Source organism: Acinetobacter sp. ANC 4173, from assembly GCF_004331255.1.
GTDB lineage: Bacteria > Pseudomonadota > Gammaproteobacteria > Pseudomonadales > Moraxellaceae > Acinetobacter.
Genome location: NZ_SJOF01000027.1, coordinates 1 through 91,742 on the forward strand (window position 1 = coordinate 1; position 91,742 = coordinate 91,742).

Here is a 91,742-nt window from a genome sequence, read left to right on the forward strand (position 1 = left end):
CCGCCAGTATTGGCGGTTTTTCAATGACAACTTATGTATCGCGTGATGCAATTGACATAAGACTAATAATTTAAATGTCACCTTTCATGTCGTTTCATGACAGATGTTGTGTCGTTTATGACAACTGATGTGTCGTTCAACGAATAAAAACACATTAATTAGGTTTTAACACTGAGTGTTATTCCTAAGTAGAAATGTCCTACCTTAAAACCAAATAGAAATGTCCTATACAGACATTTCCAAGTCAAGCACAGGATTCAGATTTCGTTGTTGAACCGCTGTTTTCTGTGCACGTCTACTTGGCATTCTTTGTGAACGATTTCGTTTATTTTGTTGTTCTAACTCCTCATGCTGCTGTTGAATATGCGCCAGTACAGAACTCAAACGTTTATTCTCAACGATCTCTCGCTGGTTCAGCTGACTTAATTTATCGAAGATGCTGTAATTGATTTTTCGACCCTGATAGGCAATAGCTACCGTACCATCTGGGTATTCTAAAAACTCAAGATATTTGCCAATCAGCCCCTGATTTTCTTCTGTATTTTCGAATATATACACGCATTTATCATAAGTGATCGTTAAGCTGTTGCTGACTCTGCGGGGTTCACGCCAGGTAAAAATATCATCTAATTCCTCAGCGGTTTCAGTGACAGTTCGGTGTAGATCCTTGGGATTAAAAGCCATCTTGGCAAATTTACGATTAAATTGTTCAATAAAGTAGGGCAGCCAGGCATTGGCTTGCTCAATCGAACAGATACCTTCCAGGCGCATCTCCTTAATTAGACGGTCCTGAAGTGTCCTGTTGGCCCGTTCCACACGTCCTTTGGCTTGGGGTGAATTAGCGAAGATGATATCGATATTGAGGGTACTGAGTACGCGTCCAAACTGGGTAATTTTGGTATCTTTCTTGCTGCTTTGATTGACCCTAAAGACTGAATGTTTGTCGCTGTAAAATGCCAATGGTTTACCGTGCTGTTCGACATACAAGCGTGTTGAAATCATATAGTCAAAGGCTGATTCTGATTTACAGAAGCGTAAATGCTGTAATTTGCCTGTGGCATCATCAATAAACACCAGTAGACAGCATTTAGCAGCGCGTCCTTCGAACCAGTCATGGTGAGAGCCGTCGATTTGGATCAATTCACCATAACAATCCCGGTTATAACGAGGCTGATACGGACGTTTCAGGCGCTTGGAGCGAGGAATCCATAAATCGGCTGCAATCATCCAGGAACGCAGGGTTTCCACTGAAATATCAAATCCATGCACGGTGGTTAGCTTTTCATGCGCTAAAGTGGGTCCGAAACCATGGAATTGTTCAGAAACAATATTGAGGCACTTGAGTCGGAGTTGTTCAGAAAGCCTGGAATTGCTGGTTTGGCCACGTGCAGCATGTGCTAATGCAGCTGGACCTTGAGCTTTGTATTTTTGCAATAAGCGTCTGATCTGACGTTCTGAAATATGAAGTAGCTGAGCAGCCTGGGACTGCGTTATGCGTTGATCACAGATTTCTTGCAAGACCGACAATCGTTTAAGTTCTTTATCCGACATAGACACCAACATATCAAACCGTCCGCTTCGATAATCGCAAAAGCGCATATTCTAAAAGCGGACATTTTTACTTTGGAGAAACCGGACATTTCTATTTGGGGCTTACAACTATATTTCGTATAATAGAGATTATGTTAAATGACTTATACCTGATAATAACTTTATATTTATCGTATTAAGAAACCCTTACTTTTTCAGTAAGGGTTTCTTTTCAAATAATTTTCTACACATTCGAAACTAGTATAATATGGACTGCTCCCAGTATCCTAGACATGAGACTGCCTCATTTTAAAGCTGCCTCAAAGGCTTCTGGACTCATCCCATCGAGATGCGAATGACGCCTGATTCGATTGTAAAACATCTCGATATAATCAAACACATCTGCACGGGCCATTTCGCGTGTTTTATAGATCCTCTTTTTAATTCTTTCCTTCTTCAAGCTGCTAAAAAAGGATTCTGCAACAGCATTACCCCAACAGTTTCCTCTACGGCTCATGCTGGGTATTAAGTTATGCTTCTGACAGAATTTCTGCCAGTCTCCACTGCTGTATTGTGAGCCTTGGTCTGAATGTATGATCACAGGTTCATTGGGTCTGCTTCGCCACACTGCCATGAGAAGTGCATCCAAAATGATATCCTTGGCAAGTGTAGGTTTCATTGACCAACCAATAACTTTCCTTGAATATAAATCAAGAACCACAGCCAGATATAACCAGCCTTGCCAGGTGGATGTAGGTAATATCAGTCACCCAAGATGTATCTGGGGTATGTATGGCAAACTCTCGATTTAAGTGATTTGGTAGAACCATTTTAGGACGACCACAGCCATAACTCTTATGCTTTTTATATCCTCGAACAGCTGCAATGCAGTTGTTCTTCATGATCTTCAGCACACGATTAGGCCCGCAGCTTTCACCTAACTCTTTAAGATCCAGCGTGATGCGACGATAACCATAGATACCATAACTGGCCTCATAAGAAGACCGGATCAGTTGTAATAACCGCTTATCTTCAATCGTTCTGCATGATTCAGGTTCATGCAACCAGGCGTAATAGCCAGCACGCGCAATCTTAAGAACCCGACACATCGTTTTAATCTTAAATTGATGGTTGTATTCCAGGATAAACTGATACTTTACTCGGGCAGGCTTGCAAAGTACCTTGCGGCCTTTTTTAAGATATCCCGCTCTTCTTCAGTTTGCTTAAGCTGACTTTTCAGACGAAGGATCTCTTTCTTTGCTTCGAGTAGTTCATGTTCATCAGGGTTGTTGCTTAAAGGCTGTACGGCCTTTAGCCATTTATAAATGCTGTGCTGTGATACACCTAAACGTTCCGCCACATCAGTGACAGAATATCCACGTTCAGTAATCAATTTAACAGCTTCATCTTTAAATTCTGGGGTATATCGTTGTCCACTCATAAGGTTCTCTCCTATGCAAAAAGAATAGACGATATTTGTCTAGGAGAGTGGTGGCAGTCCAATAATCTGAAAAACTGTTCAGAAAATCTCGAGCACCGTCTCTGCTTAAGCTAATCTATTTTCGGCTTGTTTGCGCAGAACGTTAAAAATTAAAGTTAGCCCCAATTGAAACGGTAACTCAGGACCAATGTCGCATCGAATCACTAAGCGTTTCGCGACAGAGGGTAGCTACAGGTATCCCTGACTCTGCTGTTTCAAAATGGATAGATCCAACTTTCAGTAAATTTGGATGTTCTTATACAGAATCGCCTACTGGTATCTTAAGATAAAATTCTACTTTTAGATCCTATTATTTTTGAGGGGGTTTACCCCTGGATTATTTTCCTAAAATACCGTCCATTAGCTTAATGTTGGACTTAAATTTTCGTATATCTTTTTCTAATATTTCTTTAATTTCAATAAAGTATTTCTCTAATGTCTGATCTTAAGAGACTAGGTTATTAATAAAAGTTATGTTCGATTCTAGCTCTTCGATGTCATTTAATAATGATGTTTTTTTGCAAGAGAAAATTTTAGCCAACTGTTCATTTTTATGTCTACTCCTTAACTCTTCTAATCTCGGAGTTTCACTATAGATGAAAGCTTTTTTACTTGATCTAATAGGATCAATTTCCAAATATTGACAATTCAAAAGTACTTTTAGACCTGCGTACAGTTGCCGTTTATATTTTCTAGTTGGGTTAGGCTGATTGAGTTTTATTACCTCCCAAAAATTTTCAGCTTTCCAGTTTAAAATTTTATGATTATCAAAAAGTTCTAAAAACTCATTATACAAAGGCAATTTAACTGAATTTTTCATAATCAAACTTCTATCTGTAAAATTATGAGGATTATAATCCGTGGAGTTGTAGTCATCAATTAGTAATAGTTCTGATTTTTATACTTACACCAAGTTATGTCAGAACTAGCTACCCAAATTGGGATGAAGATCAAATCTATTCGAAAAATAAAGGCTATCTCACAAGAGCGTTTAGCGCTGTTGTGCAATATAGATCGTAGTTACATTGGTCGTATTGAACGTGGAGAAGTGAATTTAACTGTTGAAAAACTATATGAGATTGCTATTGCCTTACAAGTAGATGCAAAGGAATTATTACCCTGAATTTTAACGTTATTACCAGTTATATACCTATTCCGTTTACTTTACAGAGCTAATAACCTGGCCATTGGTCAGACGATTAAAGTAGATGACTCTTACACACGCACTTTTACCACAGCCACCACTAGTCCATTAAATCTTTGTAAGGCACCATCAGAATTAGGTTCAACATAAACCATATCTGTTAGCTTTGGAGTTTTAAAAAGTACCCATGATCATGATGGATACTTTTTCAACAAAATTAGCATTTTATGGTATAACTCAAAGCGAAAGTATGTCCTTCAACAGGAATTGCTAGGGCTTTATTGCATAAACATTAAAAAATTAAAGCTTCCCAAAACTTCTCAAATTTAATAGACAACTCGGGTATGAGGTTTGCCTAAATCCGTAAATTTATTGAGTACTGCTACACGTGCGTGAATCTCATTCACTTAGCTTTGAAAGTTTCTAGCACTAAGTTTATCTCCCAATAATTTGATGCAATATATCTTGGTTTCGACCAAACTTCGGCGATGATAGCCTGACCATTTTTTCCATAGTGTCCTGCCGAAACGTTTAACTGTTCAAAGTAATTCATTTCGCTCTAGCGAATGAACTTTTGTATCTTTCCAAGGTTTAGCATTTTTTCTGGGTGGAAGCACTGCATGTGCTTGCCGATCCGCAATCACGTCTCGACATTGTTTCGTATCATAAGCTCCATCAGTATAAACGGATTCAGTTGGTTCAGCTAGTGGAATCTGATTGAGTAAATCACCGAGCACTTGTGAATCACTGACATTGTTTATGGTGAGCTGAACAGCTCGTATTTGCAAGGTTTTAGCATCCATACCAATATGAAGTTTACACGATTGTCGACGATATTCAGGCTGATGTTTCTTACATTTCCATTCACCTTAACCTAAGAACTTCAAACCAGTAGAGTCAACGAGTTGATAGAGTCCATCACTACTTTTTTGATAGCAAATCGAAATATCAATATGCTTTTGTCTTCTACAAAGCGTAGAGTAATCTGGCGCTATCCAAGTCAAACCACATAACCTAATGAGGCTCTGAACAAAACCTGTGACCATGCGTAAAGAAAGACGAAATGAGAATTTGATCATTAAACAACATTGGATGGCTGTATCGGAATAAGTTTGATTTCATCCTTGTTTACCTCTTGCTTGAGCATACTATTGGGTGGAAGGATCAAACCAAATTGAGAGGTTTCCTCGATTTATTAAAGCACGATTATAAGAAGACCAATTGGTTGTACGATAAATTTTAGGTGTGGGCTTATTCATTTGAGAATATATTGTTGAATAAGTCTTTAACGGTAGGTTTGTGCAACAAAGACTCGTAACCATAATCGTGACAAAAATATTAAATGAACTGTTCAAAAAACCTCTGAATCAGGTCCAACACTCACCCCTATCGAATTGTGAAATTTTATTTATGTGAAACACAGTCCTTTAAAAAATAATATAATTAAAAGATCAACTTTTTAGTCTTATGATATCTTTCCTAAAATCATTGAAGGATCAATTATGAAATCATCAGTTCCCGCCAATAGTTATGATGAATTGCCCCCTTCAAGCGAAATTTTGTCACAAATTAAGCCAGACCTCAGAGTCGCATTTCTCCTATTAGAAAAATTTACTTTAGCGCCAGTTTCAGGTTTTGTAGAAACCTTAAGATTTGCAGCAGACAAATCTTTTAGAAGTTTGCAAATTTACTGTAAATGGGATTGGATGACGTTAACTGATCAATCTGTTACGGCAAGTTGCGGGCTTTCCGTAAACCCTACAACAAAATTTGATCTAGAAGCACTTAAAACAAATTATGACTATGTTGTAGTTGCAGGTGGATTACTGACTGAAACAAGAGATCCATCAGCAACATTATTAGAAGCTTTACTTGCAATTCACGCTGCTAAAGTTCCCATTATTGCCTTGTGTTCTGCCTGCTTTGTGATCGGGAATACAAGTCTATTAAACGGGCGAAAATGTGCTATTCATTTCACCACTCGAGAAGAGTTTTCTAAAAGATTTCCCTTGGTTACAACCGTGATTGATCAAAAGTATGTAGAAGATCATGGCATTTATACCTGTCCAGGCGGAACCGCAATTGATTTAGCGTCGGATTTGATTCGTAATCACTGTGGCGACATTCGTGCGCGTAAAAGTTTAGAATATTTATTGGTAGATGATTCAAAAAATTCTGATCAAACTGAATCATCAATTGATATTGAACACACCAGTAGTTATGACAATACAATTGTTTCTCAAGCAGTTGCTTATATGAACCAAAACTTAAGTGCACATATTACGCTTAATGAAGTTGCTGAGCATGTGAGAACTAATCCGAGACAATTGCATCGTGCTTTCATCGCCAATACTAATGAACCACCAACTGTTTATTGGCGAAGATTAAGACTGGAACATGCTCGTAAACTCTTGGCGAATACCAGCACCTATATCACCAATATTGCGATTGAATGTGGATTTTCCGATGCATCACATTTCATTCTTTGGTTTAAAAAACAATATGGTGAAACACCCTATGCCTATAGAAAGCGTCGCCATGAAGTCGAAAAACTGAAGTAAAGCGGATGAAATAGTAAAAAATTTAGAGGCCCATAATGCTTTAAGCTACACATATATTATGTATTCTGTCTTTTTTATTCTATTTTAAAAACTTATTTTCATTTAGATTTGCCAGCTTATTGAAGCTGCCCCTCCTCTATTTCATTTTCTCTTTTATTTTTATGTCCAAGAATTTAGCAACATGGATAGGTCTAAGTGCCATCTTCATGTGGGCCTCTATGGTCGGTTTAATCAAGCATATTTGTGCCCAAGTAGGTTCAGATCTTGGGATCACTTTAATTTATACCTTCAGTGCATTGATTGTATTTGCTATTTTTAGATTTCCTAATTTTAAGGTTATTTCTAAAAAATATTTGCTCCTTTCGACTGTCCTTTTTATTGCCTATGAATTGTGTTTTTCATTTGCTATCGGATTATCCAAGTCATCACAACAAGCAATTGAAGTCAGTATTGTAAATTATTTATGGCCAAGTTTAACCATCCTAGCCTTTGTTATTTTTAAAGAGCTGAAATTTAATTTCCTTATTATCATAGGCTTATTGTTTTCTATCAGTGGGATTATTTATATCCAGTCTGGTAGTTCGTCTTTTAATTTAGAAAGCATCTTGCATAATTTTCAAACGAATCCAATCAGTTATGTTTTGGCTTTTGCTGGTGCAATTATCTGGGCTTTTTATTGCGTGGTCACCAAAAAACTCAGCCAAGGACAAAATCCAATTTCAATTTTCTTTATTGGTATCGCCTTAATACTGTGGCTAAAGCTCTATCTTGGAAATCAATTGAGCATTCCACATCTTGATTTCACCATGTTCATTTATCTTATTGTTGCTTCCGCTGCGGTGGGACTCGGTTATGCGGCTTGGAATATTGGCATTATTCATGGAAATATTACTGTACTGGTGGTTTCTTCGTATTTCACGCCAGTTATCTCTTCCATCCTAGCGATGCTCATTTTAAAAGCCGAATTATCTACCTCTTTTTGGCAAGGTACGCTTATGGTGACTTTTGGATCTCTATTTTGTTGGATTTCAACCAATTGGAATGCATTTAATCCGATCTTCCGAAAATTGAAAAAGCGATATTTGCAACTCAAATAACTCTAAGTAACTAAGTCTAAAAACTGGATAGTAAATACTATCCAGTTTTGAGTTCATTTTTACCACCTTTTAAAGACTTAATTCAAAGCACTAGCTTCTGCAAGATCTTTAGATTTCGTTTCAGGTGCCCAAGCAATTGATACGATTAAGTCAATTAATCGTTGATGGAATGCATTCAGAGCCACATCTTCTACCGAAATTGTTGTATTTTTGGTTATATTTCCTCAATTATAAGTAAGCCTTACCCAATAAACATTTGAAATATAAATTTATTTCAAAGTTTGATTTCTTTATGAAAATTGGTTAAGGCATTTTCCTTAAAAGTTGAAGTGTCTCAATTTGCCTAATTTTTTACCTCTCCAGTGTTCGGGAGCTTTTTTTGTCTTGTTGCTAACCAACACAAAACTGATCCTAGACAAACCATTGCTGAACCTTGCCAGAATGAAATGGATAATGGAGTTTTCAAGACCAGCGCGGCTAAAGCAGCTGAAAATACTGGAATAAAATAGGATGCACCAGCTAAAACGGTGACATTGCCATGTAAAATTCCGACATTCCATGCCGCATAGCCAAAGCCCATTGCACCTGCTGCCAAAGCCAGATATACGATGGCGTGCAAATCAAAAGTCATTGCTTGACCACCAATAAACAGGTATTTCATCCAGAGCGCACATGCCGTCAGTATGAAGAACAACGTCACGCCATTATTGCCATTTGCAATTCTGGCAGTGACGGTACAGTAGGCGGCCCAAATTAAGGCACCTGTAAAGGCTAGACCATAACTGAGCGGATTGTCCTGAATATTGGCCAACATGCTTGGTAAATCAAAACCTTGTTCCCCTCCTAGCACCCAACAAATTCCTAAGATCGCAATGAGGAAACCAGGGATGACCAATAAATTTGATTTCTGTTGATTGAAAATAATGGCAGAAACCATGGTGAGTGCTGGCCATAAATAATTGACCATACCCACTTCAATGGCTTGTCGATTGGTATTGGCATAACCAATCGACAAAGACAAACAGAGTTCATAAGAAACAAATAAGATGCTTCCCCAAATCAGATATTTCCGAGGAAATTCACTAATTCTGGGAAAGCCTATGCTCATCAAAAGAAATACTGAAGCGACGCTATACATCATTGCAGCACCGCCAGTCGCACCTAAACTCTCACTGACACTACGAATCAGTCCGACAATAGAACTCCATAGCAATACCGCTATGAGTCCGATTAACGTAGCATTTCTTTTCCTGCTCATATCTTCACTTCACTCATCAAATTTATGCCAACTAAACTATTGAATCACAATGACTAAATCCAAGTTTTTAACCTGCTTACCTGGTCCTAACAGCACCTCTTGAACTACACAGTTCTTCTCGGCCTTAATCGCCAGTTCCATCTTCATCGCCTCAATGGTAAACAGGGTTTCACCTTTCGTGATCGATTGCCCTGGCTTCACTGCAACAGTACTGATCATCCCCGGCATGGTGGCACCCACATGCAATGGATTGCTTGGATCAGCTTTTGGATGATTGGCTTTCTCCTCAGTTCCTGCCTGTTTCACCTGGACCAAACGTAGTTGTCCGTTCAATTCAATAAATAAATCAATCAGGCCATTTTTCGGCTCGGAACGTCCCAACAGTTTAATTTCGAGTGTCTTTCCTGCTTCTAACTCGACCGAGATCTCCTGTTGTTCTTTTAAGCCATAGAAGAATGCCGAAGAGGGAATGCTAGACACGGTGCCGTATTTGAGTTGGTGTTGCATAAACTCTTTAAACACTTTGGGATACATCAGGTAAGATGCCAATTGCTGTTCGCTGATCGGTTGGTCGTAGATTTCAGTCAGCATGGCTTGCTGAGACTCTAAATCCACCGCAGGTAAAATCGCCCCTGGTCGATCACTCAAAGGCTGTGCACCCTTCAGCACTTTTTGTTGTAGCTCTTTCGGGAAACCATGCGCAGGTGTACCGAGTTCACCTTTAAACAGGGATACCACAGATTCTGGGAAATCAATTTCGAGTTTCTGGTTATGAATATCTTCGGGCTTGAGGTTGTTTGACACCATATATAATGCCATATCACCGACCACCTTCGAGGTAGGTGTGACTTTAACGATGTCACCAAACATTAGATTTACTTCTGCGTAGGCATCCGACACTTCCGACCAGCGTTCTTCAATCCCCATGGAGCGGGCTTGTTCACGTAAATTGGTATATTGGCCACCCGGCATTTCATGGTGATAAACATCGGCTGTACCTGAGCGCATTTCGGCTTCGAAGGGCGCATAAATCTGACGGACATCTTCCCAATACGTGGATAGTTGTTGCAGATGGTGGGGATTGAGTCCGGTGTCCCGATCGGTATTCTGCAAAGCAGCCACGATGGAGCCCATACTTGGTTGTGAGGTCAAGCCACTCATGGCATCCATAGCAGTGTCTACCGCATCCACGCCGGCATCGATGGCGGCCAGCACACTCGCTGCTGCAATCCCGCTGGTGTCATGGGTATGGAAGTGTATTGGTAAACCCGTTTCTTCTTTTAAGGCTTTGACCAAGGCATGTGCCGCAGCGGGCTTACAGATGCCTGCCATATCCTTAATCGCCAGAATATTGGCACCCGCTTTTTGCAATTGTTTCGCCATATCCACGTAGTAATTCAGGTTATAGCGACGGCTCTGATCAAAGAGATCACTGGTATAACAGATGGCAGTTTCACACAGCATGCCTGATTCACGCACCGCATCAATGGCGACGCGCATGTTGTCTACGGCATTCAGGGAATCAAATACACGGAACAGGTCGATGCCCCCTGCCGCTGCCTGAGCGATGAAATGACGCACCACATTGTCTGGGTAGTTGGTATAACCCACTGCATTGGATGAGCGCAGCAGCATCTGGAATAAGATATTCGGGACTGCTTCACGCAATTTGGCTAAACGTTCCCAAGGGTCTTCCTTTAAGAAACGCATGGAGACATCAAAGGTCGCGCCACCCCAGCATTCCATGGAGAACAGTTCACTGGCCATCTGTGAGTAATATGGGGCGATGGCCAACATATCTTCTGTACGCATACGCGTTGCAAATAGAGATTGATGTGCATCGCGCATGGTGGTGTCGGTAATCAACACGCGTTTCTGATCCCGCATCCATGTTGTAAAACCTTCAGCACCGAGTAACTTAAATTGGTCTCGTGTGCCAGTTGCTGGCGGCTGGGTCAGATCAAACTTTGGGGTGGCGACCACAGTCGGAACCGTTGCTGGGATGTGACGCCCTTTCATTTCAGGCTGACCATTCACGGTAATGTCACCGAGAAAGTCGAGTAGTTTGGTCGCGCGATCCTGTTTTGGTTTTATGTCAAATAGTTCACTGACTGTATCAATAAATTTGGTGGTGCATTGACCGGAAGTGAATAAGGGATGGGTAATCACATTTTCAAGGAAGGCCAGATTATTGGATACGCCACGAATGCGGAACTCGCGTAAGGCACGTAGCATACGGGCATTGGCTTCTTCACGACTGGCTCCACGCACCGTGACTTTGGCCAATAAGGAGTCGTAATAAGGCTTGATCACCGCACCGGTATAAGCGGTACCGCTGTCGACACGTACCCCAAAGCCTGTGGCACTGCGGAAGGCGGTTAAGCGTCCGTAGTCTGGCATAAAGCCATTTTTAGGGTCTTCTGTGGTGAGTCGGCATTGTAAGGCGTGACCGAGTAATTTGATGTGTTCTTGCTGGGGAATGAAGCTGGTACCATCGCCCACCTGTGCACCTTCAGTCACCCGAATTTGTGCCTTCATAATATCGATGCCCGTGATTTCTTCGGTGACGGTATGTTCGACCTGAATCCGTGGATTCACTTCAATGAAGTAGAATTGTTCTGTCACCGCATCCATCAGGAATTCAACCGTTCCTGCATGGGTATAATCCACCGCACGGGCGAGTCGGAGTGCCGCTTCACACAATGCTGCTCGTTGTGCCTCAGATAAATATGGGGCGGGTGCACGCTCAACTACTTTTTGGTTGCGGCGTTGAACGGTACAATCGCGTTCAAATAAATGCACCAAGTTGCCGTGAGTATCCCCGAGAATCTGGACTTCGACATGGCGGGCATTGCGAATCAGTTTCTCTAGATATACTTCATCATTGCCAAAGGCGGATTTGGCTTCACGACGTGCAACATTTATCGCATCTTCCAGCTCATGTTCATGCTCGACCACGCGCATGCCGCGACCACCGCCACCCCAGCTGGCTTTGAGCATCAGTGGATAACCGACTTCTGCTGCCAGTAACTGGCTTTGTTCAAGATCCAACGGTAAGGCTTTGGTTGCAGGGATGACAGGCACATTGGCTTGAATGGCCACATTGCGAGCCATAACTTTATTGCCTAATTGGCGCATCACCTCGGGCTTGGGTCCAATAAATTGGATGCCTGCTGCTGCACAAGCTTCGGCAAACTCTGGGTTCTCAGATAAGAAGCCGTAACCTGGATGAATCGCATCAACGCCAGCTTCAAGTGCTATGCGAATAATATCTTGGATGCCTAAATAGGCAGCAATGGGTTTTTTCCCTGCGCCTACGCAATAGGCTTCATCGGATTTAAAGCGATGTAGTGCCGATTTATCTTCTTCTGCATAAATTGCAACAGTACGGATGCCCATTTCTGTGGCTGCACGCATCACGCGAATGGCGATTTCACCACGGTTCGCAACAAGGAGTTTACGTATTGATTTCATCATTTAAACACTTATTAATCTCCTCAAATAGTCCGTACAGAACTATTTGAGGGTATGGTAAATAAAGAATGCCGATTGAATTGCCTTGTGCTTTAGAAGTTGTAAACCAGCATCAAGTTCAGCAGCTTATTCCACTTGCCGTCATCGCCAGCAGCCAAGGAATCACTGGTTCCACCCACAAATGGGTCATTTTTGCCCATTACATATTCAGTGTATAAAGAGACATTTTTGTAATCCCATGCCACACCGACGATGTTTCGCTGAGAATCCTCAAAGCCCGATTGTTTTTTGTTAAAACCACTGAATACAGCATACGGGGTGATATTCAGTGGACCTTTAACTTCCTTAAAGGTGTAACTGGTGTCTACGGTATAGAAGAAACCTTTGTTGGCAACATCATATTCCGCATCGAATGAACCTGTGGTTGAGCTGTGCGGACTAGCTGCATCCTTATTGGTGAGCTTCTGCTCACCACCTGTCAGTACCACATTTAAATTTTTGTAGTTAATACGGTTAAACACGGCCCATGTATTTCGATTTCCATCAGCAGATGTCTTTTTATTTTCAATATCTGAATACCAGTAGCTTCCACCAACTGATACTTTTAAATCGTCAGTACTTAAAAACTTAAGATCCTGATCAACTCGCGCCATCCACATGTTTTTTTCATTTAGGTCGGTTTTTAACGGATCTGATGAACTGACGACATTCGCCGTATAACGCGCAGAATCTTTACTGGTTCCGTGGTAGTTGCCACCGTCAGTTGCGAAATAGGCTAAATCCACTTTGGTAGAGGATGGTAGTTCAAAGTGATAGTTCACGCCTAAATCTAAAGCATCTTGCAGGCCCATGGTATTGTTAATACCTGCATAGAAACTGCTATCCCAGTAACGCCCCGGTCCAAAAAGAATCGGTTGCAAACCAACGGTAATATTATCGGTTGGATTGAGTTTATAGCCTGCATAAGCTTGGACTAAAGTTGAAAAATCACAGAACGTATCATATTGATAACAACGGTATTGTAATTTGCCAAACCAGTCTGGTGATTCATAAGCTACATTTAAAATTGCTGCATCGAACTTAATCTTTTGGTCAGAAGCAGACTCGCCATAATGTTTATCTTGATAATTAGCACGGACTGCTCCAGAGATGGTTAATGCACCCAAATCACTGTTTGGATCACCAATCGTTACCCCTGCCATCGTTGGTAGCGAGATCACCGCCGAAACTAGACCAATTCCTGTCTTGAGATATAATTTATTCATTTTACATTCCCTGATTTCAATGAATTTTGACAAAATCTCTCTGTTCAAAAACGTTTATGTTTTTGAATATTAAGTAGTGAGTTTGAAATACCCTTGAATCTCATGATCCAAGGGATTTTTTACTGTTAGACCTTAGTGAAGGTCTGGTTCTGTAACATCAATCCAAATGGTTTTTAACTCTGTGTATTGATCGTGTGCCCAAATAGACTTGTCACGTCCACCAAATCCAGATTCCTTATAACCACCAAATGGCGTAGTAATATCACCCTCACCAAAACAGTTCACGGTGACTACACCAGCTCGAATTGCACGTGAAAGTTTAATCGCGTGGCGTAAGTTACTGGTATATACCGACCCAGCCAGACCGTAAACAGAGTCGTTGGCAAGTGCAATCGCTTCTTCGATGGTGTTAAATGTAGTTACTGAAAGAATTGGACCAAAAACCTCTTCTTTGAATAACGTATCTTGAGCACCAATTCCATCGACCACAGTCGGTTCAACAAACATGTCTTGTTCGGTATTACCACCAAAGACAATGTGCTGTTTTTCCGCTTTAGCTTGTTCAATATAAGATTTTACTTTCTCAAAATGAGTGCGACTGACCAAAGAACCGAGCTTATTGTTAGGATCTAGCGGATTACCCATTTTCCAGTCATTCAAATGCAGACCAATCAGACCTAACAATTCATCTTTGACATCGGTATGGACAATTAAGCGTGAAGAGGCTGAGCAGTTCTCGCCCATGTTCCAGAATGCACCGTTCACAATATGCTGTGCAACTTGGTCTAAATCTTCAACATCATTCATGACCACAGCAGGGTTTTTACCACCACATTCCAATACTATGCGTTTCAGATTTGATTCTGCTGCATAGTTTAAGAATAGACGTCCAGTTTCAGTTGAACCTGTAAAGCTGACCATGGCAACATCCATGTGTTTACCTAATGGCTCACCCACTTCACGACCACCGCCTGGAAGAATATTAAAGACCCCAGCAGGAATACCCGCTTCAGCTGCAAGCTCTGCAACACGGAGTGCCGTTAAGGTGGTTTCTTTGGCTGGTTTGATCACAACTGAACAACCTGCAGCTAAAGAAGGTGCAATTTTCCATGCCAACATGAGCAATGGGAAATTCCATGGTAGGACTAAACCGACAACACCAATTGCTTCTCGAACCACCAATGACAAGGCATTTGAACTGACTGGTGCAGTGCTGTCATAAATTTTGTCAATCAGTTCAGCATGCCAACGAATCGTATGAATCATCTCTGGCACGTCTGTTAATTGGCATTCGCTGACAGGTTTACCACTGTCCAAACTTTCCATTACAGCAAGTTCAACTGTGTTTGCTTCAAGTAAATCAGCAAATTTTAGTAAAGTGTGCTTACGCTCATTGGGAGATAACTTGTGCCAGCGACCATCTTCAAATGCCGCCTTGGCTGCAGCTACAGCAATGTCGACATCTTGTGAATTACACGCTGTAATCTCTGCTAGTAATTCACCCGTTGCTGGATTCGTGGTCTGGAATGTACGACCAGTGACTGATGCTTGAAACTGACCATCAATATATGCAAGGGTCTGAAATTTCAGATTCTGAGCAATGGCAGTATATTCCGCTGTTGTCAAAAGCGCAGACATTAAGCACCTCCTGTGATTGCTGCAACATCTTGTTTAAGCTGCTGTACAATCTCTGCAAATGCTTGTTTTTTCTCTTCTGGTAAAGCTTGTAGCGGAGCACGAACACTGCCCGTGCGTAAGCCATTTAATTCACAGCCGTATTTAATACACTGAATGAAGTGACCAGTTTCAAGATAATCCATCAATGGCATCATCGCAGCCATAATACGACGACCTTTATCAAAGTCTTTTTCAATGACACATGCTTCATATAATGCGATATGTTCTTTAGGTACAAAGTTTGAACCTGCACATACCCAGCTACGTGCGCCCCAAGCAAAGAATTCTAATGCTTGGTCATCCCAACCACATGAAATGTTCAAGTTTGGATAGTTACGCGCCAACATATGTAACTGGTTCATATCACCAGAACTTTCTTTTAAACCGACAAAGTTTTTCGATTGTGCAAATACCGTATCAAAGAACTCCTTGCCCATGCTCACACCCATACGCGCTGGATAGTTATAGAACATGATGGGTAAATCTGCCGCTTGATCAATTGTTAAAGCATGAGCTGCAACTTCTTGTTCAGTTGGTAATGCATAAGGTGGAATAGTGACTAAAATACTGTCTGCTTTAATTTCTTTAGCAACTTTTGCATATTCAACTGCATCTTCAGTTCGAATCGCACCAGTACCAAGCATTAAAGGTACACGTGAGCCAATCACCTCTTTCGCATATTTTGCCAAGTCATAACGCTCTTGAGCGGTATGTGCATAATATTCACCTGTGGTTGCTGCCACGATAATGCCGTGTACTTTTGCATCGATTAAATATTCTAAAACTTCTGCAAAAGCAGCGTTATCAATTGAACCATCAGCAGCTAAAGGCGTGATTGCTGGTGTATAAATACCTTCAAAAAATGTCATGATATTTTCTCCGTTTTAAAGTGTGTTAATGGTTGCCATAATCAATTGAGAGACTGAGATCATGGCAACACGATCCATTGTTAATTTTTCAAAGCAGTTGCTTGTTCCAAGTTCAACCCTTTGGTTTCTGGCGCTGTGAGAATAGAAACTATCAAGCCAAGTAAAGTGACACCTGCTGCGACATACATGGTATTACCAATACCAATCGTGTCTAATGACATCGGCACTAACCATGTACCGACTGCTGCACCGATGCGAGAGAATGAAGTTGCCATACCGACACCAATGGCACGCATTTCAGTTGGGAACAGTTCATTTGGATAGACCAATTCCAACACTTGTGCCCCACCAATTAACACCGCATAAGTACAGAACAAGACCAACACTAGCAGTGGTGAAGCATCCGCGAATGCACCTAAACCAAGCAATGCCAAACCTGACCATAAGAAGCTATGAATAACCATTTTACGGCGACCCATGCTGTTGATGAGTTTGGTTGCAAGCACACAACCCACCACAAACATCAAGGTAATCATTACTGAACCATATTCCGCCCATGAGCCTTTTAGATTCATTGCATCTAAAACACGAGGTGCAAAGGAATACACGGCAAATACAGGAATCACCGCACACATCCAAAACATCGAACAGAAAAATACGCGTTTGCCGTAGCCTAGAGCCAAAATTTCTTTAAGCGATAAACTCTTGACTGCTTGCTGAACAGGCACATTAGCAAGTGAAAATGATGGTCCATATACCTGTTTAATAATGACTTCTGCTTCAGCAGTACGACCTTTACTGATGAGCCAGCGTGGTGATTCTGGTGTACCAACACGAATGATAATCAAGATCAGACCAATCACGGCTGGGCTAGCAAACACCCAACGCCAAGCATCAGTAATATCCATCTTTAAAATCATATTACCAAACAGGTAAGCCAACATCGCACCTGCAAACCACATGATCGTGAGCATCGCTAAACGAGGTCCACGTTCTTTGGTCGGCAAGAACTCTGTGAGCAATGAACCGCCAGCAGCGTACTCAAATCCCACTGCAATACCAATCACAAAACGACATAAAAACAATGCCATTTCCGACTCAACCCAAAGTTGAGCCACCGAACATAAAACAAATAATGTAGGGGCAATAAAATATAATTTCTTGCGACCCGTCAAATCAGCGAGCCAGCCACCTAAAAAACCACCAAAAAACATGCCGAACAGCGCGGATGCCGCAATCATGCCTTGCCAAAAGTTAGATAACTGTAAATGTGCAGCGGCTTGCATCAATGCAACACCAATAATACTTAGAACATAACCATCCAGTAGCCAGCCGCCACCTGTACGAATACTCAATAACTGATGAAATCCTTTTACGGGTACATCATCAATTGACATATGATTCGTTGTCATTTTTTTCTCCAATACTCGTCCACCAAAGTGGATGTGTTTCCTACACGTTTATGAAATCTAGAGGTGAACAAACCCTACAAAATTAACCCACTAATTTTGTGTTTTTAAAACTTATGAAGTCGTTTGAAGCGAGTAACTTAACCAGTAATCTCTAACGGGTTCAGTCCATTCATAAACTGAGTTTATTCACCATACGAATTAACTTTCTAAACCAGCTTGTCTTTGCCCCCACCATAGCGTTGCATTGACGCCAATAGAGAGAAATGGTTCTGGAGGCAACTTATTTGGTCCAGAGGTATCTAAAAGAAAATCTATCAGATCATTTTTTTGACCCGCGATCCAATCGGCAAGTAATGTACCTGTTACAGTGCCACGCGTGATGCCTAAACCGTTGCAACATAAAGCACCGTATACATTTGGTGCTAATTGACCGAAGAAACCTTTATGATTTTGAGAAAGTGCAAGGGAGCCACTCCATGTATATTCAAAATCCACTTTAGGTAACATTGGAAAGCGTCTTTCGAATGAACGGTTATGTCGATGAACAAACTTATCTAAACAATGCTGTTTAGGGCGTCCATTCGGATTGAAGCTAAAGCTATTACGAATAAGAATTCGGTTGTCATGTGTACGACGTACCGTACTTCCATATGGATCAGCAGGAATAACGCCCCAGAATGACTTACCACCCAGTTGAGCTTGCTCTTCTTCAGTTAAAGGTCGTGTCATGCTGGCATAAAGAAAAACAGGTAACATGGTATGTTTTAAAAAACCAAAACGTTGACCAAAGGCATTATTTGCAAGGATGAGTTTATCGGCTGTAATTTGTCCATCTTGATGTTTTAAAACAACCTTCTCACCATATTCTACTTCCGTGATTGGGGTATTTTCATAGAGTGTGACATTAGATGGTAAACTGTCTGCAAGTCCTTTGACTAAAGCTGAAGGTTGCAGCAAGATCGTACCTGGAGTAAAGAGACCGCGTTTATAGAACGATGTCCCAATATGTTCAGGTAAATCCTGTCCACTGATAACTTCATAAGGTTGGCCAAGTTTATCTAATCCGCGTTGATAGGCATCTAAAACAGCAATACCTTTATTTTCTACAGCGGCTTGATACTTGCCACTCGCACGCATATGACAATCAATCCCATTTTCTTCAACAATATTACGAAGAATAGATTGCCCTAACAAATTAAGCTTTAGAGTAGATTTAGCAATTTCTATATCACCAATATAATCTTCTGCGCCAATGTCATGAGGTAAATCAATTGCAAAACCTGCATTTCGTCCTGCTGTACCAAAGCCAACTTCCTGAGCTTCAATCAGAATCACTTCATCATTAGGAAAGTTAAGGGCCAATTGTCTTGCTGCGGCTAAGCCTGTATAACCTGCGCCGACGATAGCCCAGCGTGCAGTGCTGTTGCCACGATGGCTCGGCTTAGCTTGTCGTTTATTGCTTAAATGATACCAGGCACACTGTTTATCATCGGCTGGGAGTGCTGTTACTTTTGTCATTTCATTAAACTCCATTTATATCTTCCGCTCACTCACCTTTCCTATGAGCAAAAAATTTCTAAAATCCTGCTTTCAATTTTTTATTTAATAACTCAGTGGAACTTCTATTCCTGCTGGTACTACATATTCAGTCATACGTCGACGAGATAAATCCAAATGGATACGTACAATCTCACCTGCAATCGCTACATCATGTTGTTCAATGGCTTGAATAATTTGCTCGTGTTGAATCACAGCGGCATCCAAATCTTGCTGCATGTCATCTGAAGTGGGTTGCTTGTAGAAGATCTTGCCTAATCGTGCGTGATCAATTAACAATCTTTCCAAACTTGGCATTAGGTAAGCGTTATCCGCAATTTTGCCTATTTCGAGATGAAATAAATTGTTATAGTAAACGCGTCCTTCCAAGTCGTTATTATCTATCGCTTCTCGGAACTGCTTTTGAATCTGCTTGAGTTGCTCTATATCTGTTTTGCTGGCATTAATTGCTGCCAATTGCGTTGTTGCAATATAAATGAGTGGTGCAGCCAGAAAGAAATTTCTTAATGAGTGATGACTCATAGATGAAACGCGAACAGGTCTGTTCGGTTCTAATTCAAGATAGCCTTCAGCCGCCATTTGTCTGATCAGTTCACGGACAGGAGGTCGAGATAAACCGAATTCTTCACTTAAAGTGACTTCGTCTAAAACAGCTCCTGGCGCTAATTCCATACTGATAATACGGCGCTTTAATGTTTCAGCTAAAAGTGCTTTTTTGTCCATGAACTCCCTCTCCTCGATTTCACTCTTTGTTCAAGAGTGAGAACCCTGTATACAGATTGTCTATTCTGTATTTTTTAAAATAATACAATCTGTATACAGATGGATGAGATAATGAATCGGACAGAAAATATAATATTTCTACATGTCTAAAACAGGGGTTGATCGGACTGATTTATCCTAATTGTCTAAACAGAATTTCTAGATGTGGGCTGTAGGATCACCACGCCATTTCATTACCCTGAAAATCAATAAACTGTTGTTCAGTCTTTCCAAGAAAGCCTTCTATCACGCGTACAATTCCTGTGGTGCTCTCTTTAACAGTGACAGGTGCATGACTTCCCCCCATTTCAGTTTGAACCCAACCTGGATGTAAATTCAGGACACCGATTTGTGCTGGAATTGCCTCATTTTGTGCAAAACCACGGGTAATACTGTTCAGCGCAGCCTTACTGGCACGATACAACTCCATACTGCCATCATCGTTTAAAGCAATACTGCCCATACGTGAGCTCATAAACGCAATCACGCTGTTTACTTTCATTAGAGGGAGAAATTTTCTAGCAATTGTTACAGGTGCAATGCTATTGACCCAAAACAGATTTGCAATTTCATTTGGCGTACAATGCTCAACGCGTTGATGTTCTGGTCCTGAAATACCCGCAGAAACCAAGAGTAGATCAAAGGAATGCTCAGGATACTTGCTGATGATGCTATTGGCAGTTTGCACATGGCTTAAATCTAATTCAGCCAATTCCAGTTTGTCTGGATGCTCTGAAAGCAGTTGATTCAGATCGGCAGGCACTTGTGTTGTATCTCGAATAGTCGCGATTACACTCCAATGCTGATTAAGTAACTCACGAACCAGTCCTAAACCAATTCCTCTTGAAGCACCTACTACAAGTGCACGCTGATTTTCTTTAATCATAAATGTACCTATTCATTATATATTTCATGGTGTAAGAATCATCTTACAGGTGAATGTCATTCTGGGAATAATCAAGTAATTCAGCATAATTTATATCAATGACTATTACTAAGGTTAGTTAATTTTTTTCAGATTCAATGACAAGCTTAATCAATATACCTTTGATTTATCTATTATATTTTTAATTCTCACCCAAATATTCTCTCTGGAAGAGCGGCCTCCAACAAACTCGATATGGTTCACTCACCGATATAGTTGGATATTTGGGTATAGACATTTCTATAGAAAATTTAGTTTTTTAATTTACTATGAAAATTAAGAATAAGATTATTATTATCAATTACTTAAAAACATACATATCATATTAACAAACTCTTAGATTGATGAATATTTACTAAAACTTACTGCCTATGAGCACCTATTTTACCTCACAGAATATGTGCAAGACATCAGAACTAAAGCCTTTCGATGCTTAGGTCTACCCTGCTACATTGGGATCGGTCGATCAAAAACCGAAGCAAAAATTGCCAATCATTTCGCCAAGAAAAAGAAGTTTTTTGGTGGCATGTATATTGGAGTAAATTTTGTTGTAATACATGCAAAAGATCAAAAAGTGATGGCGTTTGATCAGCGTTTGAGTTCGATTCCGTTAATATCAAATCCATAAGCATGACTATTTCCAGTAAATGAAATACCTAATCCCTGCTCAATTGGTCCACTAGGAGCAGGTGCAGCTAGTCAACCACGAACAAGAAAGTGCGCCAAACTTCTCCAGTAATTTACATTTACTTATAAACAGAGAAAATTTTTAAACAATCCTTTTCTCAATTTGCTTAGGCTATTGAATCCAGAGTTCATCTTCTTACATGATTTTTAACATTAAATTGAATATAACCAGTGGATTAACATTTTTTTGTTAGAGTCTACAACTCTTTGAAAACTAAATTTAACGCTTCGCTCAGGCGCATTCCGATTAATTGGATAATTTTGTTTGTCTAAGCATAGATGGTTTCCTAGGATTGGCTCTAAAGACCTTTCCTTTGTATTAGCATCATGCAACGTCTCCTCTAGGACACTTCGGGTTTCTTGCCAATAACATAGCGTTCGCTCTTCTTTATTCTTTTTTATTCAAACGTTCAACTTGTTTACTTCTTCTCTTCTTTTAATCCAACAACATCAACTCAGACGTAATGGAATTTCATTTATCAACCCAATTTATTCAAAATCACAACTCTCAATAAAAACAGAGAGTTTTCTTGTTAAATGTGATCTAAATTTTAGAAATTCTTTCACTTTTTTTAGTTTTCTGTTGTACCTAGAATGATACAGTTTCGTTCTATTTTGAAACATTGGGTATGAAGCATGGATCAAAAAGATTCTCTGCTATACTTACTTCACATGTAGGATCAATGGAGTTGAGAAATGCTCAGAACCACTGAACAGAAAAAAATATATATTCAAGCGACACGTGCGCAAAATTATAAGGCCTGTCTAAGGCTCGAGGGGATTACAGCGGCTGCCCAAACAACTCAACAGAGTAAAGCTGAAATCTTGCAAAAATATAACAAGTTTTCACAACCTGAATATTAGTCAGGTGCATGTATGGATAAATAGGGGGAAATGGGTGTCCGTCTAACAGTAGTCCTAAGCAATCCCAGATAATATTATAAACATATATTTTTCAATTATTTAATATTTTCATTGTCCTAAGCCATCTTGCCCAATCCTATCATTTCCAGTATTTTATGAGGGGTAGATTATGGGGTAAATAAGAGCATGCCAAAAAAATCAAAAGAGCTATCTGCACTTAGTGTAGCAAAAATTAAAACGACTGGTCGACATTCTGTAGGTGGCGTTGATGGCTTATGTCTAAATGTCGAGGGTAATTCCCGTGTCTAGATTTTGCGTGCTGTCGTGGATAAACGTCTGGATAAAGATGGAAAGTTAAAACCTCACCGCCATGATATTGGTATTGGTCCCTACCCGGAAGTTTCATTAGCTGAAGCCCGTGCTAAAGCAACAGAATTAAGAATACAAATTCGAAATGGCATTGATCCAATTGCGCATAAACAGGAACAACTTATCAAAGCTACATATCCAGAAACTACGTGACAAAACATTCATTGAGTGTGCAAAAGTTGTTATAGCAAATAAAACCCGTGAACTCAAAAATGAAAAACATATTGGTCAATGGACTTCTACATTAGAAACCTATATTTACCCAACTTTAGGTGATATTAGTATTGGCACCATTACTAAAGTTGATATTGCCGAAGTTCTTAGGCCTATCTGGATTGAAAAAAATGAAACAGCCAGACGTATTCGTGGTCGTATAGAAACCATTTTCGATTATGCCAAGGCTATGGGATATTTTGTGGGTGATAACCCAGCCGAATGGAATGGTAATCTTGAGCCAATCTTAGGTAATTTAAAGCAGGAATCACGCCCTCACCCATCTTTACCTTATGATCAGGTCGCTGAGTTTATCCAGCATTTAAGGCAGAAAAAAGGTATTTCACCTAAAGCTCTTGAATTTGCAATTTTAACTGCATGTCGGTCTGGTGAGATTTTTGGAGCTAAATGGCAGGAAATTAATTTTAAGAGTAAGGTCTGGATTATCCCCAAAGAACGTATGAAAGCAGAAAAAGAACATCGTGTTCCTTTGTCTCAAGAGGCAATTGCGTTGCTTGAATCAATTAAACCATATACTCAACTACAAGATTTTATCTTTCCTGCACCCCGTGGCGGTGGCATGCTTTCAGATATGTCTTTAACAACATTCATCAAAAGAATGCATGAACAAAAGTTTAAAGAAAATGGTATCGGATATATTGATCCAAAACAAAATCGAGTGATTACTACACACGGTTTCCGCTCTACAATCCGTGACTGGTCAGCAGACAAAACTGATTACCCTCGTGAGGTCTGTGAACATGTACTTGCCTATAAGTTACCAGATGAAGTGGAAGCTGCTTACTTACGTGGAGCATATCTTGAAAAAAGAAAAAATTTGATGGCTGATTGGGCTAAGTTTTGTACTAGAAATTAACTAATTTTTTAAAATATAATCTCTTCCTTGAGAATATATTTGAGCTTTAAAATTAAAGTAGATTAGATAGTCTTTAAATTTATTTGTTTGACAATCATTCATTTTAGAAGTCGTATCCAACCTCGTACAAAATCCCTTTAGTAGTGTTTAAATATAGATATTCCATTTAAACACTACTTTAGTCTATTGCGTAAAAATTCAATAAAACGCTGTGTTTTAGCAGGCAAAAGTCTTGTTTCTGTTAAAGCGTAAACAGAAATGGGTATACCTTGCCATTCAGGTAAAATCTTACGAAGAAGACCTTGATCTAATTCTTTAGTAACAATACCTTCGGGTAACAGAGTTATGCCTTGATTTAATACAGCAAGCTGCTTAATCATACCGATATTGTTCAGCATAAAACGGCTTTTTACATTAACCTCAATTTTTTCATTGGTATCATCCTTGCTCAGTTTCCATAACCCCCCTTTTGGGAATCCCAAACATTCATGCTGAATAAGATCATTGGGATGTTTGGGTTCACCAGAAACTTCAAGATAATGTGGACTTGCATAAAAATAAACAGGAAGCTTTACCAATAATCGTGCAATCAAAGTTGAATCTTTTTGCTCACCCATACGAATGGCTAGATCAAAAGGCTCAGTAATCAAATTCACCTGACGCGGTGTTAGATCAAACTCAAAATGAATACCTGGATAATGATCCGCAAACTCGACCAAAAGTAGTGCTAAATAATTAATAGCAAAATCTACAGGTAAGGAAACTCTTAAAAGTCCTGTCGGTTGCGCTAAAATATCACCTAATTCCTCATGTGCTAGCCTTGCTTCTTCAACAATCCTTCTGCAACGCTCATAATAAATCTGACCTGCTTCTGTTAGCTCCACTTTCCGTGTTGTCCGATGGAGCAATCGTAAACCTATTTCTTTTTCTAAATGACTAATTCTTCTTGATAATGTTGAACTTGGCATATTCAAGTTATCAGCAGCTTTTCTAAAACTCATCACTTTGCAAACTTCTACGAACAACGCCATATCATTAAGAAATTCCATCCAAATTATCCCATTAATGGATTAATAATTTCCATTTTACCATATTTATCCCAAAGGCTAATTCGTTAATACTATTTCTACTTACTGGCATATTTAACTTTTAATAAGGAATAGTGACATGTCTAAAGGAACCGCTGTCATCACTGGTGCAGCAAATGGTATTGGTCAAGCTTATGCTCAAAGATTAGCAGCCGATGGTTTCGATATCGCTGTTGCAGACGTTGTAGATGCAGCCGCAACTCGTCAACTTGTTGAAGCAGAAGGACGTAAATTTTTCTCCGCTATTGTTGATGTCACATCACCAGAGTCCACTCAAAAATTTGCAACTGAGGTTGCAGCTAATATGCCTCCTGTTGCCGCATTAGTGAACAATGCTGGAATTTATCCATGGAAATCATTTGAAGATACTGATTATGAAACATGGAAAAAAGTGATTTCTGTCAACTTAGATGGTGCATTTCTGATGAGCAAAGCATTTGTTCCTGTCATGAAAAATAATCAGTTTGGCAGAATTGTAAATGTAACAAGTACAACATTTTGGCTGAATGCGCCAGAGATGACAGCTTATATAGCAAGCAAAGGTGGTGTGATTGGTTTTACTCGTGCGTTGGCGAGTGAAGTAGGTGCTTTTGGTATCAATGTTAACGCGATTGCACCTGGTTTAACCAATACCAAAACCATGCATGGAATTAACGCAGATATTTTTGAGTACTTACCAAAACAGCAAGCAATTCCTCGAATGATTGAACCACAGGACATTGTTGGAGTGGTTTCATTCTTATGCTCTACAGACTCAGGCTTTGTTACAGGTCAAACGATTGCCGCAGATGGCGGTCAAGTTCGTATCTAAGAAAATCAGACTGAGTTACATCAAATTATCTAAATCAATTTATTGGACAATGAATCATGAATCAAATACTTAAACCTATTCGTATCGGTCAGTATCAATTAGCGAACCGACTAGCTATGGCACCAATGACACGATCACGTGCTCAGTTTGATGGAACACCTGGCGAATTAGCAACCGAATACTATACTCAACGTGCAAGTGTTGGATTAATCATTGCTGAAGGTGCTCAACCCTCTGAAGATGGTCAGGGCTATTTAGCAACACCAGGTATTTATACAGATTCACATATTGCGGGCTGGAAAAAGATCACTAATGCAATACATGCTAAAGGTGGACACATTTTCATTCAATTGATGCATGCTGGTCGTATGTCACATCCTGATAACACACCACATCATCGTCAAGCTGTTGCTCCTTCATCTATTGCTCCAGGTACAGGTACATTCACACCAACTGGAATGCAAGAAATTCCAGCACCTCGTGCATTGACGACTGAAGAAATTAAACAAACAGTCCAAGATTTTAAACATGCTGCCCGATCTGCAATTGAAGCAGGTGCGGATGGTGTGGAAATTCATGGTGCAAATGCCTACCTAATTCAACAGTTTTTTGCACCAAGTGCAAACACACGTACAGATGAATATGGTGGTTCTATTGAGAATCGCGCTCGTTTTGCCATTGAAGTAGCAACTGCAATTGCAGAAGAAATTGGTGCAGATAAAACTGCGATTCGTCTTTCTCCAGGTGCGCTACTTTGGGGAATTGATGAAGGTCAAGAAGGCCCTGAATTATATCGTTATCTCGTGAAAGAGCTTAATAAACTAGGACTCGTATATTTGCATGTTATGCATCTTGGCAATGAAGAACTTTTGCAAGATATACGCCAACTATGGACACAGGCATTAATCATTAACCGCCCTGGACGTCCGCGCGAAAACATCGGAACAGATATCGAATCAGGTTTAGCAGATCTAGAGTCTTATGGACAAATGATCCTCGCGAACCCTGACTTTGTAAGTCGTCTGCAACACAATTTACCAATGAATGAAGCAGATAATACGACATATTATGGTGGCGATGCACAAGGCTATGTCGATTATCCAACTTTAAATACATCTACTGAAATTTAAAGGCTGCAATTATGTCTATTGTTATCGCTCAAGTTCAACGCGCTAACCATGGTCGTCAATTTCATGGCTATGGATTACGTGCAGAAGCATCGCTTATTTCTCCAATCCTTGGTGTCGATCACTATTGGATGAATGCTCCGACTTTCCCTCCTCACCGTCATCAGGGTATGTCTGCTGTCTCTTACTTGTTAGAAGATTCTGAAACAGGAATGGCGAATCGTGACTCCATTGGGACTCAAAATCTCATTCAGGCAGGAGGGCTACATTGGACCACGGCAGGTCGTGGTGTATCGCACGAAGAAGTTCCTGCTGAGGTTGGAAAAACTGTCCATGGATTACAATTTTTTGTAGATCTATCTGAATCCAACAGCCTAATTGAGCCTTTTCCATTAATTCTTGAGGCTCAAGATGTCCCTGTAATTCACCTACCAAACGCTAAAGTACGTGTGCCATTAGGTAGTTATGGTGATGTTTATTCTCCAATGAACCCACCAACCGAAGTGACGATGCTCGATATTTCACTACAAGATGGTGGTGAGATCACTGTACCAATTGCTATTGGTCACAATATGTTTGCGATGCCTATTGCGGGAATATTTGAAGTAGAAGGTCAAGAATTTAATCCCGAGAATCTTAAACTTCCCGTATTCCCAGCCCAAAAAGTTTCTCGCGATATGACGTTTAAAGCCACTCAAGGCAATGCTCATATCGTATTGTTCAGCGGACCTCCGCTATTTGCTTAATCTAATCCAAAGAAGGAATTTACTATGACTAACCAATACTTTACTGCTGAAAATTCAGCATTACTACTTATTGATCATCAAGTTGGTACGATGCAACTGATCAAAAATATAGACAAGGAACTTGCTGCTAAGCAGTCAATTGCATTGGCTAAGATGGCTAAGATTCTTGGCATGCCTGTAGTTATTACCTCTAGCCAAGAAGAAAATGCTCAAGGACCAATTCTGCCAGAAATCGCAGAGATTCTACCTGAAGCTTATGAAGCTCGTGTTAAGCGTCCAGGTGTGGTTAATGCTTGGGCATATAAAGAATTCCATGATGCAGTGGTTGCAACAGGTCGCAAAAATCTAATTATGGCGGGTGTTACTACAGATGTCTGCCTTATTTTCCCAGCAATAGATGCTGCAACTGAAGGTTTTGCTGTGCAAGCTGTGATGGATGCTTCTGGTTCACCAAGTGATTTATCAGAAGAGTTTTCGCGTCAGCGTATGCATGATGCGGGCGTTGTACTCACAGCTACTAATACGCTCATGGCTGAAATCGCGCAAGACTGGTCTACTCCTACTGGACAACAATTGATTGGTCTGTTGTTTACAGATGTATTCCCAGCACTAGGTGCTGAAATTGCTTAACTGCAAGTAAATGGTTAAGGCTATTTATTTCGACATATAGCCTTAACTAATCTTTATCACAAATAATTTTTCCAAATTTAAATTAACAAGCGCTGAGCTATTTCTCTAAAGATCCTTTAGTAATGCAATAGATAAAGAATCCACATTTATGAGTCAAGGTGTCTCCCCAGATCAGAAATCGCCTATTACTCAAGAGACTAATGTCATTCAAAATACAAAGTCTAAAATTTATTGGATACGAGGGGTAGCCACGGTAATACTCTTGATTATTCTGATTTTAGCTATTGTTTGGTACTTTAAATATCAAAGTACAACAGAATACACAGAGGATGCTTATGTTGATGGCAACGTTGTACAATTAACTTCTCAAATAGCTGGAACAGTTATAAATTTTGCGGCTGATAATACGGATTACGTCAAATCTGGGGAATTAGTTGTTCAGTTAAATTCTGTAGATCAAGAAATCCTATTTGAGCGAACGAAAGCAGAATTGGCTAAGGCAATCCGAAGCGCACGTACCCAATATTCCCATGTCTATCAATTACAAGCTGAAGTTGAACAACGTCAAAATGAAGTATTGAAAGCTAAGGAAGATCTAAAACGTCGTTCTGATCTTAGTGCTATTGGTGCTATTTCTAGTGAAGAATTGAGTCATGCCCAAGATCAACTGAAAAATGCCCAAGCTGCCCTCATAGCAGAAAATCAATCACTTATACAGAGCTGGGCTATAGTTGATGGGACAAGTCTTCGGACACATCCGGATGTTCTGACAGCAGTAACTAACTTACGTGATGCATATGTGTCTCGTATGCGTACGTCAATTAGCTCTCCTGTAGATGGTATTGTCACTAAACGCAGTGTGCAATTAGGTCAGCACATTAATCCAGGTGTGGCACTCATGTCTATCGTTCCTACAAATGAACTCTGGGTCAATGCTAACTTCAAAGAATCGCAACTAAAACATCTTCGTATTGGTCAACCTGTTGAATTGACATCTGATGTATATGGGCGAAATGTTCTTTACCATGGAAAAATCGTTGGTTTAGATGCAGGTACAAGAAGTGCATTTGCGCTTTTACCTGCCCAGAATGCAACAGGAAACTGGATTAAAGTAACACAACGTGTATCAGTCCGAATTGCCTTAGATCCTAAAGAGATTATAAAAAACCCACTACGCATAGGTCTATCCATGCGAGTCACTGTCAATACTAGTGACCGAAATGGAGAAATAATCCGTCAAAATGCGGCTCCAACTTTTAAATACAAAACCCAAATCTATGATCATGAGCTAAAAGATGCAGATAGGATTGTAGAATCTATCATTCGAGAAAATGAAGGAAACTCTCCTCAGAAGAAACAAATATAGGCTTAGTTATGTATAGAAAACACTATGCACTTTTAATGGTACCCATATGTTATCTCATTAACACATCACGGGTTTCAAGAATCAGGCCATCGCTAAGATTATCGATTGAAACAGTTCTATAATTCATTTGGCAGTAGATTGAAGAAAGCAGATGTCAAAAGAAAATATTTCAAGAAATCCAATACCCAATCAAACAATGATTATATGGACTGATACTTATATAAAATTAGACACTTGGTTGAGAATACAGTTGCATGACTCAAACAATTTAAAGGAATTGCTAAATGCTATAACAAGCTAAAGCAGAACTACGGAAATTCAGTTGCTTTAGCTTGTATATTAATTTAGCCACAGTTATGAAATGTCAACAGGCACTAATTATTCAATGCATTTTAGCGCAATTCCCCACCAAATCGTTCAGCAATCCAATCCGCAATATATGAACCAGCATTTGCAGTATTATCTAAACTACTGTGTTGTATACCACCTTCTCGCTCCGTAAAGATTTTTAATTCACGGTCTGGGCTATTTACCAACTGAGCATAAGACTGATGTGCATATTCTAATGGAATCTGTTTATCCGCCTCACCATGTGTGACCAAGAATGGGACTCTAATATTTTCTAGCACATCATTTAGATGTACATTTTGTGCGATTTCCATGAATTCATCCATGTCTTTTGCTCCCCACACCCAACGTACATGCTCCCAGTAGTGAGGTACAGGATTTTCACCCTCTCGTTGTAATCGACGTTTTTGCATTTCCCCCCAGTTATGGTTCGCACCCCACACCACGCCTAACGCAAAGCGAGGTTCAAATGCTACGGCACGTGGGCAGTAATAACCACCAAGTGAAACGCCCAATAAACCAATTTTCAAGGCATCAACATCAGGACGCTGTTCCAAATAATCAACTACTTTACTTGCCCATTGTTCTGTTTCAACCACAGCAGTCAGACCATGTAAGCGTAGCGCTTCCCCTGTCCCAGGTTGATCAATGAATAAGCTAGAAATACCTCGTTTTGCCAAAAGTTGTGGAAAGAATCCAGCACGATAGACCATTTCTTTAGTGGAATCTAAACCATTAATCACGACTAAACATGGTGCTGGTCCCTTTACCCCTTCTGCATGAGTATATAAACCTGCAATGATGCCATCTTGGTATGGAATTTCAACTCGTTCACACGGCTCTTTAGCCAATTGCATCCCTTGTTGAAAGGTTTCTAGAAATTTGGCATATAAGGCTTTACGTGGTGCATAACTATGCGCCTGCATCCGCTCTGCTGTAATATAATAAATCGCTGCACGATTCAATTTATCGCCCGCACTCAACATACGACCAGTGGCTTTATCTTCTTCTGCAAGTGCCAGTAAATTGTCACCACCCTGTTCCCAAGAAGCTAAAAATGCCGCTGTGCCTGGGTCATCGCCCTCTTTGGCAATGTCTGCGAGTGGACGACACATCGCCTCAATTTCACCAATTTTTGCGCCCATTTCAATCGCAGCAGCGACCGCTAAACTCCAAACATAATTGGTTTCAAAATATTTAAACATCCTGTTTATCCTTTACAAAGTGCTAGGTTTATTCGGTTTTCAATTCACGCATGTAGGCTTCTTCACCTTGATAAAAACCGACATCCCAAGGAATTTCATCCAACATAAAGCTTGGAGGTTTCGTCATCCAAGATGCTGTACCAAAGCGAAATTCCCATTCACGTGGTACCCAGTTGTCATCTAAATAGTCAGTATCTGCACCATACTCAGTTTCACCACCCACTGGAGAGTCGAAATAGCAGAAAATTGCTGAACCAATTCGATGACGTCCAATCCCCAAGAAACCATGCGTCCAACCACGTTTCGTCATGTGATTGGAACCAATCATGACCTCATCAAAATCTTCAACCCCAAAACAAGTATGATGGAAACGTGGAATACCACCTGCTCCTGGCACCTCACAGTTCAATAAGAAAGTATTGTGATGTTCATGTGCCCCATCTGCACGTAAATAAGTGCCAATACCTTTTTGATGATCGGACATGCGAAAGTTCAAACGATCACGAAAGAAGGCGAATGTTTTCCAATAATCTTTGACTGCAAAGACCACGTGATTAATCGTTTTTGGAATAGCACGTCGACGCCATTTTCGGTGTTGATTCAGACGATTAATATTGCCAGATGAGTTAATCGGATCAGTAGAATAAATCACTGTCTGACGATCAAAGACGCGCAATGCCAAAGGCAAACCGCAATCCGAGTAGAAACGCCAAGCGCCATCATCCCCTAAAGTAACTTCACGGTCCTGTTTTAAATCATCGACCAAACGTTGCAGATTATCTTCAGTATCGACGCCCCAAATGGTTTCCTTAACACCAAACCCTCTATACGCCGAGTCATCGGGCATAGAAGCGTGATCAATCGAGCGTACGATTACCGTTGAACCTTCTGCCAGACGATAAATGGTTTCTTCTACACTTGAACTTAAACGTTGCAAACCAAAATCGTCTAAAAATTGTGATGCTTTTTCAAGGTCTTGAACCCCGTAAAGCAATGTATCAATACCGACTATTGCCATAGCTAAATTCCTTTTTAATCCCTATCTCATTTCAAATAATGATGATTTGGAATTCAGATTAGTCTGCGATCTCACAATCCACAAATGCTTTATAAGCATGGCTGGTATCTACAAAACAAATAGGTTCTATTTGAATCAATCCATCCTACAAATCAATAATTATGAACGCACGTTCTAAACTTGATTTTTATTCCTATGAGAATTATATTCTCAAAGGAATATATTTTAAGCCTGTAAACCTATGTCCCAATCTCCTTCACTTGGTCATTATCTGGACCATTTACATGCACTTGTTGCGACAGTGCTATTTCCACATATGGGTAAAGCCTTAAATGGTGAATTTTCTTTTAGTCAACTCAACACCCTGTTCCTGCTGTATAAGCAGGGTTCATGCAGTATTGCCGAAATTGCGGAAAATGCAGCGATCTCCCACAATGCCGCCAGCCGCATGGTCGATCGTCTGGTGCAAGGTAACTATGTGACCCGTGTCGAAGATGCACAGGATCGTCGTCATAAAAAGGTTTCTCTTACCCTGTCTGGCTTCAATAAACTCAAGGAGTTACAGATTATTACCACTGATGTCTATAATCAGATTTTCACCGTTGTACCCGATGAGTTAAAACACAAGCTTGAAGCAACCTTAAAGGAAATTGAGCCATTTCTACCCCAAACCACCCGTTTTGTTATCGATCAAGATGGAGTGCAAACCAAGAGATGAATTCTACCTATCTTAAATACTCAATTATTTTGGGAGTTTTGACTGCTTTTGGTCCTATTTGTACAGATTTCTACTTGCCTGCTTTACCGCAAATCACCCATGACTTAAATGCATCTATTCCACAATCGCAACTCAGTTTGACGGCAGCCTTAATTGGCCTAGGCGTTGGACAGTTATTTTTTGGTCCGTGGAGTGACCGTATCGGTAGAAAAAAACCGCTAATGCTTTCCTTGGGACTATTCACTTTAAGTTCAATTGCTTGCATGTTTGTACAGGACATGAGTCAAATGGTCATCATCCGTTTTGTACAAGGTTTTTCCGGTGCAGGTGGTGCTGTCCTTGCTAGAGCAATTGCCAGTGACCGTTATTCAGGCACACAATTGGCACAGTTTTTTGCCTTGATTATGGCAATTAACGGTATCGCTCCCATACTTGCACCTGTACTCGGTGGTATACAATTGCAGTTTACCCAGTGGCAAGGTCTATTTGCCAGTTTATCGGCTTTAGGTGTGCTTATTTTTCTAGTCTGTTATTTCCTAATTGATGAATCACACGATCCGAAACGAGTTGGACAGTTACAACAATCTTTCAAGCTCGCGCAGGCAAATGTACTCAAGGATAAAACTTTTATTGGGCTATGTTTAATGCAAAGCATGATGATGGGCGGATTATTTGCTTATATTGGTGCATCTTCTTATGTATTTCAGGAAACTTATCATTTCTCGGCTCAAAGCTATAGCCTACTATTCGCATTCAATGGCATAGGATTAATTATTTCAGCTGTTACAACAGCCAAACTTTTGAATCATTTTTCTGAAAAATATTTATTAGCCACGGCGGTTACAATTGCTGTGATTACAAGTTTGGCATTATTGGTATGCAGCGCATTACAACTCCCTATCTTGCTCTGTCTTGTTTTGCTATTTATTACAGTATCTACTGTCAGTGCAATCAGCTCATTAACCAGCGCTCTTGCTATGGCACGGCAGCATGAATTTTCAGGTACTGCATCCGCTTTACTCGGTTTTATGATGTTTGCAATAGGTGGAATTACTGCGCCTCTGACCACCCTCTTAGGAACGTCCTTATTGTCCATGAGCGTGGTGATTTTTGTCTGTTATTTGCTTGCGGGTTTGATTTTCAAATTTACTTTCCTGCAAAAAACACAAAGTGTATAAGTAAAAAAGGGGCTTTTGTTGCCCCTTTTTTAATACCCCACCGTAAACCGTTGACAAATATGTTGTGGCTGCTCTAGCTCATTAATTAATGCGATTGCATAATCTTGTGTCGATATAGAACTCAACCCATCTTGCATTAATAATTCATCTTGACCCAATCGAAACTTACCTGTGCGCTCACCTGATTTAAAAATCATAGATGGTGACAACACCGTCCAGTTTAAATCAGACTGTTGTCGTAAGATGTCTAGAATCGCAATACCCGCCAAAGCTTCAGGTTTCACTTGTTCAGGAAATTTCGGATCATCGACTAATCTTTTCCCTGATGCAAGTGTCAAACCACCTGCACCGCCGACCATCAAAAAGCGTGGTACTGCTGCTTGCTTTAAGGCACTGAGTAAATTCTCAATCTGGGTATCGGTAAAATGTACCGCACTAATCACAGCATCTAGTCCTTTAATTAATGGAGTTAGTTGTGCCGTGTCATTAATATTTGCCTGCCGTGCCTCGACCTGTGTATGCTGCGCAATTTTTTCGGGAGAACGTACAATTGCCGTGATCTGATGCCCCCGTGCCACCAATTCATGTAAAATACTAGATCCTGCCATACCACTTGCGCCAATCAGTGCAACTTTCATTTTATTGTCCTTTTCTTGTTTGCTTTTAGAATAAAAATCCACCATCAACATTAAATACTTGTCCAGTCATATATTTAGACTCATCTGAAGCAATAAATGAAAGTACACCAGCCAAATCTGATGGCACGCCATTTCTTGGAATGAGTTGACTATTTTTTACGGCATCAAAGAGGCTCTCTGGTAATGCCTGTTCACTTCCAGCATGCTTAATCAAGCCCGGTGATATTGCATTGACGGTAATTCCATAATCACCCAATTCTACGGCCAAAGCACGAGTCAAACCGATAACACTCATTTTAGCTGCAATATATGCCATGAACCCTTTTTGTGGTCGCCCAGTATTGCTTGAAGCCAAATTTACAATTCGCCCCCAACCTTGTTCTATCATTTTCGGTGCAAAGCCCTGACTTAATATAAATGTGGCATCGACATTCACCGCGAAGGTTTTATTCCATTCCGATAAGTCAGTTTCTGCGAGTCGTTTTAAAGGAATATAGGCAGCATTATTGACCAATACATCGCAGCCACCGAAATCATTCAGCACTTGTTTGACTAAATGTTTCACTTGATCAGGTTGGCTCAAATCACATTGATAGGCTTTTGCATTGCCACCAATGGCTTCGATTTTCTGAATCAAAGGTGTGCAATCGACATAATCAACTAAAATCACCTGAAAACCGTTCATTGCAAGTTTTTGTGAAAATGCTTGCCCTAAACCACCAGCCGCACCCGTAATTAAGGCCAATTTTTTCTGTTTTGCATTGTTTTCCATCATCATTTACCATCTTTTTATCTTTAAACAAATAGGGAAGTTTTTCACTTCCCCTTATACATTTAATGTGCTGTTTTACCAGACAAGCCCAAGATTTGATCTAATTTCATATGTAAAGTTGCGCCAAATGACACACCAGATTCAGGATTTACCGCACTGTAAGGATTTAACATGCTGTTGCTGTCCCATGAATACATCACAAACGGGCTTAGGATTACGCCTTTACTTAAGATAAAATTGGCATCTAAAGCCAGCGCTGTTTCAGTCTGACCAACCTTATAACCCGACCCACCAGCTGCCAAATTGGCATCTTGCAAGAAGTTTTGTTCTGCATCGGTTAAATGTGCCCATTGAAAACTCAGACCATAACTATCAAATGGTCGAGACTCAAACATGTGATTAAACAAAATTCCAGCATTTCCCTGATTTTGAATCCCCTTTGTATTTTCATCATTAAAGGTCTGAGTCATGCTGGCATAAGCAGAAATCGATTTTGGTACGGGACTATCACTTTCCCCATGATCTGCACGCCATAGGGTTTTCTTCGCACCTAAATAAATACCTGAAACACCTGAGGTCTTATCCACAGCACTCGAAGTATCAAATACTTTTGACGTGTGATTCACCGTGTAGTAGGGATTGGTTTGTTTGCCATCATTGTAAAAGCCCATCACCTCATAAGAGAGAGGATATTTTTCCATCGAAAAATCTGTACGATAAGACATATTCGCGAGATAGACATTACTCATTTGTCCACCAATGTCGCCAGAATTTGACTCCCAACCATTCGTGAATGGAAATGCCGCATCGCTCCGCCACCAACCCGTTTGTACGCGAAGTTTCGGACTCAAATCGTAAGCCATACGTGCACTCCAGTTCGCATAAGGCGGCGGATTAATCCCCACGATATTTTGTAAAGTGGCACTGACACATAAGGTTGGCGAATTACACATCGGTAATGCAAAATAGTTGCCTGCATTACTTTTTCCTGCTTCTAAAGTTAATTTGTCATCCAGTAACTTTTGTTCATAGGTAAACAACGTCAGATGGCTAGTTTTAGGAATATAAGGGCCAAGCGTCCCAACAATCGTACTACTGGCTTGCATACCATAATTTAAATTATGGATCCAAGGTGCAAAAAGATGCTCATAATGGATCGTACCGCCAGACAACCCAATCATTTTTTCCAAATCCAATGATGCACCTACCGTAAAGATTGAAACTGACTCACTTTGATCGGTTTCGACCCCAACTCCTGGATTGGCAAAGTACAACTGAGTAAAAGTTAAATGCGGTGTAATACCGTGATCTACGAGCCATTGCCCCTGATTTGCCAGTGGTCCATCTTTCGATTCTGGCATAGGGTTCTCAGGTATTTGCACCTGTGGTCCAATTCGTTCATTTGGTGTCTGATTGTTTTGTGCCAACAGAACATCTTCATCTGCTCGTGAGATTTGGCTAAATAAAACACCCAGCATCGACACCATCAATATTGTCTTTTTCATTAGAATTCCTTTCTTCAATTTTTTAAATGCAAAGCATCTCTATAAGAATTTATAAAATTCTTATTAATCAGTAATTTATTTTTTAAACTAAGAAGCAGTTGCTCCAGCATCTACCTTAATATCGGTACCCGTGACCCATGCCGACTCATCCGATGCTAAATAAACCGCAGCCCATGCAATATCTTTGGGTTGACCAATTCGCTGTCGCAGAATTTGCTTACTGAGGGCTTGCTGTTTAAATGCTGGATCTTGCTGCATATGTTCCCGAGTTGCAGCAGTTTCAATCAGCCCTGGAGAAATGGTATTGGCCCGAATCTGAAACGCCCCGCCTTCCATGGCCAGTTGCCGCGTCATCGCCAAAATCCCTCCTTTACCGGCACAGTGTGCCAGAGCAGGAGAACCTTCCAGTGCCATCCATGCATTGGCTGAAGCAAAGTTAATAATTGAACCACCCTGCTGTTTTAACGCCTGCCATGCTTCCTTGCACAGCAAAAATACGATATCCAGCTCCCCAACCAAGGTTTGTTTCCAATGCTGATAACTCAGTTCCTCAATCGGGTGAAAATGGGCAAACGCAGCAGCATTGACCAGTACATCAATTCGTCCGAACTTCGCTACAGTTGCCGCAACCAGTGCCTGAACCTGTTCAGGCTGAGTCAGGTCACAAGTTGCAATACTAATCTCCAAACCTTGTTGTTGTACTTGCGCCTGTGTCTGCTCAGCCAGTGTCGTGACAATGTCACAACCCATAACCTGTGCACCTTGAGCTGCAAACATCAACGCGCAGGCTTTGCCGATACCATTACCAATCCCCGTGACGATTGCCACTTTGTTATGTAGCCGCTGCTGCATGTGATTTTCCTGCCTATGCTTTGTCTGGTGTTGCTACAGGTTGAGTTTGAGTTCCTTTCACAAATCCTAGAACTAAAGCAATCAACGCCAGTGGAATCAGTACCCAGCCTGCCAATGCCAAGGTATTAAACAGATTCCCTGTGAACTTGGTCGCTGCTACAAACAGAATTGGGCTAAAGAACATCCCTAAACAGTAACTGCCATACCACATGCCTGTCCCAATACCACGTTTAAACCAAGGCAGATTTTTCATGTTCCAGATCGCCAAAGTCGGCAACAACAAGCCACAACCAAAACCATTGAGTAAGGCATATAACAATACTTGATCCGCAGAAGTTGCATGTGACATCAACAAGAAACTGAGCCCAATCAAACCAAAGGCGATAAACAGGTTATGACCGACTTTAAGCTTCAAGCGTGAGAACAGATGTACGCTCAATGTACCAGCCACAATCAGGGCACTACATGCAGAGGAAATATTGCCTGCCACTTTCGGTGAAGTTTCACCAATTGAACCCAAGATAAACGCCATTTGGATTTGTAAAATCATAAACGCCAAGGCGCCAATACAGGTCACTACACAGATGAAAAATAACAGTTTCGGCTGAAAGGTCACGGCTTGTGCTTCATGATCATCATCGGCCGACATTTGCTGTTGCTTCGGCTCCCACAACATAAATGCACCCAAGATGCCCAACACCACAGGCACAGCATAAACTGCATACGGTACACGCCAGCCAAACTCACCAAGCACACCGCCAATCATAAAAAATAGAATCGCTGAACTAGATGCAAAGGTGGTCTGTAAAGCCAGATAACGCTGACGTATTGCACCTGAATAATAATCACCAATCAGCGTCGTACTGATGGTGACAATCACGGCTTCAGCCATACCCAGAATGACACGGCTGCCAATGATGGCATACAAGCTATGTAGGAACAGCGGTAACACACCGATTAGACTGTAAATGAAGGTCGCCATGACCAACATTTTTTTACGTCCGTATTTGTCGGCAATCAGCCCCACCACAGGACTGAGCAATGCCACCAACAACCCCGGAATAGTCAGGGCAATCGGCACTAAAAACTCCACATTGGGAATGTTAGAAAACTCTGCCTGCATTTGCGGCAGACTCGGAGCAATGACAATTGCTGCCATTGGGGACAAACAGTTAAGAATCAGCAGTAAATAAGCAACAAACTTACTTTTTGATTCGAAGTTATCGCTAATCATGTTCATAATAAACCACTCCTTGGTTTATGGATCTGACTCAAGCCTGTGAAAGCAATCAGTCGAGATTTAAAGTATTTTTAATGAGATGTTGGATAGATCCATCATGTTTAAAGCCGAGTGCATCTGCCCGTCGGGTATGAATCTCAGGGTATGCGCCAAAATTTTTCTCAAGTTGTGGATTATTGCTGTCAAAACTGACCAGCTTTTCGGTATTTAGGGTAAATTCTTGTGCCAAACCATCTACCATCTGCTGCATGCTCAGACGTAGTACAGGCAAGGTAAAGACACGGCGATCCTGTTGTAACTGTTCCTTAGGCAAAGCTGCGGCATGAATCAAATTGTCAACACAGCATTTCGCCGACATCCACCACGCCACTGCATGCTCTGACACAGGACAGGCAAAAGCACGCTGCTGTGACAAGGTCCAGAACACATCACTCATAAATGCCGACAACAAGCCTGAGGGTTGCTGTGGACGCGCCACAATCCCCGGTAAACGCACCGCGACACCATCAATCCAACCCTTACGGCTAAAATCATCCAGCACAATTTCGCCAAACTGCTTTTGTCCCGCATAAGTCAAATGCGGTTTCAGCGGGGTGTCATCATCAACCTGTTCAGGCAAGTCTGAGCCATATACCGCTATAGTGCTGGCAAACACGACACGAGGACAGTTACCTTGCTGCTTGAGTTGTTCAAACAGAAATAACATCGCATCGACATTGACCTTGCGGCTCAGTTCATAATTTTGCTCAGCCATACCACCCGGAATACTGGCCAAATGAAACACCACATCGGCAGGTTGTTGTAAGGCTTGTTCAATCAATGCCGTATCGGAAAAATCGCCCTGATAATACGCTACGCGTGGGTCAGTGCTGCGCTCTTGAAACTGTAAGTCCAGTAAGCTGAGTCGGCTAAAGTTGCACAGTTCATGTTGCTGATCGAGCAAGGCTTTCACTAAGTTCGACCCCACAAAACCGTTTGCGCCTGTAACGAGAATGTGCATATTACACCTCCTGATATGGGACAAATTGGTGGTTAATCTTGCCGAAAATGCTTTGTCCGTCTTGCCCTTTCATTTCAAACTGTAAGCGGTCGCCAAATTTCAAAAATGGGGTTCTCGGCTCACCCTGTTCAATGATTTCAATGGCACGTTTTTCTGCCAAGCACGCTGAACCGACTTCTTTGTAGTTCTGATTGGAAAATGTGCCTGAGCCTAAAATAGTGCCAACTTTCAGGTTACGGGTCCGCGCCAGATGCATCACCAATTCAGGAAAAGAGAAACTCATTTCTTCGCCATTCGGATGTCCAAACCATTCACCATTGCACTGAACTTCCAAAGGCAGTTTGATACGTCCATCATGCCACGCATCGCCCAATTCATCGGGTGTGACTGCAACAGGCGCAAACACGGTGCTTGGTTTAGCACGTAGTGGGCCGAAACCGATGCTGACTTCTTTAAACAGGTGCGCACGTAAGCTGACATCATTCAGCAGCATAAACAGTTTGATGTGTTTTTCAGCCTGTTCTGCCTGTACGCCCATTGGCACATCATCCAGAATGACTGCAACTTCACCTTCAAAATCAATCTGATGCTCTTCACCTGGTACTGGATAATCATCACACGCACCCAAAAAGTCATCACCTGCACCCTGATAAATAATCGGCACACCTTTGTCTTTTTTAATGTCGAGTTTGAATGCCTGTTCCATCAATGCACCATGATTTAGAAATGCTGATGCATCTGCCCACTGGTAAGCACGCGGCAACGGTGCCATGGCTTGAGCTGGATCAAAAGCAAAAGCATCTTGTTCAGTAGCCTGATTCAGGGCTGCATATTTTTGTTGCAACTTCGGCTCGGCTTCATCCCAGTTTTCCAAGGCATCTTGCAGGGTTAAGGCAATGCCTGTTGCCAAAGTCGCGGTTTTTAAATCTTTAGAAACGATGACCAAGCGACCATCTCGACTACCATCTTTGAGTGTTGCCAATTTCATTCTGCTGTTCCTTCATTGTTCCATAAATCAGGATATTCAATCAGTTCAATCAAATTCCCAGTGTTATCGCGCAAAAATCCCATTGCTGTTCCGCCAATCACTGCTTCAAATACAATGTCGGCATTTTTTTCTCGAAGCTCGGCAAATGCCTGTTTGGCATCTTGCACGGCAAAACAAAGATGTTTATGCCCATGGGTTTGCACATCGAGGTTGGGCATACGGCGTTCGTCTGGAAGCGGCTGCGCATTCGGCAGCTCAAACAGTTCAATACGAAAATCACCGCGTTGAATAAAGGCAATCTGCGCAGGAATCTGTTCGATAAATTGCTTTTTTTCCAGTTCAAAACCCAAGTAATTGCAATACCACGCGATACTCTCGTCCAGATCGGCAACGCTAATGCCCCCATGATGCGGTTTCCACGCAAAAACATCCTTGCTCATCGTGCTGTTTTCCCTATTGTTTTATAAAATCTGACGCCCGCCATCCACTGGAATAATTGCGCCTGTGGTAAAGGTCAGTTGGGTTGCCACTGCAACGACTGCTGCAGCGACTTCCTCAGGCAATGCCAAACGCCCCAGTGGTGTTGACTGCGCCTGTACATTGCGCCAGTCTTGGTCTAAGCCTTTGACAAACTCGGTATCTGACAAACCTGGGGCAACCGAAACCACACGAATTTTGGGTGCCAAGGCACGTGCCAGTGAAATGGTCAGATTGTCTAGTGCCGCTTTAGAAGCGCAATAGGCAATATTGCTGCCCATCGCGGTACGTGCGGCAATCGAACTGATATTCACAATCAAGCCATCATCACTTTGCTCAAGCAGTGGTTGCAAGGCACGCACCACCGCAATTGCCCCGCGAACATTGGTGGCAAAAATCGTATCAATCAAAGCATCATCCAGACTGGCAAGGTCACGATGCTCAACAAAGCGCGTCGTGCCTGCACAGTTCACCACCATGTCACAGCGTCCAAAATGCTGCTGAATTTGAGTTGCCAAATCAGCTAGGGCGGCACTGTTGGTGACAGGCGCTGCCGCCAACAAGTGCCCCTGTTCCACCTGAGGCAAACTGTCGAGCACATGCTGGGCTTTCTCGGCAGACTGGTTATAGCCCACCACAATACTTGCGCCCTGTGCTGCCAAAGCTGAACAGATGCTATGCCCCAAGCTACCTGTCGCACCCGTGACTAAGGCAACTCGACCTGCAAGTTTCATGCGCTTGCCTCAACAATCACAGGGGTAGCATGTTCAGCTACACTTGGCTTAAAACGGCGCACGCGAATATCCGCCTGTTCTTTATGCCCAGAGAAATGTTCCAGTGCACAGAGGCGTGAACACACTTCACCAATCGCCACACTGGCTTCATCGGTCAAAATACGTTGATAGGTATGGGTTTTAATAAATTTACCGACCCACAAACCACCTGTGTAACGTCCTGCCCCCATGGTTGGTAGGGTATGATTCGTCCCGATGACTTTGTCGCCATAGGATACATTGGTACGATGTCCCAAGAACAAGCCACCATAACTGGTCATACGTTCTAAGAACCAGTCAGGGTCTTTGGTCATGACCTGTACGTGTTCACTACAAATGCGCTCAGACTCTGCCAACATTTCTTCGTCGGTGTCACACAGAATAATTTCGCCATAATCGCGCCATGACACGCTGGCAATCGGTGCAGTGTCCAAACGAGCCAAGACTTTTTCAATCGCAGCAGGTAATTCATCCGCAATTTTCTGGCTCGTGGTCACACAGTACGCAGGTGAAGTTGGACCATGTTCCGCTTGTCCAAGTAAATCGACTGCAACCAGTTCAGCATCGACCGTGTCATCACAGATCACCATGGTTTCAGTCGGCCCTGCAAACAGGTCAATCCCGACACGACCATACAGTTGACGTTTGGCTTCGGCCACAAAAGCATTACCCGGTCCGACAATCATATCCACTGACGCAATCTGTTCTGTACCCAGTGCCATAGCTGCAATTGCCTGTACTCCGCCCATTACATAAATTTCATCCGCACCTGCCATCGCCATCGCGGCAATAATTTCAGGGGATGGTTTGCCATCAAACGGTGGTGCACAGGCAATCACACGTTTTACGCCTGCCACTTTTGCCGTCAAGACACTCATATGTGCCGATGCCAGCAGCGGATATTTACCGCCAGGAATATAACAACCAACCGAATTCACTGGAATATTTTTGTGTCCCAAAACTACGCCCGGCAGTGTTTCAACTTCCACATCACGCATGGACTGCAACTGGATTTGTGCGAAACGGCGGATTTGTGCCTGTGCAAATTTAATGTCTTCAATTGCCTGTTTCGACAAGCTGTCGATACACGCCTGAATTTCAGCTTGGCTTAAACGGAAAGTTTCAGGATTCCAGCGGTCAAATTTTTCAGAATATTCACGCAGCGCTGCTTCACCACGCTGTTCAATCGCCTGAATAATGTCTTCAACCGTCTGACGCACTTGGGTATTCAGTTCTGCTTTAACTTCGGCAGGTTTGCCTTTTTTGAGATGTCGAATCATGTGGATCTACTCCTTTATTTCCAATGTCTTAATTTTTGTCCTGCTACAGGCGAACGGAAAAATGGAATCCGTGTGCCCTGTAAACTGCCTAAATACACCGTTTTTAAATCTGCCCCGCCAAAAGTGATGCTGGCCATCCACGGTGCGAGTTTGCCGCGCGATGCCTGCATAATTTCAGGGGTTAAGGTCTTGCTTTTATAATGCTGATTGAGTCGGGCATTGGCTTCAGGATGGCTGTCATCCAAAATGGTCACGACTTCCCGTTCGGGGGTAATCGCAATCAGCTTGTCGACCATGACCAGTGTTACCCATAGATTCCCATAGACATCGAAAGCAAATCCGTCTGGGAATCCTTCGAGTTCTTCAGGTCCATAGACTTCACGTGCAGATAAAGTTGCGTCGTCAGCAACCCGAAAACGACTAATACGTCGAGCGTTACTTTCCACCACATACAGCCACTCCTCCTTGTCATCGAACCGGATTTCATTGGCACCGCCGAGCTGTTCAGCCACCACGCGAATGCCATGTTCATCAATCACCCCGATATAGCCATCCAGTTCAGTCGAGTTAATCGACTCAGTCCATGGCTGCATAGTGGTGGTGACGGTAAACCAGATTCGTCCTTTTGAATCAATTAACGGGAAATTGGTTTTCCCTAGTGGTTGACCATCCAGCTGGTCATACAACACTTCAACCTGTGCGGTGTTTTTATGTAACTTTTCAATGCGGTCTAAACCCCAGTTACAGATAATAAAGTCGCCTTCATCAGTCATCGCCATACCATTCGGCAAAGACGCGCCTTGCGCCTTGACATAACGGTCTTCAAAGCTGGCATCTTCATCTGCTGCTGAAACTTCAGGAGCAATCAAAGTCTGCTGACCTTGTGCATCAATGTGCATCACTCCACCGCGAGCATCGGCCACCCAAAGCGAATCGTCAGGCTGGGCAATAATGCACTCGGGACGCTGCAAGTCTTGACCCACAAACTGAATGTCATCCAAGCTCAACGTCCAGCTTTTTAAAGGATTTGGCTGCATGGTCATCTCCTTAAATCGGCTGTGAAGTCACTTCAATCATTTTTGCCATCATGCCTGCAAAATTGGCATCTGGCGTTGGGCGTTGTTCCCATTCGCCAATCTGCAATGAACCTTCATTGATAAATTTGCAGCGCTGATAACGACGCTCCATAAAGCCATCCAGTACATGCTGTACATCAGGTGCAGATGCCGCTAACTCGCCCAGTACCACTGCATCTTCAACAGCTTGCGCGGCGCCCTGTCCCATGTGTGGTGTGGTGGCATGTGCTGCATCGCCAATCAACAGCACACGTCCGTTGTACCACGGTGCAGGCATCAAAAGTGCCTCCAGTGGGCGGTATACCACCTGACTCGGATCTGTAATTTGCTGTTTTAAATCAGGAATCAAGCCACCAAAGCCATCCAGACGTTTCTGGAATTCATCAGCAAGGCTGTTCGGGTCAAAGAATGGATTACCTGGTTCTTCCCACACCGCCAAGATATACAGACTGTCTTCAGTCAATGGGGTATAACCGACTTTACCGCCTGACTTGCCTTCAAACATGTGTGAATACATCAAGTCTTTTGGTCGTGGCAAGTTATAGCGCCATACGCCTTGCCCTGTGAATTTTGGCTTGTACTGTTCGCCAAACACATAGCTACGCACTTTGGAATACACACCATCTGCACCGACCACCAAGTCATAGCTGTCTTGTGTACCATCGGTAAACGTCACCAGTGCTTGCTCAGGTGTTTGCTCAATCTTTTCAAAGGTCAAGCCCAGTTTGAGATTCACCCCTTCACGCGCAATGGCATCCAGTAAGACCTTATGCAAGGCCGGTCGAGTCAAGCCCAAATTGGCAGGATATTGCTCACCTGCAAGCTGAGCACCACTCAGTTCAGCTTTCACTTCACCTTCAACATTACAGATGCGTAACCCCTGATAAGGAAAGCCCGCTTCCACGGCTTGATCGGCAATACCGAGCGCTGCCATGGCACGAATGAAGTTCGCCTGAACCACAATTCCGACATGATAGACTTTCGGTTCTGCATTGATTTCAATCACATCGACCTGTGCAACACCTGCTTGGCGCAGTGCAATTGCGGTAGATAGACCACCAATTCCACCGCCGACAATTAATACTTTTTTTAGCGCACTCATGATTTTTTTACACTCCATGTTCCATTTAGAATCGGCTATTGGACACGCAACTCCTTGTTCCAAATGGCTGTTTCTATATTGGCAAAATCGAGAGGATTCAATCCAATCGCTTTGCGCTGTTCCATGAAACTAAAATACATGCTGCACAATCATTCATGAAATTTATTGTTTAGATTACTTGTATCCATGTAACAAATACATGGATGTAATTGAATTAAATTGCCTTAAATTATTTTTTAAAAAGTAAACCCCTATCCTCAGAAATCACAGTATCTGAAGTAGTAGGTTTGAAAGAGAATTCGAAGAAATTGACAAATGAATTTTATTATTTTTAATAGCGCATAATATTTATTCTAGAAATATATAGCAGCCTAATGGGCATCGTATTCAGCTCGACAAGCATTTATTTGTACTTCATGCACCTCTAGCCAGCCAATTAATCGATTCAGCTCCTGTACCATTGCCTGACCCAGATCCGTCAAACCGTACTCCACCTGAGGCGGCACTGTCGGAATCACGGTGCGCTGAATAAAACCATCACGCTCACAAGCACGTAGCTTCAAGGTTAAAATACGTTGTGATACGGGCGAATCTGCCATCGAGTTGATTTCTTTGAGTAACTGGGTATAACGCATAATCCCCGTACGTAAAATCATTAAAATCAGCGGCGTCCAGCGATCACCCAGACGGCTCAGGGTTTCACGCACAGGTCCATGTGGGTCATTGCCTTGCTGCACACGTCTACGAAATTCTTCCAGATCAACATTCTGCTGTGAGTGCAACCCATCCATTGTGGCAACTTCCTTTAAAAACATCTTGCATAACGAACATTTATGTAACTAGCATACAAAAAAGTGCTGTCTTCCGCATCCAATTTTTTGTCTTTATGCTTAGCCAAAATCACAAAGCTTAAAACGGAAAAAGGAAAGGAGTGACATGATGTCTCAATACGACGTAATTGTGATTGGCGCTGGGCATAACGGATTAACTGCCGCGTCTTACCTTGCCAAAGCAGGCAAGAAAGTTCTGATTTTAGAGCGAAAATCTTATGTAGGCGGTGGCGTATCGACCCGTGAACTCAACACCCCGGGCTTTTGGCATGATGAGCATTCCAGTGTACATATCATGATTCAGGGTAACCCGATGATCCGTCAGGACGAATTGGGTTTATTTTCTAAATTTGGCTTGAAGTACAACTATTCGGAAGTACCGTATGCCTCGGTTTACGATGATGGCAGTGCCATCATTTGCTACAAAGATCTCGACAAAGCCTGCGAATCGATTGCCCAAGTTTCCCCTAAAGATGCCGAAACCTATCGTAAATTGGCACAAAAATCTGCGGCATTGATTCCAATGCTGCTCTCTGGATTCTATTCGCCTCCGTTACCGATGGGTGCGATGGTCGCTATGATGGATCAAAGTGTAGAAGGTCGTGAAATGTTCGATGCGATGCAACGCAGCACTTACGATTTGGTCAACCAACTCTTTGTACATGACAAAGTCAAAATCCATATCTTGCGGGTACTCGCTGAAAACCTACAATTACCTGACGAACTCGGTACAGGGATGGGACTGTTGGCATTTATTGGCATCATGCATACCTATGGCGTTTCACAGCCTGTGGGCGGCAGTGGCAAATTGTCTGAAGCATTAGAGCGTTGCTTCCAACATTATGGTGGTGAAGTTCGTCTCGATGCCGAAGTTAAAAAAGTCCTGACCTCCAACGGCAAAGCGGTTGGGGTGGAAATGCGCGATGGCGAAAAAATTTATGCCAAAGATGCCGTAATTGGTGCACTGCATCCACATGTGATTGACCGCTTTATCGATGGGCTGGATGAAAATGTCGTCCGTCGTGCCAAAAATGCCACACTGGCCCCATTTAGCTTGTTTGTCAGTCACTATGACTTGCACACCCCTGCTGAGTTTTATGCGCATAAAGATGTCAGTAAAGGCACTATGTTGACTATGCTCAGTACGGAAAAACTATCCGAATTGATGGACGACTTCGATGCACTGCGTCGCGGCAAGGTATCCAAACGCCGCTTAGTGGCTGGTGGTGATGAAAGCCTGAATGACCCGACGCGTGTGCCTGCGGGCAAAGGCATGTTCCACGGCATTACATTCGCACCTTATGAACTTGCTGAAGGTGGTTCAGCACGCTGGGATGAATACAAGGAAGAATTTGGCGAACTGAGTTTGGCTGCCTATCGCAAATATGTGAAAAACCTGACTTCGGACAACATTATTGCCCGTAGCTTCCATTCTCCACTGGATTTGGAACGTAGCTCACCAAACTCGATGGTACGTGGTGATGTGCATGGCGTAGCCCCATATTTTTACCAATCTTTTGCACACCGACCAACCCCAGACTTGGGCCGCTTAACGGTACCAGGTCTCGACAATATGTATCTGGTGGGTCCATTCATGCATCCGGGTGGTGGTGTATTTGGCGCAGGACGTGCCACGGCCATCAAAATGTTTGATGACATGAATATTGATTTCGACAAAGCTGTAGGGAACTAAAATTATGAAAGTCTATGGAAGTGATAATAGCGAACTGATGAATGTTAGTGCCATTGAACGTAATGGCAATGAGCTGATTTTAAAAGGCAAAATTTTCGGCGCAATGCCGATGACGGCAAAGCTCAGACCTGAGGAGGCTCGGGCTGCACTGAAACTCCTCAATTTTAAAACGGTATTATTTTTAATTACCTTACTGTTCCGCGCTTCGATCAAACCGAAGAAATAAAGTCTTAGCCCAAGCACAGGTTTTTTCTGTTTCTCTATATTCCCATCCCTCAGTTTTCATTCCGATCCTTGGATCGGGATGAATCATCCAAAACAATAAATCCGCATAAATTGACATGATGTCAAAACAACTCAATCAAGCATGGAAAATAGCACATGGATCAACAATATTTTCTGGATCACTATATCGGCAAATTTAATCGACAAGACCCCGCAGGTTTTGAAGAATTTTTTGCGCCCAATATCAAGATGTTTAATGGCGGTCTGATTTTTGAAGGTGTTGAAGCGGTTAAAGAACATTATCGCCAAATCTGGAGCGTGATGCGTGAAACCCTGAATGTCAAAGAATACCTACCTGTCAGTGACAGTCGCTTGGTGATTGAACTGCACACCCATTTTGATGTTCCAGAAAGCCAAACTGAAACGCCATTTGGTGAAATCAAACAGGGACAACAGTTTGATTTTCATGGTTTAATTCTTTATAAAATTGATGAAAACCATCAGTTTTATGAAGTCCATGTTTCTTATTTTAACTTCATCAAAACCGATGCCGACGGCACGAAAACCAATCTTGGCATGCCGCATTAAGCCGATTACACCCCAAATAAGGATATGTTCGAAACGGTGAGAAAGCGCACCTTAAAGCGAATTGTTTTATATTGCAGTCAATCCGCTCAAAGATGAACCTTTTCTCACATCTGTTGAAGATCGAGGGAATTATGCATCAAGGAAAAACTACCATTGAAAAAGTGGTCGGGATCAAATCAGGCTTTACCACGCTGCTGTTATTGCTCTTTGTCTGTTTATCGCCCATGGCGGCGATTGTCATGGCACCGAGTCTACCCAAGATTCAGCAACACTTTGCCCATGTTCCACATATTGAATATTTAACCCCGATTGCGTTAACCATCCCAGGTTTAGTTATGGCAATCGTCAGCCCACTGATTGGATTCCTCGCGGACAAATTTGGTCGTAAAAAATTACTCATCCTCTCCACTGTGGCTTATGGAATAGTCGGTTTAGCCCCAATGTTCCTTGATCAATTTTATTTGATTCTGATTTCTCGGGTGATTTTAGGCTTATTTGAAGCCGTGGTTCTTACCGTGAGTACAACCCTGATTGGCGATTATTATTCTCCAACCTTAAGACAGCGCTACCTCGCCTTACAGGTCACAGCGGCATCAACCTCAGCCATTTTGTTTTTTGCATTGGGAGGATATTTGGGCGGCATTAGCTGGCGTCTTGCGTTTATTGTATATGCTGTACCGCTCATTTTTGCCGTTCTCGGTCAGATGCTGTTGTGGGAACCTAAAATCAGACGCAGCAAAGATCTTCATCTCGATACAGCCCATCAGGATGATGCAGTGAAGTTTCGTCCGAATTTTATGTTAGCCATCTGGATCACGGCATTTATTGCGGCTGTCTCGTTTATGATCTTACAGATACAGATTCCCTATCTGTTAAATAGCATAGGTGAAAGTTCGCCGAAAACCGCAGGCAATATTGCCGCACTTTCAACGGTGTTTATTGTTTTAGGCACATTTGCAGTGCAATACATGATCAAGAAATCCACACCGATGTCACTCAACTTACTGATTGGCTTTGGTTTAATTGGCATCAGTTTTATGTTGTTGGCAACTGCACAAAGTGCACAGCAGGTTTTGATTTACGCCATCATCAACAGCTTTGGTTCAGGGATTTTATTGCCCTCAGTCACATTCTGGAACATGCGCCACTTACCGCAGGAAAAACGAGGCTTGGGCACAGGAATCTGGAACAGTTTTTATAATTTTGGGATGTTTTCTAGCCCGATTTTAATTGTTTATCTGAATGGTTTTACAGGCAGTTTAAAAATGACACTGGCACAGCTTGGTCCATTATTGCTGGCTTTTGCCGTGTTTTGCATGCTTTTCGACTTATTCAGACATTTGATTGTTAAAGCGAAACTCACAGCTTAATTTTCCGAGCATCAAAAGGGCTTTAATTGCCCTTTTGAAATGAAGCGATAGTAACCCGCTATACATCTAGCTCTTTGGTCACTTGCATGATCAACTGGCGAAACCATAACAGACCTGCATCGTTTTCCTGAAACTTATTCCACTGCATACAAATTTTAATTTTCGGCACTTCCCACGGCAGTGGGCACAAATGTATGGGCAAATATTCAGCACATTGTACTGCCAGCTTTTTATGCATGATTGCAATATAAGGTGTACCGACGACAAAACGTGGCACACTATTAAAATTTGTCGCAACATATGCCACGTTACGTTTAATATCTAAATTTCGAATTAGCCAATCATCAATCATGGGTGTCTTATTGATTGCGCCCAAACGCACGACTACATGTTCAGCCTGCGTATAATCTTCTAAAGTTAATGGTTTTTCTTTTAGGGGATTTTGATTCCACATCACACAGACAAATTCGTCTTCAAAAACATCTAAACTTGGATGTTCATCTAAAATACTTAAACTAGGCAAAAACAAAATATCAACTTTCCCTCGCTCAATTTGCTTTTCCGCTTCCGAAGAAGGCATCAGCTGTTCAATTGAACATTGAGGAGACAAACTATACAGTAATTGATTTAATCGAGGTAATAACACATTCCCAGTATAATCAGATGCCATCACTGTGAACTTTCGTTTTGCTTTCAATGGATCAAACTTATTTTTATTATTTAATACGGTACGCATTTGAATTAATAAATCACTTACCGGTTTAGCCAGATTTTCACCCATTGGGGTGAGCACCATACTACGTCCAACTTGAACCAAAAGATCATCTTCAAAATAATCTCTCAATCGAGCTAATGCAGCACTGGTTGCTGGTTGACTTAAAAATAATTTTTCACCAGCCCGAGTAATATTTTTTTCAGTTAATAAGATGTCTAGTGCAACCAACAAATTCAAATCCAACCCATCAAATCTCAACGAAGACTCCTTATAACAAACTGATAATTATAAAAATCATTTTTTTCAAAAAAATACTAACAACAATGGCGAATACAGTCAAAACCAATAGTAATGCTCTTTCTTAAATATAATACTAAAAATCATCAACTTGACTGCTTAAATTAACCTAGACATCAAGGTAATCTTATTTTTAAATTTGCTTGAATTCATCTGCACTCATTTCATTAGAAATCCAAACCATTCCATTGTAAAACATGTTGATATAATTAAATACACCTTAAAAGGTCATTTCTTTATTGAGCTGTTCAAGAAATGTTTGCCATTAATAAAGCATCGAAAACTAAATCTATTGTGATTCTATATTGCATAGACCAACCAACCACAAGACCTAAGAACAGATCGATTACAACAGCTAAATACAGCCATGCCTCATGACTACGAATGTACGTAATTTACGTAATGTACGTAATGTACGTAATGTACGTCATCTATAATTGGTTAGGCTGTGTTGGATTGAACGGTGAAGCTAAAGCATTTGCAACACGCCTGTTAGAGTATCTGCATAAGTTCTAGATTTACGAGAGTCTCTCTGTGATTTAAGTCTATTTACTTTCATAAGCCGATTAACTCAATTAATTTCACAGCCTTCGTTCGCATTACAGAAATATTACGATAGCGATAAACACTAATAGGTTCGAGCCAGAATTACTTAATTATTCCTAAAATGTTGCGCAGTTTATGGGCTATCTAAATGATAGGCTAGTTAAACCCAGAAGCCTTGGAACAGAAATATTTTAAGAGTTTAGAGAGATTTGTCGTCCACGATAATGTCTAGGATCAATTTTAAACGTGTATCGTTACTCCTTACAAATATTCTTTAAAAATTCTAAAAAGACTCGTATTCGTGGAGATATTAAACGTCGACTTGAATAAATTGCGGTCAATTGAGAGCTAGATAGCTTGAGTTTGAAATGAGGTAAAATTTGTATCAAACTTTTTTCAGCCAATTGTTTGACACAATAATGCTGCGGCAACATTGATATTCCACCACCTAACATGAGCATTCTACGTACAATAAGCGGATGATTGACTCGCATGACACCATGCGATAAGTCTAGATAATCTATGGCCTTGTCAAAATAGACAGGTAAACGCCGCAATGCATATCGGGTTTCACAAATCTTAACCAATTCACTCAATTCATTTAATGTTTCAGGTAATCTATTTTGAGCTAACCATTTTGGACTACTTACCCAAATTAATTCTCCACGAATTAAAGGTAAGGAAACCAACTCACTATCTTCAAGTTCCCCCACCACAACCGCAATATCCACCTGATCACGGATTAACTCCGCACCTTGACTGGTAATTACAATTTCCAATTCAATTTCAGGGTGTTGCTGGCAAAAATCGAATAAATAAGATGCCACAAACTCTTCACTAAAAGCTGGTGGAAGAGCAACTTTTAAACGTCCTTTTGCGACACTCCCTAAATCTGCCATAAGGGAATCCGTTGCAACTGCCTGCTCCATAATCTGCTGCGCCTGACGGTAAAAAACTTCGCCTTCGGCAGTAATACGTAAACTTCGTGAAGAACGATCGATTAGACGTAAACCCAAATTTTGCTCTAAACGCGTTAAGGTTGTACTGACTGTAGATTTAGGCATTCCTAATGTATTCGCCGCAGCAGAAATCCCTCCTCGCTCTATAATGGCGAGAAACACGGGGATATCATCTAAATTCCATTTCATAAGTGAATTGTTCATTTTTCTGAACGATGAATCTCATTTTAGCTAGTTGTTCCCCAAGCAGCAATAATTAAAATGATGAGAACAGCATTGCGATTGACGCACTGAAAAAGGAAAATTTCATGGCACGTATTATTGGCGGTATCGGAGCTTCGCACTCTCCAACCATTGGCTTTGCAAAAGATACGGGTAAACATCAAGATCCTGCATGGAAACCCATTTTTGAAGGTTTTGATGTCATTCGTAACTGGGTAAATGAGAAGAAAATTGATGTTTTATTTACCATTTACAATGATCATGTCACCTCATTCTTTTTTGACCATTATTCTGCATTTACCCTCGGCATTGATGATCTATATGTTGCTGCGGATGAAGGTGGTGGTCCACGTGCGGTCGCCCCTGCGCATGGACATTTAGGCTTATCACAACATATTGCAAAAGCTTTGGTTGCTGATGAATTTGATATGTCTTTCTTTCAAGGTAAAGCTGTCGACCATGGTTTTTTATCGCCGCTTTCTATGCTCGGTGACGAGCAAGGTCCATGGTCAGGTCAGGTCGTTCCATTACAAGTGGGTGTGTTGCAATTTCCTATTCCTAGTGCCAAACGCATGTGGAAAATGGGCAAAACCTTACGTAAAGCGATTGAAAGTTATCCTGAGGATTTAAATGTCGCAATCATGGCAACGGGTGGACTTTCTCATCAGGTACACGGCGAACGTGCAGGATTTCTGAACGAAGAATGGGATGCGGAATTCCTTGACCTTCTTGAAAAACAACCTGAAATATTAGCCAATATGCGTATTGCTGAATTTGCTGAAAAAGGTGGTTGGGAAGGTGCCGAGGTAGTGATGTGGCTGATTATGCGAGGTGCTTTATCAGACAATGTCAAACTGATTCATAAACAAAATTACGCCCCATCAGTTACCAATATTGCCACACTAATATTCGAGGATTTAGGCGAAGCGGCAACAACGGATGAAATCGAAGCTTATCGCCAACATCTTGACTATGAATTACAAGGTGCTGAACTGCTTAAAGGGACTTATCCGCTTACGCATGCCGTGAGCCATGCCAATTTACGCATGAATGCATTCTTACATGATTTGGTACTTCCTCAACATCGTTCGCGATTTTTAAACGACTTCGAAGCCCTTGCCAATGAACGTGGCTTAGATGATGAAGAGAAAACACTAATTCGCGAACGAAAATGGATTGAAATGATTCGTAGAGGCGTGAGTTTCTTTGTTTTAGAGAAAATGGCGGCTGTGTTAGGTGTACCAAACCCACAAGTATATGCTGCATTCCGTGGAGAAACTCTAGAACAGTTCTTGGCAACACGTAAAGTTCCAATTACATATTCCGTTGCAGGTGGTGCACAAGCAAAATCAATGGATACAAATTAACACTCAACCTATCCCCACTAATTCAATCACGCTTCATCAGCTTTTAAGACAGCCCTGTGATAAGGGCTGTCTTTTATAGTCAGATCGCATCCACCTAAATTGATCCTGAACGCGATCTGACTATTTAGAAAGATTCACTTCATTGATTGATGTGCAATTTGATCTATCCACTTGAATAACTCATTCAGATCATAATCACCACCATGAGGTTGATTCCAAGCCAAAGAGAAATCAACGGAATTGCCTTGGTTTGCAAGGGTAGTAACCAAAATTGCAGGAATGGCAAAACTCGTATCCTTATCCAGTGTTCCTTGTCTAATTCGCCAATGTTTGGCAGTACTTGCCTGATGAGATGCGATATAGTGCATTGGGTTCATCATTGCAATAATTTTAGGATCTGCCATCGTACGATTTGTTTGAGTACGATGATTCATCGAATATGCAGTAAAATGCTGTGCAGGAATGCTTGCTGTTCCGAATTCATCATTTTCACCTGAAGATAAATCTAAGGCATCAAAAGCAGGTGGTAATTTTTGTCGCCCTAAATATTGCAGATAGGCATCATAGTCAATATCGACGATTTTTTTGTTTTCAATCTTGAGCCACTTTAACGAACTTAAATCTCCTCCCTGATCCAAGGCAGTCTGTGCAGATTGGATCAATAGCGATTTAATATAATCTTTGAAACTGCCCTCTCCGTTGGCATCAAGTTGAAGTGATTGCCCCTGCTTATCTTTGAGCCGCAAAGTGTTTAAATAGACTGGAAATTGTTGTTGTAAATCTTGAGACACTTGTATTTGGTCTACAGTTAAAGTTCCTGCCTGTTCTTTACGTTGAATTTTATAGTCCAACATGCTGATATCTATTTTTTTATATTGATGGACATCAGCGAGTTGCCATTCGTATGCTGCATCAGCATGTTCTAGATTAGTAATTGCAGCATACGCTGAAGTTGCGAATATTGTATCGCTTGTTCGAGCTGCTCCCAATTGTTTTAAATAGGGTTCATAATCTTTGGCATCACCTGTTGCCCCTAGTAATGCTGAAAGTGCTCCTCCTGCACTAGTACCATTTGAAATAATCTTGTTGGCATCACCAGGCATCATCGAATCGTTCAACTTGAGATAACGAACAGCAGCCTTTAAGTCCACAATTGCAGCAGGTGCTTTACCAATATATTGTCCTTGGGTATTTTGCAATGTGCGCCCACGTGCTCCTGGTGAAGCTACCACATAACCATGCGCTAGAGCACTAGCGATAGTGTTGGGGCGTTGTTGATTTTTGGAGAGGTCCAATGCATTTCCCTCAGGTGGATTAGCCTTTGGCATTTCGGCTGCATTGTTTTTTTGCATAATTGGTGGGCGTCTTCCCTCCAAAGTACCGGGTTCTGCTGGCATATACCCTCCCACCTGATTTGGCAGAAAAATAGGGGCATTCTGGGCGTTATAGCCGTTGATGGATTGACCTTCAAAATAGGCTTCTGGAATATAAATATTGATGCTTTGATATTTTTTATCAACAGGATTTGCAACATAAGTAATGCCTTCATAAGCATATACTTTGAGTGTAGAACCATTCACATTGATTGTTTTGACTGTGAAATTCTTCTGATCAAATTTCAGAGAAATTAGTTGTGTTTCTGCGTGTAAAAGCGTTGCAGAGCTAAATGCAATACTGAATATCCCCAATATAAGAGGTTTTATTTTGAACTTTTTCATCATGTAATTACTATCACTATTTTAAGTTTAATTATTGCTGAAAAATGAGAACAGAAAATGAAGAAATGATTATTATTTATAATAACATTACTAGGAAATATTCATTTAAATAGCTGATCTATAGAGGGATGAAAATTCAGCCTATGCTCCCTGATATACATTAAAACTTTTACACCTAAACTCATTACCGATTTTGCTGCATATGTACTCGAAGTGGCTAAAACTCAGACTTATTTGTTTTAATCCCTGCTTTATTTTTACAGAATGAAGCATTGGATTCTGGCAATGCAGGTGTATGGGCATTGCCAGTAAAGACTCATGAAATTCAAGTTATCCATGCAAATCATGGATTGCAATATTTAGTTGTGTTTTATTACTTAACGATTCGACCAAACCGTTTTAGGAATCATCACGTACCCATCAAACAACGCACGTGCAGTTCGAATAAAACCACAACCCATAATTTGATATTGAGGATCGCGCTGTATTAATACCGTAAAACTCCCTGTTGGATGTTCAATCTCTAATCTTTGCTCAAGCTCGGTTGTGGTTTGGGCAACATCAGCGGCTACAGTTCCTTCAATCAAGCATGCAGTGGCAACACTAGTTGCACCAAACACACCAATCGCAGCGTGACATTTATGCGGAATGAAGGTGCGAGTATTAATTGCACCGCCTGATAATGCTTTAGAAACAATTGAAATTTTAGGAATGGTTTTTAAGTGGACATCCCCCAAGTGCATTTTCTGACCCGCAATCAAACGGATGGATTCAATACGCTGCTTTAACTGAATATTGCTATCCAATTCCTGTTTGCTTTCATTACCTTGAATACCAAGATCGCATGCACGAATCAGCACTACAGGCATGCCATAGTCGATACAGGTCACTGGCGTATCACAAATGATGTCTTGCACCTGTCCCGTTGGTAGCAAGTGACCACAAGTTGAACCTTCAATATTTTCAAAATTTAAAACAATTTCAGCAGCTGTATGTGGAACACCATCAATCGCAGTGTCACCTTCATACTCTATTTCAGCATGCGGAGTCTGCACCAATACTTCTGCCACTTGTTGAGTATTTTGCATAAAGACCCGAACCGTTGTAATCGGGTCTTTTGCTTCAATCAAACCACGCTCTAAAGCAAACGGTGCTACTCCAGCCAAAATATTACCGCAGTTCTGTCCATAATTCACAATGGCTTGATCAATATTTACTTGTGCAAACAGATAGTGAATATCGGCTTCGGGACTGTCCGATAAACCAATGATGGCTATCTTACTGGTGAGGGAGTCTCCTCCACCAATCCCATCAATTTGACGAACATCGGGTGACCCCATGACAGCAAGCAACACTTGATCGCGTAACACACGATCTTGTGGCAAATCAGATGCGAGAAAATATGCACCTTTTGAGGTTCCTCCTCGCATGAGCATGCATCGTATTTTTGTTTGCATGGTTTAATCTTCCAAATCTTCCAAACGGTCTACATAAATCAACCCTTTTTCTTCCAATCTCGGGCGCATTTCATAAATATCCAAGCCCAATTCACCATTTGCCATACGGACTCGTTTTGATTCTTCCAAATCCATGCGCTTTTGGCTCAGCTCATGAATTTCTGCCACTTTTGTACGTGCGACAACAACAACACCATCATCATCGGCAACAATTGCATCACCTGGGTTAATCAATTGATCGGCACAGACAATGGGTACATTCACAGAGCCGAGCGTTTCCTTTACCGTACCTTGTGAATACACTGCACTTGACCACACATAGAAGCCCATATCGCGTAAGACTTGGCTATCACGAATGCCAATATCTCCAACTAAGCCCACCACGCCATGTGCTTGCATCGAAGTTGCAAGCAAGTCACCAAAGAATCCGTCGCTACATGGCGAAGTTGGTGCGACAACAATAATATCGCCAGGTTGGCATTGTTCGACCGCAACATGGAACATCCAGTTATCGCCTGGTGCAACAGATAGTGTCACGGCGGACCCAGCAATAGACACACCTTGCTGAATTGGTCGAATACGGGGGGCAAGCAAACCTTTACGCCCTTGCGCTTCGTGTACGGTTGCAACACCATAGGTTGCTAATGTTTTGACTGTATCGAAATCTGCACGATCAATATTACGAACGACTACGCCTTTACGCCCAATTAAGCTCACGTTAAATCCTCCGTAACACGTGGGAAGATGCTTTGATAGCCTTCGGCATATACAATATTTTTGGTATTGGTAATCCCGATATTACGCTTAGCTTGCACACCGCGTTGTAACGCTACACGCGTGTAGTATTCCCACAAATGTTCTTGACCCTGCATACATTGAATTGCGGCATACTTCTTATCCCAAACGCTAGTAATGTCTAACAATACGTCGGGTTTCCAGTTACATTGTTCAGGTTGATGTGGTTCAAAACAGTAGAATGGCGGTGCACCCACAATTTTTTGACCTGGGTTATGCCCTTCAGCCTGTGCAATAATACGCGCTTCCTGAGCTAAATGTGTGGCACGTGGATGATCGTAGTTATACGGATCATGTAAAGAATGGCTCAACACAAAACTTGGTTGTAATTCACGATAAATATCAGCTAATCTAAAAATAATGTCATTATTGCTCGGCAATGGATAATCGCCCAAATCAAGGAATTCGATGCTTGCACCGAGCGCTTCTGCTGCAGCACGTGCTTCTTGCTCACGCACCTGTTTTACTTTTGCTTCGGTCATCCCTGCTTGACGCCATAACTTCGCAGATTCTCCGCGCTCACCATAAGACAGGCAGACGATATGCATTTTGTAGCCGCGTTCAACGTGTAATGCAATTGCACCACCTGCACGCCATACAAAATCTGCCGAGTGAGCACTGATGACTAAACCTGCTTTGTTGGAAGTATTGTCGTTCATAAATAATCTCCTTTGTACCGAAATGTTCACATGTACAAAGTCGAAAAGATAATGACTTTATCCCGCACTGATATGAGTTTTATTTATATTTTGAAGAAGGATATTTATGTGCCAGAACACGCATAATCTAATTAATTTAATGCAACTAAAATTCTTCTTGGTCGTTGCTGAATTTCAAAATATATCTAAAGCTGCCGAACATCTTTTTCGCACACAATCCGCGATTACCCGTGCGATTGGCGATTTAGAAAAACAATTGAATGTGGAGCTTTTTGAACGTCATCACAATGGCGTGATCTTAACGGAGATTGGAAAATTCCTGCATACTCCAATTCAAAATGCAATTGAAGAATTACAACGTATTCCTCAATTGGTGTATGCAAATAATCAACCTAATAAGCCTCAACATGCACAGATAAATGAACCATTTTTTTTATACAATACAAGACGTTTAGAAATTTTCTCGACGCTCTATCTTACCAAAGGGATGAAAAATACCGCCTCATTACTGCATATTACACAACCTGCGGTCAGCTCCGCGATTAAATTACTTGAAGACGCCCTAAATACCGAATTGTTTATTCGTACACCCAACGGGATTAAAGCGACTGTAATCTGCAATGACATACAACAAAACATCAAACGCTGTTTAAATATCATTCACGACCTACCCAATCAAACAGCAAATTTTATTGGTAAACTTCAGGGAACCGTTCGTATTGGGGCTTTACCGCTGATTCGAACTTTTCTGCTGCCTAAAGCCATTACTTCGCTGGCGAACAAATATCCAGCCGTCCGCTTTCAAACATTTGAAAATGCTTATGAATCGTTGGTGGCACAGTTACGTTCAGGAGATATCGACTTTATTGTCGGAGCCTTACGCCCACAACAGCAATCATCCGATTTAGAGTCACAGGTTTTATTCGATGAAAAGATGTTTATGGTTGTGCGGAACAAACATCCCTTATTGAAAAAAAATATCCAGTTCGAAGACCTATTACAACAGCAATGGATTCTACCCCGTGCAAATTCACCTGCCCGTCTTCTCATGGAGGATAATTTTAGGAATTTAAATTTGACCCCACCTGAGCCTACCGTAGAAACAGGAGACTTGGCACTGAGTCGTGGTTTACTTCTACAATCCAATATGATTGCGGTGGTATCTGAACAGCAAATGAAATACGAATTAGATCAAGGCTTAATTAAGAAACTCCCTTTTGATCTGCAATACACCTCACGTCAAATTGGCATTATTTCCCGAAAAAATAGTATTCAATCCGCAGCCAGTAAAGCATTGATTGAAAGTATTCAAAATGTTTGTGCATCAACGAAACTTCATTAAATTATAATTTAGGTATTAGTAACTTGTATTGGACATTCAACCTAATCAAGGTCTGTATGAGCTATAAAAACTATAAATAATAGACTATTTCTATTAATATCAAATGTTTAATAAAATTTTTTATATAGCATGAATCTATTATTAATATAAATAAAAATCATACCATTCCGAGTGAAAAGAATTATCTTTCCATACGGAAGAAGAATAAAAATATCAGCATGTAATGAATACGGTCATTTGCTATCAGCAAATATAGTGAACGTTACCTCTTAAAATCATAGGATAAATTGAACGATTACATTTATCCATTTTTAAATCAATACGCCTCATGGTCTTTAAAATGGTATTTTTTAGCGCCATGAAGTTGTTTAGCTCAATATTCGTCCAAATGAATGGAATAGAAAATATGGATATATTCAACGAATTAAAGACAAAACCCATGAATAGTTACCGCTGGTCACTGGTGGCACTCTGTATTCTATTAAATATTGTAGATGGTTACGATGTTCAAGTTATGTCCTTTACGGCCACTTCTGTGTCTAAAGAATGGGCACTTTCAGGGTCATTTTTAGGTATTTTGATCAGCCTAGGGCTGCTTGGAATGGCATTTGGTTCATTATTTATTGCACCGATTGCCGACAAAGTTGGTCGCCGTACCATCATTTTATCCTGTTTGTTACTTTCAGGCTTAACCATGTTGGTTAGTAGCCAAGTCGCTAGCCCTTATCAACTTGGGTTTTTACGTTTTGTAACTGGCTTGGGTATTGGTGGATTACTGACCAATGGTGCAGTGATGGCAAATGAGTTTTCTACACCACGTTGGAAAAATTTATCCGTTGCACTCCTTTCCACAGGTTATGCATTAGGTGCAGTATTTGGCGGGATGATTGCCTATCACTTGATTGGTACTACTGGTTGGCGTAGCGTATTTATGTACGGCGGCATTTTTACTCTCTCCGTTCTCGTTCTCGTATACTTTATCTTACCTGAATCAATTGAATATCAATTGATAAAACGTGATCCAAATTCACTCGAAAAGGTCAATAAAACCCTCGCGAAATTTAAAATTAGCACCATTCAAACATTCCCTGCACCTCAAAAAGCCACTGCTGGTAAAGTTTCTATCGCTAGTTTATTAAAAGGTCAGTTAAAAGCCCGTACATTGTTTGTCTGGAGTGCATTCTTCTCGGTCATGGCAGGTCAATACTTCATCTTAACGTGGACACCTAAACTGTTGTCTATGGCAGGTATGTCTCCAGAACAAGGTGTAAGTTTAGGGATTATTTTAAATTTTGGCGGTATTTTCGGTGCAATCATGATGGCAATCCTGACTGTACGTTTCAAAATTCACTATGTCTTGTCTTCATTCTTTGCCCTTACGGCAGTGTGTATTGGTATCTTCGTTATCAATTCGGGGAACTATATGCACGCAATGTGGGTGGCTGTATTCGTGGGTATTTTCAACAATGGCTGTGTTGCAGGTATGTACGCACTAGCAAATAGTACCTATGACACAGAAATTCGTGCTACTGGTGTAGGCTCTGCAATTACGATGGGGCGTTTAGGTGGAATTTTATCTCCGCTTGGCGCAGGTTATTTGCTTGATGCAGGCGTGGCACCGCTCCATCTTTATAACTTTGATGCCGTACTCTTTTCGATTGGCTGTGTCGTGGTAATCAGTATGTATCTGGTCATTAAAAAACAAACCACACCTGCTCAATTAGACAAAATACAACAACCATCTTAAAGGTTTCTTCTGAATGCCGTGAGCGGCATTCTCACTTGATCAATTACACATAATTTTTGCGGGAGTCATTGGGCTTTCCACTCCCGTATTGTGTCTAAAAAATGAATTTTTATGCAAAGGATCAGCATAATGAACATGTTATACCTCTTCACCTCAAAAAAATCAGTACTGTTTTTTTCTTGTATTTCCATTTTTAGTTCAAGTATTTATGCCAATGAGCCATGGTCTCAAGACCGTCAATGGTTATTTGGTGATTGGGGGGGAAATCGTCAACAACTAGAAGATCAAGGCTATAAGTTTAACCTTTCCTTAATGAACCAAACAGCGACACTGGTTGATGGTGGAAAGTCGGATAGTCATCCTACCCGTAATGCTGACCAAGTTACTTTAGGTGCCAATTTTGACTTGAGTAAAATTGCGGGTTGGAAAGATACCACTGCAGCGATTACAGTGACCAAGCGTGATGGTAGAAATTTAGCCAGTGATATTGGAATGAAAGGTAGTCCAACTGAAATTTACGGACGCGGCACAATTTGGCGCTTAACTCAGGCTTGGGTAAAAACAGGCTTTATGGACAATACCCTACAAGTGAAACTCGGTCGAATGAGCATGGCTGAAGATTTCAATAGCTCGCATTGTGAATTCCAAAGCCTTATTTTATGTGGCGGACAAATAGGTAAGGCTCAGGGTGACGTTTGGTATAACGGTCCTGTAAGTGGCTGGGCAGCCAATATTAAATACAAACTTTCACCTGAATGGACAGTTGGTGCAGGGGTCTATGAAAATAACCCTGAAAATACTGAAGAAAAAGATAATGCAAATTTCAATCTGAGTACGGATCAGGCAAAAGGTGTCCTAATTCCAGTTGAATTGGCATGGAAAACGAAGAAAATAAATCAGTTAACAGGTGAATATAAACTTGGTGGATTCTGGAGCAGTGAGGACTATGTAACAATTGATGGTTCAGATGGGAAAGATCCTAAGTCAGGCATCTGGTTGAATGCACAGCAGCAATTAACTGCCCATGCTGAAAATTCTAACCGTGGTTTATACGGCACCGTGAATTTAACCTTTAACAATGACTCAACAGCCTCTATTTCAAACACGCAACAAGTGGCGTTCTGGTATAAAGGTGCATTTGATGCTCGTCCTATGGATCAGATTAGTTTGGGTGTAGGTCGTTATAAATTTAATGACAAAGTTGCTGCTAACATCAAAAGAGATGATGAAATTGATACAGAATTAAATTATACCTATTACTATTCACCTGCCGTCATGATTCGTCCTAACCTGCAATACGTGTATCAACCTTATGGTTCAAAAGAAATTGATGATGCTTGGGTTGCAGGGGTCAGTGTTAAACTAAATTTCTAAGCCTTCTACGATTTGAAGTACAGAATCATCCTTAATAAATAATTTGAGTGTAAAGCTCCATTTAACTAGTGTTGATCGGTAAAAATTGTATAAGACATAGCGAGCAGTAGATTTTGTTTAACAATTGAAGTTTACTTTCTCGCTATTTTTTCAGTAAATGTCAAATGAACCGTAACTGGTTTATCGGAGACAGTTTATTAAGTTAGACTGCCTAACCTAACGCATTCATCTGATCATAGTACATTGCTTCAAACTGAAATGACGATACATATCCAGTTGTACTATGTACCGTTTTTTGTTGGAACAATCTAACCAGTTCAATGTAGCAAGCTCTACATCAGCCAAACCACTCCAATCAGATTTCAAATATTCAATCACCTCAGTTTTTATAAACCATTCACCATTTCAGTCAAAGCGTTGTCATATGAGTCTCACCAACAGAAGCTCTTAGATTGGCTGCTTCTAATCGGCTGGTATAGCGAACGGCTCTATCTCTGATTTTCAGGAGTAAATTTTGGTTTTGTCATTGGGACATTCTCTTAAGAAAAGTGGTCTCTGACAAACCCAGTACGGTTCAAAATAAACTGCATCAAATTGTTAGTCGATAAATTATCAGCAAAACATATTTCGAGTCAGGTCAACGAGATATATGCTCGCATAGCCATCTTAAGTAAATTTAATGAATTAGGTCGACCTCATACCTAAGTTGCCACTTAAATTTTGAGCAACTTAGGAAAACTTAATTTTTTAAAATTTTGTACAAAAAACTTAAAAATTAGGAATCTTAATAGATATTACATAATATTATGCATATTACATTGCACATGTGAGAACATACCTCCATCAACAGGAATGTTAGTTCCTCTAATCCAACTAGCTCCATCAGAAAGCAAAAATGCTACCACGGGTGCAATGTCTGTTGGTCTTCCTGGACGATCCATTACACGCATATCTTCTTCTGCACGTGCTCCAAGAGTTTCAACAAAATCTTGTAAAATTGGTGTATCTACTGGACCAGGGCTCACACAATTCATACGAATGCCTCTCTCACGCCATGTCCATCGATTTTGCATAGTCCAGACAATTAGTGCTTCTTTCGAGAAGAAGTAACTACGGGATCCTGTAATAGAATATTCCTCACAAAATTGCTCAATGTCAGCAAAACCAAGTTGTTCACTGGCTTTTATTGAATCTTGTGATTCTGTCCAACCAATACCAGCCAAAGAAGCAATATTCACAATTGCTGAATTATCAGCTAATTTACTCATTAAATGATTAGTTAAATATTTCAATCCCACCAGATTAACTGCAAGTACAGATTCAGCTTGTTTAGTTGGAGGTAAACCAGCAATATTGGCCAAACCATCAATACCTAATGGTAAGGCTTCAATCAATTGATCTATAGATTCCTGATCAGATAAATCAGCTTGAAAGAATTCACCAACTAGATGAGCTGGTCGGTTTATATCAACTGAAATTACGTTGGCACCTTGAGCAGCAAGTAAAGTTGCTGTTGCAGCTCCTACACCCGAGGCAGCACCCGTAACGACAATCGTTTTGTTATTCAACATTAGAAAATCCTTAGTCTATTATAAAAAAATATAAGTTTCTGATCAAAAATTAAATTGGATATTGTTTAAGCGTATTTTGTACTGTTACCCAATGTGTTCGAGTAAATTCCTCAATAATCCAACGATCATTAAATCTACCGAGACCAGAATTTTTCTCACCACCAAATGGCGCGATGGTTTGATCTTCAACTGTAATATCATTCACGTGAGTCATACCTGCATCAATTTGCAACGCAAACTTTAAACCTCGATCAAGATCTTCTGTGCACACTGCACTAGATAAACCGAACTCTGTATCATTTGCTAAAAATAAAGCATGTTCTTCATCTCTAGCTCGTATTATTGGTAAAACAGGCCCAAAGCTTTCTTCTCTGGCTAAAGCCGATTCTGGAGCAACATCAATAAAAATATGTGGTGGAATTACATTACGCTGAATTTCACCAGATAATATAAGTTTGGCACCATCTTTAACGCCTTGTTGTATATGAGCCTGAATATGATTAATTTGGTTTTGATTAATCGTTGGCCCAATCAAAGTTTCCGACTGATCCGGATCTCCATAACGAAGAGTTTTAACTTTTTCTATTAGTTTATCTACAAAAACATCATGAATACGAGTATCTACAATTACACGATTGGTACTCATACAAATCTGCCCTTGATGTAAAAATCTTCCTAATGCAGCAATATTTACAGCTTTATCCAGATCAGCATCATGTAATACCACTAAAGGTGCATTCCCTCCAAGCTCCAGAGCAACACGTTTTATCATTCGACAGGACAATGCCAGTTGCCCTACTCGTTTACCAACTCGGGTAGATCCTGTGAAAGAAATAAATTTGGGTATGTCATGCTGAACAAAATAATCCCCAATTTCACTGCCAGTTCCTACCACAACATTTAAAACACCAATCTCTACACCCGCTTCTTCAAAAATTTTTGCAATTATTAAGCCGCCTGTAACTGGTGTATCAGTTGCTGGTTTTAGTACAACTGTATTTCCTAACACGATTGCAGGCACAACTGAACGCATGCTTAAATGAAATGGAAAATTCCACGGGCTAATCACGCCAATAACACCCAAAGCCTGTCGATATACACTGCTTTCTTGACCATCTACAGACGTTGGTAATGTTTCATGTTTTACACGTTTCGGATAATCAACAGCAGCTGCCAATAAACTTAATGAAGCATCCACTTCAATATTAGCTTTTAAACGAGTACTACCTGCTTCTTTAATCAACCAAGTAATAATTTCTTCACGACGAACCTGAATAATTGCCATCACACGCTGTAATAATGCTGAACGATCTTCTTCTGTAGTTTTAGACCACGATTTATAGGCATTATGGGCACTTGAATAAGCTTCATCTACATCTCTCATATCAGCAGCAGAAATTTCTAATAAAGTTTCCTGCGTATACGGATTGATATTCGTAAGTTGGGTTGTTGATGCACCACTACGCCATTGCCCTTGGATATATTGCGATTCAAATTTATATTCTGCACTCATTACATTACTCCTTTAGAATTGATATAGTCTTGCCTTAAATAAAGCACCAATGATAAAATTCTGATCAAAACTTTCTCCTTGCCCTTTATAATAATTATCAGGATTCCAAATATATTCTATGAATGGGGAAATTGAATAATATTTAAATTTAAACTCTGTATCAGCTGATACAAAAGTAGTTGTTTTATTTTTATTACCATTTAACGTTTTAGTATATTCATAGAAATCATTGTTTAACTGGGTTTGCCCTACCCGAAAACCAAACTTTCTATGAAATAAACACTCTTTACAATTTAAGTCCAACTCCCAAGATGATTTATAAGCCCAATTTTTTTGATCAATATATGAATAGCTCCCTGCAATTTCATACTTTTTTTCCTCATCAAACTTATAATTAAATCGGGCATTATATGTTTTTATCCCATCATAATATTCACCACTATAAGCATTCTTATATTGTGCATTATTGTCTGAGTAAGTAAGTTCAGTTTGTCCACGTTCATCATCGAATTTATAACCTAATGAATAAATATAGTTTTCACCTGCATTATGATTAAATGAAAAATCCAAACCATGCTTTTCTTCTGGATAATCAGAAGTGTTCACTTCAAATGCACCACCATGTATATACCAATGATCAGAAATAAGATATTTAGTATAAGCTGCCCAATATCCATATGGAGACGGTGGAGATCCCGTAGCTGTTTTCACTGGATCAACACAAAGTGCTGCCATACTACAAATATTGTAATAAAAGAAACGGCGTGGACTGACACGTCCAATCACAGTTTCAAGTGAGTTATCTAACCATTTTGCTTCCCAAGTTAGATTGGAGAGTTGATTTGATGTTACATCATTCATGGCAATAGCCCCTGGGACATAACTCCCTACCCCTCCCATCCAATTGGTCGAGGTATCTAGCTGATTATCATTTGCTAAGCCAAACAAGGTATAGGTGAAATTAATATAACCAGGAATAGGTAAATTAATATCTTGAAAATATGCATTAGTTTTAAATGCTAAATTAGCTGAATTAAAAAAATTACCTTCAGAACTATTGTTCGCCCATAAAGCCAAATCCATAAAATCAATTGAACCATTTGTCAAATATTTAGTATCAGTATCTTCTTCAATTCCTGCATAAATAATTGATGAATTGAGAAATAATATTGCCAAAAATATTGTTCTTTTCATGTGAAAATCCTTATTAGTACTAAAACACTCAATCTTTGAGGTTTTTTAATGACGAGTTTTCCTCTACATACAGAATTAACTGATGTAAAATAATTAATTGACATTATTTAATTTAGAATGAGTTATAGCATTTAATTTAAAAAAAATTCTATAACTCCATTTTGTTTCTAATCACACATTATTAACATGCATATTCTAGCTAAATACATAACCTTCCCGATGGAATTTTGAATTATGATCACGGAATGAATAAGCAAAATCAGGCCAGACAAGTGTTAAATTCCCACTGCGTGGATCGACATACCAGCTCTTACAGCCACCCTCAAGCCATACAGTGCCCTCACTCATTTGCCTTAATTGTTTAACAAATTGATCTTCTGCTGATTTTTTTACTTCTAATACGGTTTTTTGTTCTGCTGACATCTGTTGAAGTGCCCCAAGAATATAATCTACCTGTGCTTCAATGATATATACAACAGAGTTATGTCCCAGGCCGGTATTTGGTCCATTTATCACGAATAAATTAGGAAAATTATGCACACTGATTGCATCATATGCCTGCATGCCTTTATTCCACTGTTCATCTAAACTGCTACCCTGAGCATTAAACACTCGTTTTGCAAACGGTGGACGAACAGCTTCAAAACCAGTCGCAAAGATAATGGCATCAATATTTTCATGTCGTTCACCACTTTGTCCTATCAGGGTATTTCCTTCTATTTTTGCCAATGCTGATGATTCCAGCTGAACATGGGATTGATTAAATGTTGGAAAATATTGATTAGAAATTAATAAACGCTTACAGCCAATTTCATAGTGTGGTGTGAGTTTTTCACGAATAGTATTATTTTCAACTTGTGCCTTTAGATGTCCTAAAGCCATTTGTTTCGCTTCATTAACAAATTTAGGAACATTTCGACGTTGTATAAAATTATATTCTCCTCCCCAAAAAATATCCTGACGTAATTTCTTCATTTCTTCAGGCATACGATGGAATAAGCGCTTTTGCTGTTCTGTATAGATAGAGTCTGGACGTGGAATAACATAAGCAGCACTACGCTGAAAAACCACCATTTCGCTAGCCAGTTCAGCAATTTTAGGTACGATTTGAATGGCTGATGCACCAGAACCTACTACTGCAACACGTTTATTTTTAAGATCGGCTTTATGATCCCAACGAGCTGAATGGAAATACTCTCCTTTAAAACTATCTAGACCATCAATTTGAGGTAAATACTCATCTGCAAGATGGCCAGCTGCTGTTACAAGATAGCGCGTTGTATAAAGACCTTGTGTAGTTTGCACATACCATTTTTTATCTGAGGAATTCCAACTTGATTTCAACATTTCTGTATTGAAATCAATATTATCCATTAGGCCTTCTTCTTTTGCACAATTTTGCATATAAGCCAAAATTTCACCACCTGGTGCAAAAGTTTTAGACCAATCTGGATTTAATTTCCACGAAAATGAATACAAATGAGAAGGTACATCACATTCCACGCCAGGATAAGTATTATCTCGCCACGTACCACCGACATCATTGGCCCGCTCAATAATCACAAAAGATGAATGTGCTTTACGTTTAAGCTGAATTCCTAATCCCAAGCCACCAAAACCACTTCCTACAATTAAAATCTCTACATCTTTAATCATATTTTTTCCTATAGTTATAAATTTTAAAAGACTGATTAAGCTAAACGAGGCTGCAAAATAACCCCCTCAGCAAAAGCTGTTGGATCGGCAGTAAAATGGTCAATATGCTGAAATAATTCTGCTGGTCGTTCAAATACCACACCATGCCCACTTTGAATTTCGAGATACGATGCCCGATCAATCGCAGCAAATAATTGTTTACTATGGTGTATTGGAACCATTTGATCTTGGCTACAAGCTATCACCAACGTTTTCGCAAGAATTTTAGGTACATCTGCTGTAATATCTATTCGTGTATTTAATTCCATTTGTTTATCAATAAAGGTATTCACCTTTATTAGGCTAGAATTATTTATATGAGTGGCTAACGGGGACATACGAATAAAATTAGGACTAAAGGCACAAAAAGTCATGTAAAGAGCTAAAGCTTCAGAGTTTTCTTTACGTAATGTTGTCCAGATATGATTACGCAAGACCTGCTGTTCATCCGTTTTCTGCCAACCAGCCACTAACATTAAATTTTGTACATCTTTATTCCGTTCAGCAGCTATTTTGGCTGCGACTACTGCTCCCAAAGAATAACCTAGTAAGTTATATTTCTGACCTCCCAACAATAGATCAATCACCGCACACACCTGATAAGTTAAATCAGCTAGTTCTAATATGTCTGCCAATATATCTGACCAATCCACGGATATTACGCGACAACGTGACGCCAACAAGGGAAATAAATATCCAAAATGGGTATCGGTCGTGCCTGTTGTTCCGTGAATAATTACTAAAGGTAAACGATCATTTTTGACATGTGGTTCACTTGAATCGTAGTAGTTCAAGGTAATACCATCATAGTCTAAAGTCTGATATTGATATTCATTTAACAAATTCATGACAAAGTCCTTCTATTTGAGTTGATGCAGGCATCAACCCATGTTTAATTAAATTCTGTAAATTATTGAATTAGCTTAATCAATTTCGCTAAGATGAATGCCTTTGGTTTCTTTCCAGTTCCAAACGACAATGGTGCTAATGGTGCAAACTACGCCAATATAGACATACATTGCCCAACTCATATCATTGCTAAAAAACCAGCTATTTAAATAAGGTGCTGTACCACCAAATAGAGCTACCGCAAGAGGCATTGACGTACCCATAATACGAGCACGGTAACGGGTTGGTACTCGTTCAGCAATAATGGCAGGTTGTGTCCCACCAATACATGCACTAATACCTAACATGATGCTTTGTGTAATAAATAATGACCATGGATTACTATTGATCATCGGTAATAAAAGAGGCGTTAAAATTATCGTCATAATGAAACAGAAGATAGTGACAGGTCGACGACCGATTTTGTCCGAGATATAACCTGTCACAGGAACCATAATAATATTGATCAGCTGTGCTCCCAAAGATGCTAAAAAGGCAGCTTTGGCGTCCATATTTCGCATAGTAATTGCAAATACAGCGGCATAGGCGGTCCACAAATAATAAGGTAAAGTTGTTCCTGCCTGATAAAAGAAAATACCAACTGCACGTTTTACAATTTTCTGTTTTGACCAACTAGGAGATTGTTTTTCCTGTACATCAAGCTGTAATTTTTTGGAATGCTGTTCTTCATATTGATCACTTTCCATCATATTGCGTCGAAAGAACAGCACAGCAACAGAGAGTAAAGCACCAAACAGAAATGGTATACGCCATCCCCAAGCATCAAGGTCAACCTTATCCATACTAGATGTTAGGAATACCCCTGTCAGTGTTGCAATCATAGAACCAATACCAACACAAAAGAACATGGTGCTTGACCATAAACCACGTTTTTTTGCTGGTGCAATTTCAGTTAAATATGCATAAGAAGCTGTAGATTCTCCACCATGTGCAAAGCCCTGTAATAAACGGGCAATTAACAAAATTAAAGATGCCCAACCACCTATTTCGGCATAAGAAGGGGTTATTGCTATCAATAAACTTGCTGCACTCATCATGAGCATAGTGGCCAATAAAACACCTTTACGCCCAAGCCGATCTGCATAAATACCAAAAACTAACCCACCCAATGGTCGGAATAAGAATCCAACTGCAAACACTCCTAGTGTTGCCAATAAAGCTGAAGTTTTATCCTGAGGGTTGAACATCGCTGCTGCAATATATGGTGCTAGTACGGCATAAATAGTCCAATCGAACCATTCCAATGTATTCCCAATACCAGTTGCAATCACTGATTTCTTACGCAAACTCAATGCTGTTTTTAAATCTATAGTGGATTCACTATATTGATTTACTGCATTATTTTCCATGCTACATATCCTTTTAATTCTTAGGTTTTACCCATCTTTTCCCTAAATCCATAATCATAAGACGATAAAGTCCCATGATAAAAACTGATAATTACGGCATGTACTAATAAGTTGCCCGACCACCAGATAAATCAAAAACTGCACCAGTTGAAAAACTGACTTTGTCACTTACTAAAAAATTGACCATTTCTGCTACTTCATGAGGTTGGCCCAAACGACCCATTGGAATCCGGTCTAATAAACTCTGTTTAACTTCTATGCTAAACCATGGTTGTTGCAGCATTTTTGTTTCAATTAAAGCGGGTGCAATCGCGTTGATAATTACGCCGCTTTTTGCCAATTCCTTACCTAGTGTTTTTGTCAAAGTAATCACACCTGCTTTGGCCGCTGCATACCCTCCACTCAAAGCATGCCCTTCCATACCTGCTGAAGATGCGATATTCACAATACGACCATATGACTGAGCAATCATTGGCGGAATCATGATCTTACACATCAAGAACTGGCTCCCTAAATTAAGCTTAATATCTTGTTCCCAGTCGGAATAATCAATTTCCCATATCGGTTTCATGGCACTGCCTTTACCAGCATTATTGACCAAAATATCAATCCGACCGAAGTGATCTATACTTTGCTGTTTGACTTCTTCAGCAAATGCTTCTTCACAAACATTTCCTATGACGATAATAGCTTTACCACCCAAAGCGCTGATCTCATCCTGCACTTTTTGACAAGCTTTCTCATCCAGATCAACAAGAACAAGATTTGCACCTTCTCGCATGAGCTTAAAACATATTTCACGACCTATACTGCCCGCTGCACCTGTTACAATTGCAACACGATCATTTAAAGTTTGATCCGTCATCTTTTAATTCCATTTATCATTAAGTCAAAAGTCCATAACATGGACTCTACATAGCGCTATATTTTTTAAAGTATACAAATTCGTTAGTAATTAAAATCCAAAATAAGTCCGTATTATGGACTTCTAATTTATTCATATTTTAAATTTGGATATGATGGCATCATGCTATAGATGCACATGATTCTTAAATCTATAAAAATCTTGAATAAGGATATTCAATGAAAAATGACAATACTCTTTTAATGGGTAAAATTGCACTGATCTTGTCTAATCTCAGCGGCACAAGAAAAGGTGCACGCTTAAAAGATCTGGTAATCGAAACAGGCATGGCACATTCGACAGTCCACCGTATTTTAAATGATTTGTGTGAAATTGATTTTGTTCAACAATTACCTGATAAAAGCTATCAGCTTGGGCCAGCATTATTTACTCTTGGTCTTAGTGCTCCCTCACCTATTTATGACTTAAACAAGCTAAAAGAATATGCTCAAGAACTAGCAAATGACTGTGGTGACTTAGTCTATGTATCATTAAAACAATTTAATGGCGTGCGTTATATCATCGCATGTAAAGGTGATAGCCCCATTCTACCAAACCCCATTCAACAAGGTGATTTCAAACCTTTTACTGCAAGCTACTCAGGTATTGTTCTGATGTCCTATCTAGAAGAAGAACAACAACGATATTGGATGCATAAACCCCAATTAGATGCTCCATCACAGTGGATTAATGAAAATCGCTTGCTATTACAAAAAGAAGTACCTCATTTAATGAAAAAAATGCAGGAACAGCAATATATCTATGCTCAAAATTTAGTTTTACCTGGGGTAAGTGGAATTTCCACAATTATTCCATCTAAGAACAGCCGCTTACCCTATATGACGGTATCCATCTCTGCGATTTCAGACCGATTACAGCCTTCTGATACCATTAATTTAGTACCTAAGCTTTTAGATACAGCAAAAAGAATGAGTACTTTAATTTATTGAGTTTTTTACTTCTTAAACAACCAAACATTACATATACACCCATTAGTTCAAGATATATAAGAGGAATCAAAATGACAACAGATACAAATTTAACAGCAATTGTTACAGGAGGCGCTCAAGGAATTGGGCTAGCAATTGCCAAAAAACTTGCACAAAATGGATTTAAAATCGCTCTATTAGATCTACAACACCCAGATCATCTTGCTCAAGAAACACAACAACTTTTAGCAGCTAATAATAGCCCATATCATTATTATCAATGTGATATCAGCCAATTAGATCAACATGCAACATGTATACAAAAAATAGAACGTGATCTAGGATCGATACATTGTCTTATCAATAACGCAGGGATAGCCGCACGTCCATTAACTGATATACTGCTACTAAGTCCAGAGGCTTTTGATCTCTCAATCGAAATTAATCTACGTGGTACATTCTTTTTGACACAATATGTAGCTAAAAGAATGCTTGAACAACGTAAAGAATCAAAGGCCTATCACAGCATTATTTTTATCACATCAATTGCAGCAGAGCTCATCAATACTGAACGCAGCCAATATTGCATTACTAAATCTGCCCTATCTATGACAGCAAAATTATTTGCCCATCGCTTGGCTAGTGACAATATTCATGTTCATGAAATTCGTCCTGGTTTTATTAAAACTGCTATGACTGGTTCGACAGGACGTAATACGGTTGATGAATACATTGAACAAGGGCATCTACCAATTGCTCGTTGGGGAATGGCTGAAGAAATTGGACAAGCAACACATATTCTAGCATCAGGGCAATTACCCTTTATGACGGGAAGTGTCTTTTGGGTAGATGGTGGTTTACATTTACAGGATGTGCCTTAACCCTTAAATATTTCATTATGCTAATTATGGGTAAAATTGGATTGCGAATTGATTTATATGAGTTTCTTCTAGTACATGTCTTTCAATCTTGGTTCTGATTTTATTCATAGATTAGGTTATCGTTTTATTTATTAAAAATACCTTTTTCATTAGACCTCTTTGATAAATCATAAAAACGATAAGGTATTTGGTAGCAATTTGTAGTGAAAATATTGCAATATCTATGCATAATCTGTGTATCAGATACATCGATTTAGAGAAGTTTTCTGATTCTCATTTGAACCGTACTTGGTTTGTCGGAAACCACTTTTCTTAAGAGAATGTCCCAATGACAAAACCAAAATTTACTCCTGAAATCAGAGATAGAGCCGTTCGCTTAGTTCTTGAATCCGAAAAAGACTATCCCTCAACCTAGGAAGCAATCACAGCAATTGCTTCTAAGATCGACTGTACTCCTGAAACACTTCGTACTTAGCATTAGAAGTATTTGGATCAACAAAATCCAGTTAAAGTACAACTCCTCTCAGATCTGCAACGTATCAAACAACTGGAACATGAGAATAAAGAACTGCAACGGGCCAATGAGGTTCCTCGTAAAGCAGCCGCTTTTTTCGCCCAGACGGAGTTCGACTGCCCACGCAAATAATGGTTGATCTCATTCAGAATAACAAAGTGCTTTATGGGGGTTGAAACCATCTGTAAAATTCTGCCAATTTCAGCAACAACTTACTATCGGGCATTGTATCTTGAGGAAAATCCGGAACACCGATCAAAACGAGATCTGCATCATGCCGAACAAATTAAACGAATTTGGCAGGAAAGCGCTAGTCGATATGGCTTTTGTAAAGTATGGAAACAGCTGAAGCTAGAAAGCTATTTGGTTGCACATTGTACGTTTGTACTAGCTTAAACCAATTTGCAGAAATGAAATCACATGCAGACACAGTTGTAATTTCAACAAGTAAACTAGAAAAAAGAGCCTATTAATTAAGCTCTTTTATTACTTTGACTAGTCTAATATTTAACCTAAAAATATTTTAAATATCATCAAGAGTTTTTGGTTTTTCTGACGAGCTTGTTGGTACTTTGAATTCAATACCCGCTTTTTTAAACAGTTTAGGATATTCCACTAAAGCCATAGTTGAGTTTTTAGCAATACCAGTGATATCACCAACCACACCTTTAGCATCAACTAAAGACAATCCTGTATTAGTTAGGCTGTTTGGGTTTGCAATTAAGCTAGTGCTCACCTTTTTAGCTCCTACAGCTAATTCACGAGCAGTTAAACTTGCAATAGCAAAATTTGTTGCAGAGTTCAATAAGTGTTTCTTTTGCTCTGCATTAAATGCTGAAAGTTTAGCAACTGTTGCTTCCTCATCTTTTTGAGAGGCTTCTAGAACAGCATCTGACAATGCTACTATCTGTTTTTGAATTGCTTCTTTTTCTTTCAAATCAGAGGTTGTTTTCAAGCTTTTCTGTTTCGCTTTTAATTCATCTGAATCCTTCTTACTTGCAAGCAATGAAGCTAAAGCCGTACGACTCTGAATAAACATTGCATTAGTTGCTTTTGCCTGCGTGAAAAAACCATTGATATCCATATTTGATGAAGATACGCCAGTTACAGATTCAGATAATGATGACGAAAGATTACTCAACGACCCAAAACCTGCATAGACACCTGATGTACTTATTGAAGCAGTTACTGCTAAAACAATCGCAATTTTTTTCATACCCTGTTACCCTTATTGTGAAGAATCGGCTTTTTGCACGATTTGATTTAAAATTTTTGGTAAAGCCTCAAACATCTGAATGTTATACATTTCATGACGATGCTGATAATCGATACCCTTCAATCCAATTTCTTGTTGCAAACCATAAGCCCCTATTTTTTCAGCCTTTTGGTTAAATCTGCGCGCCCCACTAGCCATAACTAATGTGGCATCACAATTACTTTTGTCTGCATTACATCGAATACTGTCTTGTTTCACTTCGAGCTTAAGCACTGGCTGTAAACATTCATCTGTTGGAATATGAAAGTTAACTTTCATATTTTTTTTAAACCCAGCATTTTCAGTCATAGCAATCACTGAGTCTTTTAGTAAAGTCTGTCCTTTAAAACCTGAACCTGTCGCATAGAATGGTCGTTTCGATTGACTAGTAAAAGCGTGATAAATCAAAGGACCAAAACCATAAAATGGAATTTCACCAACTTGCTCAGTATGTAGCCCTAAACATAAGACACGAGATTGTTTTGAATCTCCCACTGGGGCAGAGCTATCAAGCAAAACACTGTCTCCAGAACGCACAGGTAAACGATCACTGCTGTTAACTGGAAAATCTAATTGCGCATTAACTTTTGTGCCTTGACGCTCTAAAACAGTCGCTTCCCATGTTGGAATTAAAATATTACGCCCTGCTGCTTTATCTGAATGATAAACATGGACTTTCATTCCTGTACTTAAGCGCTCTCCAGCATCATCAATAACGATGTTCTGACCACTTGAACCAGAGACTTTTAAATCAGAACGAGTAAATTGAATCCCTTTTTGAAATTGTTGGCCTAATTTCAAAAGTGCATTTTTCAATACAACTTCTTTACGAGCCTCGAGAGAAAATCCCATTCCATCTGAAATCACCTCTTTGATCTCATCGGTCGCGTGCGCGGAGTATATTACCCGACCAGAACGATCAATCATTTCAGCAAAAACTTCACTATGAAAAACCTGTTGCTGAGTTATTTTTCCAATTTGTTGCTGATAAGCAATTACAGGGATGACATTTATTCGAATGAAAAATTCAGGTAATTCACGTTGGTTAATGTCTTCACTTTGCGCTAATCCAGTTTGCTCACTAATACTTTGTGCTATCGCACTATAACGTCGATTGACTGGTGTTAGAGTAAATGAGGCTTGCTCACCCACTGCATCAGAAAAAATTTGTTCTATTAAATCTTTCGACTCGCCTTGATAAGTCAGCACATCGACCACCAAAGCTTTGGGCTTATTCATAGCCTGTCGTGTATTGGTTGAAACTTTACTAAAGTGCTTACTACTGCTCTGCATCAACACTGGTACAGCCACAGCATAATCACTGTCAGCATGCACAACACGAATCAAATCACCATCTGCTGAGCTGAGCTCATCTTGTGCAGCAATTCCTTGCTTAATGCCTTTATCTAAAACAAGATAGGATTTCCACTGATCAATCACTTGAGTTTCTGTTTCAGACACTTTAAGTTTTGATTTTAATTCTTGAGTCACTTGCTGCGTTAGCATCAACAAAGTACTTTGAAATTTCTGCTTAATTACTGTTTTGGTTACGCTAGAATCAATCTCTGTAGCAAGTACTTGAATTGGTTGTGACAAGGTCTTACTGTCACTATATATAACCTCTCCAGATAACACATTGGTGAGTTTTAGACTTAAGGTCACTGGAAGAAAAATTTCGGCAGTCGAATCCTTCTTCACAATGTATTCACTTGCGCGTAAAACTTCTAGTGATGCAATATAAGTGCGATTTTTCGTTTTTTGTGAAATAGTATCGACTATCTGTTCATCAAAACCTTGCTTTAAACTTTGTACAAAAATTTGCTCAACTTGTTTACGAATGCTTTCATTGTCAATCGCTTGACTGAAGTCACATACAATTGAAGACCCATTCGCTTCGTATTTACTAGGATCATTACGACAAGGTTGCTCTAGCCCAAAAATTCCTTTCGATGGGTAGATTTGAATATTCGCATTTGCCCATGCCGAAACAAGCATCGGCATAGCTAAACATAAAGCTTTTAACTTTATTTGCATTGTGTACCACCAATACAAAGCGTAATCGTATTGCCAGCTTGTAAACGCTCAGCACTTGATAGAGTTGGATTTACTTTACGTAGTGCTTTAGCCAATTCTGCACTAACAGGTTTCTCACTCTTATAAGTCATGGTCATTTCGACCAATTTTCCATCCTGAGTGCGAATATCGATATTTTCTGCACCATCCATTTCATCTAAGGCAATGTATAAATCATCTCCTAAACGAGAAGAAACATTGCCAGAAATACTTTTCACAAATATGGTAATTTCCTTACCATACATAGAGCGATTTTTTGCATAACCCAGAATCTGTGGTCCTACTTGGCTAACGGCCAATTCGCCAAGTTTCTTAGCAACATTCGTACGACAAGAATCTGTAGTCGCACCTGTCGAAGATTCTGTACGAGTTTCACCACCCATCAAAGTTGAATCATCGACTGAATAAATTTTGAAGCTAACGGCACCATCACAGACAAATTGCCCAGTAGCACTCGAACGACCACGATCATAAATATAAGAGCTACCCGCCATAAACCAATCTGCTTTTTCTTTTCGTGCAGCGATTACGAGTTTATTCAACTCTGTATCACTCATCAGTTGCTGAATCGACATACTCCGACCATTCAAATACTGACTTCTAAAACGGTCAGAATCGAGCAACCGCAAATCATAACGTGAAGCAGAACTCGCAATTGAATTTAAGGTTTGATTATCACGCTCAGCTTTAGTACTTGGAGTCTGATATTCCACATATTTCACAAAGCTTTGGATATCATTTTGTCGTTCGGATTGACTGTATTTAGCTGATTCACTAGCGTTGTAGCTACTTGAAGAAGCTGATTTACCTGAATTATTATGGCTTGCTGAACGAGCGGAAACACCAACACCCGCCCCATAGTAATTATCATAAGCATAACCAGATGCAGCAGCTGAACGTCCTTTTGAAGAATAAGAATCTGAAGCACTGGCTTTGGCACTTTCGCTAGCTTTGTAACTCGCATCTTCATCATAGCTATAACTACGATCAGAAAAATATGATGTGAACTCTTTAACAGGTTTTGAGTTATCTTTTGGTACCCCAAAATATTCATCCATTACAATCATAATTGGACTTGTTCGACTACTTTTCTTCGCCAGCCCTAAATCATTGAGAATTGAACGAAATTCTTGATCATCCATTTCTAGACTAACTTGGGTAACTAACTCATTGTTACTATTAGTACTACTCCCTCGATTCAACACATAACTGCTATCAATTTGTTTTACAATATCATCCAAATATTGATTCGCATCGTTCATAGCTTGAGGGCCATTAATACGTTTAATCAAAGTAATCACTGCATCCTTTTTTGCATTATTGAATGCTTGATTACGTGTACTATTTAGGTCTTTTTTAACGATAGGTGCACTACCTTCCCCATTCACTTTAATGATTTCAGCATTACTAATTTGAACAACGCCCAAACACAATAGTGTCAATAAAGCCTTTTTCATCATTTCCCTCTTCATTAAAGTTTCTAGTTACATCTATAATTTCTTTATTAGATTTTAAAGTGATCTTTCATTCACACATAAAACATACAGATAATAAACAAAATTTAACACTAACTCCATCACACAATTTTACTTTTTTATTGATTTTTCACAAAAAAGAAGGGAGCCGTAGCTCCCATTGTTTTATCGCTTTACAAGCATATCTTCAATCCAGTGATGAATTTCATAGGCTGACCAGCCAAGATTAACGTTACGCAAGTAAATAAAATGTTATTTTCAATTGAAAACTTTTTTACAACATTTAAAGGGGAGATCATTGAAAGTACTTTTCATTTTTTTACAATTAAGAGTTTTAACCCAAATGCATTGAGCAGTTTATACATAGTTTCTAATGTAGGGTTTGCATTTGGTTTCTCTAAATTTTGTAAGGTCTGCAATGAAATTTTTGTGATTTTCGCCATATCAGATAAGGTGAGGTGTAATTCAGTTCGAATGAATTTTGCTACAACATTGATCGGCCATTCAGGATTTTGTTGAATCGTCTCTAAGACATACTGTCTTTTTCTAATTTGCTCTATTTGCGATAAAGGAGTGAAGCGTTTATCCATGACAAATCTCCTTTAATTGATTGCAAAGATTCTGAATACGATGTGTACTATTTTCGATAATTTCTGCATCAATCCCTATCGATAGCATTTTGTCTAATAAACCTTGATATAACGGCAATTGCTCTGAAAATAATGCTTTGACTTGGTCAATAGATAATGTTGTACATTCAGTAATTTGATTGGCAATAGAGGCCCATTGATTATCATCTTTTTGCCATCGGGTACATCTCGCGATTCCATCGGGATGTAGCCACATCGGGGCAAAATCAAATAAAGGGGATAAACTGATTTCACCATTGGTTAACCTTTGAAAGGCCGTATTTCGAGTATGATTATCCTTATTCCCTAATGCAATATTGGCTAAATCTCGTTTAACGTATTCAATAATTTCATGCTCTGGATTGGTACAGTATTGCATGATCACTCTGCAGACTTCGTTGTGGGTCATCGTGACGCCGAAGCCAGCTTTCCCGCTAAATGCAGCAAGACTTTCTTGGGCAATTCGTTCAATACCTTGATCCGTTACTTTGCGGTCGAAACGTGGAATAAATAAGGTTCTTCCATGTAACTCAAGTGCTTTGAAAACACGTAAACCTAAATATTCAGCCAATTGCATATATAAGTCTTCTTGATTCAAAATTTTATTCAGTCGCGCATCTGTACCTCGGCTAAATTTGATTAGCCAATGTTGTTTAGCTTCCAAATCAGGTAGCGCATGATCTAAATAAAATAATCCATCTTTACCCTGGGTCATTAAAAGTTTGGGCCATTCACCTTGCACACCTGAAGAGCCTGAGATGAATAGCCCAAAAGAAGCCAAGGATTCCAGAAACTCATCACTGCGTTCAATAATCTCCTGTAATGAAAATCCTTGAACCAATTGATCAGAATATTGCTGTAAAAGCCATTCATGTGCTTCTTTAACCCTTAAATTTCCAATCGGATTACTAGCACCGATTCTCAGTAAGGACCAATCAGCGGACTCTTCTTCATATTCTGGTCGCCCTAACCTTCTTAATAGTTCTTTTCGGCCATAACCCTGAGGTAAGAGATCAACCAGAAATGCAGGCCAAGTGGGTTCAGTATTACTTTCGAGGTTAACTGGATAATGATTTGAAATAGCATGACCATCTCGTAAACCCATATATTCAATGGCATGCTCCATTGAATAATATGTACCACTACTCGCCTTCCAGCCTTTAGCTTCGTCACCGATCAATTCAATGGTCGCACAATCGATCCATTGATTTTGTAGAAATATTTGTATTGAACAGAATTTATTCATAAATATATTAAAATAGTAAAGTATGGCCAGCTAGACCCATTATACAACTATTATAATAGTAAACTAGACTTATTATTGTATGTGACGTTTTAGAGCGTTATAGATTTTAATGACTCCTTATTTTATAGATAGAATTAAGCTAAATCTGAGAAATTATCCTAAAAACATAGGTTTCGTACGAATACACAATCATTAAGAATCCTAGTTCACTTAAGACCATTTCAGATGAAAAATTTGATACTTAATGTAGATAATTAAATTCTTCTTTTGATACTTTTCACAAGAAATAATAAAAAGTTCATAATATTCATTAATATGGTTTGAGAAAACCCGGGGTTATGCACAGCAAAAGTTATCCGAATTGATTCGAATCAATAAAACTACAATCTCGAAGATCGGTAATCCCCCCTAAAAATAACAGAATCTAAAACTAGAATTTTCTCTTAAGATACAAGCAGGAGATTCTGCATAAAAACATCTAAATTTACTGACAGCCAAATCATGTCCATCTTGCAGCAGGCTGAATCTGGTATACCTGTTGCAGCCCTTTGCCGTGAACATGGTATGAGTAATGCGACCATTTTATAAATGGTGTTCCAAATATGGTGATATGGATACATCTCTGATGGCACGACTGAAAGAACTTGAAACTGAAAATGTTAAACTTAAAAAGATGTATGCTGAGGGAACGGCTTAAAGCTGAAATTATTCAGGAAGTCACATCAGAAAAGGCTAGCTATTCAATGATTGAACGATTAGTCAAAGTATTTCAGGCAAGTCTTATACTGATCTGGGCTATATTATTCATGATTTTAAGGACAAACTTAAAGACCATGGTATTGATTTAACGACCAAACATCGTAAAAAAGCAATCCTTTTGATTTATCGAAAGCAGATGTAATCGATTGAAACAGATGAATAAAGTTAAACCTTATTAAGCTTTCTTAAAGGTACAGATAGTTTGGCGAAGATCAAAGCCCGAACGGTTACAGGCTATGATAAAGGTAGTCGATGCACTAAAAAGATAAGACACTTAATTATGTTAAAATTAAACTTACAGATAAAAAGTTGGTTTTCATGTGTAACAGTAGTAATTACACTTGATTAGGCAATTCAAAATTAATGGTGAATGTCCTTGATACAAAATATTGAATTAAAGTGGTTATACGATCTGATCTCTTTAGAAAAGTATCGAAATTTCACCATCGCCGCTGATATGCGAAATATTTCTCAATCATCACTCAGCAGACGTATTCAATCCTTAGAAAATACTTTAGGGTTTGACGTCTTTAATCGAGAAACGTCACCATTACAATTGACTGAGAAAGGGAAGCTCTTTGTTTTACATGCAAGAAGCTTTCTTGATGATTTTGAATATAATATTGATAAAATTAAAGGAACTGACAATATCAGAAGCAAAGTGACCATTGCCTCTGCCCATTCTTTAGCTGGCTATATTTTCCCCAAAATTTTAGGAAATCTTAAAAATTACCAAGAAAAAATATTTCATGTCGAAGCAATCAATGTCAATGAAACTGTAGATCATTTACGCAATGGAAAATGTGATTTTATTGCTTCATTTTATGATGATGAATTGATGAATCCACAATTCTTATGTCATAAAATCTTTTCTGCAAAACTATATTTAGTGACAGCACCTAACCATATTGGGCGCCCAAAATTCTCTTTAGAAGATCAAGCATTGCCGTTGATGAACTACACAGATGATAGCTATATGGGTAAAAAGGTGAACAAATTTCTTCAAGACAGCCAATCTGAATATTTTAATACCACCTTTGTTTCTTCAATGAGTATTTTGCTTAAAGATATGATCAAAGGCGGTTTTGGCATTGGATGGCTACCTGATTATAGTATTCAAGACGAACTTAAAAATCATGAACTGATGATAATTCCACTAAAAGATTCTGTGTTATCTGTTGATATCTATTTATATAGAAGTAGCTCAAGATTAAATGCAGCATCAGAAGGTTTATGGAATTTCATCAAAGCCATTGATTGGTCAATTGCATAAAAGTGAAAGTAGCTCTAAGCAAGCTACCTTCTTTTGAGTTTTGTTCAAAAGTGCCTCAGGCATTTTGTTGATGAGTGCTAACCACCTGATGAACTTCTTCTAGATCCGTTTCTTGTTTTAATTCTTCTATTTGTGTGGTTCTTGCAATCACTGCCGTCGCTATACTATTACCGACAACATTTGTTGCAGTACGTCCCATATCTAAGAATTGATCAATTGCGAGTATCAGTAATAATCCAGCCTCAGGTAGCTTAAACAAACTGAGCGTTGCAGCAACAACCACAATCGATGCTTTTGATACCCCTGCAATCCCTTTACTGGTAATCATCAACGTTAATAAGATGAGTATCTGTTGTGTAATACTCAAATCTATATTGTAAGCTTGTGCAATAAATAGAATTGCAAATGCTGCATACATCATTGAACCATCTAAGTTAAATGAGTAGCCCAAAGGCAGTACAAAGCTCGTCACTTGCTTAGGTACACCAAATTTATTCAATGCATCCATGGTTTTAGGATAAGCAGATTCACTGCTTGTGGTCACAAAAGCTAACATGACAGGTTCACGTATAAGTTTAGCTAACTTAAATGTATCCTTTCTAAGGAAAATGTAAGCTACAGAAAACAGAATAAAGAGTAAAACAGCTAAAGCTAAAAAGAATGAACCTAGGAAAGTGGCATAATTTACAAATACACCAACGCCTTGCACTGTGATTGCCGAAGCAATTGCTGAAAAGGCAGCAACAGGTGCAAATTTCATGACATATTCTGTAATTTTAAACATGATATGACTAAGTTCTTCAACCATCTTGAAAATAACTGAAGTATATTGATTATTGACAAAGCTCAACGCTTTACCAAAGAAAATTGAGAAAATAAGAATTTGCAAGATTTCATTATTCGCCATCGCTTCGGCAAAACTTCGCGGAAACAAATGAGTAATGAATCCGTTTAAAGAAAATCCATCCGTATTAATCGAAGAAGGCAATGCATTAGATGCTTGATCAGGGGTGAGATTCAAGCCAACACCAGGATGAAAGACATTTGCAAACAACATCCCGAGCCCAAGTGAAATCATAGAGGCCGTAATAAACCACCCCATGGCTTTCAAAGTAATTTTACCAATTGATGATGAGTTGCCCATGGATACAATACCCACGACAATCGTTGAGAAAATTAATGGGGCAATAATCATTTTGATCAATCGCAGGAATATATCTGTGAGTAGATTGAAATAAGATGAGATTTCTTTTGCCTGCTCTGCTGTAGATGCCAGATAATGACATAACAACCCAATCATGGCTCCTAGAAATATTGCAATGAGTACATAGCGTACTGTGGTTTCCTTTTTCATATTACACTCGCTAGATTACCGAAGAACTAAATGTCCTTTTTTAGTTATGGCAGCTTTTTCCCACTGCTTAATGCATAAATGAAAAAGGTCATGCGAAAAATGCATGACCTTTTATTATTAGCTACGAGTTTCTGGCTGTCCGTTTTGATACCATTCGATTGCATTTCGAATTAATACATCGGTCGCATCAATAAATAATTCTGGGTTTTCTTTAATCCAATCTTCTAAGATTAAAGGGATTTCTGTACATGCTAAAAGAAATTTTCTAGCAGGGTTGAAATCATATAATTTAATGATATTACTCATTATTTCTTTAGATTTTGCAATATCTCCTGACTTATATGAGTAGATACTTTGCATGATCTGTTGCTGAATCTCAGGCTCAGGGAGAATAAATGGAATCTGATGAACAGCTAATTTTTTCTGATACAGTTCCGTATCAATTGTTGCCGAGGTAGCAAGTATGCAAATCTCTTGGGCATTACTTTTTAGAATAAAGCCTACCGTTGCTTCAATAATACTAATCATCTTGGTATGTGTTTGTTGTTGTAATTGATCAAACCAGAAGTGGGCGGTATTACATGGAATAATGATACAACCGACATTTGCATTTTCTAAGATTTTTAGATATTCACCCATCTTTTTTAATGGCTTATTATCTTGATTAATAATAGATTTTGTTCTGTCAGGAATATCTGGAATGGATACCGTAATGACCGGAATATGTTCCTGATCACAATGAGCAGCTGTGTTTTTAATAATTTTATTCATGGCATCAACAGTTGCTTGTGGTCCCATCCCCCCTAATATTCCAATTGCTTTATGCATGACTTTTACCTGTAATCTAAGATATTAATTAGCTTTACAGAAAAAAAAACCGCCATATTGCAAAATACAGATCAACTATTTGTAAATTGCATAGCAATGATATAGTCATTTCAATCAACTAAATACAAATTATTGAAATATATATGCATTTTAAAGTATGATATTTATTTCTATGCAAATTATGCATAATAATGTTGCATATCGCATTATCTTTGCCTCATTTATGGGAGACGAATGAATGCGAAATAAACTAGGTGTAAAAGTCGATTAATTTTTGATTCTTGTACAAGTAAAACGACACTCTAATTTGTGGCTAAGTTTATTAACGTATCCAACTTTGTTGAGAATTATTGTTGATTTTGCAACTTTTCAGGGAAACACTGCAACCACCAGTATTATTGAATCTTTGAGTAGTACTTTAAGACATTGGGCCAATAACTTTCACTCCCCGCCTGATCTAATCGTAATTATTCGTTGGAAGCATAATTCCAAACGCCCACATCAATACTATAAAGAGAATATAGAATAAAACAGGCAGCTATTGCTCAGACTCTCAATAGTTAAATACTTTGATTAATTAGCTTTTAAGGACTGAGTTCTGTATTTCACAGGGCTTAGTCCTTTTCATTTAACTTGATTCTTTCATGGTTATATTAACCCTAATCTTATTTAAGCCAATGTTTGCATAATACGAATCTTCGGCTTAAACCCTACTGAAATTGCTGACGACCTACTTCCTGAGAGTATGGTTCAATGATAATGTCCGCATATACTCCTGAAATCAATGAAAGCGCCGAATACTTTTACATCTGAGAATCCCTCTACTTGGGCAGCAATAACCACAATAGCTTCTAAAACTGCTTATGTCCCCGAAAACTTCAGGTCTGGTATCTAAAATACTTAGATCAAAAACTCTCAGCCAAAGTACAAAAAATATCTGATCCGTAAGGTCTCAAAAAACTGAAACATCAGAATATTGTTATGGAAGACCTACCTTTCGATGTTCTGTTTAACAAAGCCCACCTATACCAGAAAATAGCTGTAGAATAATTCCATTATTTTGTGGTTTAATTAAAAAATTAAACATTAAGCTACAATATAATGGATTTAAACTTCATAAAACCCGAAGAAATCGTGACACTTTTAGGCGAACGATTGCGTAAGCAGCGGCTCTTTCTTGATATGTCTCAAGCTGAGGTTGCAGCACGTTCAGGAGTTGGTGTGAATACAGTTTCAAATCTAGAAGCGGGTCGAAATGTATCCGTTGAAAACCTAGTTCGAATTGCGATGGTCTTAGGCCGATTACAAGAACTTCAAGCGCTGTTCCAACCACAACTCAACAGTGTAAATGACATTCTACGCTATGAAAGTCAAAGTAAGCGCCACCGTATTAAGAGGAAGGGTTAATGCTCAATAGACTTAATGTTTATTACAACGGTTGGGGTGAATCTTGGCTATGGGGAACTCTGATTAGCTCAATGGCCACGACAGGACGACCCATCATTTCGTTTGAATATAGTTCAGACGCCATAAGTAGCGGTATTGAGCTGTCTTCTTACCTATTACCGTTAAATGGTCTTCCACTGAGACAAGGCTTTCCTACTCACCATATGGGACTTCCAGGTCCAGTCTATGATGCCTTACCAGATGGTTGGGGCATGTTGTTAATGGATCGATATTTTCGAAAAATTGGACTGAATCCAGCTCGAATCGGCCCATTGGAACGTCTGACTTATATTAGTACACATGCAATGGGTGCCTTATCCTTTGAACCGTGTGTTGCAGATATGCAAACTTCAGAAAATATTCCCCTGCTGCAATTGGCACAAGAAGTTCAAGAGGTACTCAAAGGTGAAGGTGGCGAATTTTTACAGCATTTGTTGATTATGGGTGGTTCTCCACAGGGTGCAAGACCCAAAGCACTGGTTTACCGAGATCCTGTAACTTTGGAGTTCTCCACTCAAGCTTCTGATCAACATGAAGCCTGGTTGATTAAATTTCCTGCACAGCAAGAGCATCCTGAAGTCTGCGCCATTGAAGCAGTTTATGCAGCATGTTTGCGTCTTTGTAAAATCGAGACACCAGACACCCATTTTTTTAATTTGCCCAATGGTTTAACAGCTTTTGCCTCTAAACGATTCGATCGTCAAAATGGCATGCGGATTCCAATGCAGAGTTTGGCTGCATATACCGGAGCAGATTATAGAGTTCCAGGTAGTCTAGACTATCGCAATTTTCTCCGAGCGACATTGATGTGTACTCAAGATGTGCGAGAACGAACGTATGCTTTCAAACGTACTGTGTTTAATGTGCTATTCAATAATCGGGATGACCATACCAAGAATTTTTCCTTTCTCATGACACAAAATGGTCAATGGAAATTGGCTCCAGCCTATGATGTAACCTTCTGTGAAGGTCCAGGTGGTTATCATCAGATGGACATTATGGGAGAAGCACTCAATATTTCCCTAGGTGACCTACATAAACTCGGTACTTCAGAAGCCAATCTAACCGCACTAGAAGTCGATGAGATCATCTTGGCGATGCGTGAAATTGCACTGCAATTTTCACAGATCGCTCAGCGCATATACCCGAATCAAATTCGGGCATCTACCCTACATATGATTCAATCACGGATACAACAGAACATTGATTTTTTAACTGCAACTTAAAAAATACTAATTAATGATTAGCTGTCATAATGTTATCATTCAAGATTATGTGTCAGGAATTTGTCCACTTATTTCCTTTGTTGCTATGACTAGACCCCGTACCCAGTTCTAAGCACGCTTGTCCTAACACTTGTTTTAAATCTTTATCACTTCACAGTACTTAAGTGATGTAACTTAGGTATCTTATTAAAATGATGTCAGTTGTGAATGCCGATGTCAGGAATTTGTCCACTTATATTTACTGTAAGGGTAATGTGTTTATTTCTCTTAAGTGATGTAACTTACATAACTTGCTTAAATGATGTCAATCTGGAATTCTATGTCAGGGTTTTGTCTACTTATACCTGTTGCTGAAGCAGGAAGAGTCCTATCTTTGCTGTGCTCTGTGATGTCTAATTCTCGAATCTTGTATGCGGCATAATCAATTGTGGCCTATAGGCTGCTAAGTAGATCAGTAACATCCATCTATCTTGTTGTAATTTCCTTGTCAGGAATTTGTCCACTTATTTCCTTTATTGCTATGACTAGACCCCGTACTCAGTTCTCAGCATGCTTGTCCTAACACTTGTTTTAAATCTTTATCACTTCACAGTACTTAAGTGATGCAACTTACTTAACTTAGGTATCTTATTACAATGATGTCAATCTGGAATTCGGTGTCAGGAATTTGTCCACTTATTTCCTCTGTTATTAGGACTGGTCCCCGTACTCAGTTCTAATCACGCTTGTTGTAACACTTGTTTTAGATCTTTATCACTTCACAGTACTTAAGTGATGTAACTTACTTAACTTAGGTATCTTATTAAAATGATGTCAGTTGTGAATGCCGATGTCAGGAATTTGTCCACTTATTTCCTTTGTTGCTATGACTAGACCCCGTACCCCGTTCTAAGCACGCTTGTCCTAACACTTGTTTTAAATCTTTATCACTTCACAGTACTTAAGTGATGCAACTTACTTAACTTACTTAAATAATGTCAATCTGGAATTCTGTGTCAGGATTTTGTCTACTTATACCTGTTGCTGAAGCAGGAAGAGTCCTATCTTTGCTGTGCTCTGTGATGTCTAATTCTCGAATCTTGTATGCGGCATAATCAATTGTGGCCTATAGGCTGCTAAGCAGATCAGTAACATCTATCTTTTTGCAATTTTCTTGTCAGGAATTTGTCCACTTATTTCCTCGGTTATTAGGACTGGTCCCCGTACTCAGCTCTAAGCACGCTTGTCCTAACACTTGTTTTAAATCTTTATCACTTCACATTACTTAAGTGATGTAACTTACTTAACTTAAGTATCTTATTAAAATGATGTCAATCTGGAATTCTGTGTCAGGAATTTGTCCACTTATTTCCTCGGTTATTAGGACTGGTCCCCGTACTCAGTTCTAAACACGCTTGTCCTAACACTTGTTTTAAATCTTTATCACTTCACAGTACTTAAGTGATGCAACTTACTTAACTGATGTCAATCAGGAATCCTGTGTCAGGATTTTGTCTACTTATACTTGTTGCTGTATCAGGAAGAGTTCTATCCTTGCTGTGCTCTGTGATGTCTCATTCTTTTGTATGCAGCATAATCAATTGTGGCCTATAGGCTGCTAAGCAGATCAGTAACATCTATCTATCTTGTTATAATTTCCTTGTCAGGAATTTGTCCACTTATTTCCTTTGTTGTTAGGACTGGACTCAGTTCTCAGTTCTCAGTTCTCAGTTCTCAGTTCTCAGTTCTCAGTTCTCAGTTCTCAGTTCTCAGTTCTCAGTTCTCAGTTCTCAGTTCTCAGTTCTCAGTTCTCAGTTCTCAGTTCTCAGTTCTCAGTTCTCAGCATGCTTGTCTTAACACTTGTTTTAAATCTTTATCACTTCACATTACTTAAATGATGCAACTTACTTAACTTAAGTATCTTATTAAAATGATGTCAGTTGTGAATGCTAATGTCAGGAATTTGTCCACTTATATTTACTGTAAGGGTAATGCGTTTATCTCGCTTAAGTTGTGTAACTTACATAACTTACTTAAATGATGTCAATCTGGAATTCTGTGTCAGGATTTTGTCTACGCTCTTTGATGTCTAATTCTCAAATCTTGTATGCGGCATAATCAATTGTGGCCTATAGGCTGGTAAGCAGATCAATAACATCCATCTATCTAGATGTAATTTCCTTGTCAGGAATTTGTCCACTTATTTCCTTTGTTGCTATGACTAGACCCCGTACTCAGTTCTAAGCATGCTTGTCATAACGCTTGTTTTAAATCTTTATCACTTCACAGTACTTAAGTGATGTAACTTACTTAACTTAGGTACCTTATTAAAATGATGTCAGTTGTGAATGCCGATGTCAGGAATTTGTCCACTTATATTTACTGTAAGGATAATGCATTTATCTCGCTTAAGTTGTTTAACTTACTTAACTTAAGCATCTTATTAAAATGATATCAGTTATGAATGCCGATGTCAGGAATTTGTCCACTTATATTTACTGTAAGGGTAATGCGTTTATCTCGCTTAAGTGATGTAACTTACATAACTTGCTTAAATGATGTCAATCTGGAATTCTGTGTCAGGAATTTGTCCACTTATTTCCTTTGTTGCTATGACTAGACCCCGTACTCAGTTCTAAGCACGCTTGTCGAAACACTTGTTTTAAATCTTTATCACTTCACAGTACTTAAGTGATTTAACTTACATAACTTGCTTAAGTGATGTCAATCTTGAATTCTGTGTCAGGAATTTGTCTACTTATACCTGTTGCTGTATCAGAAAGAGTCCTATCTTTGCTGTGCTCTGTGATGTCTAATTCTCGAATCTTGTATGCGACATAATCAATTGTGGCATATAGGCTGCTAAGCAGATCAGTA

General features: G+C 39.9%; 70 protein-coding genes and 12 pseudogenes. 31 read left to right on the forward strand and 51 right to left on the reverse strand.

What is annotated here, in order from left to right; all coding sequences use genetic code 11:
- Positions 1–225: 225 nt before the first annotated feature.
- From E0H94_RS18020 to E0H94_RS18035, 3 genes and pseudogenes are all read right to left on the reverse strand, one after another.
- Entirely contained in the window at positions 226–1,551 is a 1,326-nt protein-coding gene (locus E0H94_RS18020; RefSeq protein ID WP_131327745.1) for an ISNCY family transposase, read from the reverse strand.
- Positions 1,552–1,834: 283 nt separating this feature from the next.
- Positions 1,835–2,971, reverse strand: a pseudogene (locus tag E0H94_RS18030) (IS3 family transposase).
- Between the two features lie 484 nt (positions 2,972–3,455).
- Positions 3,456–3,830, reverse strand: a complete 375-nt coding sequence (locus E0H94_RS18035; RefSeq protein ID WP_227548677.1) for a hypothetical protein — start codon at positions 3,828–3,830, stop codon at positions 3,456–3,458.
- A 96-nt stretch (positions 3,831–3,926) separates the two neighbouring features.
- Between E0H94_RS18035 and E0H94_RS18040 the strand changes: the two genes are divergently transcribed.
- The gene (locus tag E0H94_RS18040; protein ID WP_131327746.1) at positions 3,927–4,133 is read left to right on the forward strand and encodes a helix-turn-helix domain-containing protein; all 207 of its coding nucleotides are present in this window, start codon (positions 3,927–3,929) and stop codon (positions 4,131–4,133) included.
- A gap of 347 nt (positions 4,134–4,480) precedes the next feature.
- Here the strand turns inward: E0H94_RS18040 and E0H94_RS18050 are convergent.
- A pseudogene (locus tag E0H94_RS18050) lies at positions 4,481–5,413 on the reverse strand (IS5 family transposase).
- A gap of 243 nt (positions 5,414–5,656) precedes the next feature.
- On the opposite strand from E0H94_RS18050, the gene E0H94_RS18055 reads away from it, so the two are divergent.
- Positions 5,657–6,715, forward strand: coding sequence for a GlxA family transcriptional regulator (locus tag E0H94_RS18055; protein WP_131327747.1), 1,059 nt, complete (start codon positions 5,657–5,659; stop codon positions 6,713–6,715).
- 161 nt (positions 6,716–6,876) lie between these two features.
- Positions 6,877–7,812 (forward strand): aromatic amino acid DMT transporter YddG, encoded by a 936-nt coding sequence (gene yddG, locus E0H94_RS18060; RefSeq protein WP_131327748.1) that lies wholly within the window; start codon positions 6,877–6,879, stop codon positions 7,810–7,812.
- A gap of 343 nt (positions 7,813–8,155) precedes the next feature.
- On the opposite strand, the gene yddG (E0H94_RS18065) is transcribed toward yddG (E0H94_RS18060), so the two are convergent.
- From yddG (E0H94_RS18065) to E0H94_RS18105, 9 genes are all read right to left on the reverse strand, one after another.
- On the reverse strand, positions 8,156–9,070 hold the full coding sequence (yddG, locus tag E0H94_RS18065) for an aromatic amino acid DMT transporter YddG (protein ID WP_131327749.1): 915 nt from the start codon (positions 9,068–9,070) through the stop codon (positions 8,156–8,158).
- A gap of 36 nt (positions 9,071–9,106) precedes the next feature.
- Positions 9,107–12,544, reverse strand: a complete 3,438-nt coding sequence (locus E0H94_RS18070; RefSeq protein WP_131327809.1) for a pyruvate carboxylase — start codon at positions 12,542–12,544, stop codon at positions 9,107–9,109.
- A gap of 92 nt (positions 12,545–12,636) precedes the next feature.
- Positions 12,637–13,809, reverse strand: a complete 1,173-nt coding sequence (locus E0H94_RS18075) for a hypothetical protein (RefSeq protein WP_131327750.1) — start codon at positions 13,807–13,809, stop codon at positions 12,637–12,639.
- A gap of 132 nt (positions 13,810–13,941) precedes the next feature.
- Positions 13,942–15,447, reverse strand: coding sequence for an aldehyde dehydrogenase (locus E0H94_RS18080; protein WP_131327751.1), 1,506 nt, complete (start codon positions 15,445–15,447; stop codon positions 13,942–13,944).
- A complete protein-coding gene (locus E0H94_RS18085) occupies positions 15,447–16,355 on the reverse strand; it encodes a dihydrodipicolinate synthase family protein (RefSeq protein ID WP_131327752.1) in 909 nt (302 codons plus the stop codon). Before E0H94_RS18085 ends, E0H94_RS18080 begins: the two co-directional genes overlap by 1 nt.
- A gap of 80 nt (positions 16,356–16,435) precedes the next feature.
- Positions 16,436–17,767 carry an MFS transporter gene (locus E0H94_RS18090; RefSeq protein WP_131327753.1) on the reverse strand — a complete coding sequence of 444 codons (1,332 nt, stop codon included), beginning with the start codon at positions 17,765–17,767 and terminating at the stop codon, positions 16,436–16,438.
- 198 nt (positions 17,768–17,965) lie between these two features.
- Positions 17,966–19,285 (reverse strand): NAD(P)/FAD-dependent oxidoreductase, encoded by a 1,320-nt coding sequence (locus tag E0H94_RS18095; protein WP_131327754.1) that lies wholly within the window; start codon positions 19,283–19,285, stop codon positions 17,966–17,968.
- A gap of 84 nt (positions 19,286–19,369) precedes the next feature.
- A complete protein-coding gene (locus E0H94_RS18100; RefSeq protein WP_131327755.1) occupies positions 19,370–20,047 on the reverse strand; it encodes a GntR family transcriptional regulator in 678 nt (225 codons plus the stop codon).
- 217 nt (positions 20,048–20,264) lie between these two features.
- The gene (locus E0H94_RS18105; protein ID WP_171462092.1) at positions 20,265–20,972 is read right to left on the reverse strand and encodes an SDR family oxidoreductase; all 708 of its coding nucleotides are present in this window, start codon (positions 20,970–20,972) and stop codon (positions 20,265–20,267) included.
- 379 nt (positions 20,973–21,351) lie between these two features.
- Between E0H94_RS18105 and E0H94_RS18110 the strand changes: the two are divergent.
- From E0H94_RS18110 to E0H94_RS18120, 3 genes and pseudogenes are all read left to right on the forward strand, one after another.
- Positions 21,352–21,540, forward strand: a pseudogene (locus tag E0H94_RS18110) (Y-family DNA polymerase); the annotation flags it as partial.
- 854 nt (positions 21,541–22,394) lie between these two features.
- Positions 22,395–22,562, forward strand: coding sequence for a YhfG family protein (locus E0H94_RS18115; RefSeq protein ID WP_131327756.1), 168 nt, complete (start codon positions 22,395–22,397; stop codon positions 22,560–22,562).
- 186 nt (positions 22,563–22,748) lie between these two features.
- Positions 22,749–24,021, forward strand: a pseudogene (locus E0H94_RS18120) (phage integrase central domain-containing protein).
- Positions 24,022–24,194: 173 nt separating this feature from the next.
- On the opposite strand, the gene E0H94_RS18125 reads toward E0H94_RS18120, so the two are convergent.
- Entirely contained in the window at positions 24,195–25,070 is an 876-nt protein-coding gene (locus tag E0H94_RS18125) for a LysR family transcriptional regulator (RefSeq protein ID WP_131327757.1), read from the reverse strand.
- Between the two features lie 118 nt (positions 25,071–25,188).
- Between E0H94_RS18125 and E0H94_RS18130 the strand changes: the two genes are divergently transcribed.
- The 6 genes and pseudogenes from E0H94_RS18130 to E0H94_RS19025 form a co-directional block, all read left to right on the forward strand.
- Positions 25,189–25,920: an SDR family NAD(P)-dependent oxidoreductase gene (locus E0H94_RS18130; protein WP_131327758.1), complete on the forward strand. Its 732-nt coding sequence runs from the start codon at positions 25,189–25,191 to the stop codon at positions 25,918–25,920.
- A 56-nt stretch (positions 25,921–25,976) separates the two neighbouring features.
- A complete protein-coding gene (locus tag E0H94_RS18135; protein ID WP_131327759.1) occupies positions 25,977–27,050 on the forward strand; it encodes an alkene reductase in 1,074 nt (357 codons plus the stop codon).
- An 11-nt stretch (positions 27,051–27,061) separates the two neighbouring features.
- Positions 27,062–27,793, forward strand: coding sequence for a pirin family protein (locus tag E0H94_RS18140; RefSeq protein ID WP_131327760.1), 732 nt, complete (start codon positions 27,062–27,064; stop codon positions 27,791–27,793).
- 24 nt (positions 27,794–27,817) lie between these two features.
- On the forward strand, positions 27,818–28,423 hold the full coding sequence (locus E0H94_RS18145) for an isochorismatase family protein (RefSeq protein ID WP_116730589.1): 606 nt from the start codon (positions 27,818–27,820) through the stop codon (positions 28,421–28,423).
- A 148-nt stretch (positions 28,424–28,571) separates the two neighbouring features.
- Entirely contained in the window at positions 28,572–29,789 is a 1,218-nt protein-coding gene (locus tag E0H94_RS18150; protein ID WP_131327761.1) for an efflux RND transporter periplasmic adaptor subunit, read from the forward strand.
- A gap of 171 nt (positions 29,790–29,960) precedes the next feature.
- Positions 29,961–30,137: pseudogene (locus E0H94_RS19025) on the forward strand (IS5/IS1182 family transposase); the annotation flags it as partial.
- Between the two features lie 44 nt (positions 30,138–30,181).
- Here E0H94_RS19025 and E0H94_RS18155 read toward each other — a convergent pair.
- Positions 30,182–31,342 (reverse strand): alpha/beta hydrolase family protein, encoded by a 1,161-nt coding sequence (locus tag E0H94_RS18155; protein WP_131327762.1) that lies wholly within the window; start codon positions 31,340–31,342, stop codon positions 30,182–30,184.
- A gap of 28 nt (positions 31,343–31,370) precedes the next feature.
- Positions 31,371–32,360 carry a VOC family protein gene (locus E0H94_RS18160; RefSeq protein ID WP_131327763.1) on the reverse strand — a complete coding sequence of 330 codons (990 nt, stop codon included), beginning with the start codon at positions 32,358–32,360 and terminating at the stop codon, positions 31,371–31,373.
- A 241-nt stretch (positions 32,361–32,601) separates the two neighbouring features.
- Between E0H94_RS18160 and E0H94_RS18165 the strand changes: the two genes are divergently transcribed.
- Positions 32,602–33,078, forward strand: a complete 477-nt coding sequence (locus E0H94_RS18165) for a MarR family winged helix-turn-helix transcriptional regulator (RefSeq protein WP_131327764.1) — start codon at positions 32,602–32,604, stop codon at positions 33,076–33,078.
- Positions 33,075–34,256: a multidrug effflux MFS transporter gene (locus E0H94_RS18170; RefSeq protein ID WP_131327765.1), complete on the forward strand. Its 1,182-nt coding sequence runs from the start codon at positions 33,075–33,077 to the stop codon at positions 34,254–34,256. Before E0H94_RS18165 ends, E0H94_RS18170 begins: the two co-directional genes overlap by 4 nt.
- Before the next feature lie 29 nt (positions 34,257–34,285).
- On the opposite strand, the gene E0H94_RS18175 is transcribed toward E0H94_RS18170, so the two are convergent.
- The 13 genes from E0H94_RS18175 to E0H94_RS18235 all read right to left on the reverse strand — a co-directional run bounded on the left by E0H94_RS18175 (position 34,286) and on the right by E0H94_RS18235 (position 46,750).
- Positions 34,286–34,894 (reverse strand): NAD(P)-dependent oxidoreductase, encoded by a 609-nt coding sequence (locus E0H94_RS18175; RefSeq protein WP_131327766.1) that lies wholly within the window; start codon positions 34,892–34,894, stop codon positions 34,286–34,288.
- Positions 34,895–34,919: 25 nt separating this feature from the next.
- Positions 34,920–35,672, reverse strand: a complete 753-nt coding sequence (locus tag E0H94_RS18180; protein WP_227548678.1) for an SDR family NAD(P)-dependent oxidoreductase — start codon at positions 35,670–35,672, stop codon at positions 34,920–34,922.
- 56 nt (positions 35,673–35,728) lie between these two features.
- Positions 35,729–37,171, reverse strand: a complete 1,443-nt coding sequence (locus E0H94_RS18185; RefSeq protein WP_131327767.1) for a carbohydrate porin — start codon at positions 37,169–37,171, stop codon at positions 35,729–35,731.
- Positions 37,172–37,258: 87 nt separating this feature from the next.
- A complete protein-coding gene (locus tag E0H94_RS18190) occupies positions 37,259–38,023 on the reverse strand; it encodes an SDR family NAD(P)-dependent oxidoreductase (protein ID WP_131327768.1) in 765 nt (254 codons plus the stop codon).
- Between the two features lie 13 nt (positions 38,024–38,036).
- Positions 38,037–39,263, reverse strand: coding sequence for an MFS transporter (locus E0H94_RS18195; protein ID WP_131327769.1), 1,227 nt, complete (start codon positions 39,261–39,263; stop codon positions 38,037–38,039).
- A 49-nt stretch (positions 39,264–39,312) separates the two neighbouring features.
- Entirely contained in the window at positions 39,313–40,263 is a 951-nt protein-coding gene (locus tag E0H94_RS18200) for an NAD-dependent epimerase/dehydratase family protein (protein WP_131327770.1), read from the reverse strand.
- A 1-nt stretch (position 40,264) separates the two neighbouring features.
- A complete protein-coding gene (locus E0H94_RS18205) occupies positions 40,265–41,251 on the reverse strand; it encodes a fumarylacetoacetate hydrolase family protein (RefSeq protein ID WP_131327771.1) in 987 nt (328 codons plus the stop codon).
- Positions 41,248–41,691, reverse strand: coding sequence for a VOC family protein (locus E0H94_RS18210; RefSeq protein WP_131327772.1), 444 nt, complete (start codon positions 41,689–41,691; stop codon positions 41,248–41,250). The genes E0H94_RS18205 and E0H94_RS18210 overlap by 4 nt, the downstream gene beginning before the upstream one ends.
- A 21-nt stretch (positions 41,692–41,712) precedes the next feature.
- Complete coding sequence (locus tag E0H94_RS18215) at positions 41,713–42,462, reverse strand: SDR family NAD(P)-dependent oxidoreductase (RefSeq protein ID WP_131327773.1); 750 nt, start codon at positions 42,460–42,462, stop codon at positions 41,713–41,715.
- On the reverse strand, positions 42,459–43,781 hold the full coding sequence (gene hisD, locus E0H94_RS18220; protein ID WP_131327774.1) for a histidinol dehydrogenase: 1,323 nt from the start codon (positions 43,779–43,781) through the stop codon (positions 42,459–42,461). Before hisD ends, E0H94_RS18215 begins: the two co-directional genes overlap by 4 nt.
- 14 nt (positions 43,782–43,795) lie before the next feature.
- Entirely contained in the window at positions 43,796–44,818 is a 1,023-nt protein-coding gene (locus E0H94_RS18225; protein ID WP_131327775.1) for an SMP-30/gluconolactonase/LRE family protein, read from the reverse strand.
- A gap of 10 nt (positions 44,819–44,828) precedes the next feature.
- Entirely contained in the window at positions 44,829–45,959 is a 1,131-nt protein-coding gene (locus tag E0H94_RS18230) for an FAD-dependent oxidoreductase (protein ID WP_131327776.1), read from the reverse strand.
- Between the two features lie 371 nt (positions 45,960–46,330).
- Positions 46,331–46,750, reverse strand: coding sequence for a winged helix-turn-helix transcriptional regulator (locus tag E0H94_RS18235; RefSeq protein WP_131327777.1), 420 nt, complete (start codon positions 46,748–46,750; stop codon positions 46,331–46,333).
- Between the two features lie 142 nt (positions 46,751–46,892).
- Between E0H94_RS18235 and E0H94_RS18240 the strand changes: the two are divergent.
- The 4 genes and pseudogenes from E0H94_RS18240 to E0H94_RS18255 all read left to right on the forward strand — a co-directional run.
- A pseudogene (locus E0H94_RS18240) lies at positions 46,893–48,482 on the forward strand (phytoene desaturase family protein); the annotation flags it as partial.
- Between the two features lie 4 nt (positions 48,483–48,486).
- A complete protein-coding gene (locus tag E0H94_RS18245; protein ID WP_111893401.1) occupies positions 48,487–48,708 on the forward strand; it encodes a hypothetical protein in 222 nt (73 codons plus the stop codon).
- A 155-nt stretch (positions 48,709–48,863) separates the two neighbouring features.
- Positions 48,864–49,295, forward strand: a complete 432-nt coding sequence (locus E0H94_RS18250; RefSeq protein ID WP_131327779.1) for a nuclear transport factor 2 family protein — start codon at positions 48,864–48,866, stop codon at positions 49,293–49,295.
- A gap of 131 nt (positions 49,296–49,426) precedes the next feature.
- Complete coding sequence (locus E0H94_RS18255; RefSeq protein ID WP_165495637.1) at positions 49,427–50,665, forward strand: MFS transporter; 1,239 nt, start codon at positions 49,427–49,429, stop codon at positions 50,663–50,665.
- 58 nt (positions 50,666–50,723) lie between these two features.
- Here the strand turns inward: E0H94_RS18255 and E0H94_RS18260 are convergent, their stop codons facing one another.
- The 3 genes and pseudogenes from E0H94_RS18260 to E0H94_RS18265 all read right to left on the reverse strand — a co-directional run bounded on the left by E0H94_RS18260 (position 50,724) and on the right by E0H94_RS18265 (position 53,371).
- Entirely contained in the window at positions 50,724–51,638 is a 915-nt protein-coding gene (locus E0H94_RS18260; protein ID WP_131327781.1) for a LysR family transcriptional regulator, read from the reverse strand.
- 299 nt (positions 51,639–51,937) lie between these two features.
- Positions 51,938–52,072 (reverse strand): annotated as a pseudogene (locus E0H94_RS18840) (IS3 family transposase); the annotation flags it as partial.
- Between the two features lie 405 nt (positions 52,073–52,477).
- The gene (locus E0H94_RS18265; protein WP_131327782.1) at positions 52,478–53,371 is read right to left on the reverse strand and encodes a LysR family transcriptional regulator; all 894 of its coding nucleotides are present in this window, start codon (positions 53,369–53,371) and stop codon (positions 52,478–52,480) included.
- Between the two features lie 119 nt (positions 53,372–53,490).
- Between E0H94_RS18265 and E0H94_RS18270 the strand changes: the two genes are divergently transcribed.
- A complete protein-coding gene (locus tag E0H94_RS18270; RefSeq protein WP_131327783.1) occupies positions 53,491–54,771 on the forward strand; it encodes a gallate dioxygenase in 1,281 nt (426 codons plus the stop codon).
- A 134-nt stretch (positions 54,772–54,905) separates the two neighbouring features.
- On the opposite strand, the gene E0H94_RS18275 is transcribed toward E0H94_RS18270, so the two are convergent.
- From E0H94_RS18275 to E0H94_RS18290, 4 genes are all read right to left on the reverse strand, one after another.
- Positions 54,906–56,492, reverse strand: a complete 1,587-nt coding sequence (locus E0H94_RS18275) for a subtype B tannase (RefSeq protein WP_131327784.1) — start codon at positions 56,490–56,492, stop codon at positions 54,906–54,908.
- Positions 56,493–56,866: 374 nt separating this feature from the next.
- The gene (locus E0H94_RS18280; RefSeq protein WP_131327785.1) at positions 56,867–57,946 is read right to left on the reverse strand and encodes a 4-oxalomesaconate tautomerase; all 1,080 of its coding nucleotides are present in this window, start codon (positions 57,944–57,946) and stop codon (positions 56,867–56,869) included.
- Between the two features lie 3 nt (positions 57,947–57,949).
- Complete coding sequence (locus E0H94_RS18285) at positions 57,950–58,663, reverse strand: 4-carboxy-4-hydroxy-2-oxoadipate aldolase/oxaloacetate decarboxylase (RefSeq protein ID WP_131327786.1); 714 nt, start codon at positions 58,661–58,663, stop codon at positions 57,950–57,952.
- Positions 58,660–59,400 (reverse strand): PIG-L deacetylase family protein, encoded by a 741-nt coding sequence (locus E0H94_RS18290; RefSeq protein ID WP_131327787.1) that lies wholly within the window; start codon positions 59,398–59,400, stop codon positions 58,660–58,662. The genes E0H94_RS18285 and E0H94_RS18290 overlap by 4 nt, the downstream gene beginning before the upstream one ends.
- Positions 59,401–59,506: 106 nt before the next feature.
- On the opposite strand from E0H94_RS18290, the gene E0H94_RS18295 reads away from it, so the two are divergent.
- From E0H94_RS18295 to E0H94_RS18305, 3 genes are all read left to right on the forward strand, one after another.
- Positions 59,507–60,742, forward strand: a complete 1,236-nt coding sequence (locus E0H94_RS18295) for a LysR family transcriptional regulator (protein ID WP_131327788.1) — start codon at positions 59,507–59,509, stop codon at positions 60,740–60,742.
- A gap of 439 nt (positions 60,743–61,181) precedes the next feature.
- A complete protein-coding gene (locus tag E0H94_RS18300) occupies positions 61,182–62,489 on the forward strand; it encodes an MFS transporter (RefSeq protein ID WP_227548679.1) in 1,308 nt (435 codons plus the stop codon).
- Positions 62,490–62,618: 129 nt separating this feature from the next.
- Entirely contained in the window at positions 62,619–63,863 is a 1,245-nt protein-coding gene (locus tag E0H94_RS18305) for a carbohydrate porin (protein WP_131327790.1), read from the forward strand.
- A gap of 211 nt (positions 63,864–64,074) precedes the next feature.
- Here E0H94_RS18305 and E0H94_RS18555 read toward each other — a convergent pair.
- A pseudogene (locus E0H94_RS18555) lies at positions 64,075–64,350 on the reverse strand (IS3 family transposase); the annotation flags it as partial.
- Positions 64,351–64,406: 56 nt separating this feature from the next.
- Between E0H94_RS18555 and E0H94_RS18310 the strand changes: the two are divergent.
- Positions 64,407–64,568: pseudogene (locus E0H94_RS18310) on the forward strand (IS5/IS1182 family transposase); the annotation flags it as partial.
- Between the two features lie 89 nt (positions 64,569–64,657).
- Here the strand turns inward: E0H94_RS18310 and E0H94_RS18315 are convergent.
- From E0H94_RS18315 to E0H94_RS18345, 7 genes are all read right to left on the reverse strand, one after another.
- Positions 64,658–65,434, reverse strand: coding sequence for a coniferyl-alcohol dehydrogenase (locus tag E0H94_RS18315; RefSeq protein WP_131327791.1), 777 nt, complete (start codon positions 65,432–65,434; stop codon positions 64,658–64,660).
- Between the two features lie 49 nt (positions 65,435–65,483).
- Complete coding sequence (locus tag E0H94_RS18320) at positions 65,484–66,947, reverse strand: aldehyde dehydrogenase family protein (RefSeq protein WP_131327792.1); 1,464 nt, start codon at positions 66,945–66,947, stop codon at positions 65,484–65,486.
- Positions 66,948–66,959: 12 nt separating this feature from the next.
- Positions 66,960–68,141, reverse strand: coding sequence for a carbohydrate porin (locus E0H94_RS18325; protein ID WP_131327793.1), 1,182 nt, complete (start codon positions 68,139–68,141; stop codon positions 66,960–66,962).
- Positions 68,142–68,336: 195 nt separating this feature from the next.
- The gene (locus tag E0H94_RS18330; protein WP_131327794.1) at positions 68,337–69,797 is read right to left on the reverse strand and encodes a flavin-containing monooxygenase; all 1,461 of its coding nucleotides are present in this window, start codon (positions 69,795–69,797) and stop codon (positions 68,337–68,339) included.
- 35 nt (positions 69,798–69,832) lie between these two features.
- Positions 69,833–70,684 carry an alpha/beta fold hydrolase gene (locus E0H94_RS18335; RefSeq protein WP_131327795.1) on the reverse strand — a complete coding sequence of 284 codons (852 nt, stop codon included), beginning with the start codon at positions 70,682–70,684 and terminating at the stop codon, positions 69,833–69,835.
- Positions 70,685–70,759: 75 nt separating this feature from the next.
- Complete coding sequence (locus E0H94_RS18340; RefSeq protein WP_131327796.1) at positions 70,760–72,094, reverse strand: MFS transporter; 1,335 nt, start codon at positions 72,092–72,094, stop codon at positions 70,760–70,762.
- A 103-nt stretch (positions 72,095–72,197) separates the two neighbouring features.
- Positions 72,198–72,959 (reverse strand): SDR family NAD(P)-dependent oxidoreductase, encoded by a 762-nt coding sequence (locus E0H94_RS18345; protein WP_131327797.1) that lies wholly within the window; start codon positions 72,957–72,959, stop codon positions 72,198–72,200.
- A gap of 218 nt (positions 72,960–73,177) precedes the next feature.
- On the opposite strand from E0H94_RS18345, the gene E0H94_RS18350 reads away from it, so the two are divergent.
- The 3 genes and pseudogenes from E0H94_RS18350 to E0H94_RS18360 all read left to right on the forward strand — a co-directional run.
- Positions 73,178–73,948 (forward strand): IclR family transcriptional regulator, encoded by a 771-nt coding sequence (locus E0H94_RS18350; protein ID WP_131327798.1) that lies wholly within the window; start codon positions 73,178–73,180, stop codon positions 73,946–73,948.
- A gap of 71 nt (positions 73,949–74,019) precedes the next feature.
- A complete protein-coding gene (locus tag E0H94_RS18355; RefSeq protein WP_131327799.1) occupies positions 74,020–74,808 on the forward strand; it encodes a 3-ketoacyl-ACP reductase in 789 nt (262 codons plus the stop codon).
- Between the two features lie 328 nt (positions 74,809–75,136).
- Positions 75,137–75,703: pseudogene (locus E0H94_RS18360) on the forward strand (transposase); the annotation flags it as partial.
- A 142-nt stretch (positions 75,704–75,845) separates the two neighbouring features.
- On the opposite strand, the gene E0H94_RS18365 reads toward E0H94_RS18360, so the two are convergent.
- The 5 genes from E0H94_RS18365 to E0H94_RS18385 all read right to left on the reverse strand — a co-directional run bounded on the left by E0H94_RS18365 (position 75,846) and on the right by E0H94_RS18385 (position 82,000).
- A complete protein-coding gene (locus tag E0H94_RS18365; RefSeq protein WP_131327800.1) occupies positions 75,846–76,538 on the reverse strand; it encodes a hypothetical protein in 693 nt (230 codons plus the stop codon).
- A 12-nt stretch (positions 76,539–76,550) separates the two neighbouring features.
- Positions 76,551–78,611 carry a hypothetical protein gene (locus E0H94_RS18370; RefSeq protein ID WP_227548680.1) on the reverse strand — a complete coding sequence of 687 codons (2,061 nt, stop codon included), beginning with the start codon at positions 78,609–78,611 and terminating at the stop codon, positions 76,551–76,553.
- Positions 78,602–80,110, reverse strand: coding sequence for a hypothetical protein (locus E0H94_RS18375; protein ID WP_227548681.1), 1,509 nt, complete (start codon positions 80,108–80,110; stop codon positions 78,602–78,604). The genes E0H94_RS18370 and E0H94_RS18375 overlap by 10 nt, the downstream gene beginning before the upstream one ends.
- A 326-nt stretch (positions 80,111–80,436) precedes the next feature.
- On the reverse strand, positions 80,437–80,715 hold the full coding sequence (locus E0H94_RS18380; protein ID WP_131327801.1) for a helix-turn-helix transcriptional regulator: 279 nt from the start codon (positions 80,713–80,715) through the stop codon (positions 80,437–80,439).
- Positions 80,708–82,000 carry a type II toxin-antitoxin system HipA family toxin gene (locus E0H94_RS18385; RefSeq protein WP_131327802.1) on the reverse strand — a complete coding sequence of 431 codons (1,293 nt, stop codon included), beginning with the start codon at positions 81,998–82,000 and terminating at the stop codon, positions 80,708–80,710. The genes E0H94_RS18380 and E0H94_RS18385 overlap by 8 nt, the downstream gene beginning before the upstream one ends.
- A 468-nt stretch (positions 82,001–82,468) precedes the next feature.
- Here E0H94_RS18385 and tnpA point away from each other — a divergent pair.
- A pseudogene (gene tnpA / locus E0H94_RS18390) lies at positions 82,469–82,731 on the forward strand (IS66 family insertion sequence element accessory protein TnpA); the annotation flags it as partial.
- 404 nt (positions 82,732–83,135) lie between these two features.
- A complete protein-coding gene (locus E0H94_RS18395) occupies positions 83,136–84,032 on the forward strand; it encodes a LysR substrate-binding domain-containing protein (RefSeq protein WP_131327803.1) in 897 nt (298 codons plus the stop codon).
- A 55-nt stretch (positions 84,033–84,087) separates the two neighbouring features.
- Here the strand turns inward: E0H94_RS18395 and E0H94_RS18400 are convergent, their stop codons facing one another.
- Together E0H94_RS18400 and E0H94_RS18405 are read right to left on the reverse strand one after the other, a co-directional pair.
- Complete coding sequence (locus E0H94_RS18400; protein WP_131327804.1) at positions 84,088–85,386, reverse strand: dicarboxylate/amino acid:cation symporter; 1,299 nt, start codon at positions 85,384–85,386, stop codon at positions 84,088–84,090.
- 117 nt (positions 85,387–85,503) lie between these two features.
- Entirely contained in the window at positions 85,504–86,214 is a 711-nt protein-coding gene (locus tag E0H94_RS18405; protein WP_131327805.1) for an aspartate/glutamate racemase family protein, read from the reverse strand.
- A gap of 361 nt (positions 86,215–86,575) precedes the next feature.
- On the opposite strand from E0H94_RS18405, the pseudogene E0H94_RS18845 reads away from it, so the two are divergent.
- From E0H94_RS18845 to E0H94_RS18420, 3 genes and pseudogenes are all read left to right on the forward strand, one after another.
- Positions 86,576–86,689: pseudogene (locus E0H94_RS18845) on the forward strand (hypothetical protein); the annotation flags it as partial.
- A 626-nt stretch (positions 86,690–87,315) separates the two neighbouring features.
- Positions 87,316–87,621, forward strand: coding sequence for a helix-turn-helix domain-containing protein (locus tag E0H94_RS18415; RefSeq protein ID WP_131327806.1), 306 nt, complete (start codon positions 87,316–87,318; stop codon positions 87,619–87,621).
- Entirely contained in the window at positions 87,621–88,886 is a 1,266-nt protein-coding gene (locus tag E0H94_RS18420; protein ID WP_131327807.1) for a type II toxin-antitoxin system HipA family toxin, read from the forward strand. Before E0H94_RS18415 ends, E0H94_RS18420 begins: the two co-directional genes overlap by 1 nt.
- Positions 88,887–91,742 lie beyond the last annotated feature (2,856 nt).

Excerpts from the sequence above, each read along its gene's own strand:
- E0H94_RS18020 (WP_131327745.1), bottom strand. The coding sequence starts at position 1,551 with ATGTCGGATAAAGAACTTAAACGATTGTCGGTCTTGCAAGAAATCTGT.
- E0H94_RS18035 (WP_227548677.1), bottom strand. The coding sequence starts at position 3,830 with ATGAAAAATTCAGTTAAATTGCCTTTGTATAATGAGTTTTTAGAACTT.
- E0H94_RS18040 (WP_131327746.1), top strand. The coding sequence starts at position 3,927 with ATGTCAGAACTAGCTACCCAAATTGGGATGAAGATCAAATCTATTCGA.
- E0H94_RS18055 (WP_131327747.1), top strand. The coding sequence starts at position 5,657 with ATGAAATCATCAGTTCCCGCCAATAGTTATGATGAATTGCCCCCTTCA.
- yddG (WP_131327748.1), top strand. The coding sequence starts at position 6,877 with ATGTCCAAGAATTTAGCAACATGGATAGGTCTAAGTGCCATCTTCATG.
- yddG (WP_131327749.1), bottom strand. The coding sequence starts at position 9,070 with ATGAGCAGGAAAAGAAATGCTACGTTAATCGGACTCATAGCGGTATTG.
- E0H94_RS18070 (WP_131327809.1), bottom strand. The coding sequence starts at position 12,544 with ATGAAATCAATACGTAAACTCCTTGTTGCGAACCGTGGTGAAATCGCC.
- E0H94_RS18075 (WP_131327750.1), bottom strand. The coding sequence starts at position 13,809 with ATGAATAAATTATATCTCAAGACAGGAATTGGTCTAGTTTCGGCGGTG.
- E0H94_RS18080 (WP_131327751.1), bottom strand. The coding sequence starts at position 15,447 with ATGTCTGCGCTTTTGACAACAGCGGAATATACTGCCATTGCTCAGAAT.
- E0H94_RS18085 (WP_131327752.1), bottom strand. The coding sequence starts at position 16,355 with ATGACATTTTTTGAAGGTATTTATACACCAGCAATCACGCCTTTAGCT.
- E0H94_RS18090 (WP_131327753.1), bottom strand. The coding sequence starts at position 17,767 with ATGACAACGAATCATATGTCAATTGATGATGTACCCGTAAAAGGATTT.
- E0H94_RS18095 (WP_131327754.1), bottom strand. The coding sequence starts at position 19,285 with ATGACAAAAGTAACAGCACTCCCAGCCGATGATAAACAGTGTGCCTGG.
- E0H94_RS18100 (WP_131327755.1), bottom strand. The coding sequence starts at position 20,047 with ATGGACAAAAAAGCACTTTTAGCTGAAACATTAAAGCGCCGTATTATC.
- E0H94_RS18105 (WP_171462092.1), bottom strand. The coding sequence starts at position 20,972 with ATGATTAAAGAAAATCAGCGTGCACTTGTAGTAGGTGCTTCAAGAGGA.
- E0H94_RS18115 (WP_131327756.1), top strand. The coding sequence starts at position 22,395 with ATGCTCAGAACCACTGAACAGAAAAAAATATATATTCAAGCGACACGT.
- E0H94_RS18125 (WP_131327757.1), bottom strand. The coding sequence starts at position 25,070 with ATGGAATTTCTTAATGATATGGCGTTGTTCGTAGAAGTTTGCAAAGTG.
- E0H94_RS18130 (WP_131327758.1), top strand. The coding sequence starts at position 25,189 with ATGTCTAAAGGAACCGCTGTCATCACTGGTGCAGCAAATGGTATTGGT.
- E0H94_RS18135 (WP_131327759.1), top strand. The coding sequence starts at position 25,977 with ATGAATCAAATACTTAAACCTATTCGTATCGGTCAGTATCAATTAGCG.
- E0H94_RS18140 (WP_131327760.1), top strand. The coding sequence starts at position 27,062 with ATGTCTATTGTTATCGCTCAAGTTCAACGCGCTAACCATGGTCGTCAA.
- E0H94_RS18145 (WP_116730589.1), top strand. The coding sequence starts at position 27,818 with ATGACTAACCAATACTTTACTGCTGAAAATTCAGCATTACTACTTATT.
- E0H94_RS18150 (WP_131327761.1), top strand. The coding sequence starts at position 28,572 with ATGAGTCAAGGTGTCTCCCCAGATCAGAAATCGCCTATTACTCAAGAG.
- E0H94_RS18155 (WP_131327762.1), bottom strand. The coding sequence starts at position 31,342 with ATGTTTAAATATTTTGAAACCAATTATGTTTGGAGTTTAGCGGTCGCT.
- E0H94_RS18160 (WP_131327763.1), bottom strand. The coding sequence starts at position 32,360 with ATGGCAATAGTCGGTATTGATACATTGCTTTACGGGGTTCAAGACCTT.
- E0H94_RS18165 (WP_131327764.1), top strand. The coding sequence starts at position 32,602 with ATGTCCCAATCTCCTTCACTTGGTCATTATCTGGACCATTTACATGCA.
- E0H94_RS18170 (WP_131327765.1), top strand. The coding sequence starts at position 33,075 with ATGAATTCTACCTATCTTAAATACTCAATTATTTTGGGAGTTTTGACT.
- E0H94_RS18175 (WP_131327766.1), bottom strand. The coding sequence starts at position 34,894 with ATGAAAGTTGCACTGATTGGCGCAAGTGGTATGGCAGGATCTAGTATT.
- E0H94_RS18180 (WP_227548678.1), bottom strand. The coding sequence starts at position 35,672 with ATGATGATGGAAAACAATGCAAAACAGAAAAAATTGGCCTTAATTACG.
- E0H94_RS18185 (WP_131327767.1), bottom strand. The coding sequence starts at position 37,171 with ATGAAAAAGACAATATTGATGGTGTCGATGCTGGGTGTTTTATTTAGC.
- E0H94_RS18190 (WP_131327768.1), bottom strand. The coding sequence starts at position 38,023 with ATGCAGCAGCGGCTACATAACAAAGTGGCAATCGTCACGGGGATTGGT.
- E0H94_RS18195 (WP_131327769.1), bottom strand. The coding sequence starts at position 39,263 with ATGAACATGATTAGCGATAACTTCGAATCAAAAAGTAAGTTTGTTGCT.
- E0H94_RS18200 (WP_131327770.1), bottom strand. The coding sequence starts at position 40,263 with ATGCACATTCTCGTTACAGGCGCAAACGGTTTTGTGGGGTCGAACTTA.
- E0H94_RS18205 (WP_131327771.1), bottom strand. The coding sequence starts at position 41,251 with ATGAAATTGGCAACACTCAAAGATGGTAGTCGAGATGGTCGCTTGGTC.
- E0H94_RS18210 (WP_131327772.1), bottom strand. The coding sequence starts at position 41,691 with ATGAGCAAGGATGTTTTTGCGTGGAAACCGCATCATGGGGGCATTAGC.
- E0H94_RS18215 (WP_131327773.1), bottom strand. The coding sequence starts at position 42,462 with ATGAAACTTGCAGGTCGAGTTGCCTTAGTCACGGGTGCGACAGGTAGC.
- hisD (WP_131327774.1), bottom strand. The coding sequence starts at position 43,781 with ATGATTCGACATCTCAAAAAAGGCAAACCTGCCGAAGTTAAAGCAGAA.
- E0H94_RS18225 (WP_131327775.1), bottom strand. The coding sequence starts at position 44,818 with ATGCAGCCAAATCCTTTAAAAAGCTGGACGTTGAGCTTGGATGACATT.
- E0H94_RS18230 (WP_131327776.1), bottom strand. The coding sequence starts at position 45,959 with ATGAGTGCGCTAAAAAAAGTATTAATTGTCGGCGGTGGAATTGGTGGT.
- E0H94_RS18235 (WP_131327777.1), bottom strand. The coding sequence starts at position 46,750 with ATGGATGGGTTGCACTCACAGCAGAATGTTGATCTGGAAGAATTTCGT.
- E0H94_RS18245 (WP_111893401.1), top strand. The coding sequence starts at position 48,487 with ATGAAAGTCTATGGAAGTGATAATAGCGAACTGATGAATGTTAGTGCC.
- E0H94_RS18250 (WP_131327779.1), top strand. The coding sequence starts at position 48,864 with ATGGATCAACAATATTTTCTGGATCACTATATCGGCAAATTTAATCGA.
- E0H94_RS18255 (WP_165495637.1), top strand. The coding sequence starts at position 49,427 with ATGCATCAAGGAAAAACTACCATTGAAAAAGTGGTCGGGATCAAATCA.
- E0H94_RS18265 (WP_131327782.1), bottom strand. The coding sequence starts at position 53,371 with ATGAAATGGAATTTAGATGATATCCCCGTGTTTCTCGCCATTATAGAG.
- E0H94_RS18270 (WP_131327783.1), top strand. The coding sequence starts at position 53,491 with ATGGCACGTATTATTGGCGGTATCGGAGCTTCGCACTCTCCAACCATT.
- E0H94_RS18275 (WP_131327784.1), bottom strand. The coding sequence starts at position 56,492 with ATGATGAAAAAGTTCAAAATAAAACCTCTTATATTGGGGATATTCAGT.
- E0H94_RS18280 (WP_131327785.1), bottom strand. The coding sequence starts at position 57,946 with ATGCAAACAAAAATACGATGCATGCTCATGCGAGGAGGAACCTCAAAA.
- E0H94_RS18290 (WP_131327787.1), bottom strand. The coding sequence starts at position 59,400 with ATGAACGACAATACTTCCAACAAAGCAGGTTTAGTCATCAGTGCTCAC.
- E0H94_RS18295 (WP_131327788.1), top strand. The coding sequence starts at position 59,507 with ATGTGCCAGAACACGCATAATCTAATTAATTTAATGCAACTAAAATTC.
- E0H94_RS18300 (WP_227548679.1), top strand. The coding sequence starts at position 61,182 with ATGAATAGTTACCGCTGGTCACTGGTGGCACTCTGTATTCTATTAAAT.
- E0H94_RS18305 (WP_131327790.1), top strand. The coding sequence starts at position 62,619 with ATGAACATGTTATACCTCTTCACCTCAAAAAAATCAGTACTGTTTTTT.
- E0H94_RS18315 (WP_131327791.1), bottom strand. The coding sequence starts at position 65,434 with ATGTTGAATAACAAAACGATTGTCGTTACGGGTGCTGCCTCGGGTGTA.
- E0H94_RS18320 (WP_131327792.1), bottom strand. The coding sequence starts at position 66,947 with ATGAGTGCAGAATATAAATTTGAATCGCAATATATCCAAGGGCAATGG.
- E0H94_RS18325 (WP_131327793.1), bottom strand. The coding sequence starts at position 68,141 with ATGAAAAGAACAATATTTTTGGCAATATTATTTCTCAATTCATCAATT.
- E0H94_RS18330 (WP_131327794.1), bottom strand. The coding sequence starts at position 69,797 with ATGATTAAAGATGTAGAGATTTTAATTGTAGGAAGTGGTTTTGGTGGC.
- E0H94_RS18335 (WP_131327795.1), bottom strand. The coding sequence starts at position 70,684 with ATGAATTTGTTAAATGAATATCAATATCAGACTTTAGACTATGATGGT.
- E0H94_RS18340 (WP_131327796.1), bottom strand. The coding sequence starts at position 72,094 with ATGGAAAATAATGCAGTAAATCAATATAGTGAATCCACTATAGATTTA.
- E0H94_RS18345 (WP_131327797.1), bottom strand. The coding sequence starts at position 72,959 with ATGACGGATCAAACTTTAAATGATCGTGTTGCAATTGTAACAGGTGCA.
- E0H94_RS18350 (WP_131327798.1), top strand. The coding sequence starts at position 73,178 with ATGAAAAATGACAATACTCTTTTAATGGGTAAAATTGCACTGATCTTG.
- E0H94_RS18355 (WP_131327799.1), top strand. The coding sequence starts at position 74,020 with ATGACAACAGATACAAATTTAACAGCAATTGTTACAGGAGGCGCTCAA.
- E0H94_RS18365 (WP_131327800.1), bottom strand. The coding sequence starts at position 76,538 with ATGAAAAAAATTGCGATTGTTTTAGCAGTAACTGCTTCAATAAGTACA.
- E0H94_RS18370 (WP_227548680.1), bottom strand. The coding sequence starts at position 78,611 with ATGCAAATAAAGTTAAAAGCTTTATGTTTAGCTATGCCGATGCTTGTT.
- E0H94_RS18375 (WP_227548681.1), bottom strand. The coding sequence starts at position 80,110 with ATGATGAAAAAGGCTTTATTGACACTATTGTGTTTGGGCGTTGTTCAA.
- E0H94_RS18380 (WP_131327801.1), bottom strand. The coding sequence starts at position 80,715 with ATGGATAAACGCTTCACTCCTTTATCGCAAATAGAGCAAATTAGAAAA.
- E0H94_RS18385 (WP_131327802.1), bottom strand. The coding sequence starts at position 82,000 with ATGAATAAATTCTGTTCAATACAAATATTTCTACAAAATCAATGGATC.
- E0H94_RS18400 (WP_131327804.1), bottom strand. The coding sequence starts at position 85,386 with ATGAAAAAGGAAACCACAGTACGCTATGTACTCATTGCAATATTTCTA.
- E0H94_RS18405 (WP_131327805.1), bottom strand. The coding sequence starts at position 86,214 with ATGCATAAAGCAATTGGAATATTAGGGGGGATGGGACCACAAGCAACT.
- E0H94_RS18415 (WP_131327806.1), top strand. The coding sequence starts at position 87,316 with ATGGATTTAAACTTCATAAAACCCGAAGAAATCGTGACACTTTTAGGC.
- E0H94_RS18420 (WP_131327807.1), top strand. The coding sequence starts at position 87,621 with ATGCTCAATAGACTTAATGTTTATTACAACGGTTGGGGTGAATCTTGG.